Genomic DNA, 113,561 nt, shown 5'->3' with positions numbered 1-113,561 from the left:
CAGCCCGGGCACCGGCCAGCCGAGTCTGCCGCCCAGGTAGTCGATCGCCAGAGCCAGCGTCCAGAGCGAATTACGCGTCAGCTCGGGCGCGAAGGCGCCGGCGAGCCACGGCACGGCAGACGCGCCGAACCACACGAGCGCCAGCAGGTAGACGCGGCGAAGCTCGTGACCCCGCACGATGGCCACGAGGAAGAGGCTGCGGCCCACCTGTATCGCGACGTACGTGCTCGCGAAGAGCAGGCCGGTCTCGGCGAGAGCCCCCGAAATCGCGACCGCCAGGAGCAGGCTCCCGAACATGGTCGACAGGACGACGAACTGAACCGGGGGCCGGAACGGATCGAATCTGCTGGTCATCCATGCCGTCTGGGTCCAGATCCACCAGACTGCCAGCAACAGCAGCAGGGTCTCGCCGTTCTCCGCGAGCGAGGTGGTCAACCTCTGCGCGACGTCGTCCCTGGTGTAGTCCAACACCAACTCGTGCACGACCCGGGTGAGCGCGAAGACGAACACGAGATCGAAGAACAGTTCCAGAAAAGTCGGCTGCTGCGGACTCTCGCGCCTGCGCAGCGGATTGACCACTCTGTTCGTCGCCACTGCTCCGCCCGCTTCGTCGCCTTGTCGCTGAAGCAGTCGTACCACGTCGCCGCGCCGCGCACGGACAAGACGGACACTTGAGGACGCAGGCTCTCGACTCCCCGAGTGGTGGAACGGGTGCGGGGCGGACTTCGTCCGGTCGTCGTCGGCGTTGACCACGACGCCGCCACCGGTTGCCTGCGCACGCGCCGTGATCGACGTACTGACACGACGACCGGCCGTGGCATCGCTCACCGCGACGCCGCGGCCGGCCTGGCCGGGGCCGCCTGTCAGGCGTCGGCAGCGGGCTTCAGCACGTCGAGGCACCACTGGCGGAAGGTGGTCGGCGTGCTCCACTCGGAGGTGCGGGTCACTCCGTTGTCCAGGCCCTCGTTCTTGGCCACGGCCATGTCGAGCAGGCCCTGCGCGATGGCCTCGGAGCGGCCGGCCCGCAGCATGTCCTCCCGGTATGCCTCCCCGGGGATCTGCTGGTAGCGGACGGGACGGCCGAGCACGTCGGCGATGACGGCGGCCATCTCGTTCTGGGTGAGGTCCTCCGGGCCGAGGACAGGCACCTCCTCGAAGCCGGTCCACGTGTCGTCGCGCAGCAGGCGGGCGGCCACCGCGGCGATGTCAGTGGCGGCGACGGTGGGCGCGGACAGCTCCGGCGCCGTGGTGCCGTACAGGACGCCCTGCTGGATGATCGGGGTGAGCTGCCACAGCACGTTGTCCATGAAGGACGGCATGGTCAGAGCCCGGTACGGCACGCCGGTCGCGGCGATCAGGTCGTCCATCGCGAGCGTCGCGGTGACATGCCCGGCCCGGCCGGCCATCGGCGTGCCACGACCCAGCGCCGAGATGCCGACCACCCGCGGGACGGCGGCCAGCGCGTCGAGCAACGGTCGGGTGAAGCCGGAGTACGCCTCGTCCAGGCTCGTCGACCGCGGGTCGGCCAGCACCAGCCAGAAGACGGCGGAGGCACCGGCGAACGCCTCGGCCACGACGGCCGGATCACCGTGCGAACCCCGGACGACCTCGACCCGCTCGACGACGCCCGGTGCCAGCCGCGCCGGGTCACGGGCCACCACCCGCACCGGCGCGCCGGCTTCGAGCAGATCCTGGACCAGACGGCCGCCGATGTTGCCGGTCGGAGCGGTTACCACAATCATGGCTTTCATCCCTGTTCGTGGGGAAACTGACGTACCCAGTCAACGCGGATCCGCTGCGAAGCGGAAAGACCATCTCCCTCTGGATTGATACCGTGGCGATATGAGTGATCTGGAGACGCGGCAGCTCCGCTACTTCGTGGCGGTCGCCGAGGAGCGGCACTTCGGCCGGGCCGCCGACCGGCTCGGGATGGCCCAGCCGCCGCTGTCGCGCGCCATCCGCAACCTGGAACGGCAGCTCGGGGTGCAGCTTCTGATCCGCACCACGCGGCAGGTGGCGTTGACCCCGGCCGGCGAGACCCTGCTGGCCGACGCCAGGGTGGCGCTGGACGCGATCGGCGCCGCCCAGCGCCGGGCCCGCCGGGCCGGCCAGGAGACACCGGCCCTGCGGCTGGCACTCAAGGCCGACTACGACGGCGGGCTGCTGCCGCTGATCCTGGAGGCGTACGACGTCATGCCTGTCGAACTGCTGCTCGGTGCGCGCGGCGAGCAGGTGCCGGCGCTGCGCGACGGACGTGCCGACGTGGCGCTCATCCCGGCGTTCGAAGACGAAGACGGGCTGGACAGCGAGCTGTTGCTGACCGGGCCGAGCGTGGTGGCGCTGCCGGCCGCCGACCCGCTGGCCGCGCGGACGACCGTCCGACTTGCCGATCTGACCGGCCGACGGCTCCCGGACGGGTCACCGGCCGAGGAGGCCCGCATGGTGGGCACCCGGCGACCGCTGGACCTCGCGCAGATCTTCAACCTGGTCGAGGTGGGCACCGCCGTATGGTTCCTGCCGGATTGGGTGGCTCGGCGGTACTCACGGCCCGGCACCGCCTTCCGGCCCGTACCGGAACTCGATCCGGTGACGCTGAAGGTGGCCTGGCCGGCCGAGTCACGCTCGCCCGCGGTGGCGGCCTTCGTGCGCGTGGCCCGCCAGGTCGCCGAAGCACCCGAGAAGCAGCTGCTGCGCGGCTGAGGCGTGCGTCGAAGGGACGAAGATGGTCACGAGTGCGCAGGACGTCACGGGCGTGATCGAGTCCGACCCGCAAGCGATGAGAGTCCTTCGGGCTGCCGCCGACCTGGGGCTACCGGACTGGTGGATCGGCGCCGGCTTCGTACGCAACCGCGTCTGGGACGCGATCAGCGGCCGCCCCGTCTCGCCGGAGCGCGACGTGGATGTCGCCTACTTCGACCCGGAGAGGCTGGACCCCCGCGAGGACAGCCGTGCCGAAGCCCGAGCCACAGCGGCCCTGCCCGAGGTGCCGTGGGAGATTCGTAACCAGGCGCGAATGCATCTGCGCAACGGCGACGAGCCCTACACCTCCACCCTGGACGCCATATCCCGCTGGCCGGAGACGGCGACGTGTGTCGCGGTGACCCTCCGGGGCGACTCCGTCCGCCTGGTGTCCTGCCACGGCCTGACCGACCTGGTGGGGATGGTCGTCCGTCCCTCGCCGGCCTTCGACGACGCAGCGGGGCGCGCAACGGTACGGCACCGCGTGCAGGCCAAAGGATGGCTCGACCGGTGGGCCGGGCTGCGGCTGGAAATCTAGAGCTCCTGCAGCCACAGACTCTTTCGGCGTGGGGCCGCCTAGGCGGAATCCCGGTTGAGCGGTCGAGTCCCCGATCGGTGACGATCGAGCCGGGTCCGTACCCACCCGTCAGGTCCGCGGCCGATACTCGGCCGACACCATCACCGTCTACGGTGTCCGTCACGGACATCACCCCCACCGTGCACCGCGTCCGGGACCTTCTGCGTAGCGGCGACGAACAGCAGGCGGCGGCTCACCTGCCTGCCGAACACGCCTACCCGCTGCCAGCCCCGATTGTCGCCGGCATCAACGCCAGCCCGGATGTCACCGGGACACTGCCTCCGTGATCAGGTTCCGGTGCCCGGCGTCGTAGGCGCGCCGCGCTCGTTCCACCTCTCCGAGGCTGGCGTCGGCCCAGGTGGCCAGGTGCGCGAAGAGTGGGCCGAGGCTGGCACCCAACTCGGTGATCTCGTACTCCACTCGAGGGGGCACCTCGGCGTGGTAGGTGCGGGTCACAAGGCCGTCGCGCTCGAGTTGGCGGAGCCGCTGCGTGAGCACCTTGGGCGTGATGCTGGTCAGCCGGCGTTCCAGCTCCACGAAGCGCTGCCGACCGTATTCGTGCAGGGCCCACAGGATCGGTGTGGTCCACCGGCTGAACACGATGTCGACGACCGGCGCGACCGGGCACGCCAGCTCAGGATCCGCCGATTGCTGCACGTGCCCTCCGTCACACACCCATTACTATCTTCTAGGTACCTACTATGTCGACGCTACTAGCGTTCCCGGCAGCCGCGCAAACGACGCGGCCGGACTGGAGACGCAAACATGTTTGTCGTGGTAGGAGCCACCGGAAACGTCGGCAGTACCCTCTCGTCGACTCTCGCAGCCTCGGGTTCCGCTGTGACGGCGGTATCGCGGGGACGACGCCCGATCGACCTGCCAGACGGGATTCGTCACCACCGCGCGGACCTCGAACGGCCGGACAGCCTGCGGCCCGCGCTCGCCGGCGCTGAGGCGCTGTACCTGCTCGTGGAGGGCGCCGGGGCCCATCTCGACATGCGCGAGATCCTGCGGGTCGCCGCAGCCGGTGGCGTGAAGCGCATCGTGCTGCAGTCCTCGCAGGCGGTCGTCACACGGCCGGACTCGCCGTCACACGCACCGCTGCGCGCCATCGAGGACCTCGTCCGCCGATCCAACCTCGGCTGGACGATCCTGCGCCCGGGCGGTTTCGCCTCCAACGCCCTCGCCTGGGCGGAACCGGTCCGGAGAGAACGGATGGTGGCCGCACCGTTCGGGGACGTCGGTCTGCCCGTGGTCGACCCGGCCGACATCGCCGAGGTGGCGGCCGCCGCCCTGCTCGACCACTCGCACGACGGCCGCACCTACGAACTGACCGGCCCGGCCCTGAGCACGCCGCGCGAACGGGTCGCCGACCTCGCCGCCGCGCTCGGTGAGCCGATCGGCTTCGTGGACCAGACGCCCGACGAAGCCCGCGAACAGATGCTGCGGTTCATGCCGCCCCCGGTTGTCGAGGGCACGCTGGCGATCCTCGGTGCGCCGACCGAACCCGAACAGCGGATCAGCCCCGACGTCGCAGAGGTCCTGGGTCGATCACCACGCCCCTTCGCCGCCTGGGCGACGCGCAACATCGACGCGTTCCGCTGACGCGCCGCGCCGCACTGTCGGAACGACACCTCTGCCTGATGGCCCGACCGCCCGCCACGGCGTCGACGATCCACTGCTCGGGCAGCCGTTGCGCCCGGACTGCCACGACCACGATCACCCGGACAGCGCGGCAAACACTAACCGGCCCTGACCAGGCATTCTTGAGATATGGACCGTCCGATGAACCTACCCCTGGAGGTACCGAGATGTTCACCACGAAGTTCTGGAAGGCCACCGCCGAGCGGGCGGTGAAGAGCGCCGCGCAGGGTCTGCTCCTCTACTGGGGCGCCGACGTCGTGTTCAACGCGTGGCAGGCGGACTGGGCAGCGGCCGGGGGCATCGCCTCCGGTGCGGCGGTGCTGTCGGTGCTCACCTCACTGGTGAGTGCGAAGGTGTCCGGGGAGGGCGACTCGCCCAGCCTCGTCGGTGCCGAGCAGTAGTTTCGCGATGCTGCGAACAGATGCGCCCCCGCTGACTCCGGCCGGCGGGGGCGAGCGCGACTGGCGGACCGGGGTGACCCCGCTTGTCCCCGCGCGCGACAGTCACACCCGCCTCCACACTCGCGACTACGCCGGGCCCGGACACTCGCATGGCGGCGGCTGACTCAGCCGGCGCCCTGCGCCCTGTGCCGCGAGCGGCGGCCCGTCAGTCAGTGCTTCACTGCCGGCCACGGGACCGGGTGCGCGTCGTACCCGTGCCCCGGCCGACCGGCAGAGGCCGGTCCTCGACGATCCGCTTCATCACGATCGTCGACGTGAGCCGCTGCACCCCTGGCAGCGCCGCGAGCTTCTCGTCACGCAGCGCCGCAAATCCGGCGAGGTCCTTCGTGGCTACGCGGAGCAGGTAGTCCGGATCCCCGAACAGCCGCTCTGCGTGCCGTACCTCCGGGACCTCCACCAGTGCGGTCTCGAACTCACGAATCGTCGTCGAATCCTCGCGCTCCATCGTCACGTTGACGAGGACCTCGAAGCCGAGGCCAACGGCGGCGGGGTCCACCACCGCGCGATACCCCGTGATCACCTTGATCCGCTCCAGCTCGCGCAGCCGGCGGTGACACGGTCCCGCGCTGAGCCGGACGCGGTCGGCCAGTTCGGTAACTGTCAACCGGCCCGCGACCTGCAGCTCGGCAAGGATCTGTCGATCGATGTCGTCCATGCGAACGATCCTTTCACTGGACCACCGGTGACCGCGAGAGATTGACAGAAGGTGACGACCCAGTCGGCATAATCTCGCAAGGCATGGAGCTCATCGATGCCTTACCGATCGCTGCGGGGGTCTTCGGCGTACCGCAGTTCCTGCCCCAACTGCTCGGCGTATGGCGAACCCGCAACGTGGCCGGTGTCTCGTGGTCCTGGGCAGCTATGACCAGCGTCAACAACGGCGCGTGGACCGCGTACTTCGCGCTCAACGGCATGTGGATCGCGCTGGTACCGTCGATTTCCGCGACCGTGCTCGCCGGTGTCCTCGCCGTGCAACTGGTCCCGGGTGGCGTTGGGCGCCGCCCAGTCGCGATCGTGACAGGCTGGACCGGCCTGCTCGCCGTGGCCTGGGCGGTGACTGGCACGGCCGGGCTCGGTACGGCGCTGACCCTGTCGTTCGTGCTTCAGGTGACGCCATCGGTATGGACCGCGTACCGAACCCATCGACCCACCGGCATCTCCCGCGGAACCTGGCTGCTCACCCTCGGCGAGCTGGGCTGCTGGGGCGGTTACGGACTGGCCGAGTCAGACCCGCGGCTGACCGTGCTCGGTTGCACCGGAGTGATCGCCAGCCTGCTTATGCTGGCCCGCACCCGCGTGCACCGCGAGCCACGCACCGTCAGGCAAGCCATCGTGGAGCAAGGCTGACGATGCAACGCCACGATCACGACGGCGAGCAGCGTCCGGTAGGGGCGTTCCGCGGTCGGCGCCGCGACATGGACATGCACGCCGACCTGGTTCGGCGCGTCTCGCTGACTTCCTGCCGGCTGACGACCCGCCAGGGCTCAGCCCGACGGGCACCCTCGTCCAGGCCCGCTACCCTCGCGCGATATGGTCGCGGGCTTGTTGTCGCTGCCGGGAGCCCCTGAGATCCGCGTGCGGGCCGCCCCGGCTGTTCCCATACTGAGAGCAGGTTTCGTCAATGGCATGCCGCATCGGTGAGCTCGTGCTCAAGTGCCACGACCCCGAGGTGCTGGCGCGATTCTGGCGCGAGGTCCTGGGCTTCGTAGAGCTTGATCGCGAAGAGGGCGTCTACATCGAGATCGGTCCGCGCGAAGGGTTCGGCGGCCCGCAGCCGACGCTCTTCCTCATCCGCGACGACGAGCCGAAGAACGGGCATGCCCGGCTGCACATCGACGTCAACCCCACCGACCGCGATCAGGACGCCGAGCTTGAGCGCCTCCTCGCCGCCGGGGCCGAACTCGTCGACATCGGCCAGCCTGCGGACGCGTCCTGGCACGTTCTCGCCGATCCGGAAGGCAACGAGTTCTGCCTGCTCAAGCGCCGCATCGACCCACTCTGACGGCCCGGTGAAATCACCGCCAGGTACGTGAGCGGTGCGATCTCCGGCAGGTGGTCTCCGAGAGCGAGATGAGGGCCTAGCCCACCTGGCGGCGCCCGGATACCGATGCCGGGGGCGCCAACCGCACCACGGGTGGGAGCGGCGTGACATCCGGGGAGGCTTGGAATGCCGAGATGGCGAGTGCGGCGAAGCGCCGGGAGGCGGTGACCTGGGTAGTCGGTGAGGTCGCGTGGATACCGCTGTTGGCCATGAGCACGAGGAGGACGTCGTCCAGGACGAAGTCGGGGCGCAGGCGGCCCGTTTCCTTGGCGCGGCGGGCCAGTTCGTCGATCGCTTTGAGCGCGTATTCACGGCGTGCCTCGAAATCAACCGCATTGGGAAAGGCCGAGACGAGAGCTGCGGTGAAACCTCGATCACGTGCGTGCAATTCACACATTTTCTCGATCACGAGACAGAAACCGTGCCATGGATCCAGATCGGCAAGGCCCTCGTCGACGACGGCGTGACACGCGTTCATCTGCTCCGCGAATGCCTCGGTGACCAGTATCTCCTTGGTCGGAAATCGGCGGTACAGGGTGGCAGGCGCAACCCCGGCGCGCCGGGCGACCTCCCGCATGGGCACATCCAGACCGTCCACGGCGAAGACCGCACGGGCGGCCTCGAGGATGCGCTCACGGTTGTTCAGGGCGTCGGAGCGGAGAGTGTGAGGCAAACGATCGGTCACGGCTCTCACTTTAGCCAGGCGGACGGCGGCGTGCGTTAGCGTCCGTCTGCATGAGGGCTTTGCAATTCTCCAAGTACGGTCCCGCGAGTGTTCTTGAGGTTTCGGAAGCACCGGAACCGCATGCCGGACCCGGCCGGATACGGGTGGTGGTTCGGGCCTCGGGTGTCAATCCGGCCGACACATACGTCCGCGCCGGCCAATTCAAGGAGTGGATTCCGCTCCGCCTGCCGCACGTGCCCGGTGTCGATGCCGCCGGCGTGGTGGATGAGGTCGGTGACGGGGTGACCACCGCTCGGGTGGGCGATGAGGTCTTCGGGATAACGGACTACGCCCAGATGGGCGGAGCGAACGCCGAATACGCCGTCTTGGCCGCCTGGGCACCGAAGCCGGCCGCCCTGACCTGGGAGCAGGCCGGCGGCGCGGCGGGCAACATCGAAACGGCCACCCGAGTACTCGACCGGCTGGGCGTCAAGGACGGCACTACGCTGTTGATCGAGGGCGCGGCCGGTGGAGTCGGGACGACCGCGATCCAGCTCGCGGTCGCTCGCGGCGCGGCAGTCATCGGCACGGCCAGCGAGCGCAACCATGAGTTCCTCGCCTCGATCGGGGCGATCCCGACCACCTACGGCCCCCGACTGGCCGAGCGGGTCCACACTCTGCTGCCCAGCGGGGTGGATGTCGCACTCGACTGTGCCGGCTCTGGTTCTCTGCCCGACCTGGTCGGCCTGGTCGCGAGCCCGGACAGGGTGGTGAGCATCGCCGACATAAACGCAACGGCCTACGGCGTGCACCTGTCCCGCGGCTCTGGCCCCGGCGCGGACACACCGGCTCTCGAAGGAATCGCTGCCGCCGGCGAACTCGCCCAGCGGAGTCGTTTCACAGTGCCGGTCGCTGCCGTGTTCTCTCTGGAAGAGGCGAAGGCCGCCCATGAGTTGAGTGAGTCCCGCCACGCGCGGGGCAAGATCGTGCTGAAGCCGTAGGGCGCTCGCCCGGACGTCTGTCCACCTGACCCGCCCCGCGCCCGCCCGGGCGGCATCCGCGCCGCAGGCGAGAGCGACGTGACAGTAGACCGAGTGTGCAGGTGTCTACACTGTCCGCCGGGACGATCCTCCTCGATGTGATCGCCCCCGCTCGACCGCATCCTGGGTCTCCCGACCACGTCGGCCGAGTGCTGGTCACGGGAGAAACTGCGGGCGCGGGGGCGATGCCGTGGAACTTCGACTATTGGACGAATTTCAGATCAGGGTGGCGGGTCGACAGATCGACCTGGGACCACCGAAACAACGGAGAGTGCTCGCCGCGCTGGCCGTCAACGCCAACCAGTGTGTGCCGGTCGAGATGCTCGTCGACCGGGTGTGGGAGGACGGTCCGCCAGGGGACGCCCGCGGGGTTCTCTACAGTTACCTCACTCGCCTGCGGCGGCTGCTCGCCGTCGCGGGCGCGGCGGCGAGCGTGCCGATCACCGTCGGCCGGCGCAGCGGCGGCTACCTGCTGGAACTACCGGCACAACACGTCGACTTCCACCGGTTTCTTGATCAGGTAGGGCGTGCGCGAGCCATGGAGACGGCTGATCCCGAACGGGCGCGGTTGCTCGGGATGGCCATAGAGCTGTGGCGCGGCGAGCCACTCGCCGGGATGCCGGGTGACTGGGCCGCCCGGTTCCGGCAGGGTCTGCACCGCCAGCTGGTGAGCGTCCTGGTCGAGTGGGCCGATGGTGAGCTACGGCAGGGCCGGACCGCCCAGGTCGCTGACCGGCTCAGTCGCGCACTGGAACGCGAACCGCTCAGTGAGCCGATCGTGCTGCACCTGATGCACGCGCTGCGGCTCACCGGCCGGCGGGCGGAGGCACTGGACCAATTCGCCCGTACCCGCATGCTCCTGAGCGAGGAGCTGGGGGTGGAGCCGAGCGCGGAGCTGCGTGATCTGCACCGTGAGCTGCTGCACGACGAGGAGTGCACGCCAGTTCCGGGTCGCACTGCCACACCGTTCCGGCCAGGCTGCCAGCTTCCTGCGGACCTGCCGGACCATACCGGGCGGAAGGCCGAGACGGCAGCCGCGCTGGCGGCGCTGTCCGGACCGCCGAAGCCGGACGGCTGCCGACCGCCGCTGGTCATCTCCGGCCCTGGCGGAGTCGGCAAGACGGTGCTGGCCATCCGGCTCGGCCACCTGCTCGCGGACAGCTACCCCGACGGCCAGATTCTCGTCGGGACACCTGGTGCGGGGCTCGATGCGGTCCTCAACCAGGCTCTTCGAGCGCTCGGAGTCGGCGATGTCGACCGGTTGCGGACAACGGCGGAGAAGCTCGGTCAGTACCGGTCCGCGTTGAGCGGCCGGCGGGTGCTGGTGGTGCTCGACTCCGCGATCGGGGCCGAGGAGGTGCGGTCGTTGATTCCCGGGTCGCCCGGCAGCGCGCTGATCGCCTCCAGCCGGGCGCGGCTGACCACCATCCCTGGTGCCGTCCATCTCGAGCTGGGCGTGCTCAGCCCCGAGCAGTCGATGACTCTGCTGCGTCGGCTGGTCGGCTCGGACCGGTTGGCCGCCGAGCCCAGGGCCGCCGCCGACCTGGTGCGGGTATGCGCGGGTCTACCCCTCGCGCTGCGGATCGTCGGCGCGCGGCTCAACGCTCGCCCGCACCGGCCGCTGGCCTGGTTCGCCGAGCGCCTCCGACACGAGCAGAGGCGCCTCGACGAGTTGACGGTTGGAGGGTTGGCGGTGCGGCTCAACGTCGAGACCGGTTACCGCACGCTCGGCCCTGCGGCGCAACGGTTGTTCCGCCTCCTCGGCCTCCAGGGCTTGCCCCGGATCGGTTGCCGCCCCGCCGCCGTCCTCCTGCGCCGTCCGTTGGACGAGGCGGAGGAGCTGCTGGAGCAGCTGGCGGACGCACGGCTCGTCGAGGCGGTGACCGGCCCGGGCTACCAGGGCGTCTCCTACCGGATGAACGACCTGGTCCGGCTGTACGCGTACGAATGTGCGACGCAGGAGGAGGGCGTCGGCGCGCTGCCGCAGGCCCTGCCCCGAGTCGTGATCCCCGATCAGCTTGCCGGCGGGCTCAGGTAGAACAGGCCGGGCCCGTCGACGACGGGCCCGGCCTGCTGTGCGATGTCAGGTCAGCTGATCCGGTCGAAACCGCCCCAGCCCACTCCCACCCGGGCCGGGGGCGAGAGAACCCGGTTGGTGGTGAACGAGCCCGTGCCGGGATACATCCAGAGGGTGGCGTCGCTGGACTTGCGACTCACGACGTCCGACTTGCCATCCTGGTTGAAGTCACCGGCGGTCAGCGCGTTCATGCTGTTCCAACCGATGCCGATCGGAATGGCCGGCTCGACCACGCGGTCGGTGGTGAACGACCCGGTGCCCGGGTACAGCCAGAGCACCCCGTCGGTTGCCCGGCCGACGATGTCGGACTTGCCGTCCTGGTTGAAGTCGCCGCTGGTGAACACGTCGAAGCCGCCCCAGCCCACGCCGACGCGGATCGAGGACCCCAGGACGGCGTCGGTCACGAGCGCCCCCGTGCCGGGGTAGAGCACCATGCTGTCGTCCGCAGCCCGGCGGGCGACGATGTCCGACTTGCCGTCCTGGTTGAAGTCGCCGCTGAAGATCGCATCGAACTGGTTCCAACCGATGCCCACGCGTACGGGTGGGTAGTTCAGCACCCGGTCGGTGGTGAACGATCCGGTGCCGGAGTACACCCAGAGGGTGCCGTCGGCGGCCTTCCGCGCGATGACGTCTGACCTACCGTCATTGTTGTAGTCACCGCTGGCGAGGCGGTCGTACTGTCCCCAGCCGGTGCCCACCCTGATGGGCGACCCGAGGATCCGGTCGGTCGTGAACGATCCGGTGCCGGGGTAGAGGAACATCTCGCCGGTGCTGCCGTTCCGGGCGAGGATGTCGTCCTTGTTGTCACCGTTGAAGTCACCGGAGACGCCTCCGGTCGGGGGTGCCGGCGGGGGCGTGGGCGCGGTCAGACCACTGCGGCGAATCGGCCGGAAGCTCTGCAGGTCCGTCCACGTGTTCTTGCCCAGGTTGTCCATGTTGCTCTTCCGGTACGGGTTCTGCACCGTCTCGCCCGTCTGATTGAACGAGTAGACGTACGCACCCTTGGTGTGGTCGCTGTTGCTGACCCAGAACGCGAAGAGTTCCATGTGACCGTCCCGGACCATGGCGTCACCAGGCTGGAACTCGTTGATGCTGCCCAGGGTGAACCACATCGCGTTGCCGTCGCGAAGGAAGTCGTCGGTGTTGTAGTCCCAACCATCCGACTTCTTGTTCAGGTGCCAGACCATGGAGACCAGCCCGGAGCAGTCTCTGCGGTACCTGTGAGAACCTTCCTCGTCGGACGCCGCGACGCTCTGGTCCTGGGTGTACGTGATGCCCCGGTCGACCCAGTTCTGCGCCCGGTCCAGGATCTCGTCCCGGGTGATCGGGCCGTTGATGCTGGACGCCTGTACCGGTGCGGCGACGACGGTCAGCGCGCCCGCCCCCGCCACCAGCATCGCGACGGCGCTGGCGACCAGGCGGGCCACTCCTCGTGGCCCGGACCGCCTGTTGGACGATCTCATGTGGTTCTCCTCCCCGTGAGCACCCTGGAACTGGGCGCGGTCGTAGCCGCCGCAGTCGTGACTCACGTCAGGTGACGTGCGTCGATCCAACGCCTACGGCAGGCGCTCGTCTGGATCGGCGGCGACCCGAGCACAGTGGCAGTCCCGGATGGTCGAGAGGCTGGAAGATCGTCAAGGTTTGTTCCAGGTTTCGCTTCGATCTGCCGTCTACCTTCGGGCCGAACGACGGCCGACCCGACCGAGCTTGTCGGCGATGATCACCAGGAGCGGACATGGGAATGCGAAGAGTCGCTTGGACGATGGCCGTCGCCGTGACGACGCTGGCGGTCAGCACCGGCTGCGGCAGCGATGCGGACCGGACCACCATCTCGCCGCCCACGACCGCGTCGGAGAAGACAGGTGCGCCACCGACGACGCCGACGGCCCCCACGCCGAACGCCACGTCTGCCCCGATCCCGTCCGGGTCGCTGTCGGCCGGCCAGCCGGCACCAGCTGAGACCAGGCAAGGTGCGGATCCCGTACCAAATCCGCCGGTCCGCCCGGTGACCACCGGACCCGCCGCAGTGGTGACTGCCGACGCCTCATGCGCGGTCTCGACCCTCACCGCCGCGGCAGGGGACTCCCTGGACGACGAGGAGCCCGGGCTGAGCTTGGCCAGGGTTGCCGTACTGGGCTGCCGGAACGGCTACGCGCGGGTGGTCGTCACGCCGGCCGGCAACCGCGTCCTCGCCGAACCCCAACTCTTCCTCCGGCAGGTGACCGGGGCCTGGCGGTTCGTGGGCCGCGCCCATGCGGGACTCGACTGCGGTGACACCGGCCTGCCGCCCGCAATCGCCACCGCCTGCTCCGCGCTCACCACCTGACCGCCACCTGACCGCTGGAGACGACGGCGATCTCGCAGCGGTGTCCAGCCCGCCGGTCGGATGAGCAGGCGTGCCGGAGGGCCCGGCGAATGGACCGGGCCCTCCGAGCCGGAAGCTGCTGCCGAGGGCAGGGAGTCAGCCATTGACCCCCGCGCACTTCCAGGTGCCGGCCCGGAACTCAGAGGAATTCGCTGCGGTACGTCGAGGCCAGTTCCGCCGCGCGGCGGCGGCGTTCCACCAGTTCGTCCGGTGTCAGCTGCGGCGGCGGCGCGTCCCCGCCCGCGACGACGTCACCGATCCTCATGAAGTACTCGTCCTGCCCGGCCGGGGTGCACATGCAGAGCATCCGGGCCGGTGCTCCCGAGACGTTGCGGAAGTGGTGCGGCGCGTTGGCCGGGATGTTGATCGTGGAGCCAGCCCGTACGGTGTGCTGCTCACCCCGGAAGGTGAACTCGATCTCGCCCTCCAGGATCGTGAACATCTCCTCGAAGTCGTGCCGGTGCGGCGGCGGCCCGCCGCCGTCGGGGACACGCATGTCGATCAGGCAGTACCTACCGTTGGTCTGCTCGCCGGTGATCAACATGCCGTAGGTATTGCCCACCAACGAGATGTACGTCGTACCGGGGTCGTCGGGGTCGGCCACGGTCAGCGAGCGGGACGGGTCGTCGTCGGGGATCATCCTGGTTTCTCCTTCGAAGTTTCGTCGCGTACGTGAGGTCCTCGTTCCGGAAGTGGTTCAGGCCGTGGGCGCGAGGACGACGGTCTTGCCCGGCAACTCACCCTCGGCGGCCCGCGCGTGCAGGGCCGGCAGATCGGCCAGCGGCACCCGCTGGCCGACCTCGACGCGCAGCTCACCGGTGCCGACGCGGGCGACCAGGTCGGCGAGCTGGTCGGCGTCGCTGCGCACGAACAGGTCGATGCCGCGTACGCCGCGCCCCTCGTCGGACGGGGCGGGCATCCAGACGGTGGTGTTGACCAGGGTGCCCCCGTCCCGGATCAGGGTGACCAGCGCAGCCAACTGCTCCGGGGTGACCGGCGCGAGGTTGAGGACCAGGTCGACCGGCTCGGTCACCGCTGCGGTCACGTCGGTGGTGGTGTGGTCGATCACCTCGTCCGCGCCAGCGGTCCTGACCCGGTCGGCGCTGCGGGGGCTGGCCGTGGCGATCACTCGGGCGCCGACCTCCTTGGCCAGCTGCACGGCGTACCCGCCGACCGCTCCGCCGGCGCCGTTGATCAGCACACGCTGACCGGCGGTCAGCTTGCCGTGGTCGAACAGCGCCTGCCACGCGGTCAGGCCCACCAGCGGGAGCGCCGCCGCGTCGGCCAACGGGATGTTCCCGGGTGCCCCGGTCAGGATCTCCGCCGGCGCGATCACATACTCCGCGGACGCTCCGACCCCCGTCATCGGCAGGAAGCCCACGACCCGGTCGCCGACCGCGACGTCGTCCACGCCATCACCCAGCGCGTCGACCGTGCCGGCGACGTCGAGGCCGGGAGTGTGCGGCAGCTCGACCGGGATCGGTCCCTGCATGAAACCGGCCCGGATGTTGCCGTCGACACCGTTGAACGAGGTCGCGGCGACCCGGATCCGGACCTGACCGGCACCAGGGGTGGGCCGGTCGACATCCTCGAAGCGCAGGACCTCGGGACCGCCGAACTCGTGAAAACGCACTGCCTTCATTGCTGAACCTGCTTCCGTTGGGCGTCGCTGGGGACGTCACCCAATCTGGCAGGAGCCGGCGTGGTTAACCTGGGCCGGCTTGGCCCACCCTGAGGATGGTCGGTTCGCCGGCAGCGTCGACGATCTCGGCGAGACGCGCCGCATCGGCCGAGCCGGGCGCCGCGGTGAGCATCAGCGCTGCCAGATCGTCGCCCGGGATGGCGAGCATGCTGCCGACCAGCGTGACCGCGCCGGCGTCCGGATGGATGAACGCGGCACTGCTCTCGTGGGCCGCCACCGGTCGTGGCACCCGCCACAGGTCGTCGAACCGGCGGCTCCGACTCCGCAGCTCGTCCACCAGCGCGGCGAGCGACGCGTCGGCGGGGTAGCGCAACTGCGCGCTCCTCAGCCGGGCGACCAGGACCGCCTCATGATCGGTCGCGTCGGCCGCGGACTGCTTGAAGCCGTCGAAGGGATCGCAGAACGACCGCCAGGCGATGTTCCACTCCCACGGGTCCCCGGTGAGTTCCCAGTGCCCGAGGGCCAGGAAGGCTCCGTTCACGGCGACCAGGTTCATCGCCGCGTCGGAGACGAACATCGGAGTGTCGGTGAACCGCTCGAGCAGCCGCATCGCACCCGGACCGACCTCGGTCGGCACCTGCCCGTCCGCAGCGGCGTACCCGGCCAGCGCGCAGAGCCGCTCGTACTCGGCCCGCCCGGTTCGTAAGGCGCGGGCGATCGCGTTCACCACCCCGGCGGACGGATGGCTGCGCCCCTGCTCCAACCGGCGTACGTAGTCCGCGGACATCCCGGCCAGCTCGCCGAGCTCCTCCCGCCGCAACCCTCGCGTCCGTCGACGGCCGACCGGCAGGCCGACCTTCTCCGGGGCAGTGCCCTCCCGCAACTGGCGCACGGCGGCACCGAACTCGTGACGTTCCACGGCCCAAGTGTCCCTGAAGAGGTAGTCAGCGCGGGTGGCGGCGGTCACGGCGGGCAGTGCCAGCCGGCGGACGCTGTCGCCCGGTCAGCCGGGCACAGCGTCGGTGAGCACTCCGGGCGCGGTGACCACTTCGCCGACCTGCACCCAATCTGCTCCCAGTTGTAGAGCCGGGGCACCTGACCGGCTCCCCGAGCCAGGGCTCACGCGGCTGCTGCGGCCCGGCTGAGACGGGCCGTCCCGCAGGTCGTTCGTCAGAGATCGTGGCCCGCCTGCCGGAGCGCCACTGGCTGACGCCGACGCCCGGTCGGCGCCCCTCCGGCTCGGTCGCTCGCGCCCCGCTCCCACGGCCCGGTCGTCAACCGGACGTGCTCAGGAATGCCGCGCCCTATCAGCGGCGTGTGCGGATGTCGCAGTCCGCCAGGGACGTTTCGGTGTGGGCGGTGAGCGTCGTGGGAGCAAGGGCCCGTCGTTCGGTCCTTTCTACGCCTCGACGCTTTTGATGATCAGGTTACGGAGTGTGCTGGTCAGTCGGCGGGCGGCGTTCAGGTCGAAGGCCGGGCCGGCGACGTGGATCGCGCGGCGTACCCGGAAGGCCGACAGTGCGGAGTCCGGTGGTGTGTCGATCCGGTCGGCGATCGGCCGGATCGCCTTGTCGACCGGTGTGGCGAACAGCTTTGCCATGATGCCTACCGCGGTGCGGGCCGGTTGCCTGAATGGTTCGGCAAGCCCGGTGTTCACGAACAAGGGGTTGTGCAGCACGTACCGGATGGGGCTGTCGGGATGCTCGTCGGTGAAGGCGACGCCGAGCAGGTCGTTGGCGCGGGCGCCCTGCATGGTGGCAGCGAAGGGCCGGTAACGTCTGCGGAATTGGAGGTCGTCCCAGTGCAGCCGGCCGGCCTTACCGCCGGTGCCGCACAGGTTCACGATGACCGGTTGTGGCGCTTGTTCCAGTGCGGTGCGCAGTTCCTCGGCAAGCAGGAATCGGCTGAGCACGTACAGCGCGAAGGTGCGCTCAATTCCCTCAGTGGTTTCCTGACGCCTGGTCTGGTAACGGAAGGCGCCGAGCACGAGGGCGTCGATGCTCGGGTACCGCGTGCGTAGCCTCTCGGCGAGCCGGATGGTCATTGTCGGCGAGCTGAGATCGGCGGGCAGAAATGAGCACCGGTCGCCGGCGCTGAGCCGATCGGCTTCGGCGAGTAACGTTTCACCCCTGATCTGGTTCGCTCCGACGGCGATGACTCGCTCGCCTCGGCCCAGATAGTGCAGAGCCAGTGCCTTGCCGATGCCCTGGGTTCCGCCGGTGATGACCAATGTGCGCACCGGATGCTCCTTTCCACCTGCCGGTACGCTCGATCTTCGGCTGACGGTTGAGGACGGCGAAAGAGGGAACATCGATGTCTCCACTCATCCCGGTGCCGGTCTCCGCGCAGGACCGATCCTCCTGCGCGGCAGCAGACGTGCTGCGGCGCACCGGAGACAAGTGGAGCGTGTTGCTGATGGCGGTGCTCGCGCAACGGCCGTACGGGTTCAACGAGCTCGATCGGGCCGTGGACGGATTGAGCCGCCGGATCCTCACCCGCACGTTACGGTCGCTGGTGCGCGACGGGCTGGTAGACCGGACCCCGCATTCCGGCCCTGCTGCGCGCGTTGACTACGCTCTCAGCGACCTGGGTCGATCGTTGTTGCCGCTCATCATCGCGGTCGGCCGCTGGGCGGAGACCCACGAGCACGACATCCGCACCGCTCGCGCCCGTCACGACGCACACGACGAAGCTCGCTGATACTGGCGTCCGCATCTCGCCATGTGCGGACCCCGCCCTACCGCCTCTGCGGTCGCCGACCACTCCGGCAACAGGCTTCTGACCTGCTGGAACTGAGAGTGGGCGATGCTGGTGTCGAACCAGCGACCTCTCCGGTGTGAACTCTCGGCGAGCCGGTCGGATCGGGCTCGATGCGAGGCCGGACGGCCTGCTGGCGCGCTTCTCGGGCCGGTTCGGCAGGCACGGTTGCTGCACTTCCTGCTATACCGCTGGCGTCAGACGAGGCGTTGGATGCGGACCTTCGGGCGCTCGTTCCTGAGGTGGCCGTGCTTGTGCTGGCGAACCTGCTCGTTCCAGACCTCCTGGTCGTAGTCCGGGTCCGGTGGGATCCACCGGTGCGAGCCGTCGCTGTAGTGGAACTTCTCGTCGCCGGGCCGCAGGATGCTCACCGAAGCCAGCCGAGGAAGCGTCGGTGCAGGGCACCCGCCGACACCCAGGTCAGGTCCTCGGAGGCCCGCACCAGTTGCGCACCTAGGTAGAGAGCCAGGGAGATCGGAGCGTCGTCGAACTCGGCGCGTAGCTCGCGCTGCCGAGTGCGGCAGGGCCAGGGCGCTTCGCAGCCGCCGCAGCTCCAGATCGGCAACACCGGGCCGTGCGTGGTCATGCGCGGCCTCAGAGGAGCGCCGCCGTCAGGGACCGCGCCTGCCTGCTCGTCGCCCAGTTCACCTGCCGGCACGGGTACGGCGTGAGCCGCGACCACCATGCCCGGCAACCGCCGCACAGGCCGTCGTTGCCCGCCAGATGCACGACCAGGATTTGCCGCTCCACCTCGTTGTTCACTGCTCCTCCTCGGCGGGCCAGTAGGTCACTCGTCGCCATGGTGGTGTCCTGTCCCGCATCACTGGCTCCCTCCGCCGGGCAGCACTCCATGGCCGACCCCGAAACGACGGGACCGGATCTGGAACGTTCGGTAACTACGACGCTACGATTACGACGACGGCGGTTGGACTCACCCGCAGTACGAGTGAGCAGGCCAGATGGGCTGCCGCAGCATGGGTCCACGGCGGAACGTCGACCACGGGTCAACGTAGGGATGACGCATGAGATGTCCCGGACGGTCAGCACCGCGTCGCGGCGAGGCGACCGGCTACCTCTTCAAGCTGATCCGGGAGTCCATCCCGCTCACCAGGAGCAGCTCGCCGTCGACTTGGACGTCGATCGCGCGTCCGTGCAGAGCTGGGAATCCGGGCGTCGGCCGTTCACCGCGGTACCGCTCGGGCAGGCGATCGCCGTCCGACGCCGGCTCGGACGGCTCGGCGCGAACACACTCCTGCTCGCAGCACTCGACGACGCCGCCGAGGCGGATCTCATCCTCGCCGCCGTCCTCAACGAACACGTGGCCCGCTGCGACATCGCCGAACATCCGCTGGGCTGGTCCGTACTCACCCACCGCCTGAGCGACCTGATCCTCTGGGTCGTCCTCGGGCAGACACCGACCTTCGCCAGAGGGCTGCCCATCGCCCGTCCCCGGCGGGGTCCAGTCGCGTCCGGGCCGACCCTACCCGTCGACGAGCAACGTGCGTTCTTCGCTCACCTTCACGTCCTCGCCGATCGCGCCGCAACCGGACGGCATTCGAACGTGGTGCTGCACCGGCAAGCCTGCTTCCTCGCCGGCATGGACCCCACCAAGGCAGCAGCAGGTTGGCTCACCCAGGCCACCGCCCGAGCACTCCGCACGACCACCTTTCGCACCTGGTCACCGTTGTGGCCCGACGTCCGCTCCGTCGTCACGTCCCTCGCCAACCAAGGCGACCCGGAACCGTTACGAGACTTCATCGCCCGCGCACATCCCGACGAAGCCTGCGAGCGGGCAGCCCTCAACTACTCGGCCTACTGGGTGGGCGAGATCCCGTACCGCCACGGAGACGACTCCTTCATGCCCGAGGCGCTCACGGACTGGCATGGCTCCATCCTTCTTCGGCACCTGGTCCAGCGCCTCGACCCAGCGCATCCCTTCGTCGACCTCAACATCCACAACGTCTGGGCTCTGCTGGCCGCACGACGCGGTCTCGCTCTCGACAACCCCACCACGACTCGGGCGCTCCTCGACCGCAGTGCCCCACTCCTGGACAGTGACCGGATCTCCGCGCAGTCGCGGCGAGAACTAACCACTATCGTCTACAGCCTGCGGGCGGACGGACTCACCGGCACAGGGACGGGCAGATGACCGACGACCACGAAGCGGCCGGAGCGATGAACTTCATCTTCGAAGCCGGCGTCCTCAAACGCGCCGCCCGGACCGGCTGGTGGTTCGCCGGCGTCAAGCAACCCGAATCCATCGCCGACCACTCCTTCCGAACAGCGCTCATCGGGATGATGCTCGCCGCCATGGAGGGCGCCGACCCAGCCCGAGTGTCGATGCTCTGCACCCTGCACGACACCCAGGAAACCCGAATCACCGACATCCCCCACATCGCCAAGCGCTACCTCACCGCCGTACCCAACACGACCGTCACCGCCGACCAGGTCGCCACCTGTCCCCCCGCCGTCGCCGACGTCATCACCGCTGCCGTCGCCGAATACGAAGCCGGCGAGACACTGGAAGCTGTCGTCGCCCGCGACGCCGACAAGCTGGAATGCCTCGTCCAAGCCGTCGAGTACCGCCACCAAGGCATCGACAACATCCAGCGCTGGATCGACAGCTCACGAGCCGCTCTGAAGACAGCCAGCGCCCACCGCCTTGCCGACGCCGCCCTCAGCGGACAACCCCTGGCCTGGCTCACACCCCCGCCGCAGGAGTAAGCGCCGCCCAACACGTGGCGTTGACGTGCAGCCAGGCCGTCAGCCTGCACGACGAAGCTGGTCAACCACTATCTGTACGACAGCAGAAAGGCCGGAGCCGTTCGATGCCGTTGGACGCAGTTCAAGGCCGTTCAGGGCACCCCGCTGCTCCCAACCTGCTCCCCCTAAACCGAGCTCGCACCCGCCGAGCGATCGCGAGCTACCGGCTGAGTGCCTAGGGTGGCACCGGCGTTGGCTCCGTAGCCGCATCGGTCGATCGTGGAGCATGGGGCACGCTCACAATCGACACGCCTTGTCAGCGACAGGTCCGCGCGTACGCGAATCGCGGCTGGTAGCCAGTGATGAGCGAGCAGCTTGCCACGACACTGTCGATTACTCGGTCGAGCCACGACTCGCCTCACCCTGCGGAGTCCGGCCTCGCTCGCCGCGCCCGCGAAGGATCCGAGCTTGACGTATAGGTCGACCATCTGCTTATGTTGATGACGTGACTAGGCCCTTTGCGCCGATGCGCGAACCCACATATTTCATCCTCGCCGCGTTGCAGGACGAGCCCTTGCACGGCTACGCCATCGTCAAGCGCGCGCAGGATTTGTCCGGCGGGCGAGTGCGGTTGACGACCGGCACGCTGTACGCCGCGCTGGACCGGCTCACCGGTGAGGAGATGGTGCGGGTGGCCGAGGAGACGGTGGTCAACGGTCGCGCCCGTCGCACGTATGAGCTGACAGAGCGTGGGTTGTCCGCACTGCGCGAGGAGGCGGCGCGGATGGTCGCTGCAGCTCGGGTCGTTCGAGACCGCTCCGTACGGTCGACGGCCGCGACGGCTCGGACGGCGCCAGCATGACCGGCCTGGAGCGCCGCTACCGGTGGCTGCTGCGCGCGTACCCTCGGGCCTACCGGCAGTACCGCGCCGACGAGATGCTGGAAACGCTGCTGGTCACAGGCGAGACGGACCGGAGGCACCCGATGCTTCGGGAGTCCCTCGCACTCGTGGTGGGAGGAGTGCGGGCCCGCACCGGCGTAGACCAGCTCCGGTCCCGGGACACCTTGCGATACTCCGCCCTGCGATCGACCGCACTGTCCCTGCTCATGTGCGGCGTTGCCGTTACGGCCCTGCCCCTCACGTGGCGCTTATGGCTGCTGTTGCCGGGTAATTCCGCCAGCTTTCTGTATGAGCGAAGCTCGGTCACGCCCGCACTGCTGTTTCTCGCGCTGGCCGCCGCAGTTTGGGCCCGCTACCGCCTCGCACTTCCCATAACCATTGGCGCCTTCGGCTGGGAAATCTGGTACTCCGCAGCGAATGACCTGAGGTACGCGGTAGAGCCATGGGCAAGGTACGACGCCGCGTTGGGGCTCCGGACAGGTCTCTACCTGATCATGCAAATTTCTACCTGGGTCTGTTTGCTAGCCGTGTTAACAATGCTGCCCCTACTTCGAGCGCGCCAACCACGGGTCATGAGACCGTGGACCTGGCTTCTCGGCGCCACGATGGCTGTAACGGTCGTAACACCCAATCCGCTCAACGGCTGGGCAGACGGTCTGACCCTACCGGTCATCATGGCCGCCGGGCTGGTGGCGGCCCTCGTGGGCGCGGCGTTCGATGTGCGGGTATCGATCGCGGCCAGCGCGGTCCTTCTGGCACTCATGCTGCCTATGCTGGCCTATCAGCCGACCAACTGGACGCTCTACGGTTGGAACTCGAGCCCGCGAAACTTGCTACTCGAAGTCGTGGTCGGAATCTTCGCGATCAACGTCACGGTCAGCAGAATGGCCACCCGCCGGCAAGTCACCCTATGACGGTGTAGTCGCTCTACGAAGATCCCCGACGAAGGGTCACACGGCGACCCATCCCACGCCTTCGCCAAATTTTGAATCGCCGACTGCAGGGCCGATGCCTCCACAGGCGCACGGCCAAGGCTATGGTCGCCGACATCATTGCCCGACTCGCCGGGTAACCCCGGCAGGCAGGAACCTGCCACCTGTGTCTTGGCCTGGGTGGCGTTCGTTGCTGGTTAGGCCAGGGTGGCGAGGTGGCGTTCGGCGTCGAGGGCGGCGGCGCAGCCGGTGCCGGCGGCCGTGATGGCCTGGCGGTAGGTGTGGTCGACGAGGTCTCCGGCGGCGAAGACGCCGGGCAGGTTGGTGCGGGTGCTGGGGCATGGACGGTGACGTAACCGTCGGGGTCGAGGTCGACCTGGCCGCGGAACAGTTCACTGCGGAGGTCGTGGCCGATGGCGACGAACAATCCGGTGACGTCCAGGACCCGCTCGGCGCCGGTGTGGGCGTCACGGACGCGAACGCCGTCGCGGCCGAGGTCTCCTCGATCACGGTGTTCCACTCGACGGTGATGTTGTTGTTGGTCAGGGCGCGGTCGGCCATGATGCGGCTGGCGCGGAAGGTGTCGCGGCGGTGGATGATGGTGACGCTGCGGGCGAAGCGGGTGAGGAAGGTGGCCTCTTCCATGGCGGAGTCACCGCCGCCGATGACGGCGATGTCCTGGTCGCGGAAGAAGAACCCGTCGCAGGTGGCGCAGGTGGACACGCCGTGGCCGAGAAATTCCTGCTCGCCGGGGACGCCGAGGGGCCGCCACGCGGATCCGGTGGCGAGGATGACCGCTGGCGCCTGGTAGCTCTGCTGGCCGACCCACACGGTCTTGACGTCGCCGGTGAGGTCGACGCGGGTGACGTCGTCGGTGAGGAACTGGGAACCGAAGCGGTCGGCCTGCTTGCGCAGGTCGTCCATCAGCTCCGGGCCGGTGATGCCGTCGGGGAAGCCGGGGACGTTCTCCACCTCGGTGGTGGTCATCAGCGCGCCGCCGGACTGGGCGCCTTCGATGACCGGGGTCCGAGGTTGGCGCGGGCGGCGTAGACGGCGGCGGTGTAGCCGGCAGGTCCGGAGCCGATGATGATCAGCGGGTGCGGGTCGGACACGAAGGGCTCCTGCTCGAAGGGGTGGAACCGCCCGCCGGTAGCCGGCCCGGAGGGCGGCGGCGAGGGTGGCGTCAGGCGCTCAGGCGCAGCTCGCTGAGGAGCTTCTCCACCCGGGTGCGGATGTCGTCGCGGATCGGGCGCACAGACTCGACGTCCTTGCCGGCCGGGTCGTCGAGCTTCCAGTCCTCGTAACGCTTGCCGGGGAAGACCGGGCAGGCGTCCCCGCAGCCCATCGTCACGATGACGTCGGAGGACTCCGCAGTCGCGTACTCCAGCAGTTTCGGGGTCTGGTCGGTGATGTCGATGCCGACTTCCCGCATGGCCTGCACGGCGGCGGGGTTGACGGTGTCGGCCGGGGCGGAGCCGGCAGAGCGGACCTCGACGGCGTCACCGGCGAGGTGGCGCAGCCAACCGGCGGCCATCTGGGAGCGACCGGCGTTGTGGACGCACACGAACAGGACGCTGGGCTTGTCGGACATCAGGAGCCTTTCTGGCAGTGCGGTTCGCGGCGCCGGTTGGCCGCCGCCTCGTCGAGATTCGAGGGCCGGGAACTCTCGGGGTCGCTGTTGCGGTCGAGCAGCCGGTACTGCCGACGTGACGAGCCGGGTTGAGGAACTCCCGGCGGGGCCGGTCTCCGCGACGGTGCTCATCAGTGACGGTCATGGGCGGTGATCGAGTGCCGGGTCGCGGTCGTCAGCGGGAACGACGACCTGGTCGGCGGCCTTGCCGGCGTCGGGGTAGAGGGTGGCCAGCAGGCCGATGCCCACGGCGAGGCCGACGAGTTGGGCGATGACGAAGCCGGGGACGGAGGTGGGGGCGATCCCGGCGAAGGTGTCGGTGAACGCGCGGCCGATCGTCACGGCCGGGTTGGCGAACGACGTGGACGAGGTGAACCAGTACGCCGCCCCGATGTACGCGCCGACGGCGGCCGGTGCGACGGCGGCGCGGCCGGAGCGGGCCAGGGCGAAGATGAGCAGGATCAGGCCGGTGGTGGCGACGACCTCACCGAGCCACAGGTGACCGGCGGCCCGGTCCTTGGCGGAGAAGTCGACCGCGGCGAGGTCGAACATCAGGTTCGCCAGCACCGACCCGGCGATCGCCCCGGCGACCTGGGCGGCGACGTACCCGCCGAGGTCCCGGCCGGTCAGACCCGTGCCGGCGCGGCGGCCGAGGAACCAGTCGGCGGCGGAGACCACCGGGTTGAAATGGGCGCCGGAGACCGGGCCGAAGATCAGGATCAGCGCGCCGAGGGCGAACGCGGTGGCGACCGAGTTCTCCAGCAACTGGAGTCCGACGTCGTTTGGGGAGAGGGTGGTGGCCATGATGCCGGAGCCCACCACGGCGGTGACCAGCAGGGCGGTCCCGAGGAACTCGGCCAGCAGGCGCCGCCAGAGTGCGATGGTCATCAGTGTGTTCTCTCCCAGTGCGGTAGCGGGGCGAGCCGATGTCGGCCCGGCGGGTCTATCGGCTAACGGGAACGTGGAGCTCGTCGAGAAGACGGCGGACGCGGCGTTCGATCTCGTCGCGGATCGGCCGGACGTCGGCCAGGCTTCGGTCGGCGGGGTCGTCGAGGTCCCAGTTCTCATAACGGGTGCCGGGGAAGACCGGGCAGGCGTCGCCGCAGCCCATGGTGACCACGACGTCGGCGGCGCGGATCACCTCGTCGGTCCAGGGCTTGGGGAACTCGTCGGTGATGTCGATGCCGCGCTCGGTCATCGCCGCGCTCGCCGCGGGATTGACCTCGATGCCAGGTTCACTCCCCCCGGACCACGCCACCGCGTTGTCGCCGGCGAGGTGGGTGAAGAAGCCCAACGCCATCTGGGACCGGCCGGCGTTGTGCGTGCACAGGAACAACACCACCGGGCGGCCGTCGCGGTGGTGACCCTCGACCCGGGCGAGCGCGCGCAGGCGCTGGCGGGCGAACCGCTCGGCGAGCAGCGGCAGGTAGTTGGGGATGCTGCCAGCGGTGGCGAACTGGTCGTAGCTGGAGCGCAGGAACGCTTCGATGGTCTCGGCGCCGTAGATGCCGGCGAATTCGGCGGCGAGGCGGGTGGCCGCAGTGCGCAGGGCGACCTGCTGGTCGACGGAGATCTCCTGAAGCCGCTGAGGGCTGGTGTCAGTCACGGTGCTCTCCCGGATCCATGGCGGGATTGATGACGGGGGCGACGCGCTCGACGCGGGCGGCGAGGTCGGCGAACGCGGTCTCGAACGCGTCGTCAGTGTCGAGGCGGACCGGGTCGGGCACCGACCAGTGCAGCCGGGGCCGTACCGGGCCCGTGAGTTCCTCGTGGGCGTTGTCGCAGACCGCGATGACAAGGTCGTCGTCGCGCACGACGTCAGCGACGTGCGAGGTGGCGTTCGGGTTCAGTGCCAACCCGTGGCGGTGGGCCACGGCGACGGCACGCGGATGGACCCGCGGGGCGGGTTTCGTTCCCGCGGACGCCGCCGCAGTGTGGGTGCGATCGGACCACAGGGCGGCGGCCAGTTGCGAGCGGGCCGAGTTGCGGGTGCAGACGAACACGACCCGCCGCACCCCGGTCAGCGGTGCCGGGTTCAGCGCGGCGAGGGCCTCGGGCCGCAGCCGCAGGTAGGTGCGGCGCCGGTCGCCCTCGGAGCGGTCCCGAGTAACCAGGCCGGCTTCGGTGAGGACCTTGACGTGGTGAGCGATGAGGTTCGTCGGCATCTGAAGGTCGTGGGCGATCTCTCCCGGGGAGGCGTCGCCGAGGGTGAGCGCGTCCACGATCGCCAGGCGCGCCGGGTCGCCGAGCGCGGCGTGGATCCGGGCGCGCCCCTGCAGGGAAGCAAGCTCAGTAATCATTGACTCAATAGTTGCTGAAATAAGTAGCGATTGTCAAGCGGGGACAACTGAGAGCTACCTGGCGGCGCGCGGGGCGGCCCGGCCGATGGGGCTGACCAGCGTCGGGCCGGACTCACCTGACAATCCGGGGTGGCGCCGCCCTTCATGGGGCAGTTGGCCGCCGGTGAGGGTTGGCCGATCGGAGGGTGTTCGCCCGTCGGAGCGAATCGGGTCAGCAGCAGGTGTTCAGATAGGACTGCAGCTCGGCCAGCGCCGCCCGCGCGCCGTCGCGGTCCGCCCGGTAGTAGACCGTCTTGCCGTCGCGCCGCGAGGTCACGACCCGCCCCCGGCGCAGCAGGTTCAACTGTTGCGAGGCGGTCGCCTGACTGATCCCGACGCGCTCGGCGACGTGCCCGACGGACAGTTCGGCGCCCTGGGCGAACAGCATCATGATCCGCTGGCGGGTGGGGCTGCCCAGCGCCTTGAGGAACTCCTGGACATCCGGCGCCAGGCCGCTCGGACCTGCGGGAGTCGCCGTCGCGGGCAGGGTCGCCTGCGAGGGCGTCGGCTCATCCATGTCTGCCACCTTGCCCCACCACCATCATATTGTCATTCAACGAAATGACAATATGGTGGGGAGGTGAGCACCTTTGGAAAACCTGTGATCATCGTCGGTGGCGGCCAGTCCGGCCTCGCCGCCGCGCACGCCGTCCTGACTGCCGGCCTGCGGCCCGTCGTCCTGGAGGCAGGCGCCGAGCCGGTGGGTTCATGGCCGGACTACTACGACAACCTCACCCTGTTCTCCCCGGCCCGCTTCAGCGCGCTGCCCGGCCTGACGTTCGGCGGGGGTGATCCCGAGCGTTACCCGAGGCGCGACGAGGTCGTGGCCTACCTGCGTCGCTACGCCAGCGGCATCGACGCCGACATCCGCACCCGGGCCCGTGTCGCCGCCGTGCGTCAACGCCCCGGCGGCGGTTACCTGGTGCGCACCCACAGCGGCGACGAGTTCGCGGCGGCGGGGGTCATCGCCGCCAGCGGCTCGTTCGGGAACCCGCACCTGCCGGCGTTGCCTGGTCTCGGCGACTACACCGGCGAGGTGCGCCACGTCGCGCAGTACCGGCGCCCCGAGACGTACGCCGGCAAGCGGGTCATCGTGGTCGGCGCCGGGAACTCCGCCATCCAGGTCGCCCACGAACTGGCGCCGATCGCCCGGGTCACCCTGGCCACCCGGGCGCCGATCCAGTTCGTGCCGCAGCGCATCCGCGGCCGGGACCTGCACCACTGGCTGCATGCCACGAGGGCGGACCGCCTCCCGCGTGCGGTGCTCACCCGCCTGATCCACCACGCCGCGGTGCTCGACACCGGCGTCTACCGCGACGCCATCATGGGCGGCCTGCTCACCCGCCGGGACATGGTCACCGCCTTCACCCCCGAGGGCGTCATCTGGCCCGATGCCACGTCCGAGCCGGTCGATGCAGTGATCTTCGCGACCGGTTACCGCCCGAACCTCGGATATCTCGCCGCGCTCGGTGCCCTCACGCCTGCCGGTATGCCCGCACACGTCGGCGGGATCTCCACCACTCATCCCGCGCTGGCCTACCTGGGCTTGGAGTTCCAACGATCGTTCTCGTCGAACACCCTGCGCGGCGTTGGTCGTGACGCCACCCACGTCGTCAGGGCCCTGGCCGGGCACCTGTGTAGCGGCGGGCGCTGGGCGCGGCTCACGCGACGGCGGTCGGCTCGACGCTGAGCAGTCCGGCGAGCTGGCGCAGGATGGCCGGCCGGGCCCGGTAATACACCCAGGTGCCGCGGCGTTCGGCGTCGACAAGGCCGGCCTCGCGCAGCACCTTGAGGTGATGCGAGATCGTCGGCCCGCTCAGGTCGAACGCCGGAGTCAGGTCGCAGACGCACGCCTCCCCGCCCTGCGCGGAGGCGATCATCGACATCAGCTGCAGCCGCACCGGATCGCCGAGCGCCTTGAACGCCGGCGCGAGCACTGCGGCGGTCTGCGCCGGCACCCGGCTCTGCGCCAACGGCGGGCAGCACGGCGTGTCGGCGGTGAGGTCGATGACGGGAAGCGACGCGGCCTGCTTTGACATGCCTCTAGGTTGACAGGTGTCTAATCAGCGTGCAACTCTCTGATTAGACAGACGTCAAGACAAGCTTCGCAGGGGGAAGAGTACTGCTCAACACGCACAACGCAGGGCAGAAGTCAGGCGAAGGCGGTGAGAACTCCCAGACCAGCCCCACGACGGCGGGCGGGTTCGCCAGACATCTCGAGGCTGCCGCTGCCCTGTCATCACCTGATCAACCCTCGACCCTGACGCACGGCCTTCGTCTGCCTGTTGATTCGCAAAGTCTCGACACAGAGGAGATACCTGATGAGCACCCTGGATGACCTGCCCGTCGTGGTAATCGGCGCCGGCCCGGTCGGCCTGGCCGCCGCCGCGCACCTACACGAGCGTGACCTGCCGTTCCTCGTCCTGGAGGCCAGCGACATCCCCGCCGCCGCGGTGCGGCAGTGGGGACATGTCCGGGTCTTCTCCCCCTGGCGGTACAACATCGACTCCGCCGCCCGCCGGCTCCTCGACGAGGCTGGCTGGGTCGCACCGGACCTGGAAGCCCTGCCCACCGGGGCGGAGCTGGCCGGCGACTACCTCCAGCCCCTGGCGGAGCTGCCGCAGCTCAAGCCGCACCTGCGCTACGGTGCCCGCGTTGAGGCGATCAGCCGCCTCGGGCTGGACCGGCTGCGCACCGCCGGCCGCGACACCACCCCGTTCCTGATCTGCCTCGTCGACGGCCGGGAGGTGCTCGCCCGCGCGGTCATCGACGCCTCCGGCACCTGGGGCACCCCGAACGTCCTCGGCGCCTCAGGACTGCCCGCTCGCGGTGAACGCGACGTGGCCGGGCATCTGGAGCACGCCCTGCCCGACGTCCTCGGCGTCGACCGGGACCGCTTCGCCGGTCGGCACACCCTCGTCGTCGGCGCTGGTCACTCCGCCGCCAACACCCTGCTCTCCCTGGCCGAGTTGGCCAAGTCCACGCCGGGCACCGAGGTGACCTGGGCGATCCGCTCCACCTCACCGGCGCGCACCTACGGCGGCGGAGACGCCGACGCCCTCCCGGCACGCGGCGCGCTCGGCTCCCGGCTACGCGCGCACGTCGACGCCGGCCGGATCCGCCTGCTCACCGGCTTCGCCGTGCACGCCCTCACCCCCACCGACGGCCGGGTCAGCGTGGTAGTCCGCCACACCGACGGCAGCGACGAATCCATCTCCGTGGACCGGATCGTCGCGGCGACCGGCTTCCGACCCGACCACTCGATCGCCGCCGAGCTGCGCCTGGACCTGGACCCGGTCATGGGCGCCACCCGCGCCCTAGCGCCGCTGATCGACCCCAACGAGCACTCCTGCGGCACCGTGCCCCCACACGGCGTCAACGAGCTCACCCACCCCGAGCCCGGCTACTACGCCGTCGGCATGAAGTCCTACGGGCGGGCCCCAACGTTCCTCATGGCCACCGGCTACGAGCAGGTCCGCTCCGTCGTCGCCGCCCTCGCCGGCGACTGGAGCGCCGCCCGCGACGTGCAACTCGACCTACCCGAGACCGGCGTGTGCAACAGCAACCCGGACGACTCCGCGACCAGCGCCAGCTGCTGCGCCCCGGCCCCGACCGCCCAGACCTCCGGACAGGGCTTGGCCACCGGCATCTCCGGCGGGCTTCTCACCGCGCCGCTGACCCTGCTCACCCTCGACGCCGCACCCGCCGACACGCAGACCGGCGGCTGCTGCGCCAGCTGATGCCCACCACCATCACGGTGCCCGCCGACACCGCCGTCGGCGGGCACCACCGGTGGCGGATCGTCGCCGTGCGTGCCTTGACAGGAAGGCGGAGCAGCAGGACAGTCGACATATTCATAGACGCTCAACTATTTGTGGCGAGGTGTGCCATGCGGAAGTCGCTGACTGCTGTGGCCGCCATCGCTGCTGCCATGGTCGCGATGATGGCCGCGATCTCACACGCCAGTGCGGCGAACGCGGCGGCCGGGTGCCGGGTGAACTACGTCGTCACCAGCCAGTGGACCGGCGGCTTCCACGCCGACATCGCGGTCACCAACGTGGGTGACCTAGTCAACGGGTGGACGCTGCGGTTCGCGTTCCCGGCAGTCGACCAGCGGCTCACGCAAACCTGGAGCGCCACCTGGGCCCAGGCAGGCCAGCAGGTCAGCGCGACCAATCTGGACTGGAACGCGACCCTGGGCACCAATGGCTCCGCGAACATCGGTTTCGTTGGCGCATGGTCGGGCAGCAACCCCACACCGGCGTCGTTCACGCTCAACGGCGTCACGTGCACCGGCGGCGTCCTGCCCAGCGTGACGCCGACCCGGACGACCACACCGCCGGTCGCTGACTACCCGGCGATCGTCACCTGGCTCAGCCCGACCGCCGGCGCGGTGTACACCACGCCGGGAACCGTCCCGCTGGCGGCGACCGCGACCGTGGGAGGCGGACACAGCATCACCTCGGTGTCGTTCCGGGTGGACGGCGTCACGGTGGCCCGGGGGGTGAGGACGACCGGTGACAGGTACGAGGCGCTGTGGACACCACCGATCGGGGAGCCCGGCACCAGCACCACCTTCGTGCTGTACGTCTCCGCCGGCACCGACCAGTCGCTGTCTGGCGCTGCGCCGCCGGTGCTGGTCACGGTGGTGACACCGGCGTCCACCGGCACCAACCACCCGCCGGCGGTGGCGTTGAGCACCCCCGGTGGGCAGACCCACTTCCTCGAGCCGACGACCGTCACGCTGGTCGCCGACGTCGCCGACACCGATCCCGGGGACCTCGTCAGCCGGGTGGAGCTTTACCTCGGCGCGACCCCGCTGGCCGTGACGCCGACCAACAGCGGACAGCGCTACCAGTTCCAGACGGCCCTGTCGGCCGGCACGTCGTCCACCTTCACCGTGCGGGTCCACGATTCCCACGGCGGCATCGGCATCTCGAACCCGCTGACCTTCACCATCCGTTAGCGCCTCGGCCCTCCGTTCGTCGAGGTCGCCCCGTTCCCGCAGCACTTCCGCCAGTTGCTCAGCGGCGAAGTTTGTCCCAGGCGTGCCAGCGCAGCACCGCCACCGTGCCATCGCCTCGTTACCCGGCGGCAATCTGCTCAGTCTGACCTCTTCGATCAGCGGCCCGTCCAGCAGCTGAGCTCCATGCCATCCTCGACCGGGAAGTCGATGCTGACGTAGCCGTTGCCTGGGTCTCGGACGTAGGTCACGTAGTCGCTCATCGACCCGAACGTGGAGTCGTCGCCGACGACCAGGGCGCCCGGGGCGAGCCGGTCCTCGATCAGGCACAGGACGGGCAGGCACATCTCCTTCCAGCCGTCGAGCAGCGCCAGGCCGATCGGGCCGCCGACCGCGCCGAGGGTGGTCAGCGCATCTCCTTCGAGCACTGTCACGAGGTCGCTGAACCCGGCCGCCTCGATATTGGCGCGGGCCGCCTTGACCTTGGTCGCGCTGAGCTCGGTCGTGGTGACGTGCCCGATCCCGTTGTCGCGCACGGCGGCGGCGAGGTAGAGCGTCGAGATTCCGTACGAGGTGCCGAACTCGACCACCGTCTGCGGTCGGGCCGCACGGACCAGGGCGTAGAGCAGGTCCCCGCCGCGAGCCGAGATCGGCATGTAGACGTCTTCGAGTAGGTCGGAGCGCTCCTGGGGGGTGACCGTGGGTGCGGGTCGGCCCGGCGAGCGCTCATCGTCGCGCTCGGCCTCGGTGAACAGCCGGGCGATCAGGTCGCGGACGTCGGGGTCGTGCAGTGTCGTCGCCATGAAGGGTAGAGTAGACGCAACGTTGCGTCTAGTAAATACTCGGATCTTGTAACGTCTCGGAAGACTTGGACTCCTCACGGGAAAGACGTCTCACGGGAAGGAGCGCCTGATGCATCGCGGCAACCGGCACGGCCGGAGCGAGGCGGCCCGCGAGGCCGTGCTCCAGGCGGCGGACGACCTCGTCGCCGAGATCGGCTACGCCAAGGTCACCATCGAGGGCATCGCATCCCGGGCCGGCGTCGCCAAGCAGACGATCTACCGGTGGTGGCGTTCCAAGACCGACATCCTGGTCGACGCATTCATCGCCGACAGCGCCCAGGAGCTCACGCTGCCCGACACCGGCGCCTTCCGCACCGACCTGCGCGCCCACCTCGACGAGCTGGTCCGCTTCCTCGAGGTCTCCGACTCGGGCGCGGTGTTCCGGGCCCTGGTCGGTCAGGCCCAGCATGATCCGGAGCTGGCCGCCCGGCTGCGCGCGGAGGTTCTGCCGCAGCTGCGCGCCCGCGACCGAGTGCCGTTCGACCGGGCAGCGGCACGGGGCGAACTGCCCGCCGACGCCGACGTCGACCTCCTCATCGACCAGGCGGTCGGGCCGATCCACTTCCGGGTTCTCGTGACGGGTGAACCCGTGACACCCGCACTGCTGGACGCGCTGGTCACCAGGGCAGGCCGGGGACAGCCAGGGGCACCACCCGGCCAGGAACAGCCGGGCGCGGCAGACGCGGAACTCGACCTCTGAGGGCGACGTCGCCGCCGAGCAGCGCGAGGATCGGCGCGACGGCCATGGCCAGCTCGCTGTCGGCCCGGCAGGTGAACACGTCGATGTGGGCGAGCCCGAACTCGGGCCACATCGACACGGTGATGTGAGACTCGGCCACGATCAGGACGCACGTCGCATGCTGTGGCAGGCAGTTCAAGGCGGTTCAGGGCAGCCCACTGCTCCCAACCGGCTGCCCTGAACCGGTCTCGCGCCGGGCCGCCGACCGCCGACCGATCGTCAGCTGCCGGTCCAGTACTTGGCTGGCACCGGCACTGGCTCCCGTAGCCGCATCGGTCGATCGGGGAGCACGTTCACGGCCGCCGCGCCTTGCCAGCGGTTACTTGTGCGAGCGTTGGTCGGCGTGTCGCCTCGGCGCGACGTGAGCCGGTGATGGCGCCGGGTGCGTCGGCTTTTCCGAACGCTGCAGGGCCGGGCCAATAGGACAGTCGCCCGCCTTGCCGCGTTTCGGCTCGCCGCGCTCAGAAGAGTCTGGTGACGGACAGTGGGCCAGTGCTGCGGACGACTTCGCGGTAGACGGCGAGGTGGTACCGCGCGGCCAGGGCGCGCCGTGCCGCCCGCAGGACTATCCAAACCAGAGCCGCTGCTCCCAATCTAAGCGGCACATGCAGCAAAGCTCGTTACCGACTACTGCGGTAACGAGCTTCTGTACTGCACGAACTGAGAGTGGGCGATGCTGGTATCGAACCAGCGACCTCTTCGGTGTGAACTCTCGGCGAGCCGGTCGGGTCGGGCTTGATGCGAGGCCAGACGGCCTGTTCGCGTTCCTCTCGGCTCGGTCCGACTGGCACTGTTGCTGTACTTCGCTGCTGTACTGCTGGCGTCAGACGAGGCGTTGGATGCGGACCTTCGGGCGCTCGTTTCTGAGGTGGCCGTGCTTGTGCTGGCGAACCTGCTCGTCCCAGACCTCCTGGTCGTAGTCCGGGTCCGGTGGGATCCACTTGTGCGAGCCGTCGCTGCAGTGGAACTCTTCGTCGCCCGGCCGCAGGATGCTCATCGGGTCCAGCCGAGGAATCGGTGATGCAGGTGGCCGGCGGGAACGTGGGCCAGGTCCTGGGCGGCGTCAACGAGTTGGGCGGCCAGGTAGAGGGCGAGTGACACCGGGGCTCGGTCGTACTCGGCTCGCAGCTCTCGGCGCCGGGTCTGGCAAGGCCACTCCCCCGCACAGCCACCGCACGTCCAAGCTGGCTTGATCGGGTGGTGAGTGGTCACTGCCGGCCGTCCTGGCTGGGCGAGTGGCCGCGGTTGATCGGGATGCGGTGGCGGCTTCGACATGGCAGCTCGCCTCCGCAACGGCAGATGCGCCGCCAGTGTCGCCAGGACCAGACCGGCCGATGACGGCGAGCGAGAGTCAGCGCCACCGCCAGCACGTACTCGTCGTACGAGACTCGCTTCACCGACTCGCCTCGCCCGCTTGCACCAGGGTCTGCCCTGCCCATGTCGAAGGAAGCACTGCTGTCTCCTTGTGCCGGAGCGATCTGGGGGCGTGGATGCCCGAGCGCGGGGGACGCGCCGAACATCCACGCCGACGAGGACGGCCCACAGCGCCAACCGAGGGAATCGACCTCCTCGGCAACCTCCCACAGGTACCGTTGGGTAGTCAAGGGCTGACGTAGGTGGTCTACTCGTGTTGCCAACCGAGGAGAACGACGTGCCACCGCGTTACCGCTACGAGCAGATTGCCGACGACCTCGCCGAACGCATCGCGTCAGGCGAGTTCCAGCCCGGGTCCAAGCTGCCCAGTCGGCGAGAGTTGATCGAGCACTACGGGGTCACCGAGCCGGTGATCGACCGCGCCATGCAGGTGCTACGGATCAAGGGGATGACCGAAACGCTTCCCGGCGTTGGCGTCTTCGTCGCCGAGTAGATCCCTTCCCAGACCCGGCCGCCGCGCCCGCAACATCTCACTTTCAAGCTGAGTTCATCTCGTCCGCACACTTCTGGGAGCGGCTGCACGCTCGAAGCTTCGTCCATACCAGCGCTCGTAATGGTGCTGCCATCCGACGCGGTTGCTGTCAGCGTTGCTGTCGACAGCGGCACTCCGAACTCCTGGAATCTGTCTCCGGATGACGGTCAGGTACGGACGTAGCATCGGCCCGTGACGTACGGAACAACGGAGCTCATCAGCTGCGGGGCTCTCTTCCTCGGCGGACCGATCGGCCTGAGCCTGGTCGCCAATCTGATCCGGCAGCGAGACTTCGGCAGACGATCCTTGCGGCTCCTCGTGGTCGGCGGCATCGTCGCGTCCGGGGCGATCATCCTCTTCGGCGCTCCCGCGTTCCATCGCCTCTTTCCGCCGCCGCACGATCCCGTCTTCGCCGGCGGCCGCGGCCTCGACCTGCGTGGCATTTGGTTATGGCTGGCCGCCTGGGCCGGTGGGGCTTTGACCTTCGCCCTCGCGCTCGCCTACGGTGTCGACCTGGGTCGGCTGAGGCGGTCGCGGCAGACGGCGCGACAAACCAACACACTTGGTTGAGTTGAAGCGGAACTAAGAGCCGCTGCACCGCTACCAGCGGGATCACCCTTCGACGCCTGCTCATGCGGCGTCTCGGGCTGCCACCGTTCAGCGCTGCTTGACGACGTTTCACGGTGTCTTGTGCCCCGCCTGCGCCCCAGACCCTTCGTCGAGGGCTACCCACCTTGCCCGCGTCCCCGAGCCTGCTCACCGCCGTTGAAGCATTGGCCGGCGATCCGCGCACCGCCTAGCCTCTTGGGCATGGAGCAGCTGCGCGACCTTGCCATCCGGCTGGCCATGCCTCACGGCCCTGAAACTGCGAAGCGAACAACACGACGAGGCGAGAGCAGCCGCCGGCAAGGCGTGGCAGGAAACCAGACTCGTCTTCACCACCCGCTACGGCACCCCGATCGAGCCGCGCAACTTCCAACGCTCCTGGCAGACGCGATGCTACAAGGCAGGTGTCAAGCCGATCACCGTCCACGACGCCAGGCGAACCTGCGCCACGCTCCTGGCCGACCTCGACGTCCATCCCAGAGTCGCCATGCAGGTGCTCAGGCACGCCCGCTTCTCCGTGACGATGGAGATCTACACGCAGGTATCAAACAAGGCGACCAGGGACGCACTCAAGCGCCTCGGCGAATCACTAACGCAATAGCCGTGCTGCTGTACAAAGCTGCTGCACGACAGCAGAAAGGCCACCTCCCGAACCCGGGAAGCGGCCTCTGGCCTGCCAGAACTGAGAGTGGGCGATGCTGGTATCGAACCAGCGACCTCTTCGGTGTGAACGAAGCGCTCTCCCACTGAGCTAATCGCCCTCAGCGACACTGACTCTACCCGATCGTGGAACCGGACCGGAAATCCGGGGTCAGTGCGTCGCGAGGTAGTGCATCGCCTCGGCGATCACGTCGATGCCGAGGCTGTACTTGAGGGACAGCCAGACCACGGTGGCGACGAAGACGAGGCCGACGGAGCCGAGCACGATTCGGACCGCCAGTGACTGTCGCGTCACCCACTGCGTCCATCCGTGGACGTGTCGGCGGGTGAAGCCGAGCAGCCTGCGCGCCCAGTGGTATTCGACGGCCCAGATGCCCAGCCCGGCGATGACCAGCAGCCAGCCCGGCCCGGGTAGTGGGATGAGGGCGATGCCGATGGTTACCACGAGCGCCCCGGCGATCGAGATGAAGATCTTGAGTGCGATGCGGCCGGTGGGGTTGGCTCGGATGAGGTCGAGGGTCATCGAGATCCGCTCACGCCAGCGTGGGCGGCGCGGTGGGTCCGCGACGACGAGGACGCCACCGGCACGACCGGCATCGCGGCCCGACCGATCGGCCCGTTCGGGCTGTTCCATCGGCACTTCGTACCCCCGCTTTTCGGCTACTCGGACCGCGACGTTCGGCGGGCCGGACGCTGGCGCCGGATCCACTGAGGATCGCTTCGCCACCATTTCACCCCCCAGTGTCGCTCGGGCCCGTCACTGCAACGCCCGACTGGACGTTACCGGAGTAAGTCGACGACTGAGCCACCCGATGCCGGGCGGGATCACGCACTGGGCAGAACCGGAAATCCTACATGAATCCTCACATTCACGCGGCCTTTCCGTCCCCCTTCCCACCACTGGGTGAAGTCAGCGTATGGCGGAGCGTAGCCAGGAGTAGCACCTGAGTATGGGAAAAGCGGGACACGCGCGTTCCGCAGCGGTGCCGGGGGGAGAACGTCCATGAGTGTCATCCGACCGACGACCGTAGAGGTCGAGACGTCGCTAAGGCTCGTCGCGCCTGACGCCACCGCCTTGCCGGTGCGTGCCAGTCTGCGTTACGACCCTGCTGACCCGTATGCGGTCCATGTCCTGTTCCATGCCGAATCGGCCGGGGGCGAGGCGGTGAGTTGGTCGTTCGCTCGCGAACTTCTGGTCACCGGCCTGGACGAACCGGCCGGCATCGGGGACGTGCGGGTCTGGCCCTGGGCCACACCGCGCGGCGATTTCGTCGCGCTTGCCCTCTCGTCACCGGACGGCAACGCCCTCTTCGAGGTGCCGCGCAGCGTCCTGGTGCGATTCCTTCGACGGACGTACGTCGTCGTCCCGCGCGGCCGGGAGGCCGAGCACCTGGACGTCGACACGGCGGTGAACCGGCTGCTCGCCGGTCGCTGACCGCCCGAAAGAGCAACACCGGCCAACCCGGGGCCGCGCGGATCTGCCGAGTCCGCGCGGCCCCGGCACACCCGGGCCCGGGGGTACGCGGACAGCCTCACCCGGGTCGGCCGGTGCTCAGCCGTGCGTGGTGATGCCCCCGTCCACGGGGATGACCGCGCCGGTGAGGTAAGCGCCGGCGCGCGACGCGAGGTAGATGGCGGTGCCGGCCATGTCCTCGGGGCGACCGATGCGGGCCAGCGGAACCTGCTGCTCGATGGCGGCCCGGCTGGCCGGGTCGTCCAGCGCGAACGCCATCATCTTGCTCTCGAACGGGCCGGGCGCGATCGCGTTGACGGTGATCTGGTCGCCGGCGAGTTGGTGGGCGAGGCTGCGGGTGAGCATGTGCACGGCGGCCTTGGTCGCCGAGTACGCGTACACCTCCATGAACGGCACCCGGATGCCGTCGATCGACCCGATGTTGATGACGCGGGCCGGGTCGTCGGCGCTGGCGGCGGCGCGTAGCGACGGCAACAGCGCGGCGGTGAGCCGGAACACGGCCTTGACGTTGACCGCCCAGAGCTTGTCGAACGCGGCCCCCGGATAGTTCTCCAGCGGCGCACCCCAGGTCGCGCCCGCGTTGTTGACCAGCACGTCGAGCCGGTCGAAGCGCTCGCGCACGGCGGCCGCGAGGGTCTCGGCGCCGGTGTCGTCGCTCAGGTCGGCGGGGATGGCCTCGCAGCGCCCCTCGGCGGAGAGTTCCTCGGCGACCGCCGCGCAGACGTCGGCCTTGCGAGACGAGATGATCACGTGCGCACCGGCGCGGACGAAGCCCTGGGCGATCATCAGACCGATCCCCCGCGACCCGCCGGTGACCAGGACCGTCTTGCCTTCGACCGAGAACAGTTGAGTCATGCCCATCCCATCGCGAGTCGGCGGGGCCCGTCAGCCGGTCGGCCGGCCGACGGTGCGCCGGGCGGACCGCGGACCGAACGGCGCTACCGCCGGGTAACGTAGCCCGGTCGCGGGATCACGACAAGCCCGTGCCGGCGCGCTGATCCTGACCGGCGGGCCGACCGGGATGCGGTGACCTGCGGTTCGGGCTACCGTCGCAGGCGATGGTCTCCACCGATCCCTCCCCCGTGTCACCGATCGGAACGGCGTCACCCGTGCCCGACGAGATTGCCACGTTCGCGCTGGCCGACCTCTCCGGTTCCCCGGGCTGGCGTCGGCCGGTGATCGTCGAACGGGAGTTGCTGATCCTCACCACGCGTGGGCACGGCGACGCGGAACTCGACTTCCACCCGCTGCCCTGTCGGCCCGGCACGCTGCTGCGGGTCCGCGCCGGGCAGGTGCTGCGCTGCGCCGGCCGGCAGTTCGACGCGACAGTGGTCGCCTGGGAACCCGAGGCGCTGCGCGGTTTCGGCGTCGAGCTGGACACACCGGTGACCTGGCGGCAGTTGGCCGGCGAGGACGAGGACGCGGTGATCACCGAGGTGAGCCAGCTGAGCGTGGACTGCCGACGGCACCCCGACAGTCTCACCGCCCGCGCCCTGCTCCGCCACCAACTGGCGGTGCTGCTGCTGCGGCTGGCCCTGGCGAACCCCGACCGGTCGACGCCGCGACCCGAGGACGAGACGTTCCACCGGTTCCGCCGGGAGGTGGAGCACGGCTACCCGCACACCCGACGGGTCGAGGACTACGCCGCGAATCTCCGCTGCTCGGTGCGGACCCTCACCCGGGCCTGCCTGGCCGTCACCGGTCGCAGCGCCAAGCAGGTCATCGACGAGCGGGTCGCGTTGCAGGCCGGCCGACTCCTCGCCGCGACCGACCAGCCGATCGCGCAGATCGGCCGCCACCTGGGCTTCTCCGAACCCACGAACTTCGGCCGCTTCTTCACCCGCGAGGTCGGGGTCAGTCCGGGCGCGTTCCGCGCCGCCCGGGACCAACCGGCCGCCCGGGTGGTCCGGCCCCGCCCACCGGCCGAGCCCACCAGTGTCAACAGCGGCAGATTCCGCGCGGTCGGGACGCCGAACGGTGGCCACGCCACGCGACCCGGGTCGCCCGGCGCGCCGACGGGCGACCCCGGCCGGGCATGATGGCACTGTGCAGATCTCCGCGCGCGGCGACTACGCGGTACGGGCAGCGCTGAGCCTCGCCACCGCGTACCCCTCGCTGCTGTCCACGCAGGCCATCGCGGCGGAGCAGGACATGCCCCGCAAGTTCCTGGAGGCGGTCCTGGCGGACCTGCGCCGGGCCGGCATCGTGCGCGCCCAGCGCGGCGCCGAGGGCGGTTACACCCTCGCGCGCCCGCCACGCGAGGTGACAGTCGGCGCGGTGCTGCGCGCGGTGGAGGGCCCGCTGGCCGGGGTACGCGGGCTGCGCCCCGAGGAGACCCGCTACGAGGGTTCGGCGGAGAACCTGCCCGGCCTGTGGGTGGCGGTGCGTGCCGCGGTGCGGCGGGTCGTCGACGAGGTGAGCCTCGCCGAGATCGTCAGCGGTCGGCTGCCCGCCCACGTCCGCAAGCTCACCGCTCTGCCCGACGCGTGGGAGCCCCGCTGACCGTCGCGCGTCACGGATCGTGAAGGCCACGTCGGCACTGTCCACCACGGACGGCGAGAGGGTTTCAAAAGTCGCCGGGTCGGGAATGTTCGATCTCGACACGGCAGGGAACGGTGACGAGGGGAGACCTCCGATGGGCCTCATGTTTCGTAAGCGGAAGAAGTACGGACCGATCATCCTGAACTTCACCGAGAACGGCTTCTCCTCGTGGAGCATCAAGATCGGGCGCTGGTCCTGGAACTCCAAGGCGCGGGCGCACCGAGTCGACCTGCCCGGTCCGCTGTCCTGGAAGCAGGACAAGGCCCGGTCGTAGCCTCCCGGGAGTCGAGCGGGGTGCCGGTGGTTCCACCGGCACCCCGCTCGGCGTCTGAGCCGCGCTCAGCGAGCCAGCGCGATGATCTCGTCGCCGGCCAGCCTGCCGCCCTCGCGGTCACGGCGCACGTCACCGGAGTCGAGCAGGCCGGTGAGCGCCCGGTTGGCGTCGGCGGCACGGTAGACGGTCGCGGTGAGAGTGTGCCGACGGAGGTCGGCGACCGGCCGGGAGCCGCCCCGGTGCAGCTCGGCCAGCAACTCACGCGCCAGCGGTTCGAGGTCGGGGTCGTCGACCACGTCGACCGCGACGCCCGTCGGGTCCTGCGGGTCGCGGTAGCGCACGTCGACGTCCGCGCCGACCGCCCAGAGCGCGTCCCGGACCGCCTCCAGGCTCCGGTCCGAGCGGCTGCCGAAAGCGATCACTCCGGCGGCCTCGCCGTCCGGCAGCACCGGTGCCACCTCGGCGACCAGGTTGAAACCGGCCGCGGTGAGCACGTCACGGGCGCTGTCACCGGTACGCAGCAGCACCTCCCCGGTACGACCGTTGGTCGCGGCGGCGAGCAGCTTCGGCGTCACCGCGCCGGGCAGGTCCACGAAGGAGAACAGTGGGGCGCCGGCCGCCCCGGCGGCCTTCACCGCGACCGGAAGCCGGTAGGGGTCGCCGGACAACAGGTGCACGGTGACCTCGGCGGGCAACTCCGCCTCGATCGGGCCGAGTCGGGCCGGCAGGGCAGCACTGTCGGCCAGTACCAGCACCGTCACCTGTCGGCCGCGCACCTGGTCGCGGTGGGCGGCGACCAGGCGCAGCGCCGCCTCCGCGCTGCCCGCGTCCGTGCCCGCGAGCGCGATGGTGGCCCGCCGGGAGCGGCGCAGAGCCGCGGGCAGCCAGGTCGTCAACTGGCGGACCAGCAGCTCGCGGAGGAAGTCGGTGGTCCGGTCGGTAGCCATCGGTCCGTTCTACCGTACGGCCACCTCAGACCGGGACGGAGATCCCCACTCCACCGCGGGTCTGCCCGCCGTAGCGCTGCCGCTCGGCGTTGAGGTCGAGCCGACCGATCTGCTTGCGGGCGGCCAGGGCGCTGTCGTCGAGCAGGTCGGCGGGCACCAACCAGACGATCTCGAACTCCAGGCCGTCCGGGTCCTGCCCGTAGAGGCTCTTGGTCGTGCCGTGATCCGAGGTGCCGACCAGCGCGCCGGCGGCGGCGAGCCGCTCGGCGGTGGAGGCCAGCTCGTCGAGGGTGTCCACCTCCCAGGCCAAGTGGTAGAGGCCGACGGTGGCCCGCCCGGCGGTGGACCGCCCGGCGGCGGCGCCGATCTCGAACAGGCCGAGGTCGTGGTCGTTGGTGGAGTCGGGTGCCTGGAGGAAGGTGGCGCCGCGGAAGCCGTCCGGGGTCATCGCCACCAGGCTGAAGCCCAGCACGTCACGGTAGAACGCGACGCTGCGGGCGAGGTCACTGACGTAGAGGACCGCGTGGTTGAGCCGGTGAATACCCATGGCTCGATGCTAGCGCGGCTTTGTTGAGCGTTCAACTACATGGGATATGATGACGGTCATGACGCGCTGGCTGGACCCTGACGAGCAGCGCACGTGGCGCGCGTACCTCACCGCGTCGCGGGCGCTGATGGACACGCTCGACCGCGAGCTGCAACGCGACGCGGGCATGCCGCACGCGTACTACGAGATCCTGGTCCGGCTCTCCGAAGCGCCCGGCCGTCAGCTACGGATGAGCGAGTTGGCCCACGCCGCCGGGTCGTCGCGCAGTCGGCTCTCGCACGCCGTGGCCCGCCTGGAGGCCGCCGGCTGGGTGCGTCGGGAGGACTGCCCCACCGACCGACGCGGGCAGATCGCGCTGCTCACCGACGAGGGTTTCGCCACCCTCGCGGCCGCCGCCCCCGGCCACGTCGAGGGGGTACGCCGACACCTGTTCGACGCGTTGAGCCCCGCCCAGGTCGACCAACTGCGGCGGATCAGCGAGACATTGGCCGAGCACCTGACCGGATCCTGACCAATCGACACCGGCGCGGGTCTTGTACTTACCGTCGCCGAATGAGCACGATGGGGCGTGTCTTCCGGCTTCGGTGAACTGACTGATCAGGCGCACGACCTCGTGTCGGCCGGCGATCTGGCCGGCGCGCAGCGGCTCCTCTCCGACGCGCTCACCGACGCCGACCCGCGCCCGGCCAACGCCACCACCGAGCTGGCCGAGGCGGCCAGCCTCCAGGCACGGGTGCTCGTCGCCCTCGGTGAGCCGCATTCGGCCAGAGGCTGGGCCGCCTTCGCGTACGCGGCGACCACCCGGCTGCACGGCCGCTCCGACCCGCGCACGGTGGCCGCCGCGGCGACCCTGGCGGCGGTGCTGCACCGGGTCGGCAGCCATTCCCGGGCCGCCCGGCTCTACCAGGAAGTCATCATCGAACTGACCGCGCAGGACGGGCCGGAATCCCTGCGGGTGCTGGCCGCACACGCCGACCTGGCCACTGTCGAGTACGCGCGTGGTCAGTGCACGGTGGCCCGGGACCGGCTCCAGGACGCCTGGGAGCTGCACCGCGAGGTGTACGGCGACGGGCACCCCAGCGGCATCAAGATGCTGGCGCGGCTCGGGGCGATGCAGCGCGACTGCGGGCAGTTCGCCGAGGCACACGACAACCTGGCGCTGGCCCGTGAGCTGTGCCGGCAACACCTGCCCGCCGACGACCCGCTGGCGGCGCAGGTGGCGACCCTGGCCCGGGCGGCGGCCAATCCCGACCACGCCTGCGCGGACAACCCGCCCACCGCCCAGGACACTCCGGTCGTGCCGGCCGCCCGCGTCCCACCGCACGCCAACGGCCCGACCGAGTCCGGCTATCACCCACCGACGCCTCCACCGCACCACACCGCGACGGCGGCGGGTGGGACGGTTCCGAATCCCCGAGCGCCGGCCGACGAAGCCGTCGGGTCGGCGGGGTGGCCACCGGAGCGGGCGAGCGAGCCGACGCCGTACCCCACCGACGCTCCGGTGCCCCCGTCGGTGGTCGGGCTGGCCGGCGGGACGGAGGAGCAGTCCGGGGTGTACCGGCTGCGCCGCCCGGCCGACCCGTACGCGCCTCTCGAGCCGTACACGCCGTCGCGTCTGCTGCCGGTGCCGGTGCACCGGGCGCCGTCCCCGCAGCGCAACCGACTGGTACCGGTGCTGGTGGCCGGTGTGGTCGTGGTGTTGCTCGGGGCCGCCGCGGTGATCGCCGGGGTGGCCCGGGTCGGCGGGGGCGACGACGAACCGACCCCGCCGACGGCGACCGCCTCCCCCACCACCGCCGCACCGGCCGGCACCGCGCCCACCCCGACCGGCGCCCCGCCCACGTCGGGCGCCGCCGCAGCACCGCTGGGCAGCCCGCCCGGCGCGGTGACGTTGCGCGACACCCGGGACAGCATCACCCTGAACTGGACCTACCCCGCCGGCAGCGAGGGCCCGGTGGTCATCGCGGGTGGCCGCACCGGCCAGGACCGCAACGTCTTCGCGACCCTGCCCGCCGGCACCACCAACTACGTGGTCTACGCGCTCAACCGCACGAACGACTACTGCTTCACCGTCGCGGTCGTCTGGTCCACCGACACCGTCGCCAGCTCCGAGCAGGTCTGCACCCGCCGCCGCTGACCCGCCGCCCCTGACTGGCCGCCGCCCGCCGCCCGCCGTGGGCCTGCCAGCCGCGCCCTGCCGACCTCACTCAGCGTGGCGTATCCCCTGCATGAAACCGACGTGACAATCCGTGACACCAAGCGCGCCCATCCGCACGACCCACCCAGCCTTTGCTCTGCAGCTCTATCGGCACCACGGCAGATGACCAGGCGGAACGTCGCGGAAGCCCTCTCGACAGGCATGGGCCGAGCGTCACTTTTCGTAGCTGTCGCATCCGTGGGTGCAGAGCAAAGGGTCAACGGTGGGTGGGTGGGGGGTGGCTTGCCGTCACGGACCATCAACCTGTGGCGCCTGGCTGTCCTCCGCTGTGGACATCGGCAGCAGCAGGCGCACTCGCAGCCCGCGCCGCTCGGGCGCGTCGGTGAGGGCGATGCTGCCGCCCGCCCGTCGCACCAACTCCCGGACGATGGCCAACCCCAGGCCGGCGCCCCCGTCGTCGCGGGCCCGTCCGTCGTCCAGCCGGGTGAACCGATCGAAGACCCGCTTCCGGTCCGCGACCGGGATCCCCGGGCCGTCGTCGGTCACCGTCACCAGGTGGTACGCCCCAGCGTCAGGCCCGACCACGGGCCCCGCCGTCGAGGTCGCGAGCACGACGGCGCTGTCGGCGTGCCGCATCGCGTTGTCGACCAGGTTGGCCAGCACACGACGCAGCTCGTCGGCGTTGCCGGTCGTCCACAACGGGCCCGGCGGTGGCACCACCCGCACCGGCGGCGACGGGTAGCGGTCGGCGACCTCGGTCAGCAGCGCGCCCAACTCCACCGGGCCGACCCCTCGGCTCGGTGGCGCTTCGTCCAAGCGGGCCAGCAGCAGGAGGTCGTCGACCAGCCGGCTCAACCGATCGGTGTCGGCGAGCAGGTTGCCGGTCACCGCCGCCCAGTCCGTCCGGTCGGCGAGGCGCTCGGCCACCTCCAGCTCGGTCCGGATGTTGGTCAGCGGGCTGCGCAGCTCGTGTGCGGCGTCGGAGACGAATGCCCGCTGGCGGACCCGGGCCGATTCCAACCGGTCCAGCATGCCGTTGAGGGTGACCGCCAACCGGTGGATCTCGTCGGCGGACGCGGGCACCGGCAACCGGCCGGCACCAGCCCGCCCGGTGATCTCCTCCGCGCCCCGGCGCAGCGCCTCGACGGGCCGCAGCGTCGCGCCGACCACCCGCCACGCCACCACGGCCAGCACCGCCACCAGCAGCGGGAACGCCACCAGCAGGATGGCCCGGACCACGTGGGTGCTGTGCCGCACGTCGGCCATCGAACGGGCGACCAGCACGGTGAGCGGACCCGCCGCCGTGTCGACGGGTACGGTGACCACCCGGACCGGGCCGGCCAGCCCGACCCGCTCCGCCGGCACCTCCAGTCGCTGCCGACGGTCGTGGTCCAGGCCCTCCGGGCGGACCATCGGCACCAGCCGGTCGGCGTCGATCGAGGCGGCCCTGATCCGCCCCTGCGCGTCGACGACCTGGACGCGCACCTGACCACCGGCCACCGGCAGCGGGTCGGGCAACGCGTCCTCGGCGGCGAGCAGGGCGACCGCGTCGGCGGTCCGGAACGCCTCGGTGTCGACGGTTCGCTGAAGCACGAAACCGAGCGCGCCGAGCACCACCACCCCACCCAGGGCGAGGCCGACCGTGAGGCCGAGCACTCCGATCGCCAGCAGCCGCGCCCGCAACCCGAGCACCGGAATCCGGCCGCTTCCGAAACGGCGGACACCCGCCGGGCCGGTCACGTGGCCAGCCGGTAGCCGGCACCCCGGATCGTCTCCAGCCGGTCGCGGCCGAGCTTGCGACGCAGGTAGCCGATGTAGACCTCGACGGCGTTCGGCGCGGTCTCCACACTCGCGTCCCAGACGTGGTCCAGCAACTCGGTCTTGGACACGACCTGGCCGGGGCGGCGCATCAGGTAGTCCAGCAACGCGAACTCCCGCCCGGTCAGGACCACCTCGGCGTCGGCCCGGGTCACCTGCCGGCGGGCCGGGTCCAGTCGCAGGTCACCGACCGCCAGCACCGCCGGGCGTTCCGGCGCGCCCCGGCGCAGGAGCGCCCGCAACCGGGCCAGCAGCACCACGTACGAGAAGGGTTTGGTCAGGTAGTCGTCGGCGCCGCAGTCGAGGCCGTCGGCCTGGTCGTACTCGCCGTCCTTGGCCGAGAGCATCAGCACCGGCAGCCAGTGCTGCTCCGCCCGCAGCCGCCGGACCAGTTCGTAGCCGGAGAGGCCGGGCAACATCACGTCGAGGATCATCGCGTCGTACCCGCCGTGCCGGGCCGCGTCCAGGCCGGCCGGGCCGGTCCCCGCCACGTCCACCGCGAACCCCTCGGCCTGAAGGCCACGTTGCAGGGCAGCCGCCAACCGGGCCTCGTCCTCCACCACCAGCAAACGCACCACTCAAGGGTGCCACCCGGGTCAATCGTGACGGTCCGGCTTCCTCAGCACGCTCACAGGACCAAACAGGCAGGATGTGTACAGGAGGTGTCACCATGTCCGTCCTGAGGAGCCGTCCCGTCCTTCGTTGGCTGGTCCCGGCCACCGCGGCCGTCGCCGTGATCGGCGGTGGCGCGGCCGTCGGCACGTTCGCCGCCGAGGCCGAGCCGAGCCTGCCACCACGCACCGCGGCCCAACTCCTTGTCGACCTGCAGACCTCCCGGCTGGAGGGGTTGTCCGGGACCGTCGTGCAGCGCGCCGACCTCGGCCTACCGCCCCTCGTCGGCCTGGTCCCCGGCAACGAGCTGACCACCATGCTGACCGGCACGCACACGCTGCGGGTCTGGTACTCCGGCCCGGACCGGCAGCGGGTCGCGCTGCTGGACACCCTGGGCGAGCAGGACGTGATCCGCAACGGCCGGGACCTGTGGACGTGGCAGAGCCGCACCAACACCGCCACCCACCGCACCCTGAGCGGAGACGTCGGGGCTGGAAAGCCGGCTCCGGAGGCGGCGGCGAACCTCCCGGCCACCCCGCAGCAGGCCGCCGACCTGGCGTTGGGCGCGGTCGACCCGAGCACCGAGGTCAGCGTCGGCCGGTCGGCGACCGTCGCCGGTCAGGACGCGTACGAGCTGGTGCTCCAGCCGCGCGACCGGGCCTCGCTCGTGCACCAACTGCGGATCGCCATCGACGCCGAACGGCACGTGCCGCTGCGTTTCGAGGTGCTCGCGAAGGGCAGTGACCGGCCGGCGTTCGAGGTGGCGTTCACCGAGGTCGACTACCGCCGCCCGGACGCCGACCAGTTCACCTTCAACCCGCCGCCCGGTGTGACGGTCACCGAGGAGAAGGCCGAGCCGCCGACGGCGGGCAAGCACGGTCACGACGGACCGCCGACTGCCGGTAAGCCCGGTCATGCCGAATCGGCTGGTGACCCGAAGGTCCGCGCGGTGGGCTCCGGCTGGACGACGGTCCTGGTCGCCCGCCTCGACGGGCCGCTCGCGGACGGAAAGGCCCCGGCGACGCCGGCCGCCGGCTCCGCGCCGGACGTGGACGTGTCGAAGTTCCTCGGCGGGCTGGCGGCCGTCGACGGGGACTGGGGCAGCGGCCGACTGCTCACCAGCAAGCTGTTCAGCGTGCTGCTGACCGACGACGGCCGGGTGCTCGCCGGAGCGGTCACTCCGGAGCGGCTGTACGAGGCCGCCCGCGGCTGAGCCCGCGGTGTCGACGCCGGGTCGGCCTGACGGTCGGCCCGGCGTTTCGCTGCCCCGGTCAGGAGGCGGTGTTCGCGCCGAGGGCGTCGAGGTAGGCGTCGGCGAGGACCGCGTGGCCGGGCAGGTGCGGGTGTACGCGGTCGTCGGCCCACCGTTTCGCCGGGCTCACCGCCAACACCCGGTCGAACGCGGCCTGGTTGGCCACGTGCACCGCGTCGAACTCGGCGGCCAGGCCCGCCACCACGGCCGCGTATCGGTCGGTGTCGGCGCGCTGCGGGTCGGCGCGGTCGGCCTCGATGAGGAACGGGTCGCCGAGGATCAGTCGACAGCCGGTCTCGGCCACCGCCCGACGCAGCAGATCACGCAGCGTGCGCTCGTACTCGTCGATGGGAACGGCCTGGTCCGGTCGGTCGGTGTAGCGCCGCCAGATGTCGTTGATGCCGATCAGCACCGCGAGCCAGTCCGGGCGCTCGGCGATGGCGTCGGCCTCCCAGCGGGCGGCCAGGTCCCGTACGGTGTCGCCGTTCACACCCCGGTTGACCCATTCCAGCCGCAACTCGGGGTGCCGGGCGTCGACCAGGGCGCGTACGAGGCTGACATAGCCGCTTCCGTAGGGCGCGGCGACGTCACGCCGACCACAATCGGTGATGCTGTCGCCGATGAAGACCACCCGTTGGCCGGTCCGCAGGATCATCCGCCGCCACCTCGCGTTCACCGGCGCGCCGACCCGACCGGCTTGGTGCGCACCGGCGGGACGCGCTATCTTCAACAGTTCGAGGGCACAAAAAAGAACGGCTAATAGCCGTTCCTGCAAAGGATTCTAATCTTTAGGGAGACGGCTTGTCAAGGCACTCCGGCGGTTCCGGCGAATTGCCGCTCGACGACGAGATCGGTCGCGAGCAGGAGTACGTCTCGATGCTCTACGACCGGCTGGACGGGTTGCGTGAGCAGGCCGCCGACCGGCTCACCGCCGAGCTGCGCAACACCGGCGGGACCCTCCAGGACCGCTCGCAGCGCGACAGCTCGGTAGCGATGTACGCCGATCAGGTCGAACAGTTCTCCGCCGTGGAGAACGGGCTGTGCTTCGGCCGCCTCGACGGTGACGACGACTCCCGCCACTACATCGGCCGGATCGGCATTTTCGACACCAGTGGCGACTACGACCCGCTGCTGATGGACTGGCGGGCCCCCGCCGCCCGCCCGTTCTACCTCGCCACCGCCGCCAACCCGCAGGGCGTACGCCGACGCCGGCACCTGCGCACCCGGCAGCGCAAGGTGACCGGGCTCAACGACGAGGTGCTCGACATCGACACCGCCTCCCCCGGCGGCCACGAGGAGCTGACCGGTGAGGCGTCGCTGCTCGCCGCGCTCAACGCGGGTCGCACCGGCCGGATGCGCGACATCGTCGAGACCATCCAGGCCGAACAGGACGAGATCATCCGGGCGGAACTCCCGGGCGTCATGGTCGTCCAGGGCGGGCCGGGCACCGGCAAGACCGCTGTCGCGCTGCACCGGGCCGCGTACCTGCTCTATACCCACCGCCGGGAACTCTCCAGCCGGGGCGTGCTGCTGGTCGGCCCGAACGCGACGTTCCTGCGCTACATCTCCCAGGTGCTGCCGACGCTGGCCGAGACCGGCGTGCTGCTGCGTACCCAAGGTGATCTTTTTCCGGGGGTGAACGCCCAACGCGTCGAGCCGGCCGAGACGGCCGCGCTGAAGGGCCGGGCGGTGCTGGCCGAGGTGCTGGCGCTGGCCGTGCGGGACCGGCAGTGGGTGCCGGACGAGCCGTTGGAGATCGAGGTCGAGCGGGAGACGCTGACCCTGGACCCGGAGACGGTGCGTGCCGCCCGGGACCGGGTCCGCCGGACCGAACGGCCGCACAACCTGGCGCGAGCGCTGTTCGACGTGGAGATCGTGCACGCGCTCGCCGAGCAGGTGGCCGAACGGATCGGCGCCGACCCGCTGGGCGGGGACAACCTCCTCGACGAGGCGGACCGGGCCGAGATCCGCCGGGAACTGCGGGAGGAGTCGGAGATCCAGGCCGCCCTCGACCGGTTGTGGCCGGTGCTCACCCCGCAGCGGCTGCTCGCCGACCTGTACGCCGACCCGGACCGGATCGCCACCGCCGCGCCGATGCTGACCGACGACGAACGGGCGCTGCTGCGGCGGGAGCCGGGTGGTTGGACCCCGGCCGACGTACCGCTGCTGGACGAGGCCGCCGAACTGCTCGGCGAGGACGAACGGGCCGCCGCCGCCCGGCGGGACCGCATCCGGATGATGGAGCGGGAGTACGCCGAGGGTGTGCTGGAGATCGCCCGGGGTTCCCGTTCGATCGACGTCGAGGACGAGGCCGAGGGCGGTGAGATCCTCGGTGTGACCGACCTGATCGACGCCGACCGGCTGCTGGAACGGCAGGAGGAGGCCGATCGCCTCACCACCGCGCAGCGGGCCGCCGCCGACCGGACCTGGGCGTTCGGCCACGTCATCGTGGACGAGGCGCAGGAGCTGTCGCCGATGGCCTGGCGGCTGCTGATGCGCCGCTGCCCGAGCCGGTCCATGACGATCGTCGGTGACGTCGCGCAGACCGGGGCCCTCAGCGGTACACCCTCCTGGGCCGACGCCCTCGCCCCGTACGTCGCGCAGCGGTGGCGGTTGACCGAGTTGACGGTCAGCTACCGCACACCCGCCGAGATCATGGCGGTCGCCGCCGACGTGCTGGCCGAGATCGACCCGGCGCTGCGTCCGCCGCGCTCGGTGCGCGAGAGCGGCGTACCCCCGTGGGACCGGACGGTGCCCGACGAGCAGCTCGCGGCCGAACTGGTCGCCGAAGCCACCCGCGAGGCCGCCGGGCTGACCGACGGCCGACTCGGGGTGCTCGTGCCGGCCGGGCGGGTGGGCGAGTTGGGCTCGGCCGTCACCGCCGCCCTGCCGGAGGCCGCCGTCGGCGAGCACCCGAAGTTGGAGAGCCGGGTGGTGGTGTTGACCGTCGCGCAGGCCAAGGGGCTGGAGTTCGACTCGGTGCTCGTCGTCGACCCGGACCGGATGGTGGCCGAGTCACCCCGGGGCCGCAGCGACCTGTACGTGGCCCTGACCCGCGCCACCCAACGCCTGGGCATCCTCCGCCCCGCGGAGTCCCGGACCTGACGCCCTGGTCGATCATGAGGTTGACGTGGACTGTGATCTCCGATCGCCACGTCAACCTCATGATCACGCCGCCAAGCGGGTGGGTGGGGCTAGTCGGTGGATTTGTCCCTGATGGACTTCGCCGGGCCGGTCGCCGACGTGGACTGGTCACTGGTGCCGCCGCCCATCGGGGTGCTCAAACCACCAGTCGTGGCGTCGCCGGTGGTCGTCGGGGCCACCTTGCCCGGGTGCCGCTCGGGTTGGCGGGCCACCCGGCGTACGCTCGCCGGTCCGGCGGTGCCACCGGTGGTGGTCACCGCACCCTGCCCGCCGACCGGGCCGCCGTCGCGCAACACCTGCGGGTCGATCCGTTCCCGCGCCGGATCGAACGGGTCGTCGCGCTGGATCTGGCTCTCCACATCGGTGCGGGGCACTGTCACCTCGTCGAGGGCGCCCTTGCCGTACACACCGCCGGCGATCCGGTCCTCGGCCTCGCGGGCGGCGTCCTGCCGCATGTCGTCCTCACGCACGTCCATCACCTCGCAGAAGCTGTGGAACCGACTGCGTGCCCGGCCACCGGCCGACCAAACCCGTCCTGACCGGCACTGTCGTCCACGGCGGTTCACCGGCACGCCGTCCACTGGCCGCCTTCCCGCCGCGCGGGGTGTCCATGCTGTCCGGCGACCGGTGGGAGATGCCCGCTGGCAGGAGGGGATGACAGCGTGCGCACAGTACGCCGTACCGCAGTCGCGGCTCTGGTGGCCGCGACGGTGACGACCGGGCTCGCGGTGCCCGCCCAGGCGAAGCCGCGGCCGGACCGGACATTCGACGTGCAGGCCCACCGGGGCGGCCTCGGGCTGCGGGTGGAGAACACCCTCGCCTCGTTCGGCAACGCCCTCCAACTCGGGGTGACCACCCTCGAACTGGACGTGCAGATCACCGAGGACGGCCAGGCCGTCGTCACCCACGACCGGAAGATCAGCAGCGCCAAGTGCGTCGACACCACAGCGGTGACGCCGGGCGACGCGGAGTTCCCGTACGTCGGGAAGTACATCAACACGCTCACCCTGGCCCAGGTACGCACGCTGGACTGCGGGTCGAAGACGCTCGCCGACAAGCCGGGGCAGGTCGCCGCCCCGGGCGCCCGGATGCCGTTGCTGCGTGAGGTCTTCGCCCTGGTCAACCGCTACCGGGCGAAGGACGTGAAGCTCAACGTCGAGACCAAGGTCGAGGCCGGTGCACCCACCGAGACGGCGCCGCGCGAGCAGTTCGTCCAGGTCACCGCAGCCGAGATCCGCGCCGCCGGGCTGCTCAAGCAGGTCACCATCCAGAGCTTCGACTGGGGCGCGCTGATGCGCATGCGCCAGGTCGAGCCGAAGCTGCCGCTGGTCGCCCTGACCAACTACGACTTCCTCCAGACCGGCAAGCCCGGCGCCTCGCCGTGGCTGGGCGGACTGGACATCGACGACTTCGGCGGTGACCCGATCACGGCGATCCGCAGCTTCGGCGCCAGCGCCTTCTCCCCCGTGCACGGCATGCCGCAGAACGGCACGGTCACCGACCCCGGCTACCAGCCGTACGTCACCAGGGAGATGGTCGCCCAGGCGCACCGCTACGGGATCAAGGTGATCCCGTGGACCGTCGACGACGTGCCGACCATGGCCAAGCTCATCGACGACGGCGTGGACGGCATCATCACCGACTACCCGGACCGGCTGCGCGGCCTGCTGGCGCAGCGCGGCTACCGGCTGCCGAAGGCGTACGCGTCGCCGTTCGACATCCAGGCGCACCGGGGCGGTCGGGCCACCCGACCGGAGAACACCCTGCCCGCGTTCGCGAACGCGCTGTCCAACCGGGCCATCTCCACGCTGGAACTGGACACCGGTGTGACCGCCGACGGCAAGCTCGTGGTGCTGCACGACCGCACCGTCAACGGGTCGCACTGCGTGGACACCAAGCCGGTGCGCCGCGGTGACCCGAAGTTCCCGTACGTGGGCAAGCCCGTGCACGAGCTGACCCTGGCGCAGCTCAAGACCGTGGACTGCGGCACGAAGACGCTGCCCGAGCTGCCCGCGCAGGTGCCCGCGCCGGGTGCCCGGATCCCGACCCTGGACGAGGTCTTCGCCCTGGTGAAGGCGAGTGGGCGCAGTGACATCGGGATGAACATCGAGACGAAGATCAGCCCGGTGGTGGACGACACCGAGCCGTACCGCAGCTTCACCCGCAAGCTGGTCGACGCGATCCAGCGCGCCGGCTTCACCGACCGGGCCACCATCCAGTCGTTCGACTGGCGCACCATTACCTACGCCCGCAAGCTCGACCGGCGGATCGGCACCGTAGCCCTGGTCTGGCAGTACGGGCCGGAGGAGTGCAAGACCCTCGCCGACGAGTGCTCGTTGCAGGCGGCGTACGGCGACCCGTCGGTGAAGAGCCCGTGGACCGGCGGGCTGGACTGGTGGAAGTACCGGGACCTGGGCAAGCTGACCCGGGCCGCCGGCGCCGGCACCGTGTCGGCCAACTGGCAGGTGCACGACCCGAAGCAGGGCACCGTCGCCTCGGCGGACTGGTACCTGCGGGAGAACCCGGCATACTTCCACGGACCGGACGTCCGGACCCTTCAGACGCGCGACGACCTGAAGGTGATCCCGTACACCGTCGACGACGCCGCGGTGATGCAGCGGGTCATCGACCTCGGCGTCGACGGCATCATCACCGACGACCCGGACCTGTTGGTGAGCGTGGCCGTCCGCAACGGCCTGCGCTGACCTGACACACACCCGATCGCCGGCCGGATTTTTCCGGCCGGCGATCGGTGTTACCTGCTCCGGGGCCTCGGGTAGTCGGGGGTTGTCCCCGCCACGAAAGCGAACCGTGCCGTGGCCGAAACGCGGTAGCGGGGCGAGGGAAGGCAGGTACGACTCATCGCATCCTGAGGAGGACCAGATGAGCACGCAGGCTGCTTCCACCCGGCCGATGAACCGGCCCATGAACGACCCGCAGAATCCCGCCTCGATGCGGGACATGCAGACCCAGCAGATGCCGTCCATGCGGGACGGTCACCGAGACCCGATGCCGTCGCCGGGCACGGAGACCAAGCAGGCGTTCCTGACGACGGAATTCTGGGTCTACGCCGCTGCGGTCGCGCTCCTGGTGATCTCCGCGTTCTGGCGGGGCAGCGCCACCAACGGCCTGAACATCAACAACCCGAACCAGGCGTGGCTGTTCCTGACCATCCTGACCGGTGGTTACCTGGTCAGCCGCGGTCTGTCGAAGGCCGGCTCCGCCCGCCGTTCCGGCAAGGAGCGAAGCAGGCACTGACGCGTCGCGTCGAAACAGTGGCCTCCGGGAGAGTCTCCCGGAGGCCACTGTCGTCTCGTCTCTGGTGACTACTCGTCGCCGCCGAAGTCCCCGAAGTCACCCTCGAACGCGTCCTCGATCATTTCGCCGGCGATCATGCCGCCGGCGACGCCGAGGGCCGCGCCGGCCACCATGCCGCCCATGCCCATGCCGCCCCGGCCATGACCGTGGCCGTGGCTCGGGCCGTACTGCGAGCGGAGGCTGCCGTAGCGGGACGTGGTCTCGCGCAGCCAACCGTCGACGACCTGCGCCCAGTCGACGCGGTCGACGTCGGCGTGCGACACCTGGTAACGGCCGAACGCGTCGTGCCCGGCGCTGAGGAACCCGCCGCGCTTGTCGCACTCCAGGATGACCTCGACGCCGTACTGGCTGGTCACGAAGGTCAGCTCGACCTCGCGGATGGTGTTCGCGTACTGCGGGGAGGCGAAGAACTCGATCTCCTGGTAGAACGGCAGCGTCTGCTGCACCCCGCGGATGTGACCGCGCTCCAGGTCGGCGCTCTTGAACCGGAAACCGAGGCGCTGGAACGCCTCCAGGATCCGCTCGTGCACCGGCAGCGGGTGCACCGCCACGTGGTCCAGGTCGCCCTTGTCGACGGCGCGGGCGATGGCCAACTCGGTCCGCAGACCCATCGTCATGCCGTGCAGGCGCTGCCCGTACACGTCGGTGATCGGGGTCTCCCACGGGATCGGCAGCTGGAACGGGATCGACAGCTGCTGCTTCGGGGCGAGCTGGAGCGGGCCGCTGACCACCATCCGGTGGAACTCCATCGTGCCCGCGTACTCGGTGTCGTGTCCTTCGACCTCGACCCGGGTGACCAGGCCGATCACCACCTGCTCGATGGCTGCCTCGGCATCGCCACCGACGAGGTTGACCTGCCCGTCGAGGGTCAGGCCGGGCCGGGTGTTGGGGTTGGTCAGCACGGTGTCCACGCTGGGACCGCCCACGCCGAACGCGCTCAACATCTTCTTGAAGACCATCGGAACTCCTGTGCGACAGCCGACCGATCCAGGATGGAGTCGGACGTTCACTCACCGCGCACCCTATCCAGAACCCCTGTGAGATGGCTGTGAAGCGCGCGGGGCGGGCCTCGCGCGTCGGCGAGCGCGCGGGGCGGGCCTCGCGCGTCGGCGAGCGGGCGCGAGATCGGCCGCGCGCACCAGATCGGCGATGTGGCGGTGTCCGTCGCGCGGGATACCGCCACATCGGCGAAGTGGAGTGGATCAACGCCGAGCGAGGCTCAGGCCGAGGTCGCACCGCTCACCGAGGAGCACGACCTCCAGGTCGGGTCGACGCCGGTGCACGGCCTCCCTCAGTAACCACGCCGACTCGTCGCACTGGGCGCGCATTTGGCCGTGATCAACTCGGGATCCCGGAAATCGCGGCGTCCGAGCGACCAGGACACCCCGGTTTCCAGGAAGCCGAGTCGATCAGGAGCTTGGTGCGGCCGTCTACTGTCGTGGCGGTGAAGACGGGGAGACGGGCACGTGCAGCCGCGCTCGCTGCGGCGGTCGTGCTGCTGGGGGTGGTCGGCTGCGACGCGGCAGCGGTGGACGAGACGCGTGGATGCCAGGAGCAACGACAGGCCGATGAGGCGAAGGTCCTTGTCGGCCGCTGGGAGTGGCCGGAGGAGCTTCCGCTCATCGGCGACTATGCGGAGATCCACTGGCAGGGGCGCGCGTTGGGCGATCCGTGCTCACGGCTGTCCGGCCCCACGGACTGGGAGTACCAGGGCGTCATCGTCCTGCGTCCCGAGGACGCGCGCACGATGGCCGAACAGTTCGACTTCGTGCCGTTCGCATCCATCGACCCGGCTGAGCTGACCCACTCGCACACGCCTACGGACGTGCGACCGGACCTCGTGGCGTTCCTCCCGGCCAACCCCCAGTGGCTGCACAGTCAGACCTACAACGAGACACAGCCGTCGCCGCGTAGGCGGGTGGCGTTCCTCGATCTGGAGCACCACACGCTGCTGTTCATGCTGAACGACACCTGACCGACCCTCGCCGCGTCCTCACGCGTGGACGCCGCCGGCTGCGCGCCAGATCGCCGATGTGGCGGTGTCCGTCGCGTGGGACACCGCCACATCGGCGAGATGGAGTCGATCACCGGCGAGCGACTCAGGCCGGGTCGAGTCGGTCACGATCCGGGCCGCGGGCGTCTAGACCTCCACGACGACCAGCTCGCCGACCTGTTCGCCGATCGTGGTGCGGGCCTCGACCGGCAGCCCGGCGTCGGTGATCAGCACGTCGGCGGCCTCCAACGGGGCGATGGTGGCGATGCCGATGGTCTCCCACTTGGTGTGGTCGGCCAGCACCACGAACCGGCGGGCGGCGCCGATCAGGCACCGGTTGACGCCGGCCTCCAGCAGGTTCGGGGTGGTGAAGCCGGTACGCGGGCTGAGCCCGTGCACGCCGAGGAAGAGCAGGTCGACGTTGAGCGCGCTGATCGCCGCCTCGGCGACCGGCCCGGTCAACGCGTCCGACGGGGTGCGGATGCCACCGGTCAACACGACGGTCTGGTCGGCACGCGGGTTCTGGTAGAGCGCGTCGGCCACCGGGATCGAGTTGGTCACCACTGTCAGTCCGCGTACGTCGGAGAGCAGCGTGGCCAGCGCGGCGGTGGTGGTGCCGGCGGAGAGCGCGATGGCCATCCCCGGCTCGACCATCCGCGCGGCCCGCTCGGCGATGGCCCGTTTCTCCGCCTGCTGCCGGATCGACTTCGCCGCGAAGCCGGGCTCCTCGGCGGAACCCGGCCCGGCGAGTGTCGCGCCGCCGTGCACCTTGTCCACCAGGCCGCGCTCGGCCAACACCTCGAGGTCGCGCCGGATGGTCATGTCGGACACACCGAACCGGCTGACGAGCTGACTCACCCGCACACCACCGCGTTGGCGGATCAGGTCGAGGATGGCGGTCTGCCGTTGCTGGGCGAGCAACTCAGGGAACCTCCTTCACAGCGGAGGCCCGGTCCTCTCGGACGACCGCCACCTCACCGGCGGGCACCGTCAGCTCACCGGCGCACCGCGCCCCGGTGAACAACTCGACGCCGCTCGCCGGGAGGCGTACCTCCGTGTCGGTGTGGTTGAGAACGAACAGCCAGGTGCGGTCGCCGTCGCGTCGGCGTACCACCTCCACACCTGTCGGCACCGGCGCGGCCGGTCGGACGCCGGCCTCGTCGACGAGCCGGGCGACCAGCCGGTCGGTTGCCGCTTCGTCCAGCCGGGTGCCGACGTACCAGGCGACGCCGTCGCCGACCCGGTGCCGGGTCAGCGCCGGCACACCCGGCAAGGGCCCGTCGGTGTACGACGCCAGCACCTCGGCGCCGTCGGCGTGCAGCCATTCGGTCCACACGTCGGCGGTGCTCCCGTCGTCCAGCCGGACCTGCTCGCCCTCGCGCAGCGGGAAGAACTCCTCGGTGCGTACGCCGAGCAGCTCCCGGAACGCGCCGGGGTAGCCGCCCAGCCGGATGTGGTCGTTGGCGTCCACGATGCCGCTGAAGTAGGTGACGGCCGCGATCCCGCCGCCCTCGACGTAGCGGTGCAGCGCCTCGACGTCGGCGTCCCGGACGAGGTAGAGGGTCGGTACCAGGACCAGCCGATAGCCGCCGAGGTCGGCCGACGGGTGCACGATGTCAGCGGTCACGCCGGCCCGCCACAGTGCGCCGTACAGGGCGTTGAGTCGGTCGGCGTAGGTCACGTCGACGCTGGGGTGCGAATCCAACTCGACCCCCCACCACGCCTCCCAGTCGAACAGGATCGCCACGTCGGCGTCCACCCGACTGCCGCGTACCTCGGCGAGGGCCTTGAGGTCCGTGCCCAGCCGACAGACCTCGCGGAACACCTTGGTGTCCGGACCGGCGTGCGGCACCAGCGCGGAGTGGAACTTCTCGGCCCCGGCCCGGGAGGCACGCCACTGGAAGAACAGCACCCCGTCCGCGCCGCGGGCGACGTGGGCCAGGCTGTTGCGGCGCAGTTGGCCGGGGAGCTTCGCCACGTTGCGCGGTTGCCAGTTGACCGCGCTGGTGGAGTGCTCCATGAGCAACCACGGCTCACCGTCGGCGACGCCCCGCGTGTGGTCGGCGGCGAGCGCCAGCCCCAGGTGCCCCTGCGGATCGGCCGCGGTCAGGTAGTGGTCGTTGGACACGAAGTCCACATCGGAGGCCCAGGAGTGGTAGTCCATGTTCTTGGCCATGCCGACCATGAAGTTGGTCGTGATCGGCTGGCGGACCAGTGTCGTCAACAGCTCGCGTTCGGCGCGCAGCTGGGCGCGTTGTTCGTCGGAGGAGAAGCGCAGGAAGTCGAGCTGCTGTGTGGGGTTGGCGAAGGTCGGGGCGGTGCGCGGAGGGTTGATCTCGGCCCAGTCGCCGTAGCGCTGGCTCCAGAAGGCGGTGCCCCAGGCGTCGTTGAGCCGGTCCAGGTCGCCGTAGCGGTCCCGCAGCCAACCGCGGAACGCCTCGGCGCTGACGTCGCAGTAGCAGTGCACGTTGTGGCAGCCCAGCTCGTTGGAGACGTGCCACATCACCACGGCGGGGTGCTCGGCGTACCGGCCGGCGACCGCCCGTACCAACTCCAGCGAACGCTCCCGGAACACCGGGGAGCTGGGGCAGTACGCCTGTCGGCCACCCGGCCAGAGGATCGCTCCGTCGGCCCGTCGCGGCAGCGTCTCCGGGTGGGCGCGGGCCAGCCAGGGCGGCGGGCTGGCGGTGGCGGTGGCCAGATCGACCTGGATGCCGCCGTCGTGCAGCAGGTCCAGAACCCGATCCAACCAACCGAACTCGAACCGGCCGGGCGTTGGTTCCAGCAGCGCCCAGGAGAAGATGCCGACGGAGACCAGGTTGACCCCGGCCCGGCGCATCAACTCGACGTCTTCCGACCAGGTCTGCTCGGGCCACTGCTCGGGGTTGTAGTCGCCGCCGAAAGAGATGCCGTCGCCGTGCCATCGCCGCATGACAGCTGAGGGTGCACCGGGTGGAGCGCGCAAGTCAACAGGTTCCAACATCGACTTTGTTTTCAACGTTTACCAGGTAACAGCCTTGTCACGACTGGGTTATCGAAAGCGAACGCGCCTCTTGACAGTGGCCTGCGGACGGGTAGCTTGATGCCCCAATGGCCGTTCGTGTTCGCCAATGTGGATTCTCGGTGGAACCCGATGAGTGATCACGATGACGGATTCGCCTTCACCACCCCCTGATGGCCCTTGGACTAGCACCTCTTCATCCGCAGGAGGCACAGATGTCCCGTCCCCAATCCCAGGCCGAGTACCTGGCTCGGCTCGTACCGCCCTCGGTTGCCGGCATCAACCGACGTTCGCTGCTGGCCGGCGCGGCCGGCACGGGAGCGCTGCTCGGCACCGGTCTGCTCGCCGGCTGCGGCGACGACTCCGGCTCCGGCGGGTCGTCCAAGGAGGTGTCGCTCGGCTCGAACCAGTCCGACCCGAAGCCCAAGGACGTCCTGGTCAAGGTCACCGACGGGTTCAAGACCGCGTCCGGGGTCCAGGTTGGAATCAACACGGTCGACCACAACACGTTCCAGGAGAACATCAACAACTACCTGCAGGGCAAGCCGGACGACGTGTTCACCTGGTTCGCCGGCTACCGGATGCGCTTCTTCGCCCAGAAGGGCCTGGCCGGCGACATCAGCGACGTGTGGAGCAAGCTCTCCGGCTTCTCCGACGCGTTCAAGAAGGCGTCCACCGGTGACGACGGAAAGCAGTACTTCGTCCCGGCGACGTACTACCCGTGGGCGGTCTTCTACCGCAAGTCGGTCTGGCAGCAGTACGGCTACCAGGTGCCGAAGACCATCACCGACTTCACCGACCTCGGCGCGCAGATGAAGAAGGACGGGCTGATCCCGATCGCCTTCGCCGACAAGGACGGCTGGCCGGCGATGGGCACCTTCGACATCCTCAACCTGCGGATCAACGGCTACCAGTTCCACGTCGACCTGATGGCCGGCAAGGAGGCCTGGACCTCCGACAAGGTCAAGAAGGTCTTCGACACCTGGGCCGGCCTGCTCCCGCTGCACCAGCCGGACAGCCTCGGACGCACCTGGCAGGAAGCCGCCCAGTCGTTGCAGCAGAAGAAGAGCGGGATGTACCTGCTCGGTCTCTTCGTCGGCCAGCAGTTCAGCAACGACGAGCAGGACGACCTCGACTTCTTCACCTTCCCGGAGATCGACCCGTCGATCGGTGCCAAGGCGCTGGACGCCCCGATCGACGGCTACATGATGGCCCGCAAGCCGAAGAACGAGGACAACGCCCGCAAGCTGCTGGAGTACTTCGGCGGCAAGGAGTCCGCGGACATCACGCTGAAGAACGACCCGGCCGTCCTGGTGGCCAACAGCGGCGCGAACGTCGGCGGCTACACCGCGCTGCAGAAGAAGGCAGCCGAGCTGGTCGGGTCGGCCACCGAGATCGCCCAGTTCCTCGACCGGGACACCCGACCGGACTTCGCCTCCACGGTGATCATCCCGGCGATCCAGCAGTTCATCAAGGACCCGAAGGACATCGGCGGGCTCACCTCGTCCATCGAGAACCAGAAGAAATCGATCTTCACTGACTGACGGCGGAAGGGGGAGGACATCGTGTCCGACCTGCCCCTGATCCAAGCGGATCGCGCCGTGCCGCCGCCGGCGGCGACCACCCCCAGAGGTGGTCGCCGTCGGCGGCTACGGCTCCTGTCCCGCACCGACCGCGTGGTCATCACGCTGATGGTGCTCGTGCCGCTGCTGCTCGTCACCGGCTTCGTCTGGCTACCGGCGGCGGCCACCGTGCTGCTCTCCGGCACCGACTGGGACGGCATCGGCCCACTCAACGAGATCGAGTTCGTCGGCGCGCGCAACTACGACGACGTGGTGAACATCTACCCGCCGTTCGTGCCGGCGGTCCAGCACAACCTGCTCTGGTTGGCGGCGCTGTTCGTGGTCGCCACGCCCTTCGGTATGTTCCTGGCCGTCCTGCTCGACAAGGAGTTGCGTGGCAGCCGCTTCTACCAGACCGCGCTCTACCTGCCGGTGGTGCTCTCGCTGGCACTGATCGGCTTCGTCTGGCAACTGCTGTACTCCCGCGACCAGGGCCTGATCAACGCGGTGTTCAACAGCAACGTCGACTGGTACGGCGACTCGAACGTCAACATCTGGGCGGTCCTGGTCGCCTCCGGCTGGCGGCACGTCGGGTACATCATGCTGCTCTACCTGGCCGGGCTGAAGGGCGTCGACCCGTCGTTGCGGGAGGCCGCGGCGGTCGACGGCGCCTCCGAGGCCCGCACGTTCTTCCGGGTGGTCTTCCCGGTGCTCCGGCCGATCAACATCATCGTGCTGGTGGTGACCGTGATCGAGTCGCTGCGGGCGTTCGACCTGGTCTGGGTGGTCAACAAGGGGCGCAACGGATTGGAGCTGCTCTCCGCGCTGGTCACCCAGAACGTGGTGGGTGAGGCCAGCCGGATCGGGTTCGGCTCGGCACTGGCGACGATCATGCTGGTCGTCTCGCTGGTCTTCATCACCATCTACCTGGCGACCGTGATGAGGGAGAACCGGGAATGAGCGTCGACACTCCGGCCCGGCGCCGCAAGCTCACCCCGCCACGGCTACTGCTGCACGGTTTCCTCATCGCCGTCTCGCTGGCCTGGCTCTTCCCGATCGCCTGGGCGGTCCTGACCTCGCTGCGCTCGTACGACTACACCGCCGCCAACGGTTACGTGTCGTTCGGCGGCTGGACCTTCGACAACTACGTCACCGCCTGGCGGACGGCGGAGTTCGGCCAGCACTTCCTCAACTCGCTGTACATCACCCTCCCGGCGGTGCTGCTGACCCTCTTCCTCGCGTCCTGTGTGGCGTTCGTGATCGCCCGGTTCAGTTGGAAGCTCAACATCGTCCTGCTCGGGGTGTTCACGGCGGCCAACCTGCTGCCCCAACAGGCGTTGCTCATTCCGCTGTTCCGGTTGTTCACCCAGGTGCCGCTGCCGGAGTTCATGAGTGACTCGGAGCTGCTCTACGACAGCTACTGGGGCCTGATCCTGATCAACGTCGCGTTCCAATGCGGGTTCTGCGTCTTCGTGCTCAGCAACTACATGAAGGCGCTCCCCCGGGACCTGTACGAGGCGGCGATGGTCGACGGGGCGAGCATCTGGCGGCAGTACTGGCAGGTGACCATGCCGCTGTGCCGACCGGCGCTGGCCGCGCTGGCGACCCTTGAGGTGACCTGGATCTACAACGAGTTCTTCTGGGCCACCGTCCTGATGCGTACCGGCGACAAGTTCCCGGTGACCAGCTCGCTCAACAACCTGCGCGGCGAGTTCTTCACCGACAACAACCTGGTCTCGGCGGGCAGCGTCCTCGTCGCGATCCCCACGCTCGTGATCTTCTTCATGCTCCAGCGGCACTTCGTTCGGGGCCTGACCTTGGGAGCCTCAAAGGGATGACGATCCTGCACCTGCGCCGCGCGCGGACCAGCCTGGTGCTCGACGCGCGCGGCCCGGGGCTGCCCCGGGTCGTGCACTGGGGCGGCGACGTCGGCGACCTCGACGACGACGGCCTACGCCAGCTCACCGACGCGACAGTACCGCCGGTGGTGCCGAGCAGCTTCGACGAACCGCCCGTGCTGTCGCTGCTGCCGGAGGCGAGCGCCGGCTGGAGCGGTCGCCCAGGGCTGGCCGGGCACCGCGACGGACGGGACTGGTCCACCGCGTTCCGCCTCGACGACCTCGACGTCGACCAGGCCGCCGACGGCGCGGCGCGGGTGACGGTACGGGCGACGGACCCGGAGGCCGGGCTGGCGTTGACCATCGAGGTCACGCTCGACCCGTACGGTCTGCTGACCGTCCGGCACCGGTTGCGCAACGACGGCGACAGCGCGTACGAGCTGCGGGAGCTGACCCCGGTGTTACCGGTGCCGGCGGTCGCCACCGAACTGCTCGACCTGACCGGCCGGTGGTGCCGGGAACGGTCCCCGCAGCGGCACCCGTGGCAGCACGGCGCCTGGGTCCGCGAGGGACGGCACGGGCGCACCGGGCACGACGCCACGCTGCTGCTGGTGGCCGGCACCGCCGGGTTCGGCTTCGGCCACGGCGAGGTGTGGGCGGTGCACACGGCGTGGAGCGGCGACCACGTCACCGTCGCCGAGCGCCGGCCCACCGGCGAGTCGACGCTCGGGGGCGGCGAACTGCTGGCCCCCGGTGAGATCCGGCTCGGCCCCGGCGAGTCGTACGAGACCCCCCTGCTCTACGCGGTCTGGTCCGACAGCGGGTTGGACGGGCTCAGCGACGTACTCCACACGCACCTGCGGGCCCGACCCGGGCACCCGCGCTCCCCCCGGCCGGTGACCCTCAACGTCTGGGAGGCGGTCTACTTCGACCACGACCTGGACCGGCTGCGGGCCCTCGCCGACCGGGCCGCGCACATCGGCGTGGAACGGTTCGTGCTCGACGACGGGTGGTTCCGCGGTCGGCGCGACGACACCGCGGGCCTCGGCGACTGGTACGTCGACGAGGGTGTCTGGCCCGACGGGCTGCAACCGCTGATCGACCACGTGACCGGCCGGGGCCTTCAGTTCGGTCTCTGGGTGGAGCCGGAGATGGTCAACCCCGACTCGGACCTGTTCCGCGCGCACCCGGACTGGCTGTTGGCGGTGCCGGGGCGGCTGCCCCCGGCCTGGCGCAACCAGCAGGTGCTCGACCTGGGCCGCCCCGAGGCGTACACCCATGTGCTGGACCGTCTCGACGCCCTGCTCACCGAACACCCCGGCATCAGGTACCTGAAGTGGGACCAGAACCGGGACCTCACCGAGGCCGGGCACCACGGCCGGCCCGGCGTGCACGCGCAGACCCTGGCCGTCTACCGGCTCCTCGACGACCTGCGCAGCCGTCATCCCGACGTGGAGATCGAGAGCTGCTCGTCCGGCGGGGCCCGGGTGGACCTGGCCATCCTGGCCCGCACCGACCGGGTCTGGGCCAGCGACTGCAACGACGCCCTGGAACGGCTCAGCATCCAGCGCTGGACCGGGCTGCTGCTCCCGCCGGAACTCGTCGGCACGCACATCGGCCCGCAGCGCTCACACACCACCAACCGCGTACACGACCTCGGGTTCCGGGCGGCCACCGCGCTCTTCGGCCACCACGGCATCGAGTGGGACATCGCCTCGATCAGCACCGCCGAGCAGATCGAACTGGCCGCCTGGGTGGCGCTGCACAAGCGGCTGCGTCCGCTGCTGCACGCCGGCCGGGTGGTCCGGGTCGACCACCCGGACCCGGCCGTCTGGGCGCACGGCGTGGTCGACGGCGACAAGACCCATGGGGTGTACGCGATCTCGCGGCTGGCCACCTCCGCCACGCAGTCTCCGGGCTCGGTCCGACTGCCGGGTCTGGACCCGGAGCGCCGTTACCGGGTACGGCCGGTGTCGGACGTGCCGTTGCCCGCGTCCATCGACCGGTCGGCGCCGACCTGGTTGGCGGACGGTGTCGTCCTGACCGGTGCCGCGTTGGCCCGGGTGGGTTTGCAGATGCCCGCCCTGCACCCGGAGCAGAGCCTGGTCCTGGAGGTTGTCGCGGCCGGTTAGAAATTCTTTGGCCGAGGTGTCGAGAACGGTGGCGTCTGCTTCTACCTCAGGGTGAGAGCACCGAGGATGGTGCGCAGGCGTGAGGAGCGAGACGATGAAGTACATGCTGCTGATGCAGTTCAGCGCCGCCGGGACCGACTTCCCGAGCATCGACACCTGGACCCCGGCGGAGGTTCAGGCGCACATCGCGTTCATGGGCGAGGTCAACGAGAAGCTCACCGCCGCCGGGGAGTGGGTCGACGGGCAGGGCCTCGGCGGTCCGCAGCAGGCTCGGATCGTCCGCGCCGGTGAGGGTGGTGCGCCGGTCGTCACCGAGGGGCCGTTCGCCGAGACGAAGGAGTTCCTCGCCGGGTTCTGGATCGTCGACTGCGACACCCCACAGCGGGCGGTGGAACTGGCCGCGCACATCTCGACCGCTCCCGGCCCGGGTGGCCGTCCGCTGAACATGCCGATCGAGGTGCACCCGGTGATGTCCGCGCCACCGCAGGAGCTGTGAGCGCTGAGCACCGATCCCCGCGTCGAGGACCTGCTGCGCGAACTCGCGCCGCAGGTCCTCGGCGTGCTCGCCCGCCGCTTCGGTGACTTCGCCACCGCCGAGGACGCGGTGCAGGAGGCACTGTTGGCCGCCGCGACCCAGTGGCCGACCGAGGGGCTGCCGGACAACCCGCGCGGCTGGCTGATCCAGGTCGGCTACCGCCGGATGATCGAGCTGGTCCGCGGCGAGCAGGCCCGACGCCGACGGGAGGACCTGGTCGCCCGGCGGGATCCGGACGACCAGCGGCACGCACCGGCCGCGGACGAGGAGTTGACCGCCGAGCGGGACGACACGTTGGTCCTGTTGATGCTCTGCTGCCATCCGGCACTCGCTCCGACGTCCGCGGTGGCGCTGACGCTACGCGCCGTCGGCGGTCTCAGCACCGCCGAGATCGCCCGCGCCTTCCTGGTGCCCGAGGCGACGATGGCACAGCGGATCAGCCGGGCCAAGCAGCGCATCCGTGCATCCGGGCTGCCGTTCCGGATGCCCGAGCCGGCCGAGCGGGCCGACCGCCTGGCGGCCGTACGGCAGGTGTTGTACCTGGTCTTCACCGAGGGGCACACCAGCACCACCGGCCCGGACCTGCGGCGGATCGACCTCGCGGCCGAGGCGATCCGGCTCACCCGCGCGCTGCACACACTGCTGCCCGACGACAGCGAGTCGGCCGGGTTGCTGGCGTTGATGCTCCTCACGGAGGCGCGCGGCCCGGCGCGGACCGGGCCGTCCGGCGAACTGATCTCCCTGTCCGAGCAGGACCGCAGCCGCTGGGACGCGGCGGCGATCGCCGAGGGCGTCGCGCTGGTCACCCGGGCTCTGCCCCGCGGGCCGGTCGGCCCGTACCAGGTACAGGCCGCCATCGCCGCGCTGCACGACGAGGCACCGAGCACCGACACGACCGACTGGCCGCAGATCCTGGCGCTCTACGAGGTGCTGGAACGGCTCACCGGCAGCCCGGTGGTGGCACTCAACCGGGCCGTGGCGACCGCAATGGTGCACGGGCCGGCCGCCGGCCTCGCCGCCGTCGACAAGCTGGCCGACGACCCCCGGCTCACCGGGCACCACCGACTGACCGCCGCCCGGGCGCACCTGCACGAGATGGCCGGCGACCGGGAGCAGGCCGTCGTGGCCTACCGCATCGCCGCCGCACGCACGAACAGCCTTCCCGAGCAGCGCTACCTGACCATGCGAGCGGCCCGGCTCGCCGCCGAGACAACACCAGCGCAACCCGAGGACTGATTCAACCGGCGGGCGGCGGGCGGCGGGCGGCGGGCGGCGGGCGGCGGGCGGCGGGCGGCGGGCGGCGGGCGGCGGGCGAGACACCACCCGGACTGCCTGTGGAGCTGATGTCGTAAACGATTCACCCAGCGGACGAGCATCTCGCTCAAGAAGCGAGCCCGACCGCGCGCCGGGTACGCCGACCGGCATGCGGCGACCTCGTGAACAGGCCGACGGGCAAACGGGCCGACCGACAGACGGGCCGACCGACAGACCAGCCCACCGACAGACCAGCCCACCGACAGATGGCCACAAGCGAGGGCCCAACCCGCAGACCACATGACGCGCAGATCACCCGATCCGCAGACCGCCCGATCCGCGGACGGCCGGAGCCACGGACGGCCGGAGGGGACGGCCGGAGGGGACGGCCGGAGGGGACGGCCGGAGGGGACGGCCGGAGGGGACGGCCGGAGGGGACGAGGGCCAGAATCACGGTCGCCGGGAAATGCACAGTTGAATCGTTTACGACATCAGCTCCACAGGAGTCGAGTGACATGTGCCCTGGGCCGTCCGCGCCCAGGCCGTCCGCGCCCCAGGCCGTCCGCGCTCCACGCCGTCTGCCGCCTGACCGTCACCCGCGCCGTCGACCCGGTGGCGGTGGAACGGGCGGCCCGGACGACGCACCTGCGGCGGCGCGGGTGGCGATCCGGTTGAGGGCACCGGGGCCAGCACCCGGCCCGGGGGCGTGGTGGGGCCACGGCCGACGGCAGCCTCGGATGCCGAACGCCGCCAGAAGTCGGCGATAGCCTGACCATCGACATCCGCCGTCGAGCATTCAGGTCTGGGGAGCGCATGGCGTACGTGCTGTTGGGAATCGCCATCCTCGCCGAGGTGCTGGCGACCAGCCTGCTCAAGAGCACTGCGGGGTTCAGCCGGCTCTGGCCGACGGTGGGCTGCCTGACCGGTTACGTACTGGCGTTCCTGCTGCTGGCCCAGGCGGTCAAGGAGATCCCGGTCGGCGTCGCGTACGCCCTCTGGTCGGGTTTGGGCACCGCCACGATCGTGGCGATCGGGGCGGTGTTCCTGGACGAGCCGGTCGGGCCGGCCAAGCTCGTCGGCATCGCGTTGATCATCGCCGGGGTGGTGATCGTGAACCTGACCGGCGAGCACTGATCAGACGGAAGGTCCCCCGCATCCCATCAGGAAGCGGGGGACCCGTCGAACGTGCAGTAACGACCTACTCGCCGTCGAACCTCATGTTGGGCCACCAACCGAACGTCCGTGGCCGGTTCACCCACGACCCGAACGGCACGTTGAAGCCGCCACTCGTGGTCGAGGTGAAGGTGTTCATGCTCAGGCCGTCGTCGGCGTACACGTAGAGCACGGCCAGGTCGTCGCGCTTGTCGCCGTTGTAGTCACCGGCGGCCAACTTCATGCTGGCGAAGTGCCCGAAGCTGGTCGACGACCAGGATTGGGCGGGCGCGTTGAAGGTCCCGTCCGCCTTGGCCGTGAAGGTGTGCAGGCTGGTGCTGCTGGCACCGACGTACTTGAGGACGGCCACGTCATCGCGACCGTCGCCGTTGAAGTCACCGTCCATCACCTTCATAGCGGAGAGCGCGGCGAACGGCTTGTCCTTCGGGGTGGTCCAGGAGTTGTACGGGTTACCGAACCCGCCGTTGGCCAGACCCGGCCAGGTGATGATCGCCATGGCCACACTGTTCGTGGAGGGGTACTGGTAGAACAGCGAGGCGTCGGCCCGGCCGTCACCGTTGACGTCTCCGGCGAAGACGGACGTGCTGTTCCAGTTGCCGAACGTGGTCGCCTCCCACACCGTGCTCGGGGCGTTGAAGCCGCCGTCCGGTCGGGCGATCCAGTTGATCCAGGCCTCCTTGCCGTTGCCCAGCTCGTAGCCGTAGAAGGCGGTCAGGTCCGCACGGCCGTCGCCGTTGAAGTCGCCGGAGGCCATCTTCATGCTGGTGATGTGCCCCCAGCCGGCCGGGGCCGTCCAGGACCGCAGCGGTGCGCCGTACTTGCCGTCCGGCCCGGTGATGAAGGTGTCGAGGGCGAAGGTGCCGTCGGCAGCCGTCGACAACGCCGCCACGTCCTTGATGCCGTCGCCGTCGAAGTCGTCGTTGAACACCTTGACCCGGTCCCGGTTGTACCTGGTCTCGGTGCTCTTCCACGAGCCGATCGGGCTACCGAACCCGCCCGTCGAGGTCGCCGGGAACGTCATCGGGGCGCCCTGCCCCGGGTCGTACGTGTAGAAGAAGTTGACGTCCTCGTAGGTGTCGGTGGACACGCCCTGCGGCATGGTCGTGGCGAACCAGGACGCGAGGTCGTCGACCCGGGTGTCCACCGCGTCGCGGCGGGTCTCCGTCTCGGCGAGGCAGCCACCCTGCCACGAGCTGTAGTGCACGCCGACCAGCTGCGGCTTGCCGCTGACCATGCGCACGGTGGGGCCACCGAGGTCGCCCCGGCAGATGCCCGCCTGACCGCTACCCAGGATGTTCAGCGTGGACGACCCGACCGCCTGGACCCCGAAGGAGCCGCTGTGCAACTGGTCCGGAACCCAGGCGCTGGCGGTACGGCCGAAGCCGGCGCCGGTCAGCTGCTCGCCGACCGTCGGTGCGGCCCCGAGCGCCACCGGGGTCACGTCGACCCGCTCGGACAGCCGCACGAGGACCAGGTCGCGATCGGGGTGCGGCACGATCCGGAAGGCCGGAACGACAGCGCCGGTCGTGGCGGTGAGGGTGGGTCGCCCCACGGTGACAGTCGTCGGCTTGGTGGGCGTACCCGCGACCACGGCCTGCCCGTCGAAGCTGAAGCAGCTCTTGGCGGTGAGCACCCACCAGGCGTCGACCAACGAGCCGCTGCACGAGCGTTCGAGCGAGCCGACATCGACCTTGGCGACGAAACCGAACGACGCGTCGGTCACGGCAGTCCCGCCGGTGACAGCCTGGGCGGGTGAGGCGTTGAGGAACCCCGCCACCAGGGTTACCGCGAGCAAGCCCGCCTGGGCCGCTCGCCGTCGATAGGACGATGACACTAATGATCCTCTCTGGATCACAAGGCAGGGACGCTGCGCGGCACGCACCTGGGGCAACGTGCGTCGGAACACGGCGAGGACACGCCTCACCGCGCTCACCTGGCCGGCTGTCGAGCACGGCGCGCCGGCTCCGGGCGTGGTGAAGCGGGTCGTGCCCGTCGAATGCGGGCACGACTGTGCACAGTCGTACATGAAGGACCCCCGTGGCCCCTGCGGGCTGAACGGTTACCGGAAAGCAACCGCAGGCTCACCTTAGGGATCAATCAATTCCACCACCGCCCTTGTGGGATGTGTGGAATCCCACAACGACAACCCTTGCGGATGTTATCGACGATGGGCTATGTCGAGCGCAGGCGGCCGGGACCGCGGTGGCCGGGTTCGCGCGAACCCGGCCACCGTCACCTACCGTCGGTCAACCGGCGGTGCAGCTCAGCGCCGGTGGGGTGTTGCTGCCGGTCCAGCTGCCGATGAAGCCGAAGCCGGTGCTGGCACCGGCCGCCAGCCGACCGTTGTAGTCCGCGTTGCGTGCCGTCAGCGTGGTTCCACTGCTGGTCAGCGTCGCGTTCCAGGCCTGGGTGACGCTCTGGCCGTCGGCGAACGTCCACCGGACGGTCCAGCCCGTGATCGCGGCAGCGCCCGCGGTCACCCAGACCTCGCCCTGGAAGCCGCCCTGCCACTGGTTGGTGACCGTGTAGGTCGCCGTGCAGCCACCAGTGGGCGGAGGCGTGGTCGGCGGAGGCGTGGTCGGCGGAGGCGTCGTCGGCGGAGGCGTCGTCGGCGGTGGGGTTCCGCCGAAGACGCTCGCCTCGCGGGCGGTCTGCCGGATGCCGTTGGCGCCGTTGAAGAGCCGCTGACCCCAGGTGGTCAGGTCGGCCGGGTTGAAGGAGGTGGCCAGGTCGAGGTATTCGACGCCACCGCCGTTGCCGCTCCACGACCAGCCCAACCAGCCGATTCCGTTGGCCTGGCTGTACGCGAGGATGGTGTCCTCGTCCGGGTCCCCGTCGGAGTGGTTGAAGCCGAACTCACCGATCACGATGGGCAGCCCCGCCGAGCGGAACCGGCCCAGGTAGTCACTGATCTCGGCGGCGGTGTCGAACACCCCGTACATGTGGATCGAGAAGACGGTGTTGCGGGCCGGGTCCGCGGCGAAGACCGACGCGGCGTTGTCCCGCATGGTGAAGGACCAGTCCTGCCCCCAGTTCGGCGCGTCCACCATGATGGTGTGGGTCAGCCCTGCGGTACGCAGACGCTTGATCGCGTTGGCGCTGTCGGTGGCCCAGGACGCGTAGTTCTGGTTGCCGTACGGCTCGTTGCCGATGTTGACGATGACGTACCGCTCCTGGCCGACGAGGACGTCGGCGAGGCTGAGCCAGTAGTCGACCGCGCGGGCGAGGGTGATCGCGCCGCTCTGCTCCCCGTACCCGGTGGTGTCGTGCACCTCCAGCACACAGATCAGCCGGTTGGCCTTGCACAGTGAGATGACGTTCGCGACGTCGGCGTTGGTGTTGCGGGTCCACCGGTCACCGCTGGAGAGCACCACCCGCACGGTGTTCGCGCCGAGCGCTTTGACGTCGGCGAACGAGCTGGTCTGCTGTGGATACCAGGTGTGCGCGTGGTTGACACCGCGCATGACGAATTCGGTGCCGTTGGCGTCGTACAGCTTGCCGCCGGCGACGGAGAAGCCGGCGGCGGCGTGCGCCGGCTGACCGAACGCCAGCACGGCGACGAGCAACGCCAGCAGCGCCGCGCCGACCGCGGAGAGTCGAGTCTTCATGGCCTTCCTCAGGGAGGACCCCCGGTGCCCGACAGGGGTGGGACGAGACAGGGGAAGGCGGCTGCAGCCCGGCAGCCGCGCCCGACTCCCGGAGCGCAGGCATCAGCGTATGGCGATGGCTTGGACGTCGCAACCGGTTCAGTAGGAGGGCCCGAGGCCCGGACAGCCGCAACGGCCCACGCGGGCGCAGGCCGTTGCGGGGCGATCATCCCCACCACAGGATGTGCGCCACATCCGGCTCTTAACCGGTTAAGAGCGACGGTAGGCAGGTCGCCGCGATCCGTCAAGCATCACCGGAGCCGAACCGGACGGGAGGGTTGACCGCTGCCGACCTGGGTATCCCGGGAACGATCCGTCGGTGGGAAGGGGATACAGGATGGTCAGCGTCGGCTACACCCTGATGAGCGAGCAGGCCGGTCCCAAGCAACTGGTGGACCACGCCGTCCGAGCCGAAGCCGCCGGCTTCGACCAACTCGTGGTGTCCGACCACTACTACCCCTGGCTGGAATCCCAGGGTCACTCGCCGTACGCCTGGTCGGTGCTCGGCGCGGTCGCCCACGCGACCTCCCGCGCGCAGCTGATGTCGTTCGTGACCTGCCCGATCCGCCGCTACCACCCGGCCGTCGTCGCGCAGAAGGCCAGCACGATCGGGGCGCTCTCGGACGGCCGCTTCACGCTGGGTCTCGGGGCGGGCGAGAACCTGAACGAGCACGTGGTGGGCGGTTGGCCCCACGTGCAGCAGCGACACGAGATGTTCGAGGAGGCGCTGCAGATCATCCGGCCGCTGCTCAACGGCGAGACGCTGACGTTCTCCGGCAACCACTTCGACGTGCCCGACGCCTACGTCTGGGATCGGCCGGAGCGGCCGGTGCCGATGGCCGTCGCCGCGTCCGGTCGGCAGTCCGCGACGTTGGCCGCCGAGTACGGCAGCGGCCTCATCTCCACCGAACCCGACCGGCACATCATCGAGATGTACGACGATGCCGGCGGCGCCGGCCAGCCCCGCTACGGGCAGGTGGCCATCTGCTACGGGCCCGACGAGGCGGAGTGCCGCAAGATCGTGCACGACCAGTTCCGCTGGTTCGGCCTGGGGTGGAAGGTCAACGCCGACCTGCCCGGGCCGGAGTCGTTCGCCGCCGCCACCCAGTTCGTCAGGGAGGAGGACGTCGCCGAGGGCATCTCCTGCGGCCCGGACGTGGACGTGCATGTCGAGGCGTTCCGCAAGTTCGTCGACGCGGGCTTCACCCACGTGGCGATCATCCAGGTCGGCGGGGAGAGCCAGCCGATGTTCCTGGACTGGGCGCAGGATCACCTGCTGCCTCGGCTGCGCGAACTGTGAGCCACTCGTCGACGGGTCGCCCGCCCGGGCTCGGCGAACAGCCCGCACTCACGGACAGGTGAACCTCATGCGCTTCGGTAACACGGAGATCCGCCCGCTCGGTGGTGGCCTCGGCTGCCTCCTGATGATCCTCTTCTCGATCGTGGCCTCGGTGGTGCTGACCGTCCTGGTCAACCTGGTGCTGTAAGGCGCGGTCAGCGGCGCAGGCCCAGTGCGCTGAGCACCTCCCGGGAGGCCACCCGGGCCGGGTCGAGCACCGCGCGGCGGGTCCAGCGGGCCGCCGGCGTGACGGTGGCCCGCCAGACCGCGCGCAGGCCGCGCGCCACCGGCACCACCGTCACCGACCAGACCCAGCGGACGCCCACCAGCAGCGGACGCACGGTGTGCCGCCACAACCAGCGCAGCGCCAGCCCGATCGGACGCAGCAGCAGCCGGTAGACCATCCGCAGCACCCAGCCGGCGGTCCGCCACGCTGCGACCACCGCGGCGACGACCAGCCGGCCGAACCCCACGACCACCCAACGGATTCCGCGTGCCAGCCCGACGAGCGCGGCACCCATCGCCCCGACGAGCAGGCCGACGCCGCGCCACAGCAGCCGCCCGACGGGGGTGAGCGCCGCGCCGACCCATCGCAGCGGCCGCCGGACCAGGTGCTCGACGAGCTGGACCAGCGCGCGGCCCAGGGCCACGAGAGGCGGGCGCAGCCCGCTGCGGGCCAACCACACCAGCGGTGACCAGACCACCGTGCGGACCACCCAGGCGAGGGCGACCGCGAGCCACACCAGCGGTGACCACACCAGAGTGCGGGCCACCCACGCGACACCCCGGCCCAACCACACCAGCGGCAACCAGACGAGGGTACGGGCCACCCACGCGACACCCCGGCCCAACCACACCAGCGGCAACCAGACGAGGGTACGGGCGACCCACGCGGCGCCCCGCCCGAGCCACACGAGTGGCAGCCAGACGAGATTGCGCGCTGCCCAGGTCAACGGAAGCCAGAGCAGGGTGTGGGCGCACCAGACCAGCGGCCGCCAGAGCAGCCGGTGCAGGGCCCAGACCAGCGGGGCCAGCAGCCAGTCGCGCAGGAGCCGCCCAGCGGGGCTGAGCAGGTGTCGGTGCAGGAGCCGGCCGGTAGCGGCGATCAGCTCCCAGATCAGGCGTACCGGCAGCACGAAGACCAGCGCGACACCGCGCGCGAGGGCCGCGACGAGCGGGAACTCGACGGTGGCCGGCTCGGTCGTGGGTCCGGCTGACGGTGCTCGGGGTGCGAGCGTCACCGTCGGTGCGGCCGGACGATCGACCGGCGGCACGGGAAGCGGCGGCCGGATGGTGGGGCGGTCGGTCACGGTCGGCACGGTAGCCCGACCGCGCCATCTGCGGGGGCCCGCTCCGCTCACAGGTCGATGGTGGCCAGGAGTGGGTAGTGGTCGGAGGCGGTGTCGACCGTCGCGCCACGGACCACCCGGCAGTCGGGTACCCGCTCCGCCAGGGCACGGGTGCCGAGCAGATAGTCCAGGCGCATACCGGCGAACTCGGCCCCGCCCAACCGGGTGGGAACGGTGTGGCCGTCGGCCTCCGGCGCTCCGGCGTTGACGGCGGGCCACAGGTCGACCAGGTCGGCGGCGAGCAGCCGGGCGATCGCCCGGGTGTCCACCGCGCCGCCGCCCCGACGCAGGTGCCGCCGCCGGTAGAGCATGGGCATGCCGGCCAGGCGGGCGGTGTGGTCGCCTGTCGGGTCGAGCGAGTTGAGGTCACCGGTGAGCACTGTCAGCGGTGACCGGGCGCGTCGCATCGCGGCGACCAGCCAGTCGACCTCCATCCGCCGCCGCCCGCCGGAGTACGGATGGAGGTGGGTGCCGAAGACGGTCAACGGGCCGGCGGAGGTGTCGACGACGACGCGGGCGGCGGCGTGGTGGAAGGGTCGACGCAGGGGGCCCGCGTCGACGACCCGGTACGGCGGCCGGACCAGCACCGCGACCGGCTGCCCGAGGCAGGACCGGGCCAGGTGGGGTGTCATGCCCACCCGGCCCGCCACGTCCACCATCAGCCCGTGCCGGTCGAAGCCGCGCAGTTCCTGCAGGGCCAGCACGTCCGGTGCCTGCTCCTCGATGACCTGGACCACCCGGTCCAGCCGGTCGGGGTCGTCGCGGTCCCGACCGCCGGTGCGGATGTTCCAGGTCATCAGCCGCAGCACGGCGGGTTCAGTCCGCTCGGCCGGCCCGCGCCAGCTCGTCGTCGAGGGTGTCCACGTCCTCCGACTCGATGGTCGGCTGGTTGCCTTCCTTCAGGTCGGCGTTGGGGCGGATCACGAGGTAGAGCAGCCCGATCCAGAGCGCGGAGAGCAGGATCGCTCCCATGAAGTCGGTCGGGTGGTGCATCCCCCGGTACATCCGGGAGGTGGCGACACCGACCGGCATGAGCACCGCCAATCCCACGAAGATCCACCGCCACCACCGGTCGGTACGCGGGAACACGATGAGGGTGATCGCCAACCAGACGCAGATCGTGGCGGCGATGTGCCCGGACGGGAACGACGAGGTGGGCATCGGTCCGTCGAGGTTCTCCACCGCCGGGCGGGGCCGGTCGACCGCTCGGGCCGACGCGAGGAAGAGGGTCAGCTCGCCCACCATCGCCAGCGCCACGAACAGCACCGGCCGCCAGCGCCGCCACACCGCCAGCACCAGCGGACAGAACACCAGCGAGATCAGCAGGATCGCGTGAGTATCCCCGAACTTGCTCCACCACCAGCTCACCTCGGTCAACGTGTCGGTGTGCCGCTCGGCGAACCAGCGTGGCACGTCGGTGTCGAGGGTGTCGAAGAAGGTGCCCTTGGCGTAGTAGCTGACGTAGGTGCCGAAGGCGTACAACGCGCCGAACACGAGCACCCAGCCGACCAGCAGCTCGGCCACCGCGGAGCGGGGGTGGGCCAGCACGTGCTCCTCGGCCGGGGCGGGCGCGATGTCGTGCCCCGCCTCGGGCTCCAGGCCCTCGGTGAGCGGCGGCACCGGCCGCCCACGTTCGCGACGCCACAGCCGGAAGGCGTACGCGGTGACGCCCAGCCAGGCCGCGCCGAGCAGCCAGCCGCCCAGCACGTCCGACACGAAGTGCACGCCCAGCGCGATCCGGGTCAGGCCGATCAGTGCCACCAGCACGCCGACGCCGACGATCGCCGGCTTCCGCCAGCGGGGCGCCATCGCCGGCAGGAACACCAGCAGCAGCGCGCCGTAGGCGACGAAGGAGCCGAGCGCGTGCCCGCTCGGGAAGCTGTTGCCGGGGGCGCTGGCGATCGGCACGTCCAAGACCGGGCGGAGCCGGCCGACCAGCGTCTTCAGGGACGGGTCCAGGATCAGGCCACCGACCCCGGTGATGATCAGGTAGACGGCGAGCCGGGGTTGGCGCCGGATCAGGAGGCCGACCACGGCGATGGTGACCAACCAGATGAGGATCGGCCGACCGCCCAGGTCGGTCACCGCCTGGAGGACGGTGACGAGCGCGTGGTGCGGGGCGACGAGCCCGTTGAACCATTCGGCGGCGGCGTGGTCGGCGTCCTGCAGCGGGCTCCACCGCACGCGTACGAGCATCAACAGCAGCCCGAAAGCCACCCCGGCGCCGGTGACGGCCACCAGGCCGGCGATGCTCCGTTCGGCGAAGTGCCCGATCGGGCGCCGTGCCACCTCTTTGACCGCGGACACCCCGCACCTCCCTTGTCGGCTCTGGCGAGGCGCTTTACCCGATCCGTGTCACGCGTACACGCGGGGCGCCGCTACAGGGCTGTCATGTCCCCGGTGTCGAGCAGTTCGGCCCGGTCGCTGTCGGGCTCCCACAGGTCCGGTTGGGCCGGCTCCTGAACACCGATGCGCAGCGCCTCCAGCTGGGCGGCGAAGGCCAGCCCGCCGAAGAGCGCCATGCCGGTCAGGTTGGCCCAGAGCAGCAGCGCCATCATCCCGGTCAACGCGCCGTAGGTCTGCCCGAAGCCGTCGCTGAACTTGACGTACGCGGCGAGCAGCAGGCTGGCCAGCCACCACAGGGTGGTGGCGATACCGGCGCCGAAGAACAGCCAGGACAGGCCGGGCTGGTTGCGCCGGGGGGCGTGCCGGAACAGCACCGCGACGGCGAGGACGGTCAGCCCGAGGCTGAGGGGGAAGCGGATCACGTCCCAGATGACGTTGGCGAGCGCACCCCACTCGTAGTGCTGTCGCACCGAGCGGCCCATCGCGCCGCCGCCGACCAGGATCAGGAAGCCGGCGAGGGCGGGCAGACCGGCGGTGACGGCCAGCACGGCGGCGCGGAGATACTTGCGCAGCGCCGGGCGGTCCCGTTCGACGCCGTAGATGCGGTTGGCGCCCCGCTCGATCTGGGCCATCGTGGTGGTCAGCGCGAACAGGCCGGTGAGCAGACCGAGGGTGAGGGCCAGCTCCCCCGCGTCCTCGACGCGTTCGCCCTCGCCGAGCAGTTCACCGACGACCTGGTCGCTCTGACCGGGGGTGAGCGCCAGCACGGTGTCGGCGACGACCCGGCCGCCCTCCTCGACGCCCAGCTCGCTGATCAGCCCGGTGAGGGCGATCAGGAAGGGGACCACGGCGAGACAGAGTTGCAGTGCGAAGGCCCGGGAGTGGCTGAAGCCGTCGCCGTAGCGGAACCTGATGAACGCGTCGCGCAGCAGGTGCCAGCCGCCCTCCCGGCGCAGTGTGTGCCAGGCGTCGTCGGCGGACAGCTCCTCGTCGGCCATCAGCCGGGTCTCCGGCACGATCCGGGTGCTACTCACGGCGCGCTTCCTCGATCAGCTGCTCGCCCCGCTCTCCGGCGCCCTGCGCGTCGACGGCCAGGTCCGGGGCGTCCTCCGGCTGGGGGACGCAGAGCCAGAGCGCCTCCGGCCGGATCTCCGCCCGGAGCTGCCGACCCGGTGCGATGAGGTCACCGTCCAGTTCACGCGGTTGGGCCCGGTTGCTGGTGATCACCACGCGTCTGCCCCGGAAGACCTCCATCCGGGGCACCTCACCGCGGCGGCGGATCACCGCCCAGCCGAGCGCGAGCCAGTGCCGCAGGCTGTGCGGGGTGAGCACGGCGACGTCGAGCCAACCGTCGTCCGGCTCGGCCTCGGTGAGCAGGGTGACGCCGCCCTGGAGCCGCCCGACGTTGGCGATCAGGACCGAGCGGGCCCGACGGCGTACCGGAGGGCGGTCGTCGATGCGGATCTGCACCCGCATCGGCCGGTCCCGCAGGTGGCGGGCGGCGCCCATCACGTACGCGGGCCAGCCGATGCGTGCCTTGGTGGTCTCGTTGGTGGCTTCGAGCATCTGGGCGTCGAAGCCCATGCCCGCCATCACGGTGAAGTACTTGTCCTCGACGGCGCCCACGTCGAGCAGTCGCCGCCCGCGTTCGACGGCGACCTGCAGGCCGGCCGCCAGGTCGGTGGAGAGGCCCAGGTTGGCGGCGAGCAGGTTGCCGGTGCCCTGGGGCAGCACGGCCAGGGCCACGTCGGTGCCGACCAGCCCGCTGACGCAGGCCATCACGGTGCCGTCGCCGCCGCAGGCGAAGACCAGGTCGACGCCGTCCTTGACGGCCTGTTCGGTCTGGCCTCGGCCCGGGTCCTCGACCGTCGTCTCGTACCACTGCGGCTCGGGCCAGCCGGCGGCGGCGAGGGCGTCGTCCACGGTGCGGCGCAGCTCGTCGAGATCGTCGACCTTCGACGGGTTCACCACCACGGCGGAGCGCAGCCCGCCGTCGCCGCCCGAGGGCCGCCTGTCCTGTCCAGCATCCACGGGCGCCAGTGTGCAGCAACCGGACGGCTTCAGCGACCCGGCGGCCCGTCGGCGTCGGAAGCGCCACAGACAGGTTTCAACGCGGGCGCACCCGTCAGGCCGCCGCCCGGAGCGCGACCTCCACCCGACGGCGTAGGTCATCGAGGTCGACCCCGGACTCGGTGAGCACCAACGCGCCCAGCCCGTGCCCCTCGCGGAGCACCCCGAGCAGGATGTGCTCGGTGCCGATGTGCTTGTGCCGCAGGCGCAGCGCCTCCCGCAGGGACAGCTCCAGCGCCTTCTTGGACCGGGGCGAGAAGGGGCCGCCCAGATACCGCTTGCGCCGCCAGCGGCGGCGTGGCTGCGGCACGGCCTCGCGGAGGGCGTCCGGGCCGAAGGACTGCTCGATGCGGGCCACGATGGCGGCCAGGTCGATGCCGATCTCCCGCAGGGCGGCCGCGTCGGCGTCGCCGAGCCCGACGCCACCGCTGCCGGTGTGCCGGCGTACGCGTTCGCGCAGGTCATCGGCGCGTACACCGGCGTCGGCGAGCACCCGGCTGGCCAGGCCCGCGTCGTCGGCGAGCAGGGCGAGCAGCAGGTGCTCGGTGCCCACCGGCCGTTGGCCCTCGCTTCGTGCCTCCTCCAACGCCCGTCGTACCGTGTCGCGAGCCCGGTCGGTGAACCGTTCGAACATCACGCCTCCCAGGATGAGTTGACCGCCGGTCGCCCGGCGTGCTTCTTGTGCACCGCCTGCCGGCTGACCTCGAGCGCGTCGGCGATCTCCTGCCAGGACCAGCCCTGTCGACGGGCGTTGTCCACCTGGACCACCTCGAGCCGCTCGAGCAGCCGGCGGAGCGCGCGGACGGCGCGCAGCCCGACCCGGGGGTCGGTGCTGCCGGCTGCCGCCGCGAGTTCTGTCGCCTGACTCATGCCGTCAACATACGTTGACACGGCAAGCCGTGTCAACTGCGGTTGACGATCGGGTTCCACCCGCCGCACCCCGACCCGGTGGGTTCTCAGCGAAGCTGATCCGGTTCTCACCGGATCTGATCCGCACCTGATCCGATCTCACGGAACTGGATCCGAACCCGGCTGCGTGCCGCCGTCCGGGTCGTCGCTTGTCGGGGTACAGGCTGAAGTTTCGAGATCGATACGCCATCTCCAGAACTGATGGGTAGGTCAGGTCCGGGTTGAGCCGCCACGGACGTAACACTGAGTGATGAAGGCGCGCAGGCTGAGTGCGCGCTCACCACGGCATGGGAGTACGTCGGATCATGGTCGCTCGGCCGCCTCGGGATTCTCTTCGGAAAGCCGCTGACTCTCGTAGGGGCTGATGTGATGGTGTATGCGAGAGACCGATGCGTTGGTTGGGAGTCAGGTCGACCGTCTAGCCAGACCCCGCCTTACGGCTGGAAGTATTCCGACATCAGGCGGCTGACCCATTCCGGCTGCTTGACGTTCTCCGGTAGGAACTCCGCCATCACTGGCTTCAGGTCGACAACCGGGGTGCCGGAGACCGCGTCGAGGCCCACCACCGTCAGTTCGCGGCCGTGGACGGATTCGATGGCGCAGCACGTCACCCCGATGCGGTTCGGTCTGCGAGGGCCGCGGCCGGCGAACACGCCAACGGGCGGGAGGTCGCGACGGCCGCGGTTGGGGCGGGGCTCGCGGTAGTCGCCGTGTTCCGGGAACTGGTCGAAAATGAAGAGGACCTCCACGTGGGAGAAGCCCTCCAGGCCCTGGAGGCACGCATCGCCGAAGCGCTCGTCGACGGTGATCGTGCTGCGGACGGCGCCCCAGTTGTCCGTGTGTTGAACGTCCGTCCTCGCGTTCTGGACGGTACCGATCGGGGTGATTTCGAAGCTGAGCATGATTCCTTCTATGTCTTCTACGAGGGTTGGGCCATCAGCGCTGTCCTCGACCACGCCGTGACGAGCCGGGGAGGCCGCATCCGGAGGATCGGCAGTATTGCTGCGTGGCAATCGTTTACCCGACGAATAGGAGCACGCTGATCGCCAGCATCACCACGGCGGTGGCCCCGTGAATGCCGTAAACGGCTGCCTTGGGCCCGTTGCTGCGCCAGACGATCAGTGCGTCGCCGACGGGGATGCCGGCGGCGGCCAGCATGAACCAGCCCAGTAGGTGGGGTGTCGCTCCAGCCAGCAGGATGAGGATGAAGAGTCCCGAGGCTATGTCGCGCACGGCCTTGACGGATAGCCAGGCCTGGAAGTTGCGGTCGTCGGTCGGCGTGTCGGGGATGCCGAAGCCGGCGGCGGCCTGCGGTGCCCAGAAGGCGCGTGCGCCTATGAAGATGATGCCTGCGCCGATCAGTCCGGCAAGCACTTCGGCGACGCCAATGAGCATGGGTGCCCCCCCCCCTACATGAGGTTATCTAGCGGCGCTAGAACTTGTAGCGACGGTACACTACCAACGAAAGCATGTCTATCATTGCTAGAATCTCGCTATGTCCGCCATCAGCAAGCGCCGCGAACGTGAACGCGCCCACCGCCATCAGATGATCATTACCGCCGCCCGTGAACTCGCGGAGGCCGAAGGCTGGGAGGCCGTGACGACACGACGGCTAGCTGAACGGGTCGAGTACAGCCAGCCGGTGCTGTACAGCCATTTCAGCGGCAAGGACGCCATCGTGAGCGCTGTCGCCCTGGACGGATTCGGCGAACTCGCTGCGCACATGCGCCGCGCGCGGCAGGCACCTCCCGAACCCGGACAGACCCTGCGGGCCGTCTGCGACGCCTACCTGGAGTTCGCAACCGAGCGACCTGCCCTCTACCAGGCCATGTTCGTCCTGCCCACCGACCTGAAGTTCGCAAGCGCCGAGACGCCGGTTCCACTGCGGGCTTGTTTCGACGAGTTCGTCAACTGCTTCCACCCAGACAACAAGCGACGTGAACTATTCGCCGAAGTCCTCTGGAGCGCCCTGCACGGCATCGCCGTCCTGTCGGAAAGCGGCCGCATTCCCCCTGCCGGGCAGGAGGAACGAATTGACTTCCTCATCACCCAGATCGCGAACACCCCGATAAGACCGACCACGCCCAATGGATCTGAGCAGAGCCTCTGAGTGCACTCTCATCGGCGAGGGGAGGTAGTGTGTCGATTTCCGTGCTTGGGCCCGTGGTGTGATCGATGCTTTTAGATGGTGATCCGGTCGGCCGTAAGCGAGTATCAGGGCGTTGAGGGCCTTGGCCCATCCGTAGACCCGGCCGGTGACACTCCCGCCGCCCTTACGTTTCAGCTGGACGACGAGGTAGAGCACCTTCATCGCGGCCTGCTCGGTCGGGAAGTGCCCCCGTCGGCGGGCGGCCTGCCGGAACCGGGCGTTGAGGGACTCGATGATGTTGGTGGTGTAGAGGACCTCGCGAACCTCGTGGTCGTAGTCCAAGAAGGGCACGAACTGGGGCCAGGAGGTGCGCCAGAGCCGGATCACGGCCGGGTACTGGTCACCGAACTGCGTGGCGAACTCCTCGAACCGGGCTTCCGCAGCCGCGACGGTGGGGGCGGTGTAGATCTCCCGCAGCGCCGGGGTGATCTTCTGCCAGTCCTTGCGGTTGGTGTATCGCAGTGACGCCGCACGAGGTGCACGACGCACTGCTGGTGCACCGCCTGCGGCCAGACCTGCTCGATGGCGTCGGTCATGCCCCTGAGGCCGTCGGAGCAGACCATGAACACGTCCTCGACACCGTGGTTGCGCAGCTCGGTGAGGTAGCCGGCCCACTGCTCGGCGCCCTCCCCGCCGGTCCCGGCCCACATTCTTCATCACCAGCGCATCGATGAACACCACCGGGCAGATCCGGTCCAGGGGCCGCTGCCGCCAGGCTTCCATCTCCTCCAGGACGCTGTCGGTGACCCGGCTGCTGCGCGAACTCCACCTCCGCCGCCGTCGGCTGCGGAAGCTGAACCCCCTTCTTCTTGTCTGCCGTGACGTGGTCCTTCCCGGACAGGATCAACGTCCTGTCCAACGGACCACACCCAGGTCGAACACGGAAATCTACGCAGTCCCCCACCACACAAGACCCCTCACCTACTTGACAGCGCCATAGCTAACCGTTATCCATTAACGATCTAGACGAAGGACGTGCGTGGTGCAGGACGTGGTGCTGGCCATGCTGGCCAAGGAGCCGGCACACGGATACGAGCTGCGCAGCCGACTCCGTGCTGCGCTCGGCCCGCTGGGCGAGGCGATGAACGCCGGGCAGATCTACGTGACGCTGACCCGCCTGGGCAAGGCAGGGCTGGTGACCTCACAGCGGGCCGAGGGCCTGCCGGACCGGCCCGAACGCCGGGTGTACGCGCTGACCCCGACGGGGCAGCAGCGGGTCGCCACCTGGCTGGCCGAAGTGAACTGGCCGAAGCCGGACCTCGCGGAGTTCCACCTCAAGTTGGTGGCTGCCGCGACCGCCCGGCTGGCCGATCCGGTGGCGTTGGTCGACGCGCAGCGGCGTGAGGTGCTGCGCCGGCTGCGCGACGCCCAACGGGCAGCGTTGGACCGGTCGGTGGACCCGGTTGCCGGGCTGCTGCTGGAGGGTGTCGTGTTGCGGCTGCGGGCCGACCTGGCATGGCTGGAGGCGTGTGAACGCGTGTGGGCTGAAAGTGATCCGACCGGGCGGAAGGCGGGGGCGTGACCGGGACGACGGTGTTGCAGGCGCGCGGGCTGAGCATGTCGTACGGCGGCGAGCGCACGCTGGTCCGGGCGGTCGACGAGGTCGATCTGACCGTGCCGGCCGGACAGTCGCTGGCGGTGATGGGGCCCAGCGGCTGCGGCAAGTCCACCCTGCTGTACCTGCTCGGCGGGCTGCAACGCCCGACCGACGGGCAGGTGTGGCTCGCCGACCGTCGCATCGACACGATGAGCGAACGCGCCCTGGCCCGGTTGCGGCGTGACAACCTCGGGTTCGTCTTCCAGTCGTTCCAGCTCATGGACGAGCTCACCGCGGTGGAGAATGTGGAGCTGGCCGCGCTGCTGGCCGGCCGGTCGCCGGGGCGGGCCCGCAAGCGGGCGATGTACCTGCTGGACCGGGTGGGGCTGGCCGACCGCGCCAGGCACCTGCCCTCGGCGCTGTCCGGTGGGCAGCGCCAGCGGGTCGCCATCGCCCGTGCGTTGAGCAACGAGCCGCTGGTCGTGCTGGCTGACGAACCCACCGGCAATCTGGACAGCGCCGCCACCCTGGACGTGCTGCGGCTGTTCGAGGAGCTGCGCACCGCAGGACAGACCCTGGTCGTGGTCACCCATGACCCCCGCATCGCGGCGGTCGCCGACCGGGTGATCGCCATGCGGGACGGCGCGTTCGTCGACGACGAACGGCTTGCCGGCGCCGCCACCGGCACCCTCTACGACGGGCGACGCTGACATGGCCGGTCGCCTCCTGCTCGTCTGCCGGCTGCTGATGCGGGACCTGCGCCGCCGCCGAACCGAAACCATCCTGCTCCTGACCGCGATCACCGCGGCGACCGCCACCCTGACCATCGGCCTCACCCTCAACGAAGTCGCCGACCGGCCGTACCAGCAGACCCGGACCGCCACCGCCGGCCCAGACGTGATCGTGACACCCCGGGTCACCGGTCAGGCGGCACTGGACGAGCTCGCATCGCTGACCACCGGGGCCGGCGTCACCGATCACAGCGGCCCCTTCCCGATCGCCTACCTGACGATGACGGCCCGCGGCACGTCCGCGCACACCGTGGTAGCGGGCCGGGACACCACACCCGCGTCGCTCGACCGACCCGCCGTGACCGACGGCACCTGGGTACGCCCCGGCGGTGTGGTCGTCGAGCGCGCCTTCGCCGACGCCCTCGGCGTCCGCACCGGCGACACGGTCGACATCGGCGGCCATCCGTTGCGCGTGCTCGGGACCGCGGTCACCGCCGCGAGAGCGACGTACCCCTACGCCGGGTGGCACTACCCCGGCAGCGTCCTGGTCGAGCGGGGCGGCCTGGTCTGGGTAGACCGGAGCGACATCGCCACGCTGGCGGGCGGCCAGCCGCTGTCGTACACCCTCAACCTCAAACTCGCCGACCCGGCGGCCAGCAGCACGTACCGCATCGGCGACCAACTCACCACCTGGCAGGCGATCAGCTACCTCAACGGTCGGCTGTACAGCGACGCGCAGATCGCTCTGCTCGTCGGCAGCTGGCTGCTCAACGGCCTTGCGCTGGCCGGCGTCGCCGGCATCGTCGCGGGCCGGATCATCGGCCAGCGTCGCCGAGTGGGGCTACTCAAAGCCGTCGGCGCCGGACCGGCCATGATCGCCGTTGTCCACCTCGCCGAGTATCTGGCGATCGGGCTTGCCGCCGCGGCGACGGGCCTGATCACGGGCTGGCTCGCCGCACCCGCGCTGATCCGCCCCAGCGCCGGACTCATCGGCTCCGTCAACGCCCAGCCTCCCGCGCTGCGCATGGTGGTCGCCGTCACGGTCCTCGCCCTCGCGATCGCTGTGGCGGCGACTCTGGTGCCGGTGCTGCGCGCGGCCGCCACCAGCACCGTTCACGCGCTCGCTGACGCCGCAACGCCACCGCGTCGCCGGCGGTGGCGCATCTGGCTGTCGCGGCGGCTGCCCACCGCTCTGCTGATCGGGGTACGCATCAACGCGCGCCGGCCGCGTCGCGCCCGGCTGGTCACCGTCAACACCCTGATCACCACGACCACCCTCGTCGGCATCCTCATGGTCAACTCCCAGGCGGTGCGCTTCGACCTCGGCTACACCGAACTCGCCAATCCCCGGGTGGAACGGGGCGAGCAGGCCACGCTCGTACTGACCGTCGTGCTGTGCGTCCTCGCGCTCATCAACGCCGTCGTGAGCGCTTGGACCGCAGTCCTCGACGCCCGGCAACCACTGGCCGTCGCGCGGACGCTCGGTGCGACGCCCGCGCAGGCCGGTCTGGGCCTGGCGGTGGCGCAACTACTTCCCGCCATACCCGGCGTCGCCGTGGGGATCCCGGCCGGCGTCGGGCTTGTGACGTTCGTCAGCACCGGCGAGGTCCAGTACCCACCCCACTCCTCGCTGCTCGCCACCGCGCTCGGAGTCCTGCTCGCCATCGCCGCGTTCACCGCCATCCCAGCGATGGTCGCCACCCGGCGTCCGGTCGTGGACACACTCCGGTCCGCACCGACCTGACCGCCGGGGCAACCGATCCCACCCGCCACCGTGCGGCCCTCGACCTCCCGCTCGTGGAACGGGCCGTGGGGGCTCCCGGGCGTCGCTCACCCACGTGGCACCATGTTCCGCCATGGATCATGAGGGGCGGTTTCGTCGGGCGGCGCTCGCATTGGACATCCCGGACGACGAGGTCAGCCGGTTCATCCGGCACCTCCGTCTGTCGATCCGGTTGAGCGCAGGATCCAGCGGTGTTCCGGCCGGGCGGTTCGGCGGGTTGCCCCGGTTGCCGGTCGGCATGGACTGGCCGTCCGACGGGGTCAGGCCGTTGCCGTTCATCTTCTCGGTCGACTGCGCGGCGCTGCCGAGAGTCGACGGCCTCGGCCTGCCGGCAGACGGCTCGCTGCTGTTCTTCCTCGATCACGAGCAGGCCGCCGCCACCGGGGAGCGGAGGTACGGGCGCGTCGTGCGTGTGCCGGCCGGCACCGAGACCACGGTGCCGGCAGGATCCGCCGACCAGCCGTTCGTCGACGAGCAGTACGACGTCGGCGCGACGCTGCGCGCGGAACTCCCCGACTGGTTCGGGGCGGACGAGGAGGAGGACGAGGACGAGGACGACCTGTCGCCCTTCCAGCAACAGTTGGCTCGTGACCTTGAGCGGGACCTGCCGCACCGTGATGAACTCCGTGCTCTGGCCAACGATCTCTGGCCGCCTGACGACGGGTACGCCAGCGCCTACGTCGGCGGGTACGCCGACCCGGAGGTGATCAAGAGTTTCGCGGAGCAGACCCTCGCGTGGCGCGAGAAGACCGGCGAGATCGTCGTCCCGGTCGCGAAATGGTATTCCCATGTGGAGCGGGAAACCCACCGGCTGACGGCCGAGTGGATGTCGCTCGCCCGTTTTCCGGTAGCCGGCGACCTCTATTACCGAAGCGTCGGGAGTTTCGTGATCCGTCACGACGACCTGGCCGCCGGCCGGCTGGACGAGGCGCTCTCCATGGCTGAATTGATCCCGTAGCACACCGGCGACCCCAGCCCCGGCCAGAGCGGAGAACCCACAAACTCACAATCGACCCACAGCCGCGACCATCCGACTACCCTCGGTGAGGGACAGCGCGGTCGTGCCGGGCGCGACGCCCGGGAGGTGATAGCGGATGGCCGTACCCGCCGACGCGGCGGTGCTGGTCGGCCTCGGGTCGACCCTCGACCTCCCGGTCGTCGAACAGGCCGCGCAGGAGGCCGCCGGCCACCGCCGGGCACTGCACCTGCTGCACACGTTCGACTGGCAGGCGGCCTTCGCCGCGGACACCGTCGCCGCACCCCGCGACGAGGCCGAGAAGCTGATCACCACGGCGGCCCAACTCGCGCACCAGACCGAGCCGGAGCTGACCGTCCGCAGCGAGATCGTCGAGAGCGCCATGCTGCCGACCCTGATCCGCCGGTCGGAGACGGCCTTCCTGCTGGCCGTCGGCGACAGCGGGATGGCGGGCAGCGGTCAGTGCGTACCGGCCGAGACCCCGGCCGTGCAGTTGGCCGCCCGGGCCGGCTGCCCCCTGCTCGTGGTACGTCGCGAGCCGCCGCCGCAGGGCCCGGTGCTGGTCGGGGTGGACGGCTCACCCAGCTCACACCTCGCGCTGCAGTGGGCCCTGCAGTGCGCGGCCCGCCGGGACGGCCGGCTGTTGGCGCTGCGGGCGGTGGAGTACGACGAGGACACCGACGCGGTCGCCGAGCAGCTCAACGAGGCGTTGACCCAGCACGTCGGCAGCAACGGCGCGGTGCCCGTCGAGTGCCGTGTCGTGCGAGGTGACCCCGCCGAGGTGCTGATCGACGCGTCCCGCTCGGCGCAGGTGGTGCTCGTCGCCGCCCGTGGTGACGAACCGGGCCGAGCCATGTTGGGTGCGGTCGCCCAGTCCCTGCTCTACCACTCACCGGCCCCGGTCGTCGTCGTCCGTGGCCTGGCCGAGAAGCCGCTGACCGGGCCCGACGCCCATCCGACGCGGGACCAACGGCCCTGACCCCGGGGCATCCGCAGCAGCGAGGCTGAAGCCCGGAGGCCCCCTACCCGCGAGAGGCAGCACCATGGACACCGCTCTCGACACCCACAGCGTTCTGACCGACGAGGAACTTCACCGGCTGGACGCCTACTGGCGAGCCGCGAACTACCTCACCGTCGGGCAGATCTACCTGCTCGACAACCCGCTGCTGCGCGACCCGCTGACCGCCGACGACATCAAGCCCCGGCTGCTCGGGCACTGGGGCACCAGCCCCGGGCTCAACCTGATCTACGCCCACCTCAACCGGGTGATCGTGGCCCGCGACCTCAACGCCATGCTGGTCACCGGCCCCGGCCACGGCGGCCCGGCGATCGTGGCCAACACCTGGTTGGAGGGCACCTGGTCGGAGCGCTACCACGACGTGGCACGCGACGAGGCCGGGATGTCCCGGCTGTTCCGCCAGTTCTCCTTCCCGGGCGGCATCCCCAGCCACGTCGCGGCGGACGTGCCGGGTTCGATCCACGAGGGCGGCGAACTGGGGTACGCGCTGAGCCACGCCTACGGCGCCGCGTTCGACCACCCGGACCTGGTGGTGGCCTGCGTGATCGGCGACGGGGAGGCGGAGACCGGCCCGCTGGCCGGCAGTTGGCTGTCCAACGTCTTCCTCAACCCGGCGCGCGACGGCGCGGTGCTGCCCATCCTGCACCTCAACGGTTACAAGATCGCCAACCCGACCGTGCTGTCCCGGATCCCCGAGGCCGACCTGCTCGACCTCCTGCGCGGGTCGGGCTACCAGCCGTACGTGGTGGCCGGTGACGACCCCGCCCAGGTGCACCGCGCCCTCGCCGCGACGATGGACCGCGCCCTGGACGAGATCGCCGAGATCCAGCGGCGGGCCCGCTCCCAGGGCGTCGTCGAACGTCCCCGCTGGCCGATGATCGTCCTGCGGACGCCGAAGGGCTGGACCGGCCCCCGCGAGGTCGACGGCGCCCAGGTCGAAGGCACCTTCCACGCCCACCAGGTGCCGCTGGCGGGGGTCCGTGACAACCCCGCCCACCTGGCCGAGTTGGAGCGGTGGCTGCGCAGCTACCGGCCGGAGGAGTTGTTCGACGCGACCGGCGCGCCGGTCGACGAGCTGCGGACCCTGCCGCCGCGCGGGGATCGGCGGATGAGCGCCAATCCGGTCACCAACGGCGGCGTGGTGCTGCGCGACCTGACCCTGCCGGACTTCCGCGACTACGCCGTGGAGGTCCCCGAGCCGGGTCGACCGATGGCCGGCGCGACAGGTGCGCTCGGGCCGTGGATCCGGGACGTCATCGGCGCCAACCCGCAGACGTTCCGGCTGTTCGGCCCGGACGAGGTCGCGTCCAACCGGCTGGGTGCCGCGTTCGAGGTGACCGACCGCGCGTGGATGGCCGCCACGGTGCCCGGCGACGACCACCTCTCCCCCGACGGCCGGGTCATGGAGGTGCTCTCCGAGCACCTGTGCCAGGGCTGGTTGGAGGGCTACCTGCTCACCGGCCGGCACGGCGTGTTCACCAGCTACGAGGCGTTCATCCACATCGTCGACTCGATGCTCAACCAGCACGCCAAGTGGCTGAAGGTGACCCGGGCCATCCCCTGGCGGCAGCCGCTCGCCTCGCTGAACTACCTGCTGTCCAGCCACGTGTGGCGGCAGGACCACAACGGCTTCTCCCACCAGGACCCGGGTTTCATCGACCACGTGGTCAACAAGAAGGCCGAAGTGGTACGCGTCTACCTGCCGCCGGACGCCAACACCCTGCTCGCCACGATGGACCACTGCCTCCGCAGCCGGCACTACATCAACGTGGTGGTGGCCGGTAAGCAGGCCGCCCCGAACTGGTTGACGATGACCGAGGCGATCCAGCACACCCGACGCGGCCTCGGCATCTGGGAGTGGGCCAGCAACGACGGCGGCAGCGAGCCGGACGTGGTGCTCGCCTGCTGCGGGGACGTGCCCACCCTGGAGACGTTGGCCGCCGTCGAGCTGCTGCGCCGGCACCTCCCGGAGTTGAAGGTGCGACTGGTCAACGTGGTCGACCTGATGCGGCTCCAGCCGGACACCGAGCACCCGCACGGCCTGACCGACAAGGAGTTCGACACCATCTTCACCGCGGACCGGCCGGTCATCTTCGCGTACCACGGCTATCCGTGGCTGATCCACCGGCTCACCTACCGCCGCACCAACCACGAGAACCTGCACGTGCGCGGCTACAAGGAGGAAGGCACCACCACCACCCCGTTCGACATGGTGATGCTCAACGACCTGGACCGCTTCCACCTGGTCATCGACGTCATCGACCGGGTGCCCGGCCTGGCCGCCCGCGCCGCCCACCTGCGCCAGCAGATGGTCGACGCCCGGCAGGCGGCCCGCGACTACACCCGCCGGTACGGCGAGGACGACCCCCAGGTCGCCGAGTGGCGTTGGGTCCGCGAAACCGACCCCACCAACCCCTGAAGGAGGACGACGTGCGCGACGCGGAGATCCTGGTCGGCTACGACGGCTCCACCGACGCGTCGGTGGCCCTCGACTGGGCGCTGGAGGAGGCTCGGCACAGCGGCCAACCGGTGCGGTTGGCGTACGTCTTCGAGTGGCTGACGGTCGCCGGCTGGGTCGGACCGGGCGTGGCACCCGGGGTGTGGCCGGACGACACCGCCCGCCGGCAGGTCGACGACCTGGTCCGCGGCGCGGCGGCGGACGCCTCCGCCGCGAACCCCGGTCTGACGGTCACCGGCGAGGTCTACGACGGGCCGCCGGCCCTGGTGTTGCAGGAACGCTCGGCGGAGGCGGGCCTGTTGGTGCTCGGCAGCCGGGGGCACGGCGGGTTCGGTGGTCTGCTGGCCGGGTCGACGGCGGTGTCGGTGGCCGCGCACGCGCACTGCCCGGTCGTGGTGGTCCGCGACGGGACGACCGGCGGGCCGGACGGCCCGGTGGCGGTCGGCGTGGACGGCTCGGACCCGTCACTGGTGGCGCTCGGCTTCGCCGCCGAACGTGCCGCCCGACGGCAGGTGCCCCTGCGCGTCCTGCACGCCTGGACACCGGGCCCCGGCGGGGCGGCCGGCGTGCCCGACGAGCGGGCGTCGGTCGAGGCGGCGTTGGAGCCGTGGCGACGGACGTTCCCCACGCTGGACATCACCGTCGACCTCGTCGCGGGCAGCCCGGCGGCGACGCTGATCGAGGCGAGCCGCGACGCGCGGCTGGTGGTGGTCGGCAGCCGGGGCCGGGGCGGGTTGGCCGGGATGCTGCTCGGCTCGGTGAGCCAGCAACTGATCCAGCACTCGCACTGCCCGGTCGCGGTGGTCCGGGAACGCTGACGTACACCCGGGGTCGCCCGCGTCGAGCGCGGCCCCGGGGTCAGCGCCGCTCGGGCGCCGGCTCGCCCGGGTCGAGGGTGAAGAACTCCTCCTCTTCCTGCGCCAGGTGCAGGCGCAGCACGGCGTCCAGCCCGTAGAGGCTCGCAAGCAGGTCAGGGACCTGGTCCGGGCGCAGCCGACCATCGTCGGTCTGCCGCAGATGGACGCCGAGCAGGTCGACCTGGCGGCGGATCTCCACGTGCGCGCGGCTCATCGTGGAGGTCGCCTCGCCGCTGCCCAACGGCTCGGCCAGCGCGGGATAGAGCTGCCGCTCCTCGGCCGCCTCGTGCGGCAGCACCTGCTCGGTCAGCCGGCGGTGCGTCTCGCGTACCGCCGGCAGGCACCTCGGCGAGGCCGGGTCGGTGGCGACCAGGTCGGCGGTGTCGCGCAGCCCGGCCAGCACCACACGTACCGCCCGGTGTTCCTCGGCGGCACGGGCGAGCAGTTCCCGGGTACGCGGTGCGACCTCGCGGCGACGCAGTCCACCCCGCAGGGCCCGCAACGCGTTGAGGATGACCAGCACGTCGATGCCCTCCTGGAGGAACGCGCCGACCACCGGGGGGAGCCGCCCGGCCGCCGCGGCGAGCATCGCCAGCACGGCCAGTCCCATCCCGACGACGGCGCTCTGCACGGCGATCCGGCGGGCGTACCGGGCGATCTCCACGGCGTCGGCGAGCCGGTCCAACCGGTCCACGGTGAGCACCGCGTCCGCCACGTCCGCCGAGGCGGTCGCCCCGGTGGCACCCATCGCCACACCCACGTGCGCCTCGGCCAGCGCCGGTGCGTCGTTCACCCCGTCGCCGACCATCACGGTGACCGCCCGGTCGGCCTCCTGCCGAACCCGGGCCACCTTCTCCCGCGGTGTGCAGCGGGCCAGCACGTCGTCCACGCCGACGGTCGTGGCGACCTGCGCGGCGGTCGCCGGACGGTCCCCGGTGACCAGCACGATCCGCCGCAGCCCCGCCGCGCGCAGCCGGCGCACGGTCCGGCGGGCGTCGGGGCGTACCGGGTCCTCCAGCAGGATCGCGCCGAGCACCCCGCCGTCGTCACTGACCCACACCGCCGACCAGCCGGCCAGCTCGGTGCGGGCCCGCGCCCGGTTCGCCCACTCCGGCAGCTCACCCGTGAACTGACCGACACGGACCAACCGGCCGTCGACCCGGCCGCTGACCCCTCGGCCCGGTTCCTCGGTCACGTCGGTCGGCGCGGTCAGCGCCAGCCCGCGCTCCCGGGCCTGCCGGACCAGCGCGGCGGCCAGCACGTGCGGGGAGAGCTGTTCCACCGATGCCGCCAGGCGCAGCACCTCGTCCCGGTCACCGCCGGGGGCGACGACCGTCTCGGCGGCCCGCGGGTGGCCGGCGGTGAGCGTGCCGGTCTTGTCCACCAGCAGGGTACGGGCCCGGCCGAGCAGTTCCAGCGAACCGCCGTCGCGCACCAGCACACCACGCCGGGCCACCCGGGACAGCCCGGAGACGATGGCGATCGGGGTGGCCAGCAGCAGCGGGCAGGGGGTGGCCACCACCAGCACCGCGACCGCCCGGACCACGTCACCGGAGAGCAGCCACGCCAGCCCGGCCAGGACCAGTGTGAAGGGCACGAACGCGGCGGCGTACCGGTCGGCCAACCGGACCATCGGGGCCTTGTGCGCGGTCGCCTCCTCGGCCAGCCGGACGATCCCCGCGTACGTGCTCTGCGCCGCGTTACGCGTCGCCCGCATCGCGAACGCGGCCCCCGCGTTCACCACGCCGCTGGCCACCGCCTCCCCGACCGCCCGCTGGACCAGCCGCGACTCGCCGGTCACCACCGACTCGTCCAGGGTGGCCGCCTCGTCGATGGTCCCGTCGACCGGCACCACGTCGCCGGGCCCCACGAGCAGTCGGTCCGCCGCCTCCACCCGATCCAGCGGCACCACCTCGAGCGCACCTTCCGGCCCTCGTCGGCGGGCGGTCCGCGGAGCCCGGGCCAGCAGGGCCCGCAGGTCCCGGGTGGCGCGGCGCTGCGCGTACGCCTCCAGCGACCGTCCGGTCGCCAGCATCACCGCGATCACCGCCCCGGCCAGGTACTCCCCCACCACGAGCGCGCCGGCCAGGGCCAGCACGGCGATCACGTCGACGCCGAAGCGCCGGTGCCACAACGAGCGCAGCATCGACCACGCGGCGGGAAGCAGCGCGGCCACCGTGACGGCCGCCCAGATCACCTCGGCCGCGTCCCGCTGCCCGGCGAGCCGCAGCGCGGCACCGACGAACACCCCGACGCCGAGCCCGACGAGCGGCGTCCACGCCCACCACCGCCGGACGCGGCTGCGCGCCGGCTGCTGGTGGACGCACTCGGTAGCCTCCGCTGCCACCTGCGCATCGTCGCAGCCCACAGTGTCGCACCGACCCCACACCGCCCGATCCACCCGCCCTGGTGGCCCGGCCGGCTGGGCCGGGTGGGGCGCGGCCGGGCGGTCGCCGACGTGGGCCGGCCCGAGTGGGCGGGACGACCCGGTACGGCGGGACCTACGGCCCCTGTGTCGGCAGGCCCGACGCGCCAGGATGGAACGGCAACCCACCGCGCGGCGCCGCATCGTGAGGCACGATGAGCAGAGACGGAAAGGTCGTGACCATGAGTCAGGAGAGCCAGCCGGCCACCGCGCTGGCGGAGGCCGCCGCCACCGCCGGCCACGCCCCCTCGGTGCACAACACCCAGCCGTGGCGCTGGCGGGTGCTGCCCGACGCGCTGGAACTCCGCTCCGTCGCCGACCGGCAACTCGCCGCCTCCGATCCGGAGGGCCGGCTGCTCGCGATCAGCTGCGGCGCCGCCCTGCACCACGCCCGGGTGGCGCTGGCCGCGCAGGGATGGCGCGCGGTGGTGGAACGGCGGCCCGACCCGCGCGACAGTGAGCTGGTGGCCCGGCTGACCGACCCCGACCGCGTCCCGGCCGACCCGGACGCCATGCGCCTCGTGCAGTGCATGCAGGTGCGCCACACCGACCGGCGGCCGGTCAGCGACGAGCCCGTCCCGACCACCGCGCTGGAGCAGATCACCCGCGCGGTGACCGACGAGGGCGGCCGGTTGCAGATCCTCGACCGCGACCAGGTGCTGGAGTTGGCCGCCGCCGCCGGGCAGGCCCACGCGGTCGAGGCGGAGGATCCGGAGTTACGCGCCGAACTGGCGTACTGGACCAACCGGGCCGGGGCCGGCACCGGGCTGACCGCGGAGGTGCTGCCCGAGCAGCCGCCGCAGACCACAGTGCCGGGCCGGGACTTCGGCCGCCCCGGCAGCCTGCCCATCGGTCCCGGCCACGACCAGGCGGCGGTGTACGCGATGCTGCACGGCGACGAGGACGTACCGGACGGGTGGCTGCGCGCGGGTGAGTCGCTCTCCGCCGGATGGCTCACCGCCACCCGGCTCGGCGTGTCGGTGGTGCCGCTCAGCGCCGTGGTGGAGGTGCCGGGCACCCGGCAGACCCTGCGGCAACTGCTCTCCGGGATCGGCTTCCCGTACCTGGTGATCCGGTTGGGCATCGCGGACCCGGCACACGCGGGACCACCGCACACGCCACGCCTGACCACCGCGCAGGTGGTCGACACGTCCGCCGTCCGCTGACCGGACCCGGCCACGAGGGCACCGGCGCTACCATCGCCCGGTGACCAGCAGCGTGCCGCCGCCTCGTCAGGACCCCTCGGCGACCCCGTCGCTCGGCTTGAGCCCGCTGTCCCGGGTCCACCTCGACGAGCTGCTGCAGGAGATGCTGGACCGGGTCGGCGAGGTCGTCACCAGCCGGGAGCGGCTGCGGGCCCTGCTCGACGCGGTGGTCGGCATCGGCAGCAACCTCGACCTGCGCACCACCCTGCAACGCATCGTCGGGTCCGCCTGCGACCTGGTCGGAGCCCGGTACGGCGCGCTGGGCATCCTCGGCCCGGACCGGCTGTTGCACGACTTCATCGTGCACGGCATCACCCCGGAGCAGCACGCGAAGATCGGCGACCTGCCACACGGGCGGGGGGTGCTCGGTCTGCTCATCGACGAGCCCCGACCGCTGCGGATGCCGGACATCACCCAGCACCCCCGCTCCTACGGCTTCCCCGCCGACCATCCGCCGATGCACAGCTTCCTGGGCGTGCCGGTGCGCATCCGCGACCAGGTGTTCGGCAACCTCTACCTGGCCGAGAAGCAGGGCGGCGCGCAGTTCACCGACGACGACGAGGAGCTCGTCGTCGCGCTCGCCGCCGCCGCCGGAGTGGCCATCGAGAACGCCCGCCTCTACGCCCTGGCACACCGGCGGGAACGATGGCTCGCCGCCACCGCCGAGATCACGTCGGTGCTGCTCGGTGAAGTACGCCGTACCGACGCGCTGGCACTCGTCGCCCGCCGGGCCCGGGAGGTCGCCGAGGCCGAGCTGGCGCTGGTGCTGCTGTACGACGCCGACGTCGAGCAGTTCACCGTCGAGGTGGTCGACGGCGCCGACGAGCAGGCCCGGGCACTGGTCGGCACGGTCCTGCCGGTGGCCGACACCACCTTCGGCGCGGCGGTCGCCGAGGGGCGCCACGATCAGGTGGACGACCTCGCGCACGCCGCGCCGTGGCCGGCCCTGCTGCGTACCGGACCGGCGGTGATCTCACCCCTGGCCACCGCCGAAACGCTGCACGGTGTGCTGGTCGTGGCACACCCCACCGATCGCGGCGCCGTCAGCAGCGAGGACGACGTGGCCCTGCTGGGCAGCTTCGCCGGTCAGGCGGCGCTGGCCATGGAACGGGCGCGCGGTCAGGAGGAACGCGAGCTGTTGGTCGTCCTGGAGGATCGCGAACGGATCGCCCGCGACCTGCACGACGTGGTGATCCAACGGCTCTTCGCCACCGGCCTGCAACTGCAGAGCGCCGCGCCGATGATGGGCCGCCCGGAGGTCGCCAAGCGGATCAACGCGGCGGTCGACGATCTGGACGCCACGATCCGGGACATCCGCCGGACCATCTTCGAGCTGCGGACGCCGATGACCGCCGCGCTGCGCACCGAGATCCGGGACGCGGTCGACGTGGCCGCCGAGTCGTTGGGCTTCACCCCGCACCTGGAGGTGACCGGCCCGGTGGACAGCGCCGTCCCGGACGCCGTCCGCCCGGACCTCACCGCGGTGCTGCGCGAGGCGCTGTCCAACACGGTTCGCCACGCGCAGGCCACCCGGGTGACCGTCGCCGTACGCGTCGACGCCGGACAGGTGAGCGTGACGGTCACCGACGACGGGGTGGGTTGTGACCCGAGTGCCGCCCGAGGTGGGCTGGTCAACCTGCGCGAACGCGCCGACCGCCTCGGCGGCGACTTCACGATCCGCCCGGTCGGGCCACACGGCACCGAGCTGTGCTGGACCGTCCCGCTACGCGACTGAGCGACGCGAACCGGGTCAGGGGGTCCTGCCGAGCAGGCGGGTGGCCAGGACGGCGGCCTGGGTGCGTCGCTCCAGGCCCAGTTTCGCCAGCACGCTGGAGACGTAGTTCTTCACCGTCTTCTCCGCCAGGAACATCTTGGCCGCGATCTCCCGGTTGGTGAGTCCTTCCGCCACGTACTCCAGGATCCGCCGCTCCTGCTCGGTGAGCGACTTCAGCTCGCGCGGCTGCTCGACCCCGTTGCGGATGCGCTCCAACACCCGGGTGGTGATCGCCGGGTCCAGCAGCGACTGCCCGGCCGCCACCCGACGCACCGCGTCGACCAGGTCGGTGCCCCGGATCTGCTTGAGCACGTAGCCGGCGGCACCTGCCATGATCGCCGCGAACAGCGCCTCGTCGTCCTCGTACGAGGTGAGGATCAAACCTCTGATGGACGAGTCGACGGCGCGGACGTCACGGCACACGTCGATGCCGTTGCCGTCGGGAAGTCGCGCGTCGAGGATCGCCACGTCGGGCCGGAGCGCCGGGATGAGGCGCGCGGCCTCCTGCGCGGAGCCGGACTCGCCGACCACCTCGATGTCACCGCCGCTCTGCAGCAGGTCGGCCAGGCCACGGCGGACGACCTCGTGGTCGTCGAGGAGGAAGACGCGGATCATCCTTCGTTTCTACCTCCGTACCCCGTCGCGCCGCACGGGCCGAAAGTCCCGATCGGGCCGGGCGGCGTCGCGGGGCGCTCGGGCCCACCCGGTCGGGACGTCCGGCCCTGCCCGGTGGCCGACCCGGCGGTGCAGCGTGGAGGTACGCCGGCCGCGGCGGCACCGTCAGCCGCCGGTCGGGAGAGGAGCACCACCATGGACATCGGCTACACCGAGGCCCAACTGCGGGCCGCCGCCGTCGACGCGGTCCGGGCACCGTCGTTGCACAACACCCAGCCGTGGCGGCTGCGGCTGCGCGACGGCGGCATCGAGGTTCTCGCCGACCCGACGCGCCGGCTGCCGGCGACCGACCCCAGCGGCTGGGGTGTCCGGATCGCCTGCGGCGCGGCGCTGTTCAACCTCCGGCTGGCGCTGGCCGTGGCCGGCGTTCCGGCGCGGGTCCGCCTGCGACCCGACCCGGCCGAGCCGGACCTGCTGGCCCGGCTGCTGCCGGACGTCCCGCGTCGCCCCTCCCCCGCCGAGCAGAGCCTGTACGCGGCCATCCCCCGCCGGTTCAGCAACCGACTGCCGTTCTGGCCGGACCGGGTGCCGGCCGACGTCCGGTGGCGCCTCGGCGAGGCGGCTCGTGCCGAGCAGTGCTGGTTGGAGTTGCTGATCGGGGTGAGCGCGGTCGCCGCGTTCGGGGAGATCGCCCGCAGCGCGCACCGGGTGCTGGAGCGGGACCCGGCGTACCGGGCGGAGAGCGAGCAGTGGCTGCGCCGGGAGCCGGCGCCGGACGGCGTACCCGCCTCGGCCGGAGGTCCGCAGTGTGAGCCGCAGGACGTCCTGCCGACGCGCGGATTCGGCGGGCGCGATCGTGCCCCGGGGCGCGACTTCGAGCCGGAACCCCTCGTCGGAGTGCTCGGCTCGTTCGGCAACACGGCCGTCGACCAGGTGATCGCCGGCCAGGCCCTGCAACGGTTGCTGCTGGTCGCCACCGACGCCGGGCTCGGTGTGTCGATGCTCTCCCAACCGATCGAGGTGCCGACCGCACGGGAGCGGTTGCGGCTGTCGCTGGGACGGTTCGGCACGCCGCAGATGGTGCTGCGGATCGGGTACGGCCAGCCGGGCCGACCCACCCCCCGCCGCGAGGTCGACGAGGTGCTCGACCTGCCCGCGGTGCCGACCTGAGCGGGCGAATGCCGCGGTCAGGCGGCGAGCAGTGCGGCCTCCCGGGCCGGGTCCAGGCCGATCGAGCTGCGATGCGGTCGCCCGGCGCGCGGCGGAACCGCACCGACGGCGCGTAGCCACCGCCAGGTGTCGGCGACGGTCTCGGCGACCGGCCGGCAGGTCAACCCCGCCGCTAGGGCACGGGTCACGTCCCGCTCCAGCAACCCCCGGTACGGGTGGTCGGTCGGCATCCAGATCGGCAGGTCGTTCCACGGCTGCACACCGGCGGCGACGATCCGAGCCGGATCGGTCCAGCGCAGCCGGGCGTCCGCACCGGTGGCGGCCACGCACGCGTCGAGGAGTTCACCCATCGTGGTCTGCGCCGGACGGCCGACCGCGTTGAACGTGCCGCCCGCCCGCCGGGCACCCGCGTCCAGCATCCACGCCGCCAGATCGCGGACGTCGACGTACTGCACCGACAGGTCCGCCGGCCCGGGCGCGAGCACGTCACCGCCGCGCTCGACGCGCCGCAGCCACCAGGGAAGCCGGCCGACGTCCTCCCCCGGACCCAGGATCAGACCGGCTCGGGCGATCAGCGCCCGGTCGCCGAACACCTCCCGTACGGCACGTTCGGCACCGGCCTTGAGCTGCGGGTAGTCGCCGTCGACGGAGTCCGCGTCGGCGTCCACCACCGGGGAGTCCTCGTCGAGCCCGTGCGCCGACGGGTCGCGGTAGACCGAACCGCTGGACACGTACACGTAGTGGCGCACCGACCCGGCGAGGGCGCGGGCGGCGTCGCGGGCCGCCCGTGGCGCACCGTCCCAGGTGTCCACCACCAGGTCCCAGCCACCGCCGGCCAGCGCCGCCAGGCCGTCCGGCGCGGTGCGGTCACCCCGCAACCGGTGTACGCCGGGAGGCACCGCGCCGTGCAGCCCCCGGTTGAACACCGTCACCGACCAGCCGCGGCGTACGCCCTCGGTGACCGTCGCGCCGCCCACGAAACCCGTTCCGCCCAGCACCAGCAGTCTCATGGGCTCCACCCTGCCCGCGACGGCCGGAGGAGGACACCCCGTTCACCGGTAGCGGATCTGCTCGTGGCAGAACCGCTGACCGCCGTCCAGGATGCAGGAAAAGCCACCCAGGGCCATGGTCAACGACGCCGCCGGTTGCGAAACTGCTGGGAATGTCCAGCACACCGCTGTCCCTGCCGCAGCCATCCGCGCGGGCACCCGAGTTCGGCCGGGACGCGCTCATCGTCTGCGAGAGCCTGGTGCGGATCTACCAGACTGGTTCCATCGAGGTGCAGGCGCTGCAAGGGCTGGACCTGGTCGTGGAGAGCGGTGAGCTGGTCGCCGTCGTCGGCGCCTCCGGGTCGGGCAAGTCGACGTTGCTGTCGATCCTGGCCGGCATCGACGCCCCCACCGCCGGGCGGGTCCGGGTCGACAGGTGGAACCTGCTGGCGATGTCCCGCGCGGACCGGGTGGACTACCGGCGGAACACCGTCGGGTTCATCCGCCAGCAGACGGCGAGCAACCTGATCCCCTACCTGACCGCGCGGGAGATGGTGGACCTGCCGATGGCGGCGGCCCGCACCGCGAAGGGGGAGCGCCGGGAACGCGCGGCCGAACTGCTGGACAGCCTCGGTGTCGCCGACTGCGCCGACCGGCGCCCCGGGCAGCTCTCCGGGGGGCAGCAGATGCGGGTCGCGATCGCGGTGGCGCTGGCCAACCAGCCGCGGGTCCTGCTCGCCGACGAGCCCACCGGCGAGTTGGACGCCGCCACGTCCGCGGAGGTCTTCGGTGTGCTGCGGGACGTCAACCGGCGGTACGGCGTCACCGTCGTCGTGGTGACCCACGACCCGGAGGTCAGCGGTCAGGTCGAACGGACCGTCGCGATCCGGGACGGGCGCACCAGCAGCGAGGTGCTGCGCCGCACCACCACCGACGCGGCGGGCGACACGCACACGATCGCCGAGGAGTACGCCGTCATGGACCGGGCCGGGCGGGTCCAGGTGCCCCGCGAGTTCCGCCACGCGCTGGCGCTGACCCGACGGGTCCGGCTCGCCCTGGAACCCGACCACATCACGATCCGCCCTGACTCGGAAACCGGCGAATGAGGAGCGAGCCGCTGCTGCGCGTGCGCGACGTACACCGGCGCTTCCGCACCGGGCCGACCGTCGTACACGCCCTGCGCGGGGTGTCGTTCGACGTGGCCGCCGGTTCCATGGTGGCCCTCGTCGGCCGGTCCGGGTCGGGCAAGACCACCCTGCTCAACGTCATCGGCGGGCTGGACCGCCCGGACGCCGGCACCGTGCACGTCAACGACACCGACGTCACCGCGCTCGACGAGGACGGCCTGTCCCGGCTGCGGCGCGAGACGCTGTCGTACGTCTTCCAGAGCTTCGGGTTGATCCCGGTGTTGTCGGCGGCGGAGAACGTCGCCGCCCCGCTGCGGCTGGCCCGCGCCGCCCCGGCCGACCGCGAGCGACGGGTCGAGTTGCTGCTGGAGTTGGTCGGCCTGACCGACCACGCCGGGCAGCGTCCGGCCGAGCTGTCCGGCGGCCAGCAGCAGCGGGTGGCGATCGCCCGCGCGCTGGCCGCGTCGCCCCGGCTCCTGCTCGCCGACGAGCCCACCGGGCAACTGGACGCCGAGACGGGCCTGTCGGTGATGGCCCTGCTGCGCGGCATCGTGGAATCCGAAGGCGTCACCGTGCTGGTGTCGACGCACGACCCGGTGATGATGGCCCTGGCCGACCGGGTGATCCGCATCCAGGACGGACACCTCGACGAACAGGCGGCCGGGCAGCCGTACCAGCCGGTGCCGGACGTCAGGTGACGCGACGATGCTGAGGCTGGTCAGCCGGCGCGCCCGCGCGCAGTGGCCGTTGCTGGCGGCGCTCCTCGGGGTCGTCACGATCGGCGCGACCCTGCTGGGCACCTGCACCCTGCTGGTCACCCGCACCGCCGAGCGGGCCCTGGAGGTCGCCCTGGCCCGCGCCGCCCCCGCCGCCGTCGACGTGACCGTCTACACCGGCACGGTCGAGGGCCCGGACGCGTCGTCCGTCGCCGCCGACACCCGCACCGCGGTGGCCTCCGCGCTCGCACCGTTCCCGGTGACGACGAGCACGCGGGCGTCGACGGTGCTGCGGGCGCTGCCGCCCACCCTCGCCCCAGGCACCACCGTCGGGGCCCAGGCGTACCTGTCCGGGCTGGACGACCTGCCGACCCGAGCCGAGCTGGTCACCGGGCGCTGGCCGGAGCACCCGGGCGACGCGGTGCTGCTGGAGTCCACCGCCCACCTGCTCGACCTCACCCCCGGTCGCCGGGTGCGCCTCGGCGCCGAGCTGGCCCACCCGCCCGTTGCGGCCGTCGACGTGACAGTCGTCGGTGTCGTACGCCCGCTGCCGGGGCGCGGCTGGGACCGCGACCCGCTGGCCGCGGCCGGCTCCGCCGTCGGCTACCGGGACGGCCGCTTCATGCAGCCGGTCAACGCCTACGGCCCGTTCCTCGTCGACCTCGCCGACCTGGTCACCACGGGTGCCACGGTCGACCGGATGGAGGTCACCGCCCACCCCGACCTGTCCCGCAACGACCGCCGCGACCTGGAGGCCGTCGCCGGGGCCCTCCGCACCGCCGACCGCCTCCTGGCCGGCACCCTCGGCGACCGCGTCCAGCTCGCCCGTGTCGCCTCCGACCTGCCGCTGACCCTGCGTGACGCCGACGATCAACGGCACGTCACCGCCGCCGTCGTACTCGCCGTCGCCGTCCTCGGCGGTGCCCTGACCGCGACAGCGCTCGTCCTGGCCGGCCGGCTGACCGCGGGCATACGCGCCGACGAGACCGCCTTGCGGTCCGCGCTGGGCACCAGCCGTCGCCAACTCGCCGCCACCGCGACACTGGAGGCCGGGCTGGTCGCCGCCGTCGCCGCCGCGCTCGCGATACCGGCCTCGTCCGCCCTGCACGCCGGTCTGACCCACCTGCCGCCGCTGGACGGCGCCGGCCTGACCATGCGGCCGACCGTCATCGGTGCTCAGGTCGTCGCCGTCGCCGGCGGCGCGCTGGTGCTCGCCGCCGTCCTCACCGTCCTGGCGATCCGACCCGTTCCGGCGGCCGGCGACCGGCGCACCCGCCGCGAACTGCTCGTCCGATCCGGTGCCGACCTCGTGCTCGCGGTGTTCGCCGCCGCCGGATGGTGGCAGCTGTACGCGCAGCCCACCGCCGCCGACCCCCGCGTCGACGCGGTCCGGGTGCTCGCGCCGACGCTGCTGCTCGTCGCAGGCGCCGCCCTGGCGCTCCGGGTGGTGCTGCCCGCCCTGCGCGGCGTCGACCGGCTGGCGTACCGCGCGCGCGGGCTGGCGCTTCCGCTGGCGGTCTCCGAGGCCGCCCGTCGACCTCAGGCGGTCGCGGCCGGACTGCTCGTCGGGCTGGCCTGCGCGGCCGGAACCTTCGGCCTCGCCTTCGACACCACCTGGCACCAGTCGCAGCGTGACCAGGCCGCCGTCTCCGTCGGCACCGACCTGGCCCTCACCCTCGGCCGGGCGCCGGTGGCCGGAGACGGCACGGTCGTCAGCGCGGCCACCGCGGGCGTGGTGAGTCCGGCCCTCAACCGTGGCACCACCGTCGGACAGTGGCTCGGCACCGCCGGCGACGCGCCGCGCCTGGTCGCCGTCGACGCCACCCGCGCCGACGCGCTGCTGCGCGGAAGGCTGGACCACGACCGCGAATGGGCGGACGTGGGCGCCGCGCTGGCGCCACGCACCCGGGCGATCGGCCTCGCCGTCCCGACCGGGGCCCCACTCGTCCTGAGCGGCACCGCCGGCGGCGGCAGTCCGCTCACCGTGACGCCCCGACTGCTGCTGCAGGACGCCACCGGCCTGCGCACGTCCTGCACCGGCCCCGCCGTACCGCTCGACGGCGAGGAGGTCCGGCTGCCCGCCTGCGCGACGGCCGACGGGCTGCGCCTCGTCGCGGTCGCCCTGCCGGTCACCGCCGACCCGGTCGGCGGACGCGTCGACATGGCCGTCACGCTCACCGTGCCGCCCGCCGGGTCCGGCGACGGGTCGGACTGGACCGCCACGTCCGCGCAGCCGGTCCCGGGCAAGGTGCTCGACCCGACCGTCACGACGTCCGCCACGCCGACGGGAACCGCGCTGCGGATGGCCGCGACCGTCGAACTCGGCGGCGCCGAGGACGCCGCCCGGACCCTCGTCGCCACCGCCTTCCCGGACCCCGGCCGGGTGCCCGTCGCCGTGTCCGCCCGCTTCGCCGACGAGGTCGGCGCCGACCGCGGTAGCCGGCTCAGCGTCACCGTCGGCACCACCCCCGTCCCGGTCGTCGTCACCGAGGTCGTGCCGACCGTACCGTCCGCTCCCGGCGCCGCCGCCGTGCTGGCCGACGTGGACACGCTGTCGCGCGCACGCGCCGTGCTGGGTGACCTGACGTACCCGGTCGACGCCTGGTGGGTCGGCCACCCGACCGATCCCGGTGCCGCCGACCGGGCCACGGCCCTGCACCTGGGCACCGTCGCGACCCGCGAGGCGGAGACCGCCCGCCTCATCGGCGGCCCGCTGCAGGCCGGGTTGCCGGCCGCGCTGCGGCTCATCGTCCCGGCCGCGGCCCTGCTGTTGCTCGCCGGTGTCGTCCTGCACGTCACCTGTGACCTACAGGTCCGCGCCGTCGAGGTGGCGCGGTTGCGTGGCCTGGGGATGTCCCGACGCGGAATCCGGGCCGTGCTGCTCGGCCAACACGCTGGTGTCCTCCTGCCGGTGCTCACGGTGGGCGCGGCCGTCGGCGCGCTCGCCACCCACGTCGTCGCACCCCCGCTCGTACGCTCCGACACCGGCGCCGCGCCCGTGCCGGCCGCCCAACCGCACTGGCCGTGGCCGGCCGAGGCCGTACTGCTCGCCGTGCTGCTGGCCGGGTGCGTGCTGGCGGTCGCCGTCGTGGTCACCGTCCAGGTCCGTCGGGCCGACGCCGCGCACCTGCGGGTGGCACCGTGAAGCGGTGGCTGACCCGCCGGTGGCCGGTACCGCACTGGCCCAGCGTCCGTGGCCGTGGCCGCACCGACGCCGGACCGCTGCTGCTCACCGCCGCCGTCATCGCGGCCGTGGCGCTGCTCACCGGAGCCGTGCCGGCGCTGCTGCGCGTCGCCGCCGACAGCGCCGTGCAGGACACGGTCCGCCGCGCCGGCCAGGACTCCAACGTCCTCGCCCACGCCGACTGGGAACGCGACGACGGCCCGACCGGCGGGCGGGTCCGGATGCCCCGCCTCGCCGAGGAGGTCGACGACTTCCGCACCCGGGCGACGTACGCCCTCGGACCCGACCTGGACGCCGCGCTGCTCCCGCCGGTCACCGTCGTCAACGGCCCGATCCTCACCATCACCGACGGCACCGTGCCGCGGACCTTCCAGTTCACCTACCTGGCCGGTGACCTCGACGGCCCGGACGTGACCTGGATCGCCGGTCGCGCGCCGGGCCCCACCGTCACCGACGAGTACGTGGAGACCCCCTACGACGGGCCGCCCTGGCCGGTGCAGGTGGGCCTCTCCGAGGCGGACGCCACCGCACTCGACCTCGGCCCCGGCGATCGGATCCCGACCAAGGACGACCAGGGGCGCGGCACGGACATCCGGATCAGCGGGATCTACCGACCCGCGGACGGCGACGACCCGGCCTGGCGCCTCGCCCCGGCGCTGCTGCGCCCGGTGCCCGGCGTCGACGGTGTGGGCATCACCCGCTTCGGCGGCCTGCTGTCCCGCGAGTCGTTACCGGACGCCCGGCTCGCCGTGCAGGAGGACCAACTGCGGGGCACCGTCCACTTCGCCCCGGAACCCGACGCGCTCACCTGGGACGCCACCACGGCGCTCGCCGGCCAGGTGGTCAAGCTCAAGGCCACCTCCGGCGCATCGAGCGAGCGCGACCGGTCCCTGCGGTGGCAGTCGCAGCTCGACACCGCCCTGCGCGACGCCCGTACGCAGATCAGCGCCGCCTCCGCACAGGCCGCCGTCCTGCTGGTCGGGGTGCTGACCGCCACGGTGCTGGTCCTGCTGCTCGCCGCCGATCTGCTGGTCCGCCGCCGTACCCCGGCGCTGACCGTCGCCCGGCAGCGTGGAACGGCGCTACCCGACCTCGGCGCGGAACTGATCGTCGAGTCCGCGGTGGTGTCCCTGTCGGCCGCCGCCGTCGGGCTCGCGCTCGCCCGCGCGGCCGTTGCGGGCGTCTCCTGGGCCTGGACCGTTCCCGTCGTCCTCGCGGGTGCCGTCGCGGGGCCGGCGTTCGGCACTCTCGCCGCCGCCCGCGCCGGCCGCGACCGACGTCAACCCGCCAACCCGGCCGCTCGGCGTTGGAACCGGGCCACCGGCCGGCTGCGCCGCGCCGCCCTGGAGGCCGCCGTCCTGATCGCCGCGGTCGCCGCCTTCGTCACACTGCACCAGCGCGGGCTCCGGCCCGTCGCCTCCGACGACGGCACCGGTGAGCTGACCGGCGATCTGATCCTGCCGATCAGCGCCCTCGCCCTGGGCGCGCTCGTCGGCGCGCTCGTCCTGCTCCGGCTGCTGCCCCTCGGGGCGCGGTTCGCGCTCCGGCAGGCCCTGCGGTCGCGTCGCCCGCTGGCCGTGTTCGGTGCCGCGCGGGCGGCCACCACGGCCGGTCGCGCGTTGCCGCTGCTGGTCCTGGTCACCGCCACGGCGCTCGCGTCGTCCGCGCTGATCCTCGGAGCCAGCGTCACCCGGGGTCTGGTCGACGGCGCGTGGAGCACCGTGGGCGCCGACGCCCGTCTCGACGTCGGCGCCGACGCCGAGGCCGCCACGCCCGCTCTGGCCGAACGCATCGCCGCCGCACCCGGGGTGGGGCAGGTCGTCGTCGCGCAGGTGACCGACTCCGCGCGCCTCTTCAGCGAATCGACGCTGTTCACCCCACGACTGGTCATCGTGGACACCGCCGCGTTCCAGCGCCTGCTGGCCACCACCCCGCTGCCCGACGCGCCGGCGCTGGCCCGGCTCACGCCACCCGGCCCCGGGGACGTCCCCGCGCTGGTCCGATCGAGTGACGGTGGTCTGCGAACCGGCACGCGCCTGCAACTACCCCGCCAGGACGCCCCGGCGATCGGTCTCGTCGCGGTCGGTACCGCTCCCTCCGTCGGCGGCACCGACGACGTGGTCATCGTGGACGCCGCGGCCGTGGCCGCCGCCGGGCTGCCCGCCGTGCCGAACACCGTCTGGGTGACCGGCCCCGGCGCGGCGCGGGCCGTGTCGAACAGCGGCGTCGCCGCCGACGTCGTCCTGCGCGCGGACGTCCTGCGGGCGCAGCGAGCGGCACCACTGACCGCGGGGCTGCTCCGGCTGGCGTGGACGGCCGCCGCGGTGCTGCTGGCGCTGGCGCTGCTCGGCCTCGCCCTCGCCGCCGCCGCGAGTGCGTCCGAGCGGTGGCAGACCCTGACCCGGCTGCGCACCCTCGGCCTGCGGCCACGCGACGCCCGCTGGGTCGCCGCCGCCGAGGTGCTGCCGCCGGTCGTGGTCGCCGCGGTGTGCGGCCCACTCCTCGGGGCCCTGCTCGCCCACCTGACGCTCGGCCCACTCGACCTGCGGCTGCTCACCGGCCAGGGCGTCGACCCGGCGGCGGTCCTGCCGTGGTGGCTGCTCGGCCTGGTGGGCGTGGTGCTGCTGGCGACGGCCGCCGCCGTCGTACCCGTCGAGTCGGCGCTGCGGCGACGCGACCGGCTGAGCGAGGTGCTCCGCGCCGGCGGGTGAGCGGAGCCGCGGGCCGGCGGTGCCGCAGCTCAAAGGCCGCGAGCGGCCCCGACCCGTGCGGCGGACGGGTAGCGCTGCCTTCACCGAGCGCACATGGTCGGGCGTCGATCAATGTCCTACCATCGCCGCATGGGCAACGGCACGGCCTCGGCGGATGCCCCGAAACCGCCGTCCGGCCGACCCACGGTGGGCCGGCTGCTCCGGACGTACCGCCTGCACAGCGGGCTGACCCAGCGCGAGCTGGCGGTCCGCGCCGGCCTCAGCATCGCCGCGCTCCGGGACCTGGAACAGGGCCGGAGCACCAGGCCGAGACACGCCTCGGTGGTGGCTATCGCGGCAGCGCTCGGCCTCGACGACCGGGCCAGGGAAGCCCTGCACACCTCGGCCGCCGCAGCGACGCGGGCGTACGATCCGCGCCCGGTGGTCGACCCCGGTGCGCCGGTACAGATCCGGGTGCTGGGGCCGCTCGAACTCCGACGCGGGAACGAAACCGTCGCCGTCAGCTCGGCCACCCAACGGGTCCTGCTCGCGAAGCTCGCCCTCGGCGCCCCGGAACCGGTCCCGCGGGACTCCCTCCGCGAACTGCTGCGGGGCCGTTACTCGTTGGACGACGCGACGAAGCTACTGCGTACGCACCTCACCCGACTACGCCGGCTGGTCGAGCCCTCGGGCCAGCGCCTCATCGTCCCGACCCCGTCGGGATACCGCCTCGTCGCCACCGCCGAACAGCTCGACCTGGCCCAACTCCGGCAGTTGGCGGCGCAGGCGCGCGACGCGTCGCCCGAGTACGCGCTCACGCTCCTCGCCAGGGCGGCGGAGCTGTGGCGGGGCGGGTGCGACCTGGACGAGCTGGCCGGCGACCCGCTGCTCACCTCGGTCACCGAGGAGTACGCCACCCTGCTGCGGCGCTTCGCCGAGGTCGCCCGGGACGTCAGCGAGCCGGAGCGGCCGCTGCCGCGCCTGCGTGAGCTGGCCGATCGGCTGGAGTTCCACGAGCCGCTGCACACCGCACTGATCGTCACCCTGGCGGCCAGCGGACGGCAGGCGGAGGCACTGGCGGCCTACCAGCGCGTTCGGGCCAACCTGCGCGAACAGCTCGGGCTCGATCCCGGGGAGCTGCTACGGGACGCCCACGTAGGTGTGCTCCGGCAGCGCGGGCGGGTACCCGGGAGGGCGACCCGCAACGTGGTCCAGCAGCTGCCGGCCGCCCCGGCCGGATTCGTCGGCCGGGAGCCGGAACTCGCCCGCATCGTCGCCGCCGTCGCGCGTACGGGGCACGAGCTGCGGCACGCGTCGTCGCGGGTCGTCCTCGTACACGGTGCGGCCGGATCGGGGAAGACGGCCCTGGCGCACACCGCCGGGCACCGGCTGCGCCTGCGGTATCCCGGCGGCCAGCTCTATGCCGATCTGGGTGGCGCCTCAGCCGAGCCCGCTTCCCCGACGGCGGTCCTCGGCCGGTTCCTGCGGGCGCTCGGCGTGCCCGTCGACCGCATCGGTGGCGACCTCGTCGAGGACTCGGCCCTGTTGCGTACCGAGTTGGCCGGGCGCCGGATGCTCGTCGTGCTCGACAACGCGAGCGACGCGGCGCAGGTGCTGCCGCTGCTGCCGGGTACCGGCCGAAGTGACGTCCTGGTCACGAGCCGGTGGCTGCTGCGCGGGCTGGAGGTCGCGGCCTCGGTGCCGCTCGGCACCCTGACGGCGGCCGAGTCGCTCGAGATGATCGCGGCCGCGGCCGGCGGCGAGCGGGTCGCAGCCGACGCCCGGTCCGCGCGGGAGCTGACGGGCGTCTGCGGTCACCTGCCGCTCGCGTTGCGGATCGCGGGGGCGCGGCTGGCGAGCCGTCCGTCGTGGGCGATCGGCGACCTGGTGCAGCGGCTGCGTGACGAGAGTGGCCGCCTCGCCCAGCTCGACGACGGGTCGACGAGCGTATTGGCCAGCTTCCAGCTCAGCTACGACAGTCTCAGCGAGCCGGCCCGGCGGGCGTTCCGGCTCTGCGCGCTGCACCCCGCGCAGGACTTCGGAGTGACCGCCACCGGCGCCCTGCTCGACACGGACGACGCCACGGCGGAGCGGATCCTGGACGAACTGCTCGACGCCAACATGCTGCTGCAGTACTCGGCGCACCGGTTCCGGTTCCACGACCTACTCCGGCTCTACGCGGGCAAGCTGGTCGAGGCGGAGATCAGCCGGTCCCGGCACGACGCCTTCGCACGGTTGCTGGCCTCGTACGCCGAACGGGTGACCGCCGCGATGGACTGGGTGCTGCCCCAGATGGTCCGGCTCAGCGGCCATTCCCGGCCGGAGGGCCAGTTCCCGGACGAGAAGGGGGCGGCGGCCTGGCTCGCCGCCGAGACGACTGCGCTGGTGCTGCTGGCCGAGCAGGCGGCCCGGGACGACGGGCTCGCCGACTTCGCCTGGCGGATCGCCGACCAGCTGCGCGGCTACTTCCTGGTCAACCCGCACGTCGACGGCTGGACCCGGATCGTCGGGGCCGGCTGGTCGGCGGCGGAGCGTTCGGCCGACCGCCGGGCGCGTGCGGCGATGCTGATGTCCAGGGGGCAGGTCCGGAGCATGGTCGGTCGCGACCTCGAAGGTCTCGAGGACGCGCTCACCGCCCTGCGGCTGGCGCAGGAGTGCGGCTGGGACGCGGCGGCGGCCTACCTCTCCCACAACATCGGCTGGCAGTACTACGAGTTCGGCCGGCTGGCCGACGCCGAGACGTGGTTCGGCCGAGCCCTCGACCTGACCGCGTCCGAGCCCCTGGGGCACATCCGCGCGACGGTCCTGAACGGCATCGGCATGATCATGCTCGACCGTGGTCGCTGCGAGGACGCCGCGACGAGCCTCACCGCCGCGCTGGAGATCAACAAGGCGACGGGGCGCGCACGTTCCGCGCTTGTCAACCGGGGAAACCTGGCGAGCGTACTCCGGCAGCGTGGTGAACTCGTCGACGCGGCCGAGCAGCTCGACACCGTCCTGCGCGGCTACCGGCGGCGCGGCGACCTGCGCGGCGAGCTTTCCACCCTGGACGAGATGAGTCGGCTGGAGATCGACCGGCGGAACCTCGCCATCGGGTTGAGCCTGGCCCGGCAGGCACACGATCTCGCGGTCAAGACGTACGACCGGCGAGCCCAGACGATGACCGCCGGCACGCTCGGAAACGCGCTCCGGGAGAACGGCGAGATCGCACAGGCGCTCGACGTACTCCGGGACGGGGTGGCGATGGCGAGGCGGCACTCGTACCGCTATCTGGAGACCAGGGCACGGGTGGGCCTTGCCGGTGCCCTGGCGCTGGCCGGTGAGCCGGATGCGGCGCGGCACGAGGCCGGCCGGGCCGAGCGGGTCGCCCACGACCTGGGGTTCGGGACCCTCGCGACCGAGGCGAGGGCGATCGGGGCGGACCCGCCGGCTCCCGACTAACCGGTGACGCCGACCAGCCGGTAGTAGCCCAGCGGGGACTTGTAGTCGACGCTCATGTAGCCGATCCCCGACGCCGGGGACATGGCCGAGTACAACTGCCCGCCGCCCGCGTACTGGCCGACGTGGCCGTCGTAGAAGACCAGGTCCCCGACCTTGAGCCGACTACGGTTGACCCGGATGGCGTCGCGGCTCTTCAGGTTGGTGAGGTCGGCATTGTTGTTGTCGGCCTCCGAACGCGCCCAGTCGTACTGTGCCGCGGATGTCCTGACGCCGCCCCAGCCGGGGAAGTTGACCACCCTTTCGTACGCGAACTTCACCAGGCCCGAGCAGTCGAACGCGTCCGGACCCTCCTCGCCCAGGACGTAGGGCTTGCCGTCCTGGTTGAGGGCGTACTGGTAGGCGAGCCGGGTGTAGTTGTAGGTCTTCTTCGTCACCGAGCACTCGGTGCCCTGCTCGGTCGTACCGTTGCTGACCTTCACCTCCAGGTGGTTGAACTGGGCGATCCCGGCCGGGTCCCAGGAGATGCCGCCGCCGCTGGCGGAGGCGCCGTAGCCGCCGTCGACGCCGAACACCACCTCGTCGTTCCGGAACACCCAGCTCCGGCCGTCGCCGGAGTCGTCCCGGGCGGCGATCTTGATCAATGGCGACTTGCCGTCCGAGCTGGTGTCGGTCAGTTCCCAGTGCACCTTGGCGGTGCGGGTACCCTCCCACTCGACCTGGATGACCGCACGGGCGCCCGGGCAGCCGACCGGGATCTCCAGGCTCGGGTTGTCGATCGGCGCGGCCGAGGCCGGCGTGGCCATGGCGACGCTGGTGGCCAGGAACACCGGTACGGCAAGCAGCAGCGCGGGAAGTGACCGGCGTCGACGGCCGGGCGTCTTCGTGAGCATTCGACTCTCTCCCTCGGTTCGTCCGTCCTTTGATCGGACATCCGGGAGACTAGGAATCCGGCTGGCGCCGCCGATTCCCGTACCTCACCCGTACCGGGACGCCGCCGACGCGCGAGGGCACGACGGCGTCACCGCATACCGGTACGTACGCCGACCAGTACCGGCCCAAAGGAGCACGACGAGAACGGCTCGCTACCGATCCTCGGTAACGAGCCGCATGACCTGTCCATACAGCTGGTGGAACTCGTGGAGGCCCTTGCCGGAGAGGCGTTGCCTACCGGTCGGGTGGTGATGAACCAGATCGTGCTACCGGTCGACGTGATCGACGATGCCCATCCGGATCGAGAGATGACGGGATCGCTCGAATCTCGAACACACCAGACCGGACGGTGATCTCGTCCGATCCGGTGTGCATCAGCAATACCTGGTGGGCGATACTGGGTTTGAACCAGTGACCTCTTCCGTGTCAAGGAAGCGCGCTCCCACTGCGCCAATCGCCCGTGGCGACCGCCGAACCCGGCAGTCAGGCCCCGATGGGGCAGATCGCGAGCGGACGACGGGATTCGAACCCGCGACCCTCACCTTGGCAAGGTGATGCGCTACCAGCTGCGCTACGTCCGCACGCCCCCGACTCGCGTCGGCGACAGGTGAACTCTACCCGATGCCAAGATCCGCTGGCGCGGCACCCTGGGCGGTCGGCGATTGCGCTGGTCGCCACCGGGGTACTGAAGGGCTCGACAGCGCACCACACCCCCTTAAGGAGGCTGTCGTGGGTATCGGCACCAGCATCTTCCTGATCGCGCTCGGCGCGATCCTCACCTTCGCCCTGGACGCGAGCGTCGGCGGCATCAACCTCGACGTGGTCGGCTGGATCCTGATGGGAGCCGGCGTGCTCGGACTGATCATGACCACGCTGGTCTGGGGTCGCCGTCGCCAGGTGGTCACCACCACCGAGCAGCCGGTGGAGTACCGCCACGTCGAGGAGCGGCGGGACATCGCCCCGCCGATGTGACCCGACCCCTCCTCGTCACCGGCGCAGCCGCCAGGTCAGGCGTTCACGGACCGGCCACCTCGACGAGGGAGGCCGGTCCGTCGCGTTCCGGCTGAGGGCTCATACGCTGCTCGGCGCCCGCACCGACCTCGCCGAGGCACTGCTCTCCGCGACCGGGTGACCGTCACGCGCCGTTTCGGCTGTTCGAGGGGTTCCCGGCACCGCGTTACGATCCAGCTCATGGAGTCCCTGGACACGGTGCTGGCCGCGCACCGGGCGTACCTGCTCGGTTGGAACATCGGCGCGGTCGGGGGTCCGGACCTGGTCACCTACCGCAGCGACGTGCCGCACCCGACCCTCAACGGCGTGCTGCGGGTGGCCGGTCGGCCACCACAGGACGCGCTCCGGAAGGCCCGGCAGCGCCTGCACGGCGTACCCCGGGTGTGGTGGGTCGGTCCGGACAGTGACCCCGGCACCGCCGACAGCCTGGTCTCCCTCGGGGCCGTCGAGTTCGCCCGCCTGCCGATCATGACCGCGACGATCGACGAGACAGCGGACGGTCCGGGCCCAGCCGGCCTGCACATCGCCGAGACCACCGACCTGGCCGCGTTCGTCCCCGCCTACGCCCGGGTGTCCGGGATCCCCGCGGACGGGGTGGCGGCCACGGTCGAGCGGGAGAAGGCGTTCTCCGGTGACGGCACGGTGATCAGACTGGCCGGCCGGCTGGACGACGGCCGGGTCGTCGGAACCGCCGTCGCCTGGCTCAGCCACGGCCTGGTCACGCTCTACTTCGTGGGTACGCAGCCCGAACAGCGTCGCAGCGGCATCGGCACGGCGATGACCAGGGCAGCGCTCCGCCTGGCCGCCGAGCGGGGCGTCCGCACCGCCGCCCTCACCTCGTCGCCGATCGGCGAGTCGGTCTACCGCCGCCTCGGTTTCCGGCCGGTGGGCGAGTTCCGCGTGTTGACGTTCTGAGTCCCGCGCGCCGACCGGCCCGGGCGGGCGCGTCTTCGGCGAACCCGAGTGGATCACGAGGGCTACCTGCCGGAAACCATTGACTATGCGGTTCAGACAGCGTTGTCTTTCACTGGCACCTGGGGAGGTACAACAGTGATCGATGGCGTGTCCCTCGTGTTCTGCGTGACCGCCGACGTGTCGGTGCGCGAGCGGATGGTGCGGCGGCTGGACGGGCTCGGCACTCTGGTGATCTGCACCGATCTCGCCGAGTTGCAGGCGATGATCGGCCCGCCCCGGATCGGCGGACCGACCCCGCTCGTCAACCCCGCCGCCGGATCCGCCGCCGCCCCCGCTCCGGCCGTGGCCCCCGCTCCCCCCGCGGTCCCGGACCCCGCCTCGGGCCGGATCACCCTCGGA

General features: G+C 71.1%; 105 protein-coding genes, 3 tRNA genes and 6 pseudogenes (2 of these 114 cut by a window edge). 61 read left to right on the top strand and 53 right to left on the bottom strand.

Annotated features, from left to right (window positions below):
* Both O7616_RS13880 and O7616_RS13875 read right to left on the bottom strand, forming a co-directional pair.
* Positions 1 to 594, bottom strand: partial view of a low temperature requirement protein A gene (locus O7616_RS13880; RefSeq protein ID WP_282307158.1) — the 5' portion only. It extends 621 nt beyond the left edge of the window; only the first 594 of its 1,215 coding nucleotides appear in the window; its start codon is at positions 592 to 594; its stop codon lies beyond the left edge, outside the window.
* 269 nt (positions 595 to 863) lie between these two features.
* Positions 864 to 1,742, bottom strand: a complete 879-nt coding sequence (locus tag O7616_RS13875; protein WP_282307156.1) for an NAD(P)H-binding protein — start codon at positions 1,740 to 1,742, stop codon at positions 864 to 866.
* Between the two features lie 100 nt (positions 1,743 to 1,842).
* On the opposite strand from O7616_RS13875, the gene O7616_RS13870 reads away from it, so the two are divergent.
* The 3 genes and pseudogenes from O7616_RS13870 to O7616_RS13860 form a co-directional block, all read left to right on the top strand.
* A complete protein-coding gene (locus O7616_RS13870) occupies positions 1,843 to 2,700 on the top strand; it encodes a LysR family transcriptional regulator (RefSeq protein ID WP_282307155.1) in 858 nt (285 codons plus the stop codon).
* Positions 2,701 to 2,776: 76 nt separating this feature from the next.
* Positions 2,777 to 3,277, top strand: a complete 501-nt coding sequence (locus tag O7616_RS13865) for a nucleotidyltransferase family protein (RefSeq protein ID WP_282307154.1) — start codon at positions 2,777 to 2,779, stop codon at positions 3,275 to 3,277.
* A gap of 152 nt (positions 3,278 to 3,429) precedes the next feature.
* A pseudogene (locus tag O7616_RS13860) lies at positions 3,430 to 3,603 on the top strand (DUF4291 domain-containing protein); the annotation flags it as partial.
* Here O7616_RS13860 and O7616_RS13855 read toward each other — a convergent pair.
* The gene (locus O7616_RS13855) at positions 3,581 to 3,973 is read right to left on the bottom strand and encodes a helix-turn-helix domain-containing protein (protein WP_282261471.1); all 393 of its coding nucleotides are present in this window, start codon (positions 3,971 to 3,973) and stop codon (positions 3,581 to 3,583) included. The pseudogene O7616_RS13860 and the gene O7616_RS13855 sit on opposite strands and share 23 nt — an antisense overlap.
* Before the next feature lie 108 nt (positions 3,974 to 4,081).
* Between O7616_RS13855 and O7616_RS13850 the strand changes: the two genes are divergently transcribed.
* Positions 4,082 to 4,921, top strand: coding sequence for an NAD(P)H-binding protein (locus tag O7616_RS13850; RefSeq protein ID WP_282307153.1), 840 nt, complete (start codon positions 4,082 to 4,084; stop codon positions 4,919 to 4,921).
* Between the two features lie 206 nt (positions 4,922 to 5,127).
* Positions 5,128 to 5,361, top strand: coding sequence for a holin (locus O7616_RS13845; RefSeq protein ID WP_088990712.1), 234 nt, complete (start codon positions 5,128 to 5,130; stop codon positions 5,359 to 5,361).
* Between the two features lie 217 nt (positions 5,362 to 5,578).
* Here O7616_RS13845 and O7616_RS13840 read toward each other — a convergent pair whose 3' ends face one another.
* Positions 5,579 to 6,076, bottom strand: a complete 498-nt coding sequence (locus tag O7616_RS13840; RefSeq protein WP_282307152.1) for an Lrp/AsnC family transcriptional regulator — start codon at positions 6,074 to 6,076, stop codon at positions 5,579 to 5,581.
* 83 nt (positions 6,077 to 6,159) lie between these two features.
* On the opposite strand from O7616_RS13840, the gene O7616_RS13835 reads away from it, so the two are divergent.
* Both O7616_RS13835 and O7616_RS13830 read left to right on the top strand, forming a co-directional pair.
* Entirely contained in the window at positions 6,160 to 6,768 is a 609-nt protein-coding gene (locus O7616_RS13835) for a hypothetical protein (protein ID WP_282307151.1), read from the top strand.
* Positions 6,769 to 7,042: 274 nt separating this feature from the next.
* Positions 7,043 to 7,423, top strand: coding sequence for a VOC family protein (locus O7616_RS13830; protein ID WP_282307150.1), 381 nt, complete (start codon positions 7,043 to 7,045; stop codon positions 7,421 to 7,423).
* Positions 7,424 to 7,499: 76 nt separating this feature from the next.
* Here O7616_RS13830 and O7616_RS13825 read toward each other — a convergent pair whose 3' ends face one another.
* Entirely contained in the window at positions 7,500 to 8,147 is a 648-nt protein-coding gene (locus O7616_RS13825) for a TetR/AcrR family transcriptional regulator (protein ID WP_282307149.1), read from the bottom strand.
* 50 nt (positions 8,148 to 8,197) lie between these two features.
* Here O7616_RS13825 and O7616_RS13820 point away from each other — a divergent pair, with 50 nt between their 5' ends.
* Together O7616_RS13820 and O7616_RS13815 are read left to right on the top strand one after the other, a co-directional pair.
* Positions 8,198 to 9,127 carry an NADP-dependent oxidoreductase gene (locus O7616_RS13820; protein ID WP_282307148.1) on the top strand — a complete coding sequence of 310 codons (930 nt, stop codon included), beginning with the start codon at positions 8,198 to 8,200 and terminating at the stop codon, positions 9,125 to 9,127.
* A 265-nt stretch (positions 9,128 to 9,392) separates the two neighbouring features.
* On the top strand, positions 9,393 to 11,204 hold the full coding sequence (locus tag O7616_RS13815; RefSeq protein ID WP_282307147.1) for a BTAD domain-containing putative transcriptional regulator: 1,812 nt from the start codon (positions 9,393 to 9,395) through the stop codon (positions 11,202 to 11,204).
* Positions 11,205 to 11,254: 50 nt separating this feature from the next.
* On the opposite strand, the gene O7616_RS13810 is transcribed toward O7616_RS13815, so the two are convergent.
* Complete coding sequence (locus O7616_RS13810) at positions 11,255 to 12,706, bottom strand: VCBS repeat-containing protein (RefSeq protein WP_282307146.1); 1,452 nt, start codon at positions 12,704 to 12,706, stop codon at positions 11,255 to 11,257.
* Between the two features lie 542 nt (positions 12,707 to 13,248).
* Between O7616_RS13810 and O7616_RS13805 the strand changes: the two genes are divergently transcribed.
* On the top strand, positions 13,249 to 13,569 hold the full coding sequence (locus O7616_RS13805) for a hypothetical protein (RefSeq protein WP_282307145.1): 321 nt from the start codon (positions 13,249 to 13,251) through the stop codon (positions 13,567 to 13,569).
* Positions 13,570 to 13,747: 178 nt separating this feature from the next.
* Here the strand turns inward: O7616_RS13805 and O7616_RS13800 are convergent, their stop codons facing one another.
* The 4 genes from O7616_RS13800 to O7616_RS13785 form a co-directional block, all read right to left on the bottom strand.
* Entirely contained in the window at positions 13,748 to 14,248 is a 501-nt protein-coding gene (locus O7616_RS13800) for a cupin domain-containing protein (RefSeq protein WP_282307144.1), read from the bottom strand.
* A 57-nt stretch (positions 14,249 to 14,305) separates the two neighbouring features.
* Positions 14,306 to 15,250 (bottom strand): NADP-dependent oxidoreductase, encoded by a 945-nt coding sequence (locus O7616_RS13795; protein ID WP_282307142.1) that lies wholly within the window; start codon positions 15,248 to 15,250, stop codon positions 14,306 to 14,308.
* Between the two features lie 64 nt (positions 15,251 to 15,314).
* Entirely contained in the window at positions 15,315 to 16,169 is an 855-nt protein-coding gene (locus O7616_RS13790; RefSeq protein ID WP_282307141.1) for a helix-turn-helix transcriptional regulator, read from the bottom strand.
* Between the two features lie 480 nt (positions 16,170 to 16,649).
* A complete protein-coding gene (locus O7616_RS13785) occupies positions 16,650 to 17,489 on the bottom strand; it encodes an SDR family NAD(P)-dependent oxidoreductase (RefSeq protein ID WP_282307139.1) in 840 nt (279 codons plus the stop codon).
* 92 nt (positions 17,490 to 17,581) lie between these two features.
* Between O7616_RS13785 and O7616_RS13780 the strand changes: the two genes are divergently transcribed.
* Entirely contained in the window at positions 17,582 to 17,950 is a 369-nt protein-coding gene (locus tag O7616_RS13780; RefSeq protein ID WP_282307138.1) for a helix-turn-helix domain-containing protein, read from the top strand.
* Between the two features lie 254 nt (positions 17,951 to 18,204).
* On the opposite strand, the gene O7616_RS13775 is transcribed toward O7616_RS13780, so the two are convergent.
* From O7616_RS13775 to O7616_RS13765, 3 genes and pseudogenes are all read right to left on the bottom strand, one after another.
* On the bottom strand, positions 18,205 to 18,378 hold the full coding sequence (locus O7616_RS13775; protein ID WP_282307136.1) for a hypothetical protein: 174 nt from the start codon (positions 18,376 to 18,378) through the stop codon (positions 18,205 to 18,207).
* The gene (locus tag O7616_RS13770) at positions 18,375 to 18,593 is read right to left on the bottom strand and encodes a hypothetical protein (protein ID WP_282307135.1); all 219 of its coding nucleotides are present in this window, start codon (positions 18,591 to 18,593) and stop codon (positions 18,375 to 18,377) included. Before O7616_RS13770 ends, O7616_RS13775 begins: the two co-directional genes overlap by 4 nt.
* A gap of 8 nt (positions 18,594 to 18,601) precedes the next feature.
* Positions 18,602 to 18,769 (bottom strand): annotated as a pseudogene (locus O7616_RS13765) (hypothetical protein); the annotation flags it as partial.
* Positions 18,770 to 19,029: 260 nt separating this feature from the next.
* Between O7616_RS13765 and O7616_RS13760 the strand changes: the two are divergent.
* The 4 genes and pseudogenes from O7616_RS13760 (at position 19,030) to O7616_RS13745 (ending at position 22,525) form a co-directional block, all read left to right on the top strand.
* Positions 19,030 to 20,156 (top strand): annotated as a pseudogene (locus O7616_RS13760) (helix-turn-helix transcriptional regulator).
* Positions 20,153 to 20,731: an HD domain-containing protein gene (locus tag O7616_RS13755; RefSeq protein ID WP_282307133.1), complete on the top strand. Its 579-nt coding sequence runs from the start codon at positions 20,153 to 20,155 to the stop codon at positions 20,729 to 20,731. The pseudogene O7616_RS13760 and the gene O7616_RS13755 overlap by 4 nt, the downstream one beginning before the upstream one ends.
* A gap of 484 nt (positions 20,732 to 21,215) precedes the next feature.
* The gene (locus O7616_RS13750; protein ID WP_282307132.1) at positions 21,216 to 21,572 is read left to right on the top strand and encodes a PadR family transcriptional regulator; all 357 of its coding nucleotides are present in this window, start codon (positions 21,216 to 21,218) and stop codon (positions 21,570 to 21,572) included.
* Positions 21,569 to 22,525: a hypothetical protein gene (locus O7616_RS13745; protein ID WP_282307131.1), complete on the top strand. Its 957-nt coding sequence runs from the start codon at positions 21,569 to 21,571 to the stop codon at positions 22,523 to 22,525. Before O7616_RS13750 ends, O7616_RS13745 begins: the two co-directional genes overlap by 4 nt.
* A 215-nt stretch (positions 22,526 to 22,740) precedes the next feature.
* Here O7616_RS13745 and trxB read toward each other — a convergent pair.
* The 6 genes and pseudogenes from trxB to O7616_RS13715 all read right to left on the bottom strand — a co-directional run bounded on the left by trxB (position 22,741) and on the right by O7616_RS13715 (position 27,029).
* Positions 22,741 to 23,655, bottom strand: a pseudogene (gene trxB, locus O7616_RS13740) (thioredoxin-disulfide reductase).
* A gap of 71 nt (positions 23,656 to 23,726) precedes the next feature.
* Positions 23,727 to 24,134 carry an arsenate reductase ArsC gene (locus O7616_RS13735; protein ID WP_282307130.1) on the bottom strand — a complete coding sequence of 136 codons (408 nt, stop codon included), beginning with the start codon at positions 24,132 to 24,134 and terminating at the stop codon, positions 23,727 to 23,729.
* A 180-nt stretch (positions 24,135 to 24,314) separates the two neighbouring features.
* Positions 24,315 to 25,061 carry an MIP/aquaporin family protein gene (locus O7616_RS13730; protein WP_282307129.1) on the bottom strand — a complete coding sequence of 249 codons (747 nt, stop codon included), beginning with the start codon at positions 25,059 to 25,061 and terminating at the stop codon, positions 24,315 to 24,317.
* A 55-nt stretch (positions 25,062 to 25,116) separates the two neighbouring features.
* Positions 25,117 to 25,779, bottom strand: a complete 663-nt coding sequence (locus tag O7616_RS13725) for an arsenate reductase ArsC (RefSeq protein ID WP_348773866.1) — start codon at positions 25,777 to 25,779, stop codon at positions 25,117 to 25,119.
* The gene (locus O7616_RS13720; protein ID WP_282261487.1) at positions 25,772 to 26,473 is read right to left on the bottom strand and encodes a helix-turn-helix domain-containing protein; all 702 of its coding nucleotides are present in this window, start codon (positions 26,471 to 26,473) and stop codon (positions 25,772 to 25,774) included. The genes O7616_RS13725 and O7616_RS13720 overlap by 8 nt, the downstream gene beginning before the upstream one ends.
* Before the next feature lie 211 nt (positions 26,474 to 26,684).
* Entirely contained in the window at positions 26,685 to 27,029 is a 345-nt protein-coding gene (locus O7616_RS13715; protein WP_282307128.1) for a metalloregulator ArsR/SmtB family transcription factor, read from the bottom strand.
* Positions 27,030 to 27,092: 63 nt separating this feature from the next.
* Between O7616_RS13715 and O7616_RS13710 the strand changes: the two genes are divergently transcribed.
* Entirely contained in the window at positions 27,093 to 28,202 is a 1,110-nt protein-coding gene (locus tag O7616_RS13710; protein ID WP_282307127.1) for an NAD(P)/FAD-dependent oxidoreductase, read from the top strand.
* Here the strand turns inward: O7616_RS13710 and O7616_RS13705 are convergent.
* Positions 28,174 to 28,551 carry a metalloregulator ArsR/SmtB family transcription factor gene (locus tag O7616_RS13705; protein ID WP_282307126.1) on the bottom strand — a complete coding sequence of 126 codons (378 nt, stop codon included), beginning with the start codon at positions 28,549 to 28,551 and terminating at the stop codon, positions 28,174 to 28,176. The genes O7616_RS13710 and O7616_RS13705 overlap by 29 nt on opposite strands.
* 282 nt (positions 28,552 to 28,833) lie before the next feature.
* Between O7616_RS13705 and O7616_RS13700 the strand changes: the two genes are divergently transcribed.
* Together O7616_RS13700 and O7616_RS13695 are read left to right on the top strand one after the other, a co-directional pair.
* Positions 28,834 to 30,252 (top strand): FAD-dependent oxidoreductase, encoded by a 1,419-nt coding sequence (locus tag O7616_RS13700; RefSeq protein WP_282307125.1) that lies wholly within the window; start codon positions 28,834 to 28,836, stop codon positions 30,250 to 30,252.
* Positions 30,252 to 31,478, top strand: a complete 1,227-nt coding sequence (locus tag O7616_RS13695; protein ID WP_282307124.1) for a cellulose binding domain-containing protein — start codon at positions 30,252 to 30,254, stop codon at positions 31,476 to 31,478. The genes O7616_RS13700 and O7616_RS13695 overlap by 1 nt, the downstream gene beginning before the upstream one ends.
* A 155-nt stretch (positions 31,479 to 31,633) precedes the next feature.
* On the opposite strand, the gene O7616_RS13690 is transcribed toward O7616_RS13695, so the two are convergent.
* Entirely contained in the window at positions 31,634 to 32,278 is a 645-nt protein-coding gene (locus tag O7616_RS13690; RefSeq protein ID WP_282307123.1) for a class I SAM-dependent methyltransferase, read from the bottom strand.
* Positions 32,279 to 32,387: 109 nt separating this feature from the next.
* Between O7616_RS13690 and O7616_RS13685 the strand changes: the two genes are divergently transcribed.
* A complete protein-coding gene (locus O7616_RS13685) occupies positions 32,388 to 33,017 on the top strand; it encodes a TetR/AcrR family transcriptional regulator (RefSeq protein WP_282307122.1) in 630 nt (209 codons plus the stop codon).
* Between the two features lie 862 nt (positions 33,018 to 33,879).
* On the opposite strand, the gene O7616_RS13680 is transcribed toward O7616_RS13685, so the two are convergent.
* Entirely contained in the window at positions 33,880 to 34,053 is a 174-nt protein-coding gene (locus tag O7616_RS13680; RefSeq protein WP_282307121.1) for a hypothetical protein, read from the bottom strand.
* The gene (locus O7616_RS31155; RefSeq protein WP_091609711.1) at positions 34,050 to 34,268 is read right to left on the bottom strand and encodes a flavin reductase; all 219 of its coding nucleotides are present in this window, start codon (positions 34,266 to 34,268) and stop codon (positions 34,050 to 34,052) included. Before O7616_RS31155 ends, O7616_RS13680 begins: the two co-directional genes overlap by 4 nt.
* Positions 34,269 to 34,683: 415 nt before the next feature.
* On the opposite strand from O7616_RS31155, the gene O7616_RS13675 reads away from it, so the two are divergent.
* From O7616_RS13675 to O7616_RS13665, 3 genes and pseudogenes are all read left to right on the top strand, one after another.
* Complete coding sequence (locus O7616_RS13675) at positions 34,684 to 34,923, top strand: GntR family transcriptional regulator (RefSeq protein ID WP_282307120.1); 240 nt, start codon at positions 34,684 to 34,686, stop codon at positions 34,921 to 34,923.
* 231 nt (positions 34,924 to 35,154) lie between these two features.
* Positions 35,155 to 35,532: a hypothetical protein gene (locus O7616_RS13670; protein ID WP_282307119.1), complete on the top strand. Its 378-nt coding sequence runs from the start codon at positions 35,155 to 35,157 to the stop codon at positions 35,530 to 35,532.
* 277 nt (positions 35,533 to 35,809) lie between these two features.
* Positions 35,810 to 36,169 (top strand): annotated as a pseudogene (locus O7616_RS13665) (tyrosine-type recombinase/integrase); the annotation flags it as partial.
* A gap of 88 nt (positions 36,170 to 36,257) precedes the next feature.
* Here the strand turns inward: O7616_RS13665 and O7616_RS13660 are convergent.
* Together O7616_RS13660 and O7616_RS13655 are read right to left on the bottom strand one after the other, a co-directional pair.
* Positions 36,258 to 36,329, bottom strand: a tRNA-Val gene (locus O7616_RS13660).
* A 50-nt stretch (positions 36,330 to 36,379) separates the two neighbouring features.
* Entirely contained in the window at positions 36,380 to 36,958 is a 579-nt protein-coding gene (locus tag O7616_RS13655) for a TIGR02611 family protein (RefSeq protein ID WP_282307118.1), read from the bottom strand.
* A gap of 273 nt (positions 36,959 to 37,231) precedes the next feature.
* Here O7616_RS13655 and O7616_RS13650 point away from each other — a divergent pair, with 273 nt between their 5' ends.
* Entirely contained in the window at positions 37,232 to 37,663 is a 432-nt protein-coding gene (locus O7616_RS13650) for an SsgA family sporulation/cell division regulator (protein WP_007457244.1), read from the top strand.
* A gap of 117 nt (positions 37,664 to 37,780) precedes the next feature.
* On the opposite strand, the gene O7616_RS13645 is transcribed toward O7616_RS13650, so the two are convergent.
* A complete protein-coding gene (locus O7616_RS13645; protein ID WP_282307117.1) occupies positions 37,781 to 38,557 on the bottom strand; it encodes a glucose 1-dehydrogenase in 777 nt (258 codons plus the stop codon).
* 203 nt (positions 38,558 to 38,760) lie between these two features.
* On the opposite strand from O7616_RS13645, the gene O7616_RS13640 reads away from it, so the two are divergent.
* The 3 genes from O7616_RS13640 to O7616_RS13630 all read left to right on the top strand — a co-directional run bounded on the left by O7616_RS13640 (position 38,761) and on the right by O7616_RS13630 (position 40,517).
* Complete coding sequence (locus tag O7616_RS13640) at positions 38,761 to 39,741, top strand: AraC family transcriptional regulator (protein ID WP_282307116.1); 981 nt, start codon at positions 38,761 to 38,763, stop codon at positions 39,739 to 39,741.
* A gap of 7 nt (positions 39,742 to 39,748) precedes the next feature.
* The gene (locus O7616_RS13635) at positions 39,749 to 40,204 is read left to right on the top strand and encodes an Rrf2 family transcriptional regulator (protein WP_030333674.1); all 456 of its coding nucleotides are present in this window, start codon (positions 39,749 to 39,751) and stop codon (positions 40,202 to 40,204) included.
* 133 nt (positions 40,205 to 40,337) lie between these two features.
* Entirely contained in the window at positions 40,338 to 40,517 is a 180-nt protein-coding gene (locus tag O7616_RS13630) for a DUF4236 domain-containing protein (RefSeq protein ID WP_088990736.1), read from the top strand.
* Between the two features lie 65 nt (positions 40,518 to 40,582).
* Here the strand turns inward: O7616_RS13630 and O7616_RS13625 are convergent, their stop codons facing one another.
* On the bottom strand, positions 40,583 to 41,464 hold the full coding sequence (locus O7616_RS13625) for a hypothetical protein (RefSeq protein WP_282307115.1): 882 nt from the start codon (positions 41,462 to 41,464) through the stop codon (positions 40,583 to 40,585).
* A 25-nt stretch (positions 41,465 to 41,489) separates the two neighbouring features.
* Complete coding sequence (locus tag O7616_RS13620) at positions 41,490 to 42,011, bottom strand: VOC family protein (RefSeq protein ID WP_282307114.1); 522 nt, start codon at positions 42,009 to 42,011, stop codon at positions 41,490 to 41,492.
* A 49-nt stretch (positions 42,012 to 42,060) separates the two neighbouring features.
* On the opposite strand from O7616_RS13620, the gene O7616_RS13615 reads away from it, so the two are divergent.
* Complete coding sequence (locus tag O7616_RS13615; protein WP_282307113.1) at positions 42,061 to 42,522, top strand: MarR family transcriptional regulator; 462 nt, start codon at positions 42,061 to 42,063, stop codon at positions 42,520 to 42,522.
* Positions 42,523 to 42,579: 57 nt separating this feature from the next.
* On the top strand, positions 42,580 to 44,148 hold the full coding sequence (locus O7616_RS13610; protein WP_282307112.1) for a tetratricopeptide repeat protein: 1,569 nt from the start codon (positions 42,580 to 42,582) through the stop codon (positions 44,146 to 44,148).
* A gap of 309 nt (positions 44,149 to 44,457) precedes the next feature.
* On the opposite strand, the gene O7616_RS13605 is transcribed toward O7616_RS13610, so the two are convergent.
* Together O7616_RS13605 and O7616_RS13600 are read right to left on the bottom strand one after the other, a co-directional pair.
* The gene (locus O7616_RS13605) at positions 44,458 to 45,837 is read right to left on the bottom strand and encodes a HAMP domain-containing sensor histidine kinase (RefSeq protein WP_348773879.1); all 1,380 of its coding nucleotides are present in this window, start codon (positions 45,835 to 45,837) and stop codon (positions 44,458 to 44,460) included.
* Positions 45,838 to 45,905: 68 nt separating this feature from the next.
* On the bottom strand, positions 45,906 to 46,562 hold the full coding sequence (locus O7616_RS13600) for a response regulator transcription factor (protein WP_282307110.1): 657 nt from the start codon (positions 46,560 to 46,562) through the stop codon (positions 45,906 to 45,908).
* Between the two features lie 95 nt (positions 46,563 to 46,657).
* Between O7616_RS13600 and O7616_RS13595 the strand changes: the two genes are divergently transcribed.
* A complete protein-coding gene (locus tag O7616_RS13595) occupies positions 46,658 to 47,812 on the top strand; it encodes a sigma-E factor regulatory protein RseB domain-containing protein (RefSeq protein ID WP_282307109.1) in 1,155 nt (384 codons plus the stop codon).
* A 58-nt stretch (positions 47,813 to 47,870) separates the two neighbouring features.
* Here O7616_RS13595 and O7616_RS13590 read toward each other — a convergent pair whose 3' ends face one another.
* Positions 47,871 to 48,506, bottom strand: coding sequence for an SGNH/GDSL hydrolase family protein (locus tag O7616_RS13590; protein ID WP_282307108.1), 636 nt, complete (start codon positions 48,504 to 48,506; stop codon positions 47,871 to 47,873).
* Positions 48,507 to 48,652: 146 nt separating this feature from the next.
* Between O7616_RS13590 and O7616_RS13585 the strand changes: the two genes are divergently transcribed.
* Positions 48,653 to 50,956: an ATP-binding domain-containing protein gene (locus O7616_RS13585; protein ID WP_282307107.1), complete on the top strand. Its 2,304-nt coding sequence runs from the start codon at positions 48,653 to 48,655 to the stop codon at positions 50,954 to 50,956.
* A gap of 89 nt (positions 50,957 to 51,045) precedes the next feature.
* Here the strand turns inward: O7616_RS13585 and O7616_RS13580 are convergent, their stop codons facing one another.
* Entirely contained in the window at positions 51,046 to 51,465 is a 420-nt protein-coding gene (locus tag O7616_RS13580) for a hypothetical protein (RefSeq protein ID WP_282307106.1), read from the bottom strand.
* Positions 51,466 to 51,657: 192 nt separating this feature from the next.
* Here O7616_RS13580 and O7616_RS13575 point away from each other — a divergent pair, with 192 nt between their 5' ends.
* Together O7616_RS13575 and O7616_RS13570 are read left to right on the top strand one after the other, a co-directional pair.
* Positions 51,658 to 53,700 carry a glycerophosphodiester phosphodiesterase family protein gene (locus tag O7616_RS13575; protein ID WP_282307105.1) on the top strand — a complete coding sequence of 681 codons (2,043 nt, stop codon included), beginning with the start codon at positions 51,658 to 51,660 and terminating at the stop codon, positions 53,698 to 53,700.
* Positions 53,701 to 53,878: 178 nt separating this feature from the next.
* Positions 53,879 to 54,253 (top strand): hypothetical protein, encoded by a 375-nt coding sequence (locus O7616_RS13570; protein WP_282261530.1) that lies wholly within the window; start codon positions 53,879 to 53,881, stop codon positions 54,251 to 54,253.
* A 68-nt stretch (positions 54,254 to 54,321) separates the two neighbouring features.
* On the opposite strand, the gene O7616_RS13565 is transcribed toward O7616_RS13570, so the two are convergent.
* A complete protein-coding gene (locus O7616_RS13565) occupies positions 54,322 to 55,272 on the bottom strand; it encodes a sporulation protein (protein WP_282261531.1) in 951 nt (316 codons plus the stop codon).
* 485 nt (positions 55,273 to 55,757) lie between these two features.
* On the opposite strand from O7616_RS13565, the gene O7616_RS13560 reads away from it, so the two are divergent.
* Positions 55,758 to 56,288 (top strand): hypothetical protein, encoded by a 531-nt coding sequence (locus tag O7616_RS13560; RefSeq protein ID WP_282307104.1) that lies wholly within the window; start codon positions 55,758 to 55,760, stop codon positions 56,286 to 56,288.
* Positions 56,289 to 56,453: 165 nt separating this feature from the next.
* Here O7616_RS13560 and O7616_RS13555 read toward each other — a convergent pair whose 3' ends face one another.
* Together O7616_RS13555 and O7616_RS13550 are read right to left on the bottom strand one after the other, a co-directional pair.
* Complete coding sequence (locus O7616_RS13555; RefSeq protein ID WP_282307103.1) at positions 56,454 to 57,227, bottom strand: DeoR/GlpR family DNA-binding transcription regulator; 774 nt, start codon at positions 57,225 to 57,227, stop codon at positions 56,454 to 56,456.
* 1 nt (position 57,228) lies between these two features.
* Positions 57,229 to 59,238, bottom strand: coding sequence for a beta-galactosidase (locus tag O7616_RS13550; RefSeq protein WP_282307102.1), 2,010 nt, complete (start codon positions 59,236 to 59,238; stop codon positions 57,229 to 57,231).
* A 284-nt stretch (positions 59,239 to 59,522) separates the two neighbouring features.
* Here O7616_RS13550 and O7616_RS13545 point away from each other — a divergent pair, with 284 nt between their 5' ends.
* The 7 genes from O7616_RS13545 to O7616_RS13515 all read left to right on the top strand — a co-directional run bounded on the left by O7616_RS13545 (position 59,523) and on the right by O7616_RS13515 (position 67,762).
* Positions 59,523 to 60,851, top strand: coding sequence for an ABC transporter substrate-binding protein (locus O7616_RS13545; protein ID WP_282307101.1), 1,329 nt, complete (start codon positions 59,523 to 59,525; stop codon positions 60,849 to 60,851).
* Between the two features lie 21 nt (positions 60,852 to 60,872).
* Positions 60,873 to 61,829 carry a sugar ABC transporter permease gene (locus O7616_RS13540; RefSeq protein WP_282307100.1) on the top strand — a complete coding sequence of 319 codons (957 nt, stop codon included), beginning with the start codon at positions 60,873 to 60,875 and terminating at the stop codon, positions 61,827 to 61,829.
* Positions 61,826 to 62,707, top strand: a complete 882-nt coding sequence (locus O7616_RS13535; RefSeq protein ID WP_282307099.1) for a carbohydrate ABC transporter permease — start codon at positions 61,826 to 61,828, stop codon at positions 62,705 to 62,707. The genes O7616_RS13540 and O7616_RS13535 overlap by 4 nt, the downstream gene beginning before the upstream one ends.
* Positions 62,704 to 64,839, top strand: a complete 2,136-nt coding sequence (locus tag O7616_RS13530) for an alpha-galactosidase (RefSeq protein ID WP_282307098.1) — start codon at positions 62,704 to 62,706, stop codon at positions 64,837 to 64,839. The genes O7616_RS13535 and O7616_RS13530 overlap by 4 nt, the downstream gene beginning before the upstream one ends.
* A gap of 94 nt (positions 64,840 to 64,933) precedes the next feature.
* Complete coding sequence (locus O7616_RS13525) at positions 64,934 to 65,335, top strand: YciI family protein (RefSeq protein WP_282261540.1); 402 nt, start codon at positions 64,934 to 64,936, stop codon at positions 65,333 to 65,335.
* A 3-nt stretch (positions 65,336 to 65,338) separates the two neighbouring features.
* Positions 65,339 to 66,610 carry a sigma-70 family RNA polymerase sigma factor gene (locus O7616_RS13520; RefSeq protein WP_282307627.1) on the top strand — a complete coding sequence of 424 codons (1,272 nt, stop codon included), beginning with the start codon at positions 65,339 to 65,341 and terminating at the stop codon, positions 66,608 to 66,610.
* A gap of 831 nt (positions 66,611 to 67,441) precedes the next feature.
* Positions 67,442 to 67,762 (top strand): multidrug efflux SMR transporter, encoded by a 321-nt coding sequence (locus tag O7616_RS13515; protein WP_282261542.1) that lies wholly within the window; start codon positions 67,442 to 67,444, stop codon positions 67,760 to 67,762.
* Between the two features lie 64 nt (positions 67,763 to 67,826).
* Here the strand turns inward: O7616_RS13515 and O7616_RS13510 are convergent, their stop codons facing one another.
* Both O7616_RS13510 and O7616_RS13505 read right to left on the bottom strand, forming a co-directional pair.
* Entirely contained in the window at positions 67,827 to 69,635 is a 1,809-nt protein-coding gene (locus O7616_RS13510) for an FG-GAP-like repeat-containing protein (protein WP_282307097.1), read from the bottom strand.
* Positions 69,636 to 70,047: 412 nt separating this feature from the next.
* Positions 70,048 to 71,409: a cellulase family glycosylhydrolase gene (locus O7616_RS13505; RefSeq protein WP_282307096.1), complete on the bottom strand. Its 1,362-nt coding sequence runs from the start codon at positions 71,407 to 71,409 to the stop codon at positions 70,048 to 70,050.
* Between the two features lie 376 nt (positions 71,410 to 71,785).
* Here O7616_RS13505 and O7616_RS13500 point away from each other — a divergent pair, with 376 nt between their 5' ends.
* Complete coding sequence (locus O7616_RS13500; RefSeq protein WP_282307095.1) at positions 71,786 to 72,748, top strand: TIGR03557 family F420-dependent LLM class oxidoreductase; 963 nt, start codon at positions 71,786 to 71,788, stop codon at positions 72,746 to 72,748.
* A 194-nt stretch (positions 72,749 to 72,942) separates the two neighbouring features.
* On the opposite strand, the gene O7616_RS13495 is transcribed toward O7616_RS13500, so the two are convergent.
* The 9 genes from O7616_RS13495 to O7616_RS13455 all read right to left on the bottom strand — a co-directional run bounded on the left by O7616_RS13495 (position 72,943) and on the right by O7616_RS13455 (position 80,856).
* Positions 72,943 to 74,097, bottom strand: coding sequence for a hypothetical protein (locus O7616_RS13495; protein ID WP_282307094.1), 1,155 nt, complete (start codon positions 74,095 to 74,097; stop codon positions 72,943 to 72,945).
* A gap of 47 nt (positions 74,098 to 74,144) precedes the next feature.
* Positions 74,145 to 74,945 (bottom strand): endonuclease/exonuclease/phosphatase family protein, encoded by an 801-nt coding sequence (locus O7616_RS13490; protein ID WP_282307093.1) that lies wholly within the window; start codon positions 74,943 to 74,945, stop codon positions 74,145 to 74,147.
* 7 nt (positions 74,946 to 74,952) lie between these two features.
* On the bottom strand, positions 74,953 to 76,443 hold the full coding sequence (locus O7616_RS13485; protein ID WP_282307092.1) for a phosphatase PAP2 family protein: 1,491 nt from the start codon (positions 76,441 to 76,443) through the stop codon (positions 74,953 to 74,955).
* A gap of 71 nt (positions 76,444 to 76,514) precedes the next feature.
* Complete coding sequence (locus O7616_RS13480) at positions 76,515 to 77,516, bottom strand: YihY/virulence factor BrkB family protein (protein WP_282307091.1); 1,002 nt, start codon at positions 77,514 to 77,516, stop codon at positions 76,515 to 76,517.
* The gene (locus tag O7616_RS13475) at positions 77,509 to 78,513 is read right to left on the bottom strand and encodes a diacylglycerol kinase family protein (RefSeq protein WP_282307090.1); all 1,005 of its coding nucleotides are present in this window, start codon (positions 78,511 to 78,513) and stop codon (positions 77,509 to 77,511) included. Before O7616_RS13475 ends, O7616_RS13480 begins: the two co-directional genes overlap by 8 nt.
* 94 nt (positions 78,514 to 78,607) lie before the next feature.
* A complete protein-coding gene (locus O7616_RS13470) occupies positions 78,608 to 79,186 on the bottom strand; it encodes a Clp protease N-terminal domain-containing protein (RefSeq protein WP_282307089.1) in 579 nt (192 codons plus the stop codon).
* Positions 79,186 to 79,422, bottom strand: a complete 237-nt coding sequence (locus O7616_RS13465) for an HTH domain-containing protein (protein WP_007457155.1) — start codon at positions 79,420 to 79,422, stop codon at positions 79,186 to 79,188. The genes O7616_RS13470 and O7616_RS13465 overlap by 1 nt, the downstream gene beginning before the upstream one ends.
* A gap of 473 nt (positions 79,423 to 79,895) precedes the next feature.
* Entirely contained in the window at positions 79,896 to 80,363 is a 468-nt protein-coding gene (locus O7616_RS13460) for an SAM-dependent methyltransferase (RefSeq protein WP_282307088.1), read from the bottom strand.
* A 115-nt stretch (positions 80,364 to 80,478) separates the two neighbouring features.
* Positions 80,479 to 80,856 (bottom strand): DUF4267 domain-containing protein, encoded by a 378-nt coding sequence (locus O7616_RS13455; RefSeq protein ID WP_282307087.1) that lies wholly within the window; start codon positions 80,854 to 80,856, stop codon positions 80,479 to 80,481.
* A 100-nt stretch (positions 80,857 to 80,956) separates the two neighbouring features.
* Here O7616_RS13455 and O7616_RS13450 point away from each other — a divergent pair, with 100 nt between their 5' ends.
* Positions 80,957 to 81,571, top strand: coding sequence for a TetR/AcrR family transcriptional regulator (locus O7616_RS13450; protein ID WP_282307086.1), 615 nt, complete (start codon positions 80,957 to 80,959; stop codon positions 81,569 to 81,571).
* A 234-nt stretch (positions 81,572 to 81,805) separates the two neighbouring features.
* On the opposite strand, the pseudogene O7616_RS13445 reads toward O7616_RS13450, so the two are convergent.
* Positions 81,806 to 82,260 (bottom strand): annotated as a pseudogene (locus O7616_RS13445) (transposase); the annotation flags it as partial.
* Between the two features lie 329 nt (positions 82,261 to 82,589).
* On the opposite strand from O7616_RS13445, the gene O7616_RS13440 reads away from it, so the two are divergent.
* From O7616_RS13440 to O7616_RS13410, 7 genes are all read left to right on the top strand, one after another.
* On the top strand, positions 82,590 to 83,132 hold the full coding sequence (locus tag O7616_RS13440; RefSeq protein WP_282307085.1) for a PadR family transcriptional regulator: 543 nt from the start codon (positions 82,590 to 82,592) through the stop codon (positions 83,130 to 83,132).
* A complete protein-coding gene (locus O7616_RS13435) occupies positions 83,129 to 83,857 on the top strand; it encodes an ABC transporter ATP-binding protein (RefSeq protein WP_282307084.1) in 729 nt (242 codons plus the stop codon). The genes O7616_RS13440 and O7616_RS13435 overlap by 4 nt, the downstream gene beginning before the upstream one ends.
* Position 83,858: 1 nt before the next feature.
* On the top strand, positions 83,859 to 85,622 hold the full coding sequence (locus tag O7616_RS13430) for an FtsX-like permease family protein (protein ID WP_282307083.1): 1,764 nt from the start codon (positions 83,859 to 83,861) through the stop codon (positions 85,620 to 85,622).
* Positions 85,623 to 85,734: 112 nt separating this feature from the next.
* Complete coding sequence (locus O7616_RS13425) at positions 85,735 to 86,619, top strand: DUF1963 domain-containing protein (RefSeq protein WP_282307082.1); 885 nt, start codon at positions 85,735 to 85,737, stop codon at positions 86,617 to 86,619.
* 136 nt (positions 86,620 to 86,755) lie between these two features.
* Positions 86,756 to 87,616, top strand: coding sequence for a universal stress protein (locus tag O7616_RS13420; RefSeq protein ID WP_282261559.1), 861 nt, complete (start codon positions 86,756 to 86,758; stop codon positions 87,614 to 87,616).
* Between the two features lie 64 nt (positions 87,617 to 87,680).
* Positions 87,681 to 90,074, top strand: a complete 2,394-nt coding sequence (locus O7616_RS13415; RefSeq protein WP_282307081.1) for a phosphoketolase family protein — start codon at positions 87,681 to 87,683, stop codon at positions 90,072 to 90,074.
* Between the two features lie 11 nt (positions 90,075 to 90,085).
* Complete coding sequence (locus O7616_RS13410) at positions 90,086 to 90,931, top strand: universal stress protein (RefSeq protein ID WP_282307080.1); 846 nt, start codon at positions 90,086 to 90,088, stop codon at positions 90,929 to 90,931.
* A gap of 40 nt (positions 90,932 to 90,971) precedes the next feature.
* Here the strand turns inward: O7616_RS13410 and O7616_RS13400 are convergent, their stop codons facing one another.
* Positions 90,972 to 93,317, bottom strand: coding sequence for a heavy metal translocating P-type ATPase (locus O7616_RS13400; protein ID WP_348773865.1), 2,346 nt, complete (start codon positions 93,315 to 93,317; stop codon positions 90,972 to 90,974).
* Between the two features lie 233 nt (positions 93,318 to 93,550).
* Between O7616_RS13400 and O7616_RS13395 the strand changes: the two genes are divergently transcribed.
* Positions 93,551 to 94,561, top strand: a complete 1,011-nt coding sequence (locus O7616_RS13395; protein ID WP_282307079.1) for a nitroreductase — start codon at positions 93,551 to 93,553, stop codon at positions 94,559 to 94,561.
* A gap of 97 nt (positions 94,562 to 94,658) precedes the next feature.
* Positions 94,659 to 96,335: a GAF domain-containing sensor histidine kinase gene (locus O7616_RS13390; RefSeq protein WP_282307623.1), complete on the top strand. Its 1,677-nt coding sequence runs from the start codon at positions 94,659 to 94,661 to the stop codon at positions 96,333 to 96,335.
* A 15-nt stretch (positions 96,336 to 96,350) separates the two neighbouring features.
* Here the strand turns inward: O7616_RS13390 and O7616_RS13385 are convergent, their stop codons facing one another.
* Positions 96,351 to 96,989 (bottom strand): response regulator transcription factor, encoded by a 639-nt coding sequence (locus tag O7616_RS13385; RefSeq protein ID WP_282307078.1) that lies wholly within the window; start codon positions 96,987 to 96,989, stop codon positions 96,351 to 96,353.
* 195 nt (positions 96,990 to 97,184) lie between these two features.
* Between O7616_RS13385 and O7616_RS13380 the strand changes: the two genes are divergently transcribed.
* Positions 97,185 to 98,159, top strand: coding sequence for a nitroreductase (locus O7616_RS13380; RefSeq protein WP_282307077.1), 975 nt, complete (start codon positions 97,185 to 97,187; stop codon positions 98,157 to 98,159).
* Positions 98,160 to 98,176: 17 nt separating this feature from the next.
* On the opposite strand, the gene O7616_RS13375 is transcribed toward O7616_RS13380, so the two are convergent.
* The gene (locus O7616_RS13375) at positions 98,177 to 99,169 is read right to left on the bottom strand and encodes an NAD-dependent epimerase/dehydratase family protein (protein WP_282307076.1); all 993 of its coding nucleotides are present in this window, start codon (positions 99,167 to 99,169) and stop codon (positions 98,177 to 98,179) included.
* Positions 99,170 to 99,321: 152 nt separating this feature from the next.
* On the opposite strand from O7616_RS13375, the gene O7616_RS13370 reads away from it, so the two are divergent.
* From O7616_RS13370 to O7616_RS13350, 5 genes are all read left to right on the top strand, one after another.
* A complete protein-coding gene (locus O7616_RS13370) occupies positions 99,322 to 100,254 on the top strand; it encodes an ABC transporter ATP-binding protein (RefSeq protein WP_282307075.1) in 933 nt (310 codons plus the stop codon).
* Entirely contained in the window at positions 100,251 to 100,973 is a 723-nt protein-coding gene (locus O7616_RS13365; protein WP_282307074.1) for an ABC transporter ATP-binding protein, read from the top strand. The genes O7616_RS13370 and O7616_RS13365 overlap by 4 nt, the downstream gene beginning before the upstream one ends.
* 7 nt (positions 100,974 to 100,980) lie before the next feature.
* Positions 100,981 to 104,136: an FtsX-like permease family protein gene (locus O7616_RS13360; protein ID WP_282307073.1), complete on the top strand. Its 3,156-nt coding sequence runs from the start codon at positions 100,981 to 100,983 to the stop codon at positions 104,134 to 104,136.
* Complete coding sequence (locus tag O7616_RS13355) at positions 104,133 to 106,886, top strand: FtsX-like permease family protein (RefSeq protein WP_282307072.1); 2,754 nt, start codon at positions 104,133 to 104,135, stop codon at positions 106,884 to 106,886. The genes O7616_RS13360 and O7616_RS13355 overlap by 4 nt, the downstream gene beginning before the upstream one ends.
* 129 nt (positions 106,887 to 107,015) lie before the next feature.
* The gene (locus tag O7616_RS13350) at positions 107,016 to 110,306 is read left to right on the top strand and encodes a BTAD domain-containing putative transcriptional regulator (RefSeq protein WP_282307071.1); all 3,291 of its coding nucleotides are present in this window, start codon (positions 107,016 to 107,018) and stop codon (positions 110,304 to 110,306) included.
* Here the strand turns inward: O7616_RS13350 and O7616_RS13345 are convergent.
* Positions 110,303 to 111,196 carry an NlpC/P60 family protein gene (locus O7616_RS13345; protein WP_282307070.1) on the bottom strand — a complete coding sequence of 298 codons (894 nt, stop codon included), beginning with the start codon at positions 111,194 to 111,196 and terminating at the stop codon, positions 110,303 to 110,305. The genes O7616_RS13350 and O7616_RS13345 overlap by 4 nt on opposite strands.
* 237 nt (positions 111,197 to 111,433) lie before the next feature.
* On the opposite strand from O7616_RS13345, the gene O7616_RS13340 reads away from it, so the two are divergent.
* Positions 111,434 to 111,589 carry a hypothetical protein gene (locus O7616_RS13340; protein ID WP_282307069.1) on the top strand — a complete coding sequence of 52 codons (156 nt, stop codon included), beginning with the start codon at positions 111,434 to 111,436 and terminating at the stop codon, positions 111,587 to 111,589.
* Between the two features lie 32 nt (positions 111,590 to 111,621).
* On the opposite strand, the gene O7616_RS13335 is transcribed toward O7616_RS13340, so the two are convergent.
* Positions 111,622 to 111,696, bottom strand: a tRNA-Val gene (locus O7616_RS13335).
* Between the two features lie 48 nt (positions 111,697 to 111,744).
* Positions 111,745 to 111,817: transfer RNA gene (locus O7616_RS13330), tRNA-Gly, on the bottom strand.
* A gap of 148 nt (positions 111,818 to 111,965) precedes the next feature.
* Here O7616_RS13330 and O7616_RS13325 point away from each other — a divergent pair.
* The 3 genes from O7616_RS13325 to O7616_RS13315 all read left to right on the top strand — a co-directional run.
* Positions 111,966 to 112,208, top strand: coding sequence for a DUF6458 family protein (locus O7616_RS13325; RefSeq protein WP_282307068.1), 243 nt, complete (start codon positions 111,966 to 111,968; stop codon positions 112,206 to 112,208).
* Positions 112,209 to 112,427: 219 nt separating this feature from the next.
* Positions 112,428 to 113,162: a GNAT family N-acetyltransferase gene (locus tag O7616_RS13320; protein ID WP_282307067.1), complete on the top strand. Its 735-nt coding sequence runs from the start codon at positions 112,428 to 112,430 to the stop codon at positions 113,160 to 113,162.
* A gap of 177 nt (positions 113,163 to 113,339) precedes the next feature.
* A protein-coding gene (locus O7616_RS13315) for a winged helix-turn-helix domain-containing protein (protein WP_282307621.1) crosses the window boundary here: on the top strand, positions 113,340 to 113,561 show its beginning. Its footprint extends 282 nt past the window's final position; only the first 222 of its 504 coding nucleotides appear in the window; the start codon lies at positions 113,340 to 113,342; its stop codon lies off the right edge, out of view.

Origin of the sequence: Micromonospora sp. WMMD964 (genome assembly GCF_029581455.1) — a bacterium.
Lineage (GTDB): Bacteria > Actinomycetota > Actinomycetes > Mycobacteriales > Micromonosporaceae > Micromonospora.
The sequence above is the reverse complement of the archived record's forward strand: the minus strand, read 5'-3'. Positions and strand labels throughout refer to the sequence as shown.

Excerpts from the sequence above, each read along its gene's own strand:
- O7616_RS13875 (WP_282307156.1), bottom strand. The coding sequence starts at position 1,742 with ATGATTGTGGTAACCGCTCCGACCGGCAACATCGGCGGCCGTCTGGTC.
- O7616_RS13870 (WP_282307155.1), top strand. The coding sequence starts at position 1,843 with ATGAGTGATCTGGAGACGCGGCAGCTCCGCTACTTCGTGGCGGTCGCC.
- O7616_RS13865 (WP_282307154.1), top strand. The coding sequence starts at position 2,777 with ATGAGAGTCCTTCGGGCTGCCGCCGACCTGGGGCTACCGGACTGGTGG.
- O7616_RS13850 (WP_282307153.1), top strand. The coding sequence starts at position 4,082 with ATGTTTGTCGTGGTAGGAGCCACCGGAAACGTCGGCAGTACCCTCTCG.
- O7616_RS13845 (WP_088990712.1), top strand. The coding sequence starts at position 5,128 with ATGTTCACCACGAAGTTCTGGAAGGCCACCGCCGAGCGGGCGGTGAAG.
- O7616_RS13840 (WP_282307152.1), bottom strand. The coding sequence starts at position 6,076 with ATGGACGACATCGATCGACAGATCCTTGCCGAGCTGCAGGTCGCGGGC.
- O7616_RS13835 (WP_282307151.1), top strand. The coding sequence starts at position 6,160 with ATGGAGCTCATCGATGCCTTACCGATCGCTGCGGGGGTCTTCGGCGTA.
- O7616_RS13830 (WP_282307150.1), top strand. The coding sequence starts at position 7,043 with ATGGCATGCCGCATCGGTGAGCTCGTGCTCAAGTGCCACGACCCCGAG.
- O7616_RS13820 (WP_282307148.1), top strand. The coding sequence starts at position 8,198 with ATGAGGGCTTTGCAATTCTCCAAGTACGGTCCCGCGAGTGTTCTTGAG.
- O7616_RS13810 (WP_282307146.1), bottom strand. The coding sequence starts at position 12,706 with ATGAGATCGTCCAACAGGCGGTCCGGGCCACGAGGAGTGGCCCGCCTG.
- O7616_RS13800 (WP_282307144.1), bottom strand. The coding sequence starts at position 14,248 with ATGATCCCCGACGACGACCCGTCCCGCTCGCTGACCGTGGCCGACCCC.
- O7616_RS13795 (WP_282307142.1), bottom strand. The coding sequence starts at position 15,250 with ATGAAGGCAGTGCGTTTTCACGAGTTCGGCGGTCCCGAGGTCCTGCGC.
- O7616_RS13770 (WP_282307135.1), bottom strand. The coding sequence starts at position 18,593 with ATGACCACGCACGGCCCGGTGTTGCCGATCTGGAGCTGCGGCGGCTGC.
- O7616_RS13755 (WP_282307133.1), top strand. The coding sequence starts at position 20,153 with ATGACCGACGACCACGAAGCGGCCGGAGCGATGAACTTCATCTTCGAA.
- O7616_RS13745 (WP_282307131.1), top strand. The coding sequence starts at position 21,569 with ATGACCGGCCTGGAGCGCCGCTACCGGTGGCTGCTGCGCGCGTACCCT.
- O7616_RS13735 (WP_282307130.1), bottom strand. The coding sequence starts at position 24,134 with ATGTCCGACAAGCCCAGCGTCCTGTTCGTGTGCGTCCACAACGCCGGT.
- O7616_RS13730 (WP_282307129.1), bottom strand. The coding sequence starts at position 25,061 with ATGACCATCGCACTCTGGCGGCGCCTGCTGGCCGAGTTCCTCGGGACC.
- O7616_RS13720 (WP_282261487.1), bottom strand. The coding sequence starts at position 26,473 with ATGATTACTGAGCTTGCTTCCCTGCAGGGGCGCGCCCGGATCCACGCC.
- O7616_RS13715 (WP_282307128.1), bottom strand. The coding sequence starts at position 27,029 with ATGGATGAGCCGACGCCCTCGCAGGCGACCCTGCCCGCGACGGCGACT.
- O7616_RS13705 (WP_282307126.1), bottom strand. The coding sequence starts at position 28,551 with ATGTCAAAGCAGGCCGCGTCGCTTCCCGTCATCGACCTCACCGCCGAC.
- O7616_RS13700 (WP_282307125.1), top strand. The coding sequence starts at position 28,834 with ATGAGCACCCTGGATGACCTGCCCGTCGTGGTAATCGGCGCCGGCCCG.
- O7616_RS13695 (WP_282307124.1), top strand. The coding sequence starts at position 30,252 with ATGCCCACCACCATCACGGTGCCCGCCGACACCGCCGTCGGCGGGCAC.
- O7616_RS13690 (WP_282307123.1), bottom strand. The coding sequence starts at position 32,278 with ATGGCGACGACACTGCACGACCCCGACGTCCGCGACCTGATCGCCCGG.
- O7616_RS13685 (WP_282307122.1), top strand. The coding sequence starts at position 32,388 with ATGCATCGCGGCAACCGGCACGGCCGGAGCGAGGCGGCCCGCGAGGCC.
- O7616_RS13680 (WP_282307121.1), bottom strand. The coding sequence starts at position 34,053 with ATGAGCATCCTGCGGCCGGGCGACGAAGAGTTCCACTGCAGCGACGGC.
- O7616_RS13655 (WP_282307118.1), bottom strand. The coding sequence starts at position 36,958 with ATGGTGGCGAAGCGATCCTCAGTGGATCCGGCGCCAGCGTCCGGCCCG.
- O7616_RS13650 (WP_007457244.1), top strand. The coding sequence starts at position 37,232 with ATGAGTGTCATCCGACCGACGACCGTAGAGGTCGAGACGTCGCTAAGG.
- O7616_RS13645 (WP_282307117.1), bottom strand. The coding sequence starts at position 38,557 with ATGACTCAACTGTTCTCGGTCGAAGGCAAGACGGTCCTGGTCACCGGC.
- O7616_RS13640 (WP_282307116.1), top strand. The coding sequence starts at position 38,761 with ATGGTCTCCACCGATCCCTCCCCCGTGTCACCGATCGGAACGGCGTCA.
- O7616_RS13630 (WP_088990736.1), top strand. The coding sequence starts at position 40,338 with ATGGGCCTCATGTTTCGTAAGCGGAAGAAGTACGGACCGATCATCCTG.
- O7616_RS13625 (WP_282307115.1), bottom strand. The coding sequence starts at position 41,464 with ATGGCTACCGACCGGACCACCGACTTCCTCCGCGAGCTGCTGGTCCGC.
- O7616_RS13620 (WP_282307114.1), bottom strand. The coding sequence starts at position 42,011 with ATGGGTATTCACCGGCTCAACCACGCGGTCCTCTACGTCAGTGACCTC.
- O7616_RS13615 (WP_282307113.1), top strand. The coding sequence starts at position 42,061 with ATGACGGTCATGACGCGCTGGCTGGACCCTGACGAGCAGCGCACGTGG.
- O7616_RS13595 (WP_282307109.1), top strand. The coding sequence starts at position 46,658 with ATGTCCGTCCTGAGGAGCCGTCCCGTCCTTCGTTGGCTGGTCCCGGCC.
- O7616_RS13590 (WP_282307108.1), bottom strand. The coding sequence starts at position 48,506 with ATGATCCTGCGGACCGGCCAACGGGTGGTCTTCATCGGCGACAGCATC.
- O7616_RS13570 (WP_282261530.1), top strand. The coding sequence starts at position 53,879 with ATGAGCACGCAGGCTGCTTCCACCCGGCCGATGAACCGGCCCATGAAC.
- O7616_RS13565 (WP_282261531.1), bottom strand. The coding sequence starts at position 55,272 with ATGGTCTTCAAGAAGATGTTGAGCGCGTTCGGCGTGGGCGGTCCCAGC.
- O7616_RS13550 (WP_282307102.1), bottom strand. The coding sequence starts at position 59,238 with ATGCGGCGATGGCACGGCGACGGCATCTCTTTCGGCGGCGACTACAAC.
- O7616_RS13545 (WP_282307101.1), top strand. The coding sequence starts at position 59,523 with ATGTCCCGTCCCCAATCCCAGGCCGAGTACCTGGCTCGGCTCGTACCG.
- O7616_RS13535 (WP_282307099.1), top strand. The coding sequence starts at position 61,826 with ATGAGCGTCGACACTCCGGCCCGGCGCCGCAAGCTCACCCCGCCACGG.
- O7616_RS13530 (WP_282307098.1), top strand. The coding sequence starts at position 62,704 with ATGACGATCCTGCACCTGCGCCGCGCGCGGACCAGCCTGGTGCTCGAC.
- O7616_RS13525 (WP_282261540.1), top strand. The coding sequence starts at position 64,934 with ATGAAGTACATGCTGCTGATGCAGTTCAGCGCCGCCGGGACCGACTTC.
- O7616_RS13515 (WP_282261542.1), top strand. The coding sequence starts at position 67,442 with ATGGCGTACGTGCTGTTGGGAATCGCCATCCTCGCCGAGGTGCTGGCG.
- O7616_RS13505 (WP_282307096.1), bottom strand. The coding sequence starts at position 71,409 with ATGAAGACTCGACTCTCCGCGGTCGGCGCGGCGCTGCTGGCGTTGCTC.
- O7616_RS13500 (WP_282307095.1), top strand. The coding sequence starts at position 71,786 with ATGGTCAGCGTCGGCTACACCCTGATGAGCGAGCAGGCCGGTCCCAAG.
- O7616_RS13470 (WP_282307089.1), bottom strand. The coding sequence starts at position 79,186 with ATGTTCGAACGGTTCACCGACCGGGCTCGCGACACGGTACGACGGGCG.
- O7616_RS13465 (WP_007457155.1), bottom strand. The coding sequence starts at position 79,422 with ATGAGTCAGGCGACAGAACTCGCGGCGGCAGCCGGCAGCACCGACCCC.
- O7616_RS13460 (WP_282307088.1), bottom strand. The coding sequence starts at position 80,363 with ATGCTCAGCTTCGAAATCACCCCGATCGGTACCGTCCAGAACGCGAGG.
- O7616_RS13455 (WP_282307087.1), bottom strand. The coding sequence starts at position 80,856 with ATGCTCATTGGCGTCGCCGAAGTGCTTGCCGGACTGATCGGCGCAGGC.
- O7616_RS13450 (WP_282307086.1), top strand. The coding sequence starts at position 80,957 with ATGTCCGCCATCAGCAAGCGCCGCGAACGTGAACGCGCCCACCGCCAT.
- O7616_RS13430 (WP_282307083.1), top strand. The coding sequence starts at position 83,859 with ATGGCCGGTCGCCTCCTGCTCGTCTGCCGGCTGCTGATGCGGGACCTG.
- O7616_RS13425 (WP_282307082.1), top strand. The coding sequence starts at position 85,735 with ATGGATCATGAGGGGCGGTTTCGTCGGGCGGCGCTCGCATTGGACATC.
- O7616_RS13420 (WP_282261559.1), top strand. The coding sequence starts at position 86,756 with ATGGCCGTACCCGCCGACGCGGCGGTGCTGGTCGGCCTCGGGTCGACC.
- O7616_RS13415 (WP_282307081.1), top strand. The coding sequence starts at position 87,681 with ATGGACACCGCTCTCGACACCCACAGCGTTCTGACCGACGAGGAACTT.
- O7616_RS13395 (WP_282307079.1), top strand. The coding sequence starts at position 93,551 with ATGAGCAGAGACGGAAAGGTCGTGACCATGAGTCAGGAGAGCCAGCCG.
- O7616_RS13385 (WP_282307078.1), bottom strand. The coding sequence starts at position 96,989 with ATGATCCGCGTCTTCCTCCTCGACGACCACGAGGTCGTCCGCCGTGGC.
- O7616_RS13380 (WP_282307077.1), top strand. The coding sequence starts at position 97,185 with ATGGACATCGGCTACACCGAGGCCCAACTGCGGGCCGCCGCCGTCGAC.
- O7616_RS13375 (WP_282307076.1), bottom strand. The coding sequence starts at position 99,169 with ATGAGACTGCTGGTGCTGGGCGGAACGGGTTTCGTGGGCGGCGCGACG.
- O7616_RS13370 (WP_282307075.1), top strand. The coding sequence starts at position 99,322 with ATGTCCAGCACACCGCTGTCCCTGCCGCAGCCATCCGCGCGGGCACCC.
- O7616_RS13365 (WP_282307074.1), top strand. The coding sequence starts at position 100,251 with ATGAGGAGCGAGCCGCTGCTGCGCGTGCGCGACGTACACCGGCGCTTC.
- O7616_RS13360 (WP_282307073.1), top strand. The coding sequence starts at position 100,981 with ATGCTGAGGCTGGTCAGCCGGCGCGCCCGCGCGCAGTGGCCGTTGCTG.
- O7616_RS13350 (WP_282307071.1), top strand. The coding sequence starts at position 107,016 with ATGGGCAACGGCACGGCCTCGGCGGATGCCCCGAAACCGCCGTCCGGC.
- O7616_RS13345 (WP_282307070.1), bottom strand. The coding sequence starts at position 111,196 with ATGCTCACGAAGACGCCCGGCCGTCGACGCCGGTCACTTCCCGCGCTG.
- O7616_RS13320 (WP_282307067.1), top strand. The coding sequence starts at position 112,428 with ATGGAGTCCCTGGACACGGTGCTGGCCGCGCACCGGGCGTACCTGCTC.